Origin of the sequence: Roseovarius bejariae, assembly GCF_009669325.1 — a bacterium.
Classification (GTDB): Bacteria; Pseudomonadota; Alphaproteobacteria; order Rhodobacterales; family Rhodobacteraceae; genus Roseovarius; species Roseovarius bejariae.
Genome location: NZ_SZWE01000001.1, coordinates 1,353,320 through 1,466,302 on the forward strand (window position 1 = coordinate 1,353,320; position 112,983 = coordinate 1,466,302).

Annotated in this window: 109 protein-coding genes, 1 tRNA gene and 1 other RNA gene (2 of these 111 only partly in view); 48 read left to right on the plus strand and 63 right to left on the minus strand. The window is 61.6% G+C overall.

Annotated features, from left to right (window positions below; all coding sequences use genetic code 11):
• The 3 genes from gndA to FDP25_RS06495 all read right to left on the minus strand — a co-directional run.
• Nucleotides 1-1,203, minus strand: partial view of an NADP-dependent phosphogluconate dehydrogenase gene (gndA, locus tag FDP25_RS06485; protein WP_154150046.1) — the 5' portion only. Its footprint begins 198 nt before the window's first position; 1,203 of the gene's 1,401 nt are visible here — the first part of the coding sequence; the start codon lies at nucleotides 1,201-1,203; its stop codon lies off the left edge, out of view.
• Between the two features lie 75 nt (nucleotides 1,204-1,278).
• Entirely contained in the window at nucleotides 1,279-2,205 is a 927-nt protein-coding gene (argF, locus tag FDP25_RS06490) for an ornithine carbamoyltransferase (RefSeq protein ID WP_154150048.1), read from the minus strand.
• 33 nt (nucleotides 2,206-2,238) lie between these two features.
• Entirely contained in the window at nucleotides 2,239-3,426 is a 1,188-nt protein-coding gene (locus tag FDP25_RS06495; RefSeq protein ID WP_154150050.1) for an aspartate aminotransferase family protein, read from the minus strand.
• 262 nt (nucleotides 3,427-3,688) lie between these two features.
• Here FDP25_RS06495 and FDP25_RS06500 point away from each other — a divergent pair, with 262 nt between their 5' ends.
• From FDP25_RS06500 to FDP25_RS06510, 3 genes are all read left to right on the plus strand, one after another.
• A complete protein-coding gene (locus FDP25_RS06500) occupies nucleotides 3,689-4,591 on the plus strand; it encodes a DMT family transporter (RefSeq protein ID WP_154150052.1) in 903 nt (300 codons plus the stop codon).
• Between the two features lie 63 nt (nucleotides 4,592-4,654).
• Nucleotides 4,655-5,047 carry a hypothetical protein gene (locus FDP25_RS06505; RefSeq protein ID WP_154150054.1) on the plus strand — a complete coding sequence of 131 codons (393 nt, stop codon included), beginning with the start codon at nucleotides 4,655-4,657 and terminating at the stop codon, nucleotides 5,045-5,047.
• On the plus strand, nucleotides 5,044-5,970 hold the full coding sequence (locus FDP25_RS06510) for a sterol desaturase family protein (protein ID WP_154150056.1): 927 nt from the start codon (nucleotides 5,044-5,046) through the stop codon (nucleotides 5,968-5,970). The genes FDP25_RS06505 and FDP25_RS06510 overlap by 4 nt, the downstream gene beginning before the upstream one ends.
• A 182-nt stretch (nucleotides 5,971-6,152) precedes the next feature.
• Here the strand turns inward: FDP25_RS06510 and FDP25_RS06515 are convergent, their stop codons facing one another.
• Nucleotides 6,153-8,093 carry a tetratricopeptide repeat protein gene (locus FDP25_RS06515; RefSeq protein WP_154150058.1) on the minus strand — a complete coding sequence of 647 codons (1,941 nt, stop codon included), beginning with the start codon at nucleotides 8,091-8,093 and terminating at the stop codon, nucleotides 6,153-6,155.
• Nucleotides 8,094-8,398: 305 nt separating this feature from the next.
• On the opposite strand from FDP25_RS06515, the gene FDP25_RS06520 reads away from it, so the two are divergent.
• On the plus strand, nucleotides 8,399-9,829 hold the full coding sequence (locus FDP25_RS06520; RefSeq protein ID WP_154150060.1) for a D-alanyl-D-alanine carboxypeptidase family protein: 1,431 nt from the start codon (nucleotides 8,399-8,401) through the stop codon (nucleotides 9,827-9,829).
• 272 nt (nucleotides 9,830-10,101) lie between these two features.
• On the opposite strand, the gene ccoS is transcribed toward FDP25_RS06520, so the two are convergent.
• The 5 genes from ccoS to FDP25_RS06545 all read right to left on the minus strand — a co-directional run bounded on the left by ccoS (nucleotide 10,102) and on the right by FDP25_RS06545 (nucleotide 15,349).
• On the minus strand, nucleotides 10,102-10,260 hold the full coding sequence (gene ccoS / locus FDP25_RS06525; protein WP_154150062.1) for a cbb3-type cytochrome oxidase assembly protein CcoS: 159 nt from the start codon (nucleotides 10,258-10,260) through the stop codon (nucleotides 10,102-10,104).
• Nucleotides 10,261-10,264: 4 nt separating this feature from the next.
• Nucleotides 10,265-12,451: a heavy metal translocating P-type ATPase gene (locus FDP25_RS06530; RefSeq protein WP_154150064.1), complete on the minus strand. Its 2,187-nt coding sequence runs from the start codon at nucleotides 12,449-12,451 to the stop codon at nucleotides 10,265-10,267.
• A gap of 5 nt (nucleotides 12,452-12,456) precedes the next feature.
• Nucleotides 12,457-12,912, minus strand: a complete 456-nt coding sequence (locus tag FDP25_RS06535) for a FixH family protein (RefSeq protein ID WP_172982763.1) — start codon at nucleotides 12,910-12,912, stop codon at nucleotides 12,457-12,459.
• Nucleotides 12,912-14,351 carry a cytochrome c oxidase accessory protein CcoG gene (ccoG, locus tag FDP25_RS06540; RefSeq protein WP_343031975.1) on the minus strand — a complete coding sequence of 480 codons (1,440 nt, stop codon included), beginning with the start codon at nucleotides 14,349-14,351 and terminating at the stop codon, nucleotides 12,912-12,914. The genes FDP25_RS06535 and ccoG overlap by 1 nt, the downstream gene beginning before the upstream one ends.
• 98 nt (nucleotides 14,352-14,449) lie before the next feature.
• Nucleotides 14,450-15,349 (minus strand): LysR family transcriptional regulator, encoded by a 900-nt coding sequence (locus tag FDP25_RS06545; RefSeq protein ID WP_154150068.1) that lies wholly within the window; start codon nucleotides 15,347-15,349, stop codon nucleotides 14,450-14,452.
• 101 nt (nucleotides 15,350-15,450) lie between these two features.
• On the opposite strand from FDP25_RS06545, the gene FDP25_RS06550 reads away from it, so the two are divergent.
• Nucleotides 15,451-15,606: a hypothetical protein gene (locus tag FDP25_RS06550; protein ID WP_154150070.1), complete on the plus strand. Its 156-nt coding sequence runs from the start codon at nucleotides 15,451-15,453 to the stop codon at nucleotides 15,604-15,606.
• 234 nt (nucleotides 15,607-15,840) lie between these two features.
• Here the strand turns inward: FDP25_RS06550 and ccoP are convergent, their stop codons facing one another.
• From ccoP to ccoN, 4 genes are read right to left on the minus strand one after another with little or no spacing between them, the layout of a single operon-like run.
• The gene (gene ccoP / locus FDP25_RS06555) at nucleotides 15,841-16,713 is read right to left on the minus strand and encodes a cytochrome-c oxidase, cbb3-type subunit III (RefSeq protein ID WP_154150072.1); all 873 of its coding nucleotides are present in this window, start codon (nucleotides 16,711-16,713) and stop codon (nucleotides 15,841-15,843) included.
• A 5-nt stretch (nucleotides 16,714-16,718) separates the two neighbouring features.
• Nucleotides 16,719-16,913 (minus strand): cbb3-type cytochrome c oxidase subunit 3, encoded by a 195-nt coding sequence (locus FDP25_RS06560; protein WP_154150074.1) that lies wholly within the window; start codon nucleotides 16,911-16,913, stop codon nucleotides 16,719-16,721.
• 17 nt (nucleotides 16,914-16,930) lie between these two features.
• Nucleotides 16,931-17,659, minus strand: a complete 729-nt coding sequence (ccoO, locus tag FDP25_RS06565; RefSeq protein WP_154150076.1) for a cytochrome-c oxidase, cbb3-type subunit II — start codon at nucleotides 17,657-17,659, stop codon at nucleotides 16,931-16,933.
• Nucleotides 17,660-17,674: 15 nt separating this feature from the next.
• On the minus strand, nucleotides 17,675-19,279 hold the full coding sequence (gene ccoN, locus FDP25_RS06570) for a cytochrome-c oxidase, cbb3-type subunit I (RefSeq protein ID WP_154150078.1): 1,605 nt from the start codon (nucleotides 19,277-19,279) through the stop codon (nucleotides 17,675-17,677).
• Between the two features lie 202 nt (nucleotides 19,280-19,481).
• Between ccoN and FDP25_RS06575 the strand changes: the two genes are divergently transcribed.
• From FDP25_RS06575 to FDP25_RS06585, 3 genes are all read left to right on the plus strand, one after another.
• Entirely contained in the window at nucleotides 19,482-20,321 is an 840-nt protein-coding gene (locus FDP25_RS06575; RefSeq protein ID WP_154150080.1) for a universal stress protein, read from the plus strand.
• Between the two features lie 231 nt (nucleotides 20,322-20,552).
• Nucleotides 20,553-21,674 carry an efflux RND transporter periplasmic adaptor subunit gene (locus FDP25_RS06580; protein ID WP_154150082.1) on the plus strand — a complete coding sequence of 374 codons (1,122 nt, stop codon included), beginning with the start codon at nucleotides 20,553-20,555 and terminating at the stop codon, nucleotides 21,672-21,674.
• 25 nt (nucleotides 21,675-21,699) lie between these two features.
• Nucleotides 21,700-24,807 carry an efflux RND transporter permease subunit gene (locus FDP25_RS06585; RefSeq protein WP_154150084.1) on the plus strand — a complete coding sequence of 1,036 codons (3,108 nt, stop codon included), beginning with the start codon at nucleotides 21,700-21,702 and terminating at the stop codon, nucleotides 24,805-24,807.
• Nucleotides 24,808-25,042: 235 nt separating this feature from the next.
• Here the strand turns inward: FDP25_RS06585 and fnrL are convergent, their stop codons facing one another.
• Nucleotides 25,043-25,789, minus strand: coding sequence for a transcriptional regulator FnrL (gene fnrL / locus FDP25_RS06590; RefSeq protein ID WP_154150086.1), 747 nt, complete (start codon nucleotides 25,787-25,789; stop codon nucleotides 25,043-25,045).
• 71 nt (nucleotides 25,790-25,860) lie between these two features.
• On the opposite strand from fnrL, the gene hemN reads away from it, so the two are divergent.
• Nucleotides 25,861-27,216 (plus strand): oxygen-independent coproporphyrinogen III oxidase, encoded by a 1,356-nt coding sequence (gene hemN / locus FDP25_RS06595; RefSeq protein WP_154150088.1) that lies wholly within the window; start codon nucleotides 25,861-25,863, stop codon nucleotides 27,214-27,216.
• Nucleotides 27,217-27,222: 6 nt separating this feature from the next.
• Here the strand turns inward: hemN and FDP25_RS06600 are convergent, their stop codons facing one another.
• The 5 genes from FDP25_RS06600 to FDP25_RS06620 form a co-directional block, all read right to left on the minus strand.
• Nucleotides 27,223-28,815, minus strand: coding sequence for an ABC transporter ATP-binding protein (locus tag FDP25_RS06600; RefSeq protein ID WP_154150091.1), 1,593 nt, complete (start codon nucleotides 28,813-28,815; stop codon nucleotides 27,223-27,225).
• A complete protein-coding gene (locus tag FDP25_RS06605) occupies nucleotides 28,812-29,918 on the minus strand; it encodes an ABC transporter permease (RefSeq protein WP_154150093.1) in 1,107 nt (368 codons plus the stop codon). Before FDP25_RS06605 ends, FDP25_RS06600 begins: the two co-directional genes overlap by 4 nt.
• A gap of 117 nt (nucleotides 29,919-30,035) precedes the next feature.
• A complete protein-coding gene (locus FDP25_RS06610; RefSeq protein ID WP_154150095.1) occupies nucleotides 30,036-31,127 on the minus strand; it encodes a microcin C ABC transporter permease YejB in 1,092 nt (363 codons plus the stop codon).
• Nucleotides 31,128-31,134: 7 nt separating this feature from the next.
• A complete protein-coding gene (locus FDP25_RS06615) occupies nucleotides 31,135-33,078 on the minus strand; it encodes an extracellular solute-binding protein (protein ID WP_154150096.1) in 1,944 nt (647 codons plus the stop codon).
• A 169-nt stretch (nucleotides 33,079-33,247) separates the two neighbouring features.
• Entirely contained in the window at nucleotides 33,248-34,273 is a 1,026-nt protein-coding gene (locus tag FDP25_RS06620) for a c-type cytochrome (RefSeq protein ID WP_246175784.1), read from the minus strand.
• Nucleotides 34,274-34,404: 131 nt separating this feature from the next.
• Here FDP25_RS06620 and FDP25_RS06625 point away from each other — a divergent pair, with 131 nt between their 5' ends.
• Nucleotides 34,405-35,238, plus strand: coding sequence for a prephenate dehydratase (locus FDP25_RS06625; protein WP_154150100.1), 834 nt, complete (start codon nucleotides 34,405-34,407; stop codon nucleotides 35,236-35,238).
• Nucleotides 35,239-35,581: 343 nt separating this feature from the next.
• A complete protein-coding gene (locus FDP25_RS06630) occupies nucleotides 35,582-35,887 on the plus strand; it encodes a hypothetical protein (protein ID WP_154150102.1) in 306 nt (101 codons plus the stop codon).
• A 51-nt stretch (nucleotides 35,888-35,938) separates the two neighbouring features.
• Here the strand turns inward: FDP25_RS06630 and FDP25_RS06635 are convergent, their stop codons facing one another.
• On the minus strand, nucleotides 35,939-36,406 hold the full coding sequence (locus FDP25_RS06635) for an SRPBCC family protein (RefSeq protein ID WP_154150104.1): 468 nt from the start codon (nucleotides 36,404-36,406) through the stop codon (nucleotides 35,939-35,941).
• A gap of 38 nt (nucleotides 36,407-36,444) precedes the next feature.
• Nucleotides 36,445-37,416 carry an NAD(+) diphosphatase gene (gene nudC, locus FDP25_RS06640; RefSeq protein WP_154150106.1) on the minus strand — a complete coding sequence of 324 codons (972 nt, stop codon included), beginning with the start codon at nucleotides 37,414-37,416 and terminating at the stop codon, nucleotides 36,445-36,447.
• Between the two features lie 176 nt (nucleotides 37,417-37,592).
• On the opposite strand from nudC, the gene FDP25_RS06645 reads away from it, so the two are divergent.
• Together FDP25_RS06645 and ffs are read left to right on the plus strand one after the other, a co-directional pair.
• Nucleotides 37,593-39,497, plus strand: coding sequence for a bifunctional 2',3'-cyclic-nucleotide 2'-phosphodiesterase/3'-nucleotidase (locus FDP25_RS06645; protein WP_172982764.1), 1,905 nt, complete (start codon nucleotides 37,593-37,595; stop codon nucleotides 39,495-39,497).
• Nucleotides 39,498-39,539: 42 nt separating this feature from the next.
• Nucleotides 39,540-39,638: signal recognition particle sRNA small type (gene ffs / locus FDP25_RS06650), an RNA gene on the plus strand.
• Between the two features lie 34 nt (nucleotides 39,639-39,672).
• Here the strand turns inward: ffs and FDP25_RS06655 are convergent.
• Complete coding sequence (locus FDP25_RS06655; RefSeq protein ID WP_154150110.1) at nucleotides 39,673-40,671, minus strand: type I glyceraldehyde-3-phosphate dehydrogenase; 999 nt, start codon at nucleotides 40,669-40,671, stop codon at nucleotides 39,673-39,675.
• 213 nt (nucleotides 40,672-40,884) lie between these two features.
• The gene (locus FDP25_RS06660) at nucleotides 40,885-41,547 is read right to left on the minus strand and encodes an SOS response-associated peptidase (RefSeq protein WP_154150111.1); all 663 of its coding nucleotides are present in this window, start codon (nucleotides 41,545-41,547) and stop codon (nucleotides 40,885-40,887) included.
• Nucleotides 41,548-41,651: 104 nt separating this feature from the next.
• Between FDP25_RS06660 and FDP25_RS06665 the strand changes: the two genes are divergently transcribed.
• The 4 genes from FDP25_RS06665 (at nucleotide 41,652) to FDP25_RS06680 (ending at nucleotide 45,087) form a co-directional block, all read left to right on the plus strand.
• Nucleotides 41,652-41,990, plus strand: coding sequence for a DUF952 domain-containing protein (locus FDP25_RS06665; RefSeq protein ID WP_154150113.1), 339 nt, complete (start codon nucleotides 41,652-41,654; stop codon nucleotides 41,988-41,990).
• Nucleotides 41,987-43,045, plus strand: coding sequence for a quinone-dependent dihydroorotate dehydrogenase (locus FDP25_RS06670; protein WP_154150115.1), 1,059 nt, complete (start codon nucleotides 41,987-41,989; stop codon nucleotides 43,043-43,045). The genes FDP25_RS06665 and FDP25_RS06670 overlap by 4 nt, the downstream gene beginning before the upstream one ends.
• The gene (arsC, locus tag FDP25_RS06675) at nucleotides 43,042-43,383 is read left to right on the plus strand and encodes an arsenate reductase (glutaredoxin) (RefSeq protein ID WP_154150117.1); all 342 of its coding nucleotides are present in this window, start codon (nucleotides 43,042-43,044) and stop codon (nucleotides 43,381-43,383) included. Before FDP25_RS06670 ends, arsC begins: the two co-directional genes overlap by 4 nt.
• A 90-nt stretch (nucleotides 43,384-43,473) precedes the next feature.
• Nucleotides 43,474-45,087 carry an MFS transporter gene (locus FDP25_RS06680; RefSeq protein ID WP_246175785.1) on the plus strand — a complete coding sequence of 538 codons (1,614 nt, stop codon included), beginning with the start codon at nucleotides 43,474-43,476 and terminating at the stop codon, nucleotides 45,085-45,087.
• 106 nt (nucleotides 45,088-45,193) lie between these two features.
• Here FDP25_RS06680 and ileS read toward each other — a convergent pair whose 3' ends face one another.
• Both ileS and FDP25_RS06690 read right to left on the minus strand, forming a co-directional pair.
• On the minus strand, nucleotides 45,194-48,100 hold the full coding sequence (gene ileS / locus FDP25_RS06685; protein WP_154150121.1) for an isoleucine--tRNA ligase: 2,907 nt from the start codon (nucleotides 48,098-48,100) through the stop codon (nucleotides 45,194-45,196).
• 203 nt (nucleotides 48,101-48,303) lie between these two features.
• Complete coding sequence (locus FDP25_RS06690) at nucleotides 48,304-49,524, minus strand: MFS transporter (RefSeq protein WP_154150123.1); 1,221 nt, start codon at nucleotides 49,522-49,524, stop codon at nucleotides 48,304-48,306.
• A 116-nt stretch (nucleotides 49,525-49,640) separates the two neighbouring features.
• Between FDP25_RS06690 and FDP25_RS06695 the strand changes: the two genes are divergently transcribed.
• Complete coding sequence (locus FDP25_RS06695) at nucleotides 49,641-50,600, plus strand: KpsF/GutQ family sugar-phosphate isomerase (RefSeq protein ID WP_154150125.1); 960 nt, start codon at nucleotides 49,641-49,643, stop codon at nucleotides 50,598-50,600.
• A gap of 81 nt (nucleotides 50,601-50,681) precedes the next feature.
• Here the strand turns inward: FDP25_RS06695 and FDP25_RS06700 are convergent, their stop codons facing one another.
• The 10 genes from FDP25_RS06700 to ectA form a co-directional block, all read right to left on the minus strand.
• Nucleotides 50,682-51,422 carry an SDR family oxidoreductase gene (locus tag FDP25_RS06700; RefSeq protein WP_154150128.1) on the minus strand — a complete coding sequence of 247 codons (741 nt, stop codon included), beginning with the start codon at nucleotides 51,420-51,422 and terminating at the stop codon, nucleotides 50,682-50,684.
• 47 nt (nucleotides 51,423-51,469) lie between these two features.
• The gene (locus tag FDP25_RS06705) at nucleotides 51,470-52,645 is read right to left on the minus strand and encodes a winged helix-turn-helix domain-containing protein (protein ID WP_154150130.1); all 1,176 of its coding nucleotides are present in this window, start codon (nucleotides 52,643-52,645) and stop codon (nucleotides 51,470-51,472) included.
• Nucleotides 52,645-53,430 carry a hypothetical protein gene (locus tag FDP25_RS06710; RefSeq protein ID WP_154150132.1) on the minus strand — a complete coding sequence of 262 codons (786 nt, stop codon included), beginning with the start codon at nucleotides 53,428-53,430 and terminating at the stop codon, nucleotides 52,645-52,647. Before FDP25_RS06710 ends, FDP25_RS06705 begins: the two co-directional genes overlap by 1 nt.
• Before the next feature lie 79 nt (nucleotides 53,431-53,509).
• Entirely contained in the window at nucleotides 53,510-55,084 is a 1,575-nt protein-coding gene (locus tag FDP25_RS06715) for an ABC transporter ATP-binding protein (RefSeq protein ID WP_154150134.1), read from the minus strand.
• Entirely contained in the window at nucleotides 55,081-55,896 is an 816-nt protein-coding gene (locus tag FDP25_RS06720) for an ABC transporter permease (protein WP_154150136.1), read from the minus strand. The genes FDP25_RS06715 and FDP25_RS06720 overlap by 4 nt, the downstream gene beginning before the upstream one ends.
• Nucleotides 55,893-56,840: an ABC transporter permease gene (locus FDP25_RS06725; protein ID WP_154150137.1), complete on the minus strand. Its 948-nt coding sequence runs from the start codon at nucleotides 56,838-56,840 to the stop codon at nucleotides 55,893-55,895. Before FDP25_RS06725 ends, FDP25_RS06720 begins: the two co-directional genes overlap by 4 nt.
• Nucleotides 56,841-56,993: 153 nt before the next feature.
• Nucleotides 56,994-58,436 carry an aspartate kinase gene (locus FDP25_RS06730; RefSeq protein WP_154150138.1) on the minus strand — a complete coding sequence of 481 codons (1,443 nt, stop codon included), beginning with the start codon at nucleotides 58,434-58,436 and terminating at the stop codon, nucleotides 56,994-56,996.
• Nucleotides 58,437-58,480: 44 nt separating this feature from the next.
• Nucleotides 58,481-58,873, minus strand: a complete 393-nt coding sequence (locus FDP25_RS06735) for an ectoine synthase (protein WP_154150140.1) — start codon at nucleotides 58,871-58,873, stop codon at nucleotides 58,481-58,483.
• A 4-nt stretch (nucleotides 58,874-58,877) separates the two neighbouring features.
• Complete coding sequence (gene ectB / locus FDP25_RS06740) at nucleotides 58,878-60,170, minus strand: diaminobutyrate--2-oxoglutarate transaminase (RefSeq protein ID WP_154150142.1); 1,293 nt, start codon at nucleotides 60,168-60,170, stop codon at nucleotides 58,878-58,880.
• 45 nt (nucleotides 60,171-60,215) lie between these two features.
• Nucleotides 60,216-60,746: a diaminobutyrate acetyltransferase gene (ectA, locus tag FDP25_RS06745; protein WP_343031977.1), complete on the minus strand. Its 531-nt coding sequence runs from the start codon at nucleotides 60,744-60,746 to the stop codon at nucleotides 60,216-60,218.
• 235 nt (nucleotides 60,747-60,981) lie between these two features.
• Between ectA and FDP25_RS06750 the strand changes: the two genes are divergently transcribed.
• From FDP25_RS06750 to yihA, 9 genes are all read left to right on the plus strand, one after another.
• Nucleotides 60,982-61,458 (plus strand): MarR family winged helix-turn-helix transcriptional regulator, encoded by a 477-nt coding sequence (locus tag FDP25_RS06750; RefSeq protein WP_343031978.1) that lies wholly within the window; start codon nucleotides 60,982-60,984, stop codon nucleotides 61,456-61,458.
• A 162-nt stretch (nucleotides 61,459-61,620) separates the two neighbouring features.
• Nucleotides 61,621-62,280, plus strand: a complete 660-nt coding sequence (locus FDP25_RS06755) for an ABC transporter ATP-binding protein (RefSeq protein WP_154150146.1) — start codon at nucleotides 61,621-61,623, stop codon at nucleotides 62,278-62,280.
• The gene (locus FDP25_RS06760; RefSeq protein WP_154150148.1) at nucleotides 62,258-63,925 is read left to right on the plus strand and encodes a KpsE/RkpR family capsule polysaccharide export protein; all 1,668 of its coding nucleotides are present in this window, start codon (nucleotides 62,258-62,260) and stop codon (nucleotides 63,923-63,925) included. The genes FDP25_RS06755 and FDP25_RS06760 overlap by 23 nt, the downstream gene beginning before the upstream one ends.
• Nucleotides 63,926-64,113: 188 nt before the next feature.
• Nucleotides 64,114-65,553, plus strand: a complete 1,440-nt coding sequence (locus FDP25_RS06765; RefSeq protein WP_172982814.1) for a phosphomannomutase/phosphoglucomutase — start codon at nucleotides 64,114-64,116, stop codon at nucleotides 65,551-65,553.
• A 47-nt stretch (nucleotides 65,554-65,600) separates the two neighbouring features.
• Entirely contained in the window at nucleotides 65,601-66,470 is an 870-nt protein-coding gene (gene ttcA, locus FDP25_RS06770) for a tRNA 2-thiocytidine(32) synthetase TtcA (RefSeq protein WP_154150152.1), read from the plus strand.
• A gap of 56 nt (nucleotides 66,471-66,526) precedes the next feature.
• Nucleotides 66,527-68,041 (plus strand): GGDEF domain-containing phosphodiesterase, encoded by a 1,515-nt coding sequence (locus FDP25_RS06775; protein ID WP_154150154.1) that lies wholly within the window; start codon nucleotides 66,527-66,529, stop codon nucleotides 68,039-68,041.
• Nucleotides 68,042-68,151: 110 nt separating this feature from the next.
• Nucleotides 68,152-69,990 (plus strand): membrane protein insertase YidC, encoded by a 1,839-nt coding sequence (gene yidC / locus FDP25_RS06780; protein WP_154150156.1) that lies wholly within the window; start codon nucleotides 68,152-68,154, stop codon nucleotides 69,988-69,990.
• Complete coding sequence (locus tag FDP25_RS06785; protein ID WP_154150158.1) at nucleotides 69,987-70,736, plus strand: MOSC domain-containing protein; 750 nt, start codon at nucleotides 69,987-69,989, stop codon at nucleotides 70,734-70,736. Before yidC ends, FDP25_RS06785 begins: the two co-directional genes overlap by 4 nt.
• Nucleotides 70,733-71,383, plus strand: coding sequence for a ribosome biogenesis GTP-binding protein YihA/YsxC (gene yihA, locus FDP25_RS06790; protein WP_154150160.1), 651 nt, complete (start codon nucleotides 70,733-70,735; stop codon nucleotides 71,381-71,383). Before FDP25_RS06785 ends, yihA begins: the two co-directional genes overlap by 4 nt.
• Nucleotides 71,384-71,516: 133 nt before the next feature.
• On the opposite strand, the gene FDP25_RS06795 is transcribed toward yihA, so the two are convergent.
• The 8 genes from FDP25_RS06795 to crcB form a co-directional block, all read right to left on the minus strand.
• The gene (locus FDP25_RS06795) at nucleotides 71,517-72,284 is read right to left on the minus strand and encodes an amino acid ABC transporter ATP-binding protein (RefSeq protein WP_154150162.1); all 768 of its coding nucleotides are present in this window, start codon (nucleotides 72,282-72,284) and stop codon (nucleotides 71,517-71,519) included.
• 15 nt (nucleotides 72,285-72,299) lie between these two features.
• Entirely contained in the window at nucleotides 72,300-73,601 is a 1,302-nt protein-coding gene (locus tag FDP25_RS06800; protein WP_154150164.1) for an amino acid ABC transporter permease, read from the minus strand.
• A 1-nt stretch (nucleotide 73,602) separates the two neighbouring features.
• Nucleotides 73,603-74,817, minus strand: a complete 1,215-nt coding sequence (locus FDP25_RS06805; RefSeq protein WP_154150166.1) for an amino acid ABC transporter permease — start codon at nucleotides 74,815-74,817, stop codon at nucleotides 73,603-73,605.
• A gap of 132 nt (nucleotides 74,818-74,949) precedes the next feature.
• Nucleotides 74,950-75,969 carry an amino acid ABC transporter substrate-binding protein gene (locus FDP25_RS06810; RefSeq protein ID WP_154150168.1) on the minus strand — a complete coding sequence of 340 codons (1,020 nt, stop codon included), beginning with the start codon at nucleotides 75,967-75,969 and terminating at the stop codon, nucleotides 74,950-74,952.
• A 207-nt stretch (nucleotides 75,970-76,176) separates the two neighbouring features.
• On the minus strand, nucleotides 76,177-76,884 hold the full coding sequence (locus FDP25_RS06815) for an ATP12 family chaperone protein (RefSeq protein WP_154150170.1): 708 nt from the start codon (nucleotides 76,882-76,884) through the stop codon (nucleotides 76,177-76,179).
• Nucleotides 76,881-77,564 carry an HAD-IA family hydrolase gene (locus tag FDP25_RS06820; RefSeq protein WP_154150172.1) on the minus strand — a complete coding sequence of 228 codons (684 nt, stop codon included), beginning with the start codon at nucleotides 77,562-77,564 and terminating at the stop codon, nucleotides 76,881-76,883. Before FDP25_RS06820 ends, FDP25_RS06815 begins: the two co-directional genes overlap by 4 nt.
• Entirely contained in the window at nucleotides 77,561-78,604 is a 1,044-nt protein-coding gene (locus tag FDP25_RS06825) for an RluA family pseudouridine synthase (protein ID WP_154150174.1), read from the minus strand. The genes FDP25_RS06820 and FDP25_RS06825 overlap by 4 nt, the downstream gene beginning before the upstream one ends.
• Entirely contained in the window at nucleotides 78,601-78,978 is a 378-nt protein-coding gene (gene crcB / locus FDP25_RS06830) for a fluoride efflux transporter CrcB (RefSeq protein WP_154150176.1), read from the minus strand. The genes FDP25_RS06825 and crcB overlap by 4 nt, the downstream gene beginning before the upstream one ends.
• 110 nt (nucleotides 78,979-79,088) lie before the next feature.
• Here crcB and FDP25_RS06835 point away from each other — a divergent pair, with 110 nt between their 5' ends.
• Entirely contained in the window at nucleotides 79,089-80,348 is a 1,260-nt protein-coding gene (locus tag FDP25_RS06835; RefSeq protein ID WP_154150178.1) for a glycerate kinase type-2 family protein, read from the plus strand.
• Here FDP25_RS06835 and FDP25_RS06840 read toward each other — a convergent pair.
• Nucleotides 80,335-80,766 (minus strand): NUDIX domain-containing protein, encoded by a 432-nt coding sequence (locus FDP25_RS06840; RefSeq protein ID WP_425500503.1) that lies wholly within the window; start codon nucleotides 80,764-80,766, stop codon nucleotides 80,335-80,337. The two genes, FDP25_RS06835 and FDP25_RS06840, sit on opposite strands and share 14 nt — an antisense overlap.
• A gap of 104 nt (nucleotides 80,767-80,870) precedes the next feature.
• On the opposite strand from FDP25_RS06840, the gene FDP25_RS06845 reads away from it, so the two are divergent.
• Complete coding sequence (locus tag FDP25_RS06845; RefSeq protein WP_154150180.1) at nucleotides 80,871-82,124, plus strand: DNA polymerase IV; 1,254 nt, start codon at nucleotides 80,871-80,873, stop codon at nucleotides 82,122-82,124.
• 2 nt (nucleotides 82,125-82,126) lie between these two features.
• On the opposite strand, the gene FDP25_RS06850 is transcribed toward FDP25_RS06845, so the two are convergent.
• Nucleotides 82,127-82,720 carry an NAD(P)H-dependent oxidoreductase gene (locus FDP25_RS06850; protein WP_154150182.1) on the minus strand — a complete coding sequence of 198 codons (594 nt, stop codon included), beginning with the start codon at nucleotides 82,718-82,720 and terminating at the stop codon, nucleotides 82,127-82,129.
• Between the two features lie 103 nt (nucleotides 82,721-82,823).
• Between FDP25_RS06850 and FDP25_RS06855 the strand changes: the two genes are divergently transcribed.
• Nucleotides 82,824-83,399: a TetR/AcrR family transcriptional regulator gene (locus FDP25_RS06855; protein ID WP_154150184.1), complete on the plus strand. Its 576-nt coding sequence runs from the start codon at nucleotides 82,824-82,826 to the stop codon at nucleotides 83,397-83,399.
• Nucleotides 83,400-83,404: 5 nt separating this feature from the next.
• Here the strand turns inward: FDP25_RS06855 and FDP25_RS06860 are convergent, their stop codons facing one another.
• Nucleotides 83,405-84,268 (minus strand): N-formylglutamate amidohydrolase, encoded by an 864-nt coding sequence (locus FDP25_RS06860; protein WP_154150186.1) that lies wholly within the window; start codon nucleotides 84,266-84,268, stop codon nucleotides 83,405-83,407.
• Between the two features lie 146 nt (nucleotides 84,269-84,414).
• On the opposite strand from FDP25_RS06860, the gene FDP25_RS06865 reads away from it, so the two are divergent.
• Both FDP25_RS06865 and ykgO read left to right on the plus strand, forming a co-directional pair.
• Nucleotides 84,415-84,489: transfer RNA gene (locus tag FDP25_RS06865), tRNA-Val, on the plus strand.
• A gap of 80 nt (nucleotides 84,490-84,569) precedes the next feature.
• A complete protein-coding gene (gene ykgO / locus FDP25_RS06870) occupies nucleotides 84,570-84,695 on the plus strand; it encodes a type B 50S ribosomal protein L36 (protein ID WP_008562923.1) in 126 nt (41 codons plus the stop codon).
• Nucleotides 84,696-85,126: 431 nt separating this feature from the next.
• Here ykgO and galE read toward each other — a convergent pair whose 3' ends face one another.
• Nucleotides 85,127-86,107: a UDP-glucose 4-epimerase GalE gene (galE, locus tag FDP25_RS06875; protein ID WP_343031979.1), complete on the minus strand. Its 981-nt coding sequence runs from the start codon at nucleotides 86,105-86,107 to the stop codon at nucleotides 85,127-85,129.
• Nucleotides 86,108-86,421: 314 nt separating this feature from the next.
• Here galE and FDP25_RS06880 point away from each other — a divergent pair, with 314 nt between their 5' ends.
• The 8 genes from FDP25_RS06880 (at nucleotide 86,422) to FDP25_RS06915 (ending at nucleotide 92,592) form a co-directional block, all read left to right on the plus strand.
• Entirely contained in the window at nucleotides 86,422-87,348 is a 927-nt protein-coding gene (locus FDP25_RS06880) for a branched-chain amino acid ABC transporter permease (RefSeq protein ID WP_154150190.1), read from the plus strand.
• A complete protein-coding gene (locus FDP25_RS06885; RefSeq protein ID WP_154150192.1) occupies nucleotides 87,345-88,289 on the plus strand; it encodes a branched-chain amino acid ABC transporter permease in 945 nt (314 codons plus the stop codon). Before FDP25_RS06880 ends, FDP25_RS06885 begins: the two co-directional genes overlap by 4 nt.
• Nucleotides 88,286-88,993, plus strand: a complete 708-nt coding sequence (locus FDP25_RS06890; RefSeq protein WP_154150194.1) for an ABC transporter ATP-binding protein — start codon at nucleotides 88,286-88,288, stop codon at nucleotides 88,991-88,993. Before FDP25_RS06885 ends, FDP25_RS06890 begins: the two co-directional genes overlap by 4 nt.
• Nucleotides 88,993-89,688, plus strand: a complete 696-nt coding sequence (locus tag FDP25_RS06895) for an ABC transporter ATP-binding protein (protein WP_154150196.1) — start codon at nucleotides 88,993-88,995, stop codon at nucleotides 89,686-89,688. The genes FDP25_RS06890 and FDP25_RS06895 overlap by 1 nt, the downstream gene beginning before the upstream one ends.
• A 54-nt stretch (nucleotides 89,689-89,742) precedes the next feature.
• Entirely contained in the window at nucleotides 89,743-90,606 is an 864-nt protein-coding gene (gene argB / locus FDP25_RS06900) for an acetylglutamate kinase (RefSeq protein ID WP_154150198.1), read from the plus strand.
• A 71-nt stretch (nucleotides 90,607-90,677) separates the two neighbouring features.
• On the plus strand, nucleotides 90,678-91,472 hold the full coding sequence (locus FDP25_RS06905; RefSeq protein WP_154150200.1) for a sterol desaturase family protein: 795 nt from the start codon (nucleotides 90,678-90,680) through the stop codon (nucleotides 91,470-91,472).
• Nucleotides 91,469-92,101: a ferredoxin gene (locus tag FDP25_RS06910; protein ID WP_154150202.1), complete on the plus strand. Its 633-nt coding sequence runs from the start codon at nucleotides 91,469-91,471 to the stop codon at nucleotides 92,099-92,101. The genes FDP25_RS06905 and FDP25_RS06910 overlap by 4 nt, the downstream gene beginning before the upstream one ends.
• Complete coding sequence (locus FDP25_RS06915) at nucleotides 92,098-92,592, plus strand: SixA phosphatase family protein (RefSeq protein ID WP_154150204.1); 495 nt, start codon at nucleotides 92,098-92,100, stop codon at nucleotides 92,590-92,592. The genes FDP25_RS06910 and FDP25_RS06915 overlap by 4 nt, the downstream gene beginning before the upstream one ends.
• A 7-nt stretch (nucleotides 92,593-92,599) precedes the next feature.
• On the opposite strand, the gene FDP25_RS06920 is transcribed toward FDP25_RS06915, so the two are convergent.
• On the minus strand, nucleotides 92,600-94,072 hold the full coding sequence (locus tag FDP25_RS06920; protein WP_154150206.1) for an ABC transporter substrate-binding protein: 1,473 nt from the start codon (nucleotides 94,070-94,072) through the stop codon (nucleotides 92,600-92,602).
• A gap of 157 nt (nucleotides 94,073-94,229) precedes the next feature.
• Between FDP25_RS06920 and panB the strand changes: the two genes are divergently transcribed.
• The gene (gene panB, locus FDP25_RS06925; protein ID WP_154150208.1) at nucleotides 94,230-95,057 is read left to right on the plus strand and encodes a 3-methyl-2-oxobutanoate hydroxymethyltransferase; all 828 of its coding nucleotides are present in this window, start codon (nucleotides 94,230-94,232) and stop codon (nucleotides 95,055-95,057) included.
• Entirely contained in the window at nucleotides 95,054-95,902 is an 849-nt protein-coding gene (gene panC, locus FDP25_RS06930) for a pantoate--beta-alanine ligase (RefSeq protein ID WP_154150210.1), read from the plus strand. Before panB ends, panC begins: the two co-directional genes overlap by 4 nt.
• Nucleotides 95,903-95,905: 3 nt before the next feature.
• Here the strand turns inward: panC and FDP25_RS06935 are convergent, their stop codons facing one another.
• A complete protein-coding gene (locus FDP25_RS06935; RefSeq protein ID WP_154150212.1) occupies nucleotides 95,906-96,748 on the minus strand; it encodes an urea carboxylase-associated family protein in 843 nt (280 codons plus the stop codon).
• Between the two features lie 8 nt (nucleotides 96,749-96,756).
• Nucleotides 96,757-96,966 (minus strand): hypothetical protein, encoded by a 210-nt coding sequence (locus FDP25_RS06940; protein WP_154150214.1) that lies wholly within the window; start codon nucleotides 96,964-96,966, stop codon nucleotides 96,757-96,759.
• A gap of 112 nt (nucleotides 96,967-97,078) precedes the next feature.
• Between FDP25_RS06940 and FDP25_RS06945 the strand changes: the two genes are divergently transcribed.
• The gene (locus FDP25_RS06945; protein ID WP_154150215.1) at nucleotides 97,079-97,990 is read left to right on the plus strand and encodes a DMT family transporter; all 912 of its coding nucleotides are present in this window, start codon (nucleotides 97,079-97,081) and stop codon (nucleotides 97,988-97,990) included.
• Here FDP25_RS06945 and FDP25_RS06950 read toward each other — a convergent pair.
• The 12 genes from FDP25_RS06950 to FDP25_RS07000 all read right to left on the minus strand — a co-directional run bounded on the left by FDP25_RS06950 (nucleotide 97,978) and on the right by FDP25_RS07000 (nucleotide 105,907).
• Nucleotides 97,978-98,133 (minus strand): hypothetical protein, encoded by a 156-nt coding sequence (locus tag FDP25_RS06950; protein WP_154150217.1) that lies wholly within the window; start codon nucleotides 98,131-98,133, stop codon nucleotides 97,978-97,980. The two genes, FDP25_RS06945 and FDP25_RS06950, sit on opposite strands and share 13 nt — an antisense overlap.
• A gap of 166 nt (nucleotides 98,134-98,299) precedes the next feature.
• Nucleotides 98,300-99,079 (minus strand): succinate dehydrogenase iron-sulfur subunit, encoded by a 780-nt coding sequence (locus tag FDP25_RS06955; protein WP_154150220.1) that lies wholly within the window; start codon nucleotides 99,077-99,079, stop codon nucleotides 98,300-98,302.
• 13 nt (nucleotides 99,080-99,092) lie between these two features.
• A complete protein-coding gene (locus FDP25_RS06960; protein WP_154150222.1) occupies nucleotides 99,093-99,425 on the minus strand; it encodes a succinate dehydrogenase in 333 nt (110 codons plus the stop codon).
• Between the two features lie 6 nt (nucleotides 99,426-99,431).
• Nucleotides 99,432-100,310, minus strand: coding sequence for a hypothetical protein (locus FDP25_RS06965; protein WP_154150224.1), 879 nt, complete (start codon nucleotides 100,308-100,310; stop codon nucleotides 99,432-99,434).
• 55 nt (nucleotides 100,311-100,365) lie between these two features.
• Complete coding sequence (sdhA, locus tag FDP25_RS06970; protein ID WP_154150226.1) at nucleotides 100,366-102,171, minus strand: succinate dehydrogenase flavoprotein subunit; 1,806 nt, start codon at nucleotides 102,169-102,171, stop codon at nucleotides 100,366-100,368.
• A gap of 19 nt (nucleotides 102,172-102,190) precedes the next feature.
• Entirely contained in the window at nucleotides 102,191-102,562 is a 372-nt protein-coding gene (sdhD, locus tag FDP25_RS06975; protein ID WP_154150228.1) for a succinate dehydrogenase, hydrophobic membrane anchor protein, read from the minus strand.
• A 13-nt stretch (nucleotides 102,563-102,575) separates the two neighbouring features.
• Nucleotides 102,576-102,959 (minus strand): succinate dehydrogenase, cytochrome b556 subunit, encoded by a 384-nt coding sequence (sdhC, locus tag FDP25_RS06980; protein WP_154150230.1) that lies wholly within the window; start codon nucleotides 102,957-102,959, stop codon nucleotides 102,576-102,578.
• Nucleotides 102,947-103,081: a hypothetical protein gene (locus FDP25_RS17310; protein WP_281350457.1), complete on the minus strand. Its 135-nt coding sequence runs from the start codon at nucleotides 103,079-103,081 to the stop codon at nucleotides 102,947-102,949. Before FDP25_RS17310 ends, sdhC begins: the two co-directional genes overlap by 13 nt.
• Nucleotides 103,082-103,249: 168 nt before the next feature.
• Nucleotides 103,250-104,281 (minus strand): MaoC family dehydratase, encoded by a 1,032-nt coding sequence (locus FDP25_RS06985; protein WP_154150232.1) that lies wholly within the window; start codon nucleotides 104,279-104,281, stop codon nucleotides 103,250-103,252.
• 2 nt (nucleotides 104,282-104,283) lie between these two features.
• Nucleotides 104,284-104,487, minus strand: coding sequence for a DUF1737 domain-containing protein (locus tag FDP25_RS06990; RefSeq protein WP_154150233.1), 204 nt, complete (start codon nucleotides 104,485-104,487; stop codon nucleotides 104,284-104,286).
• Between the two features lie 4 nt (nucleotides 104,488-104,491).
• A complete protein-coding gene (locus FDP25_RS06995) occupies nucleotides 104,492-105,037 on the minus strand; it encodes an NnrU family protein (protein WP_154150235.1) in 546 nt (181 codons plus the stop codon).
• A gap of 6 nt (nucleotides 105,038-105,043) precedes the next feature.
• Nucleotides 105,044-105,907 carry an HpcH/HpaI aldolase/citrate lyase family protein gene (locus FDP25_RS07000; RefSeq protein ID WP_154150237.1) on the minus strand — a complete coding sequence of 288 codons (864 nt, stop codon included), beginning with the start codon at nucleotides 105,905-105,907 and terminating at the stop codon, nucleotides 105,044-105,046.
• Between the two features lie 231 nt (nucleotides 105,908-106,138).
• Here FDP25_RS07000 and FDP25_RS07005 point away from each other — a divergent pair, with 231 nt between their 5' ends.
• Nucleotides 106,139-106,411 (plus strand): hypothetical protein, encoded by a 273-nt coding sequence (locus FDP25_RS07005; RefSeq protein WP_246175786.1) that lies wholly within the window; start codon nucleotides 106,139-106,141, stop codon nucleotides 106,409-106,411.
• A gap of 1 nt (nucleotide 106,412) precedes the next feature.
• On the opposite strand, the gene FDP25_RS07010 is transcribed toward FDP25_RS07005, so the two are convergent.
• The gene (locus FDP25_RS07010; protein ID WP_425500504.1) at nucleotides 106,413-107,177 is read right to left on the minus strand and encodes a sulfite exporter TauE/SafE family protein; all 765 of its coding nucleotides are present in this window, start codon (nucleotides 107,175-107,177) and stop codon (nucleotides 106,413-106,415) included.
• Between the two features lie 153 nt (nucleotides 107,178-107,330).
• Between FDP25_RS07010 and mdh the strand changes: the two genes are divergently transcribed.
• The 4 genes from mdh to FDP25_RS07030 all read left to right on the plus strand — a co-directional run.
• Entirely contained in the window at nucleotides 107,331-108,293 is a 963-nt protein-coding gene (mdh, locus tag FDP25_RS07015; RefSeq protein WP_154150241.1) for a malate dehydrogenase, read from the plus strand.
• Nucleotides 108,294-108,519: 226 nt separating this feature from the next.
• A complete protein-coding gene (sucC, locus tag FDP25_RS07020) occupies nucleotides 108,520-109,713 on the plus strand; it encodes an ADP-forming succinate--CoA ligase subunit beta (protein ID WP_154150243.1) in 1,194 nt (397 codons plus the stop codon).
• A gap of 57 nt (nucleotides 109,714-109,770) precedes the next feature.
• Entirely contained in the window at nucleotides 109,771-110,658 is an 888-nt protein-coding gene (sucD, locus tag FDP25_RS07025; protein ID WP_154150245.1) for a succinate--CoA ligase subunit alpha, read from the plus strand.
• 126 nt (nucleotides 110,659-110,784) lie between these two features.
• Nucleotides 110,785-112,983, plus strand: partial view of a 2-oxoglutarate dehydrogenase E1 component gene (locus tag FDP25_RS07030; RefSeq protein WP_154150247.1) — the 5' portion only. The gene runs 762 nt beyond the window's last position; only the first 2,199 of its 2,961 coding nucleotides appear in the window; its start codon is at nucleotides 110,785-110,787; its stop codon lies beyond the right edge, outside the window.

Here is a 112,983-nt window from a genome sequence, read left to right on the forward strand (position 1 = left end):
CGCGGGGATACTACTTGCAAGCAACTGGGCAAAACGCGGTGCAAGGATCAACTGCCCGGCGGGCAGCTCTCCCTGAAACGCTTCGGATATGTCATCAAGAAGCGCCGAGCGAATGATGCAGCCCGCGCGCCAAATCTCGGCGATCCGGGAGAAATCCAAGGGCCAGTCGTACTCCTGCGCCGCCGCATCCAGAATGCGAAACCCCTGCGCATAGGCAAGGATACGCGCCGCCAGAAAGGCATCGGCCAAGGTTTCCCGCGACAGGTCGAGCGCAAGACAGGTCCCGCCCAGAATTTCTTCGGCGGCTTGGCGGGTTGCCTTTTCCGATGACCAGCTTCGCGCACCGACGGCGGCCTCGATCGTGTTGGCCGCCTGCCCCATACGGACGGCCTCGACCACGGTCCAGCGTCCCGTGCCCTTCTGGCCGGCGGCGTCCTTGATCACGTCCACCATGGGGTGGCCTGTTTCCGGGTCGTCGTATTGCAGGGCCTTGCCCGTGATCTCCACAAGATAGGATCTGAGGGCGCCTTCGTTCCATTGCTCGAAAATCTTGCCAATCTCCGCAGGCGCAAGCGCCTTGCCATGGCGCATCAAGCCGTAAACCTCGGCGATCATCTGCATGTCGGCATATTCGATACCGTTATGCACTGTCTTGACGAAATGCCCGGCGCCATCCGGCCCAAGGTGATCGACACAGGGGTCACCCTCGAACCTAGCTGCGATCTCACGCAGGATCGGGCGCAATTGCTGCCAACTGTGCGCACTACCCCCGACCATCATCGAGGGGCCGAACCGTGCGCCTTTCTCACCGCCCGAGACCCCCATGCCGACGAAATGAATGTCGTGCTCGTTCAGAGTGGCGGCGCGGCGCCGGGTATCGTGGAAATTCGCGTTGCCGCCGTCGATGATCGTATCCCCCGGCGCCAACAAAGGCGTCACCGCCTCGATCATTGCATCCATTGGCGCGCCCGAGGGGATCATGAACAGGATGACTCGGGGCGTGACCAATCCTTGAACGAAATTTTCCAGCGTATCATGCGGATGGATCCGGGCACCAAGCACGCCCGCATCCTCGACAAAGGGGCCGATCCACTCGACCTCGCGGTTGGTCACCGCCACGTCAAACCCATGCTCGGCCATGTTCAACGCAAGCGCGCTGCCCATGGTGCCCAGCCCATAAACCCCGATTTGTGCGTTTGGCATATCCGTCCCTGTTAACGATCAGGGGTCCAGCCTACTGGAATGGCTTGCAGGTGCAAGCCATCCCATACCCATGGCTCAAACGCCCAAACACCACCGCATGATTGCCTTTTGCGCGTGCAGGCGGTTTTCGGCCTCGTCCCAGATCACCGAATGCTGACCATCCATCACGGCGCTTGTCGCCTCGTCTTCGCGATGCGCTGGCAGGCAGTGCATGAACAGGGCATCCGGTTTGGCTGCTGCCATCAGGTGCTCGTTTACCTGATAGGGGCGAAGCATGTTATGACGGCGCTCTTTGGTGGATTGGCTGTCATGCATACTGACCCAGGTATCGGTGACCACCAGATCGGCACCTTCGACGGCCTTCATCGGGTCGCGCTCAATCTGCACCGTGCTACCCTTGCTCCGCGCGAGACCGACGAATTCATCCTCGGGGTCAAGTTGCGCGGGGCCGGTGAAGGTCAGGTCGAACCCAAACTGCCCGGCGGCATGCAAGAACGAGGCGCAAACATTGTTTCCGTCCCCGGACCAGACCACCTTTTTCCCGGCAATCGGGCCGCGGTGCTCTTCGTAGGTCATGATGTCGGCCATGATCTGGCAGGGGTGCGTGCGGTCGGTCAGGCCGTTGATCACAGGCACATCGGCATATTCCGCCATTTCCAGAAGAACCGATTCATCAAAGGTTCGGATCATGATCAGGTCGACATACCGCGACAGGACCCGCGCGGTGTCGGCAATGGTCTCGCCATGGCCCAACTGCATATCCGCGCCGGATAAAACCATGGTCTGCCCGCCCATCTGCCGAACACCCACGTCAAAGGACACACGCGTCCGGGTCGAGGGCTTTTCGAAAATCAAAGCGACCATATGGCCATCCAGCGGCTTTTCGTCATCGAAGGTGCCGCGCGGACGGCCCTTGCGCGCATCCTTCATGGCGCGGGCATTGTCGATGATCTGCCGCAGATCGCTGGTTTCGGTCTTATGGATATCGAGGAAACTGGTCATCTGTTTGTCTTTCGGTTTCGGGCCCTGACAAGGTCAGGCCTTTTGCATCGCTTGTTCAACTTGGGTGGCCGCGGCGTCGAGTCGGCTCAGGGCCTCCTTGATGTCGTCGTCTGAGATATTGAGCGCGGGCAGGAGCCGCACCACATTATCCGCCGCAGGAACGGTGGTGACCTGCGCCTCATAGCCGGCGGCAACCACGTCGGTATTGGCGGCCTTGCATTTCAGGCCCAGCATCAGGCCCTGCCCCCGGACGGCTTCGAACACCTCCGGATGAGATGAAACAAGGCCCTCCAGCCCTTGGCGCAATTGCCCCGCCTTGCGGTTCACATCCTGAAGGAACGCCGGGTCGGCCACGATGTCCATCACCTTCGCACCCACGGCACAGGCAAGGGGATTGCCCCCGTAGGTGGAGCCATGGGTACCCGCCGTCATACCGCTTGCGGCCTCTTCACTGGCCAGAACCGCACCGAGGGGGAAGCCCCCGCCGATGCCCTTGGCAACCATCATGATGTCCGGCTCGATGCCGGCCCATTCATGTGCAAACAGCTTGCCCGTACGGCCCATGCCGCATTGCACCTCGTCAAGGATCAACAGGATGCCATGTTCGTCACACAGGTCGCGCAGGCCCTTGAGGCATTGATCGGGTAAAGGCCGGATGCCCCCCTCGCCCTGCACGGGCTCGATCAGGATGGCGGCCGTGGTCTCGTTGATCGCCGCATGCAGGCCATCGTGATCGCCCCATGCCACGTGTTTGAACCCCGGCAACAATGGGCCAAAGCCCTTGGTCATCTTCTCGGACCCGGCAGCGGCAATCGCCGCGTGGGAGCGGCCATGGAACGCCCCCTCGAAGGCAATGATGTCAATGCGCTCGGGCTGATCCTTCTCATAGAAATACTTGCGCGCCATCTTTACCGCCAACTCGCAGGACTCGGTCCCGGAGTTGGTGAAAAATACCGTATCGGCAAAGGTCGTATCGACCAGCTTATCGGCCAGGGCCTGTTGCTGCGGAATGTCATAGAGGTTCGAGGTATGCCACAGCTTGCCCGCCTGCTCGGTCAGCGCCTCCACAAGCGCGGGGTTCGCATGGCCAAGGGCATTCACCGCGATGCCGGCCCCGAGATCCAGAAATCGGCGCCCGTCGTCCTCGATCAGCCAGCTTCCCTCGCCTTTGACGAAGGTCAAAGGCGCACGGTTATAGGTCGGAAGGACAGACGGGATCATGGATGTATCCTTTATACAAGAAGCCCTGTGAGTGCCGCATGGCACAGGCTAAGTCAATCATTTGGGGGTTTGGCGGCGCGACACGCGCCATTGATCAAAGAGTGAGGGACGTCAGGCGCGGGTGCGTCGGCGTCGGGTCTCGCAATATGTCACACGTTTGATCATGGCGGCGGTGTAGCCGGTTCCTTGCCGCAAGGGAAGCCATTTTTGACGGGTGATTTTGCGCTTGCCGAAACAGGCCAAAGGGATCACTCCATAGGGCATGTTCACACCTCGCGCCCAGAACCCAGCCCTTGCCGCCAGCTTGACAGTCCTTGCCGCAGCCTTTGCCGCGGGCACGACCCTGTTGGCAAAGGCCCTTGGTACAGGCGTTCTTGGCCCCGAGATGCACGCGCTTCAAATCAGCTTTGGCCGCTTTCTTTTTGCTTTGATTACAATAAGTTGCGCGACCGCCGTATTGCACCCCAAGTTCACAAGGCCGCATCTGGGCCTGCACGCAGGGCGCTCGGCTCTTGGCTGGGGCGGAGTAACGCTGATGTTCGCTGCGGCAGCGTTCATTCCGCTGTCGGATGCCACCGCCATCAGCTTTCTGAACCCGGTCTTCGGTATGCTTTTGGCCATTCCGTTGCTGGGCGAAAAGGTGGGGCCGGTCCGATGGAGCGCGGCCTTGATCGCCCTTGCCGGGGCCGCCGTCTTGACCCGCCCCGGCGGTGAGGCGATTGAGCTTGGTGCGGTACTCGCGCTGTGTTCGGCCTTGTGCCTTGGGGCGGAGCTTATCTTGATCAAGCGCCTTTCCGGGCGGGAAGGACCGTTGCAAATCCTGTTCATAAACAATGCGATAGGCCTTCTTATTGCAGGGTTTGCCGCCAGCTTCGTCTGGCAGGCACCAACCCTTTCGCAATGGCTCGCGCTTGCCGGGATCGGCGTCCTCATGGCCGGGGCGCAGGCCTGTTTCGTCAATGCCATGGCACGCGCGGATGCAAGTTTCGTGGCCCCTTTTTTCTATGCCGCACTGGTCTTTGCCGCGATCTATGATGCGGCGGTGTTCCGGGTGGTGCCGGATGCGGTGTCGATCCTCGGGGCATGCATCATCCTGACGGGCGCGGGCCTTTTGGCATGGCGCGAAGGGCGTGTTCGCGCCCCTTTCCCTGCCCCGCGAAAGTGACGTAACGCCAGCTTTGACAAGCCCTTAGTGGATTTGGCTTAATCCCGTACAAAGGGAGGGGTCATGCCGCTTAGCATTCTGTTGCCAATGGTGATGTTCGGTATCGCGGGGATCGCGATACTGTTGCACCTATTGGGATGGTCGCGGCCCGCTATCTTGGCGGATGAGAAGGCGGCGGAAAATGCCTGGCTTGAGGAGTTCCCCGACGATCCGCCAAACCGAGTGGTGCTGAGCCATGACAAACATGCCGCGCTTGTGGAAACACCCAAAGGCCGGGGTATTGTCTGGCCGATGGGCGCGGACACCACGGCGCGCTACCTTGACGGCGCCAAAATATCTATCACTCCCAAAGGCTTAGCCATCACCCTTCCAGACTACACCGCACCGCGCATCCTCTTGACTCTAGATCGTGACGAGGCCGAGCAATGGCCACAGTTGATGGAGCGAACCGCATGACAGACCAGATCTGTTTTCCCGATGTCGTCAAATGGGCCGTGCCCTTTTTCATCGCGGCCATCCTGATCGAGGTGCTTTGGATCGCGCTCAAGGGCAAAGGTGGGCGGTACGAGACACGCGATGCGGTGACATCGCTGATCATGGGGGCGGGCAATGTGGCGTCGGGGGTCCTATTGGGCTTTATCGCCTACGGATTTTTCATGCTGTTATGGGCCCTTACACCGCTTGACCTTGGCACCTCGTGGTGGGTGATCGCGGTGTGTTTCGTGCTGGACGACCTGCGCTATTACTGGGTTCACCGCTTCGGGCATCGGATCAGGTGGGTCTGGGCCAGCCACGTGAACCACCATTCCAGCCAGCATTACAACCTGACAACCGCCCTCAGGCAGACCTGGACAGGCACATTCACCTTCATGATGGTGGTGCGTAGCCCCTTGATTTTGCTGGGGTTTCACCCGGCCATGGTGTTGTTCTGCGGCGGGTTGAACCTGATTTACCAGTTCTGGATTCACACCGAGGCCATCGGCAAGATGCCACGCTGGTTCGAGGCGGTGATGAACACCCCTTCGCACCACCGGGTGCACCATGGCCGCAATGCGCGGTACCTGGATGCAAACTATGCCGGGGTCTTTATCGTCTGGGACAAGATCTTCGGCACCTATGTTCCTGAATTGGAAGAGGAAAAGCCCGATTACGGGTTGGTACATAACCTTGGCACCTTCAACCCGATCCGGGTGGCCTTTCACGAATGGGTGGGGATTTTCAAGGATGCGACACAGCCGGGGTTAACATGGCGTGAACGGCTGAACTATTGCATCAAGCCCCCCGGTTGGAGCCACGACGGAAGCCGGGACACCAGCGAGGAGATCAAGCGCAAGTACCTGACGAGCCACCCCGACAAGCGCGGCACGCCCGGGTTCTGAAAAAACGTACGAGTCGTACGTTTTGTACGCGGGTTTCGTACGAAATTCGGCGCGGTCCGGGAGGCTGTCGTACGAGTCGTACGAAAAATCCGACCTGAGCCGCCCCGTCGGCCAGCGAAAGGAATTGTTAAACATTGCCTGTGCAGGGTGGCTGCATGACCCGACTCGCCCTTCGACCCCGCTCAGCGCTTGAGCATCTCGAAATGCTCTTTCGCCTCGTCCTTGCGACCTGCGGAATCCAGCATCTTTACCGTGGCCCGGCGCACACCATGCGACTCGGGCCGAATATCGAGCGCCTTGAGATAGGCGGCAACCGCGTCTTCCTGCGCCCCCATGGCCCGCTGAAGCCCGGCCAGAAGCGTCCAGGCCTGCCAATGGTTGGGGCGCAGCTCGACCACTTTCTTCACATGCTGCATGGCTTCGGGCACCTGCCCCGTCACCGCGAGGAAATTCCCAAGCTTCAAGCGCGGCTCAATATTCCCGGGTTGCGTTTTCACCAGCTCGCGCAGCATCGCAATGGCCTGTTGCTGATGCCCGGTGCGGAACCGCGTGATCGCGGCGGCGGTGATGACACCGGGATTTTCTGGGGCCCGTGACAGGGTGTGATCGGCAATACGGGCGGCGGCGGCGAAATTCTTTTGCGCCACGTAGGAATTGAGCAGGGTCAGCCATGGCTCGAAATGATCGACCTTGTCACTGTCGAGGATGCCATGGAGTTTCCGGCTCATGGCCGGGGTCTTGTAAGCGGTGTATTCCAGTACCGACATCAAGGTCAGCGCGCGGCGTTCGGCCTCGGGCACATCCTGATCGGGGTCGGCAGGGAAGATACGCTTGACCTGTACTTTCTCGCTTGGGATCGGGGCAAGGCGGTCGCCTTCGGGGGCGACGGTGCGGGTGATCTTGTGGTCGGTCATCCAGACCTCGACTACATCCTGCGTGCGGCGCTTGGGCATGTGGCAGGCGGTGCAATCGTCGCTTTGCGCGATTTGCGGGTGCCGGTCACCGGCCTCGGCCATGGCGGGCAGGCCCGCGTCGTCGGTTTCGTGGCAGCTCAGGCATGCGGCGCGGTAATGCGCGGCGCGGTCCTCGGGTTTGATTTTCACATGCGGGTCGTGGCAGGTCAGGCATCCCAATTCGCCCTGTGTCTGGGTAAAACAGGCGCTTTGCTCCATCCGGTAGGGGTGGTGGTTGATCTCGAAACGCTCGGGCGCGGGCACGGCGGGGTCTTCGATCTCCATTTTCATGAGGAAATCATGCACGTGTTGGCCGGGGCGAAAGGAAAACTCCCCCCGGCCAAGGCGCAATTGCCCGTTGATCGAGGCCGTGGGCTGCATGTGGCAGCCATAGCAGATGCTATAGAGCTTCTCGCGCGGCAGCTTTCCGGGGTTGGTGATGGCGGCCTGCAATTCCTCAAGGCTGTCAGCGCCGCCATAGGCCCGCTCCACATGGTCGGCACCGGGGCCGTGGCACCGCTGACAGTTGATCCCTTCGGGCATGTCTTGCGGGAACAGCTGTGGCTGGCCGGCAAAGCCCGCGTCCTCGGGATAGGCCGGGTAGGAATTGTGGCAGGTCATGCAGCGGTTGCTGATCGCCCGCAAAACCCCCTTGTGATCGGGAAACTCATATCCGGGGGCCATCGCCCAGACGCCGTCCTGAGTGTACCACGAGACCGGCAGCTGGAACATCGCGCCATCGGGTGTCTGGTAAAGATAGATGCGCGAATGGTTGCCCGATCCGAGTATCCAGTCGACCTTGGTCGAGAACACGTCGATCTTGTCACCGGCGGGGGTTTTGCCATAGCGGGTGAACCAATAATCCTCGCCGCGCAGGTCCATTTCGTAGTACCGCTGGCTGGGTTCGTGGAAAAAGGGAGTGGCCGAGAAATCCTCGATCGCGGTCTCGGGCCGGGGTTTGTAGAAGCTGCGCGCCATCCCCATGTCCGCGAAACTTTCGGCCTTGTCGACATGGCATTCGGCACAGACGGCATCAGGCACATATCCGCTGGCCGCGCCTGAGCTGACCTTGATGCCCATCTCGGCAAGGACGTCATGGGCTTCCCCGGTTTCGGTCGCCAGAAGGAGTGTCGGCCAAAAACCGAGCAAAAGTAGAAGCAGGTATTTCACGTCGGGCCCCGTTCGCGCGTTAGGGTTTCGTGTGGTCAATAAGCCTGTTTTTTGACGATCACGCAACAATGGCGCAGGGAAGGCGCCGTGCGGGGGGCAGCGCAGGCCACATTCCTGCCGCAATCGCCGGTATTGAGCAGCCACCCTTCCGACATACAAGATGTTGACACCGAGCCCCCCGCTACTTGGGAATTTCCAGTAAAATGAGTGCTTTAAACAAATTTGTGATTGTGCTACGCTAAGCGCAATAAACTAAAAGTCAGTCGGATAACCGGCGGCGAACGAGGCAGAAAAAGAGTAGTTCCATGAAGGCTCGGAGCAGTCAGCCGATCCGTTGGGGTTTGGTGGCCCTGGCGACGATCTGGATGTTGATCATCGTCCCATTGAGTGCAGCGGCGGCGCCCTATGCCGCCTTGGTGATGGATGCGAGAAGCGGCGAAGTGCTGCATTCGCGCAATGCCGATACACGATTGCACCCCGCCTCCCTGACCAAGATGATGACGCTTTATATCGCCTTCGAGGCGGTCGAAAACGGCGAGATCGGCCTTGATACGCGCGTGCGGATTTCCAAGCATGCCGCCAGCGAACCGCCCAGCAAACTGGGCCTGCGAGCGGGTCAGACCATTCGCTTTCGCTACCTGCTGCGCGCGGCGGCAGTGAAATCGGCCAATGACGCGGCCACGGCGATCGGCGAGGCGATCGAAGGGTCCGAGGCCAAGTTCGCCCGGCGCATGAACCGCACGGCCAAGGCCATCGGAATGACGCGCACAACCTTCAAGAACGCCCATGGACTGACCGAAAGTGGCCATTTGTCGACCGCACGGGACATGACCACCTTGGGGCGGCACCTGTTCTATGACTATCCGGAATATTACAACCTGTTTTCGCGGATCACGGCCAATGCCGGGGTCAAGAAGGTCTATCACACCAACCGCCGCCTGCTGCGGAACTATCGCGGGGCGGACGGGATCAAGACGGGCTATACCCGTGCCGCGGGGTTCAACCTGACCGCCAGCGCCGAACGTGGCGGCGAGCGGATCATCGCGACGGTCTTTGGCGGACGCTCGACCGCGACACGCAACGCCAAGGTGGCGGAACTGCTGGACCTCGGCTTTCGCCGGGCCCCAAGCCGCGTGGCCGTGCACAAGCCGCGCCGCCCTGCCTACATGGGCAAGGTCGGGGACGGCACCCCCGGGGGCTATGGCAAGCGCGTGCGCCTGGTGGCCGCGGCCGCCGTGAAGAAAAGCCTGCGGCCACAGGCCCGCCCCGTGGCCGAAACCGCGCCGGTGGCGCTGGCCGCGAAAGAGGACATCGAAGAGGCGATCAAGGCCGCGCAGGGCGTGGAGATCGCGCCCGACCGGGAAACGCAAACCGCTGCCCTACCCAAGGTCAACCCCGAGGCCCGCCCCAAGGACCTGGTGCTGGCCAGCGTGCAGGAGCCCGCCGCCGACCCGGTGCAAGAGGTCGTCACCCGAATCTCCACATCGGGCGGGCGGAACTGGGGCATCAACGTGGGCCGCTATCCCAGCCAGTACAAGGCGCGCAAGGTGCTGCTGAAAACCGCGCTGAACGAGATGAGCACACTGGATGGCTCCCTGCGCAAGGTCGTCAAACGGCGCAGTGGGTTTGATGCGAATTTCATGGGGTTGAGCCGGGAAACCGCCGACCTGGCCTGCCGCCGGTTGCAGGCCAAACAAGTCACCTGTTTCATGATCGAACCCGGCGGCGGAGCCTGAGGCAACCATCCCGCTTTTCTGGGGCTCTGCCCCGTCGCCCTTCGGGCGACTCCCCGGGATATTTTCAAAAAGAAGAAGGCACGGAGGTTTCATGCCCCCGCGCCCGACCGGCGAACCGGCTTTCTCCTTTTGCGGTCATCGGCGTCCCCGCCTGTACCGCTCATCCAGAGTGACACGGCCGGGTTAACAAAAGCTTATTCTTCTTTTTCCAAGTATCCTGGGGGTGAGGCCGCAGGCCGAGGGGGCAAAGCCCCCTTCCTCACCATCCACCCTTAGCTCTTGGGGTGGTCGTCGTATTCGTCGCTGAGGATTCGGCGGGCATCACCTTCGGGGTCATCGTATTGGTTGCTTTTCACCGTATAGACGAAAAACACGAGCCCCAGCCCGCCGAGAAACAGCGAAATCGGGATCAGGTAGGCGAGTATCGTCATGCAGTCACCTTAGCCGTAGGGCGTTGAGGGATACCGTAATGGAACTGGCCGACATGGCCAAGGCCGCGATGAGCGGCGTCGCGAGGCCCGCCACGGCCAGCGGCACGGCAATCACGTTGTAAACGGTTGCGATACGGAAGTTTTCGCGGATGCGGCGGGTGGCGGCGCGGGCGGTGTCGCAAGCGGCCGCGATAGGCGAAAGATCCCCGCCCAGCAGGACGATATCCGAAGCCACCCGCGCGGCATCGAGCGCCGTCGCGGGCGAGATCGAGACATGCGCGGCGGCCAGCGCCGCCGTGTCGTTGAGGCCATCGCCCACCATCAGCACCTTCTTGCCGTCGTCCCTCATGGCCTGAATGCGCCCGGCCTTGTCGGCGGGCAGGGCCTCGGCCATCCAATGGGTAATCCCGAGGCGGTTCGCCAAGGCCTCGACGGCGGGGGTGGTATCCCCCGACATCAGGTAAACCTCTTTGCCGCTGTCCAGCAGTTCGGTCACAGCCTCCTCGGCGCCGTCGCGCAGGCGGTCGGTAAAGGTAAAGGCAAGTGGCGCGGCCTGACCCCGTTTGAGGAAGGTAGCGGTTTCGGCGCGGCCCTCTGCCCCGGTCCAACTGGCCCGGCCAAGGCGGACTTCCTGCCCGTTCAGCAGGGCCTTGGTGCCGTAGCCCGGCACCTCGGTCACATCCGTCACCTGCGCCGGGGCAAAGCCCGCCTCGCGGGCGGCGCGGGTGATGGCCTGCGACAAGGGGTGGGATGACCCTTCGGCCAGCGCCAATGCCAGCTCTACGTCGTGGCGTGGCAGACCGGCCAGATTGGTCAGTTCCGGCGTGCCGGCGGTCAGCGTGCCGGTTTTATCGAAGACCACGGTATCGACCTGCGCCAACCGCTCCAGCGCGGTTTCGTGCTTGATCAGCATGCCGCGACGGAAGAGACGCCCCGAAGCGGCGGTTGTCACGGCGGGCACCGCGAGGCCCAGCGCACAGGGGCAGGTGATGATCAGCACGGCGGCGGCAATATTGAGCGCGGTGCGCATATCGAAGGTGTAGAGATACCAGCCCACGAAAGCCAAGGCCGAGAGGATATGCACGCCGGGGGCATAGAGTTTCGCGGCCTTGTCCGCCAGCGAGGTATAGCGCGAGCGGCCAGATTCCGCGATGGCCACCAGATCGGCCATCTGGTGCAGCGAGGTATCCTGCCCTACGGCACTGGCCCGGATGGTGAGCGGGCCGGTCAGGTTGACCTCCCCCGCCGAGACCCCCTGCCCCGCTTCCGCGAAAACCGGCAGGGTTTCACCCGTCAGCAGCGAGCGGTCGAGTTCCGAGGTCCCTTCGGTAATCTCGCCGTCCACGGGCATGCGCGCACCGGGGCGGACGCGGATCAGGTCGCCCACGGCCAATTCAGCCACGTTGACGACCTCTTCTGTCCCGTCCTCGGCCAGCCGCGTGGCGCGGGGCACTTCGAGTGCGGTCAGTTCTTCGGCCGCCGAGCGGGCGATGGCCCGTGTCCGATGATCGAGGTAGCGGCCCGCCAGAAGGAAGAAGGTCAGCGCGAGGGCCGCATCGAAATAGGCGTGTTCGCCCGAGAGCGAGGTTTCCCAGAGCGAGGTCACGATAGCCAGCAGGATGGCCAGCGTGATCGGCACATCCATGTTGAGTTGCCGATGCGACAGTGCGGCCCATGCATTGCGGAAAAACGGCTGCCCCGCGAAGGCGATGGTCGGCAGGGCAATGGCCGCCGAAATCCAGTGGAACAGGTCGCGCGTGGCATCCGCCGCGCCGGACCAGACCGAGATCGACAACAGCATCACGTTCATCGAGGCAAAGCCCGCCACGGCAAGCCGCATCAGAAGGTCACGCCCCGCCCGGTCGGTGGCGGTCGCGTTCAGGGTGCCTGCGTCCAGTTCATGCGCCTCATATCCCAGCCCCTCGACGAGGTGTTTCATCTCCTGCGCGGTCACGTCCGGCTCGGCTTCGATACTGGCGCGCTTGAGGGTCAGGTTCACGCGGGCGGATTTGACCGCCGGATGCGCGTTCAGCGCCTTTTCGATCTTGGTGATACAGGCCGAACAATGAATCCCCGGCAGCGACAGGGCGATCTGGGCCGGGGTGCGGTCCACCTCGGCCAGCGATTCCGCCGCCGGGGCGGCGGCGCAGGCCGGACAGGCCGAGTGGTTGGGGCGCATGGTGGCGGTCATTGGTCCTAGTCCTTGATCAGCACGACCCGTTGCCTGAATTCGGTTCCGTCGTCGGCCAGGGCGATCATGCGGATGTTCCAGTTGCCGTCGCCCAGTTCCACGGGGGCGACATAGGCCGACCCGTTGTACCGAAAGTTCGGCGTCACATCGTCTTTCACATGGGTGGCACGCCCCACGGTGGCCTTGAGGTCGGCCGCCTCGACAGGCTTGCCGTCCTGACCGATGATGGCCAGTGTCAGAAGTCCGTTGTGGTGATGGGCGCTGATCTCCCAGCCCAGGGATTCCTGTGCCGCCTTGCGGTCGTTGAAGGTCTGGCTGGCGATATAGCCGTTTTTCACCTCAAGCCCGGGGAAGGTCTTGATGGCCGAATAGGCCAGCACGAGGTTGACCCCGATGATCACCGCGAAGGCGGCGGCGAACCCGAGGAAAACGTGTTTACCGGTGAGCTTGCGCTCGGCCATCAATTGGACCTCCCGTTGAAGAACGTGTCTTCGTAGGCGCGTTCGCCGTTGGCGATGTCCTCGACCCAAAGGCGGACCTCGGTCCGTTCGTCCTGTGCGGCCTGCGCCGTGGGTGGCGCGATCAGGTAGACACGCTGAAGTTTGGTCGAGTCGGCGGGGACATTCACCGTCTCATAGGGCGTACCTTCGAGTTGCACGCGGATTGCAGGGTCTTCGCCCTTGACCGAGATGCGGAAGGGCCGGTCCTCGCCGTGTTTGTTGCGCAGGCGCACTTCATAAGCGTTGCGGATGGAGCCGTCCGCCATGGTGACGTAGGTGGGGTTGCGGACCGGGGCGACAGTCATGTCGATGTCGGGCCGGATGAAAAGTGCAAAGATCAACCCGAAGCCCACCAGCGACCACAGGGCGGTATACAGGATGGTCCGCGGCCGTAGGATATGCTTGATGATCGGCTTGGGCTCCCCGCCCTTGCGTTCATTCTCTTCGTCGGTCAGAGCCATGTAGTCGATCAGGCCACGCGGCTTGCCGATCTTGGCCATGATATCATCGCAGGCATCGATGCACAGCGCGCAGGTGATGCATTCAAGCTGTTGGCCCTCGCGAATGTCGATGCCCACGGGGCAGACATTGACGCAGGCCATGCAATCGATGCAATCGCCCTGTTCGGCACCGGCCTTGACCTCGGGGGAGTTCTTGCGCGGCTCACCGCGCCATTCCCGATAGCCGACCACCAGCGTATCTTCGTCCATCATGGCGGCCTGGATGCGCGGCCATGGGCAGGCGTAGATGCAAATCTGTTCACGGGCGAAGCCACCGAAGAAGAAGGTGGTGCCGGTCAGGACGGCGATGGTGGTATAGGCAATGGGATGCGCATTGAGCGTGAAGAGATCCACCAAGAGCGTCGGCGCATCGGTGAAATAGAACACCCAGGCCCCGCCCGTGGCTGCCGCGATCAAAAGCCAGCTGATCCATTTGGTCATGCGCAGGCGAATCTTGCGGGCATCGAGTTTCTTCTGACGGTGCAGGCGCAGGCGGGCGTTGCGGTCACCTTCGATCCAGCGTTCCACCAGAATGAACAAATCGGTCCAGACGGTTTGCGGGCAGGCATAGCCGCACCAGACCCGGCCAAGGGCCGAGGTGAACAGGAACAGGCCCAGCCCCGCCATCACCAAAAGCCCCGCGACGAAATAGAATTCGTGCGGCCAGATCTCGATCCAGAAGAAATAGAAGCGGCGGTTGGCAAGGTCGATCAGCACCGCCTGATCCGGCAGGCTTGGCCCCCGGTCCCAGCGAATCCAGGGCGTCAGGTAATAGATGCCCAGCGTGATCGCCATGATAACCCATTTGAGGTTACGGAACTTGCCATACACCTTCTTGGGAAAGACGGGCTCACGGGCGGCATAAAGGCTGGGAGGGCTGTCGGGTTGGGTATCGGCCACGGAATCACTCCGGAATTCGCGTTCTTGTTATAGGGTCTTGTTTCAGGCGTGGGGGATGCAAGCCTTGATTTGGGTCAAATTTTGACTCTGAAAGTGATCTATTCCTTTTCCGGCAAACAACGCGCGGCGTTACGCGCCTCGCGGCGGAGCCAATTGGCAAAGGCCTTGGCGCGGGGGCGCAAGGGCCCTTTGCGCGATACGATGTAGTACCCGGACGGGCCGTCGTCACGAAAAAGTTCCAGAAGGCGGCCCGCCGTGATGTCCTGATGCACCCATTCGTAAACCGTGACCGCCACGCCATAGCCATTGCGCAATCCGTCCAGCAACAGATTGCCCGGCACCTGCGTCAACCCGCCCTCGCGATCGGTGGTCACACCCCGCTGGCGCAACCAGTCGCTGGCCTCGGTGGTGCCGAATTCCTGCAGCCATGGCAGGCCGGTCAGGTCGGCGGGTTGGGTGACGGGGTTGTCCTTGACCAGATCGGGTGCGGCGACCGCGACAAGGGGCGATGTGAAAAGCAGATGCGCATCAAGGCCCGGCCAGTCGCCCGTGCCATAGCGGATGGCAATGTCGATCCCGCCGGGTTCGAGGTTGACCACCTGCGGCGTGGGCGAAAGCATCAGGTCGGCCTCGGGGTGGGCCTGCCGAAAGGCGGCAAGCCGCGGCATGAGCCAGTGCGCCGCGAAACTGGGCGTGGTCGAGATTTGCAGGGCGCGCCCCTCATCGGCGCCGGTCAGTGCATCAATGGTGCGGGCGATACCGCCAAAGCCCGCGGTCAGGGCCTCGGCCAATTGTCGGCCTTCGGGCGTAAGCGTCAGCTTGCGCCCCGAGCGATCCACGAGCGTCAGGCCCATATGCCCTTCCAGTGTCTTGATTTGCTGGCTGATCGCCGCGTGGCTGACGTTCAGCGCATCACCCGCAGCACTGGCCGAGCCGGTCTCGGACAGGGCGGCAAAGGCACGCAGGGCCGTGAGGGGCGGCAGGGAGAGCCAATTCATATGTAATCCACACTTACACGTCTAAATTTTTCCTGAGTCGCATCGTAAGCCCAAAAAGCCGATAACAAAAGGCAGGAAACGTGAACAGGAAAGGAAACGACATGCTTGGTGTTTTCGCAAAATCTTTCAATACCGCCACCCGGACAGATCGCCGCGTCTACTGGGGCACGCCGGCCTGCTGGACACGGGGCCCCGCCTTCGACACCCGCGAGTCGGCGGAACTTGTCGCCCATACGGAAGGCCGCCGCCGTGACTGATCGTTTCGATGATCCGGTCACGCGCCCGTCCCCGATGGCGGGGCACAGGCAACACTGGCCGTGGCTGAATGGACCCGAACAAAGGCAAAAACCGCCCAAGCGGCGTTGACAGGTGCCAATGATTTCGGGGAATAAAGTGGCACCGGCCTTCCAGGAAACGCGCGAACAGGACGGAAGGGCCGGTGCCGAACCCGCAGGCGCAGGGCGTCTGCGGGTATTCTTTTCAGGCGGGGCTTATTCGCCGCCGCCCAGTTGGTGAACATAGGTGGCGACGGCGCGAATCTCGGCTTCGCTCAACTCGGCGCCACCCATCGGGGGCATCACACCGAAACGCGAATTGACCACCGTTTGTTTCACCGTTTCGTAGTCCCCACCATAGAGCCAGATGGCGTCGGTCAGGTTGGGCGCACCCTGATAGATGTCCCCCGTGCCGTCGGCGCCGTGACAGGCCGAACAGTTGATATCGAACACCTCGGCCCCGGCCTCGACCAGCGAGGCGTCTTGCGGCGCGTTGACGTTCGGGGTGAGTGACATCACGAAGTTGACCACCTGTTCAACCTGCGCGTCATCCAGAATTTCGCCGAAGGCGGGCATCTGGGAATAGCGCGCATCGGGGTCATCTTCGTTCCGGATGCCGTGTGCCACGGTGTAATGGATGTCTTCCATCGTGCCGCCCCAAAGCCATGCGTCGTCTTGCAGGTTGGGATAGCCCTTGGCGCCTGCCGCGCCCGAGCCGTGACACTGCGCACACCATGTCATGAAGATCGATTCACCGGCCGACCGGGCATAGCCAGCAAGTTCCGGATCATCGCCGATCGCGTTCAACTCGACCGAAGCGAGCTTTGCGTTGATCTCGGCGTTGGCGGCCTCGGCATCGGCCAGTTCCTGCGCCACGTTGGCGCGGGTCGACCAGCCAAGGTAGCCCGAGGTGGCACTCTTGATGCCCGGCCACGCGGGATAGGCGATGGTGTACCAGATGCCCCAGACGATACAGGCGTAGAAAATCCACAGCCACCAGCGCGGCAAGGGGTTGTTATACTCCTGAATACCGTCCCATTCGTGGCCGGTCGTTTCGACCTCTTGTTTCTTTTGAGGTTGTTTTGCCATGTCGTTCACGCCTCCTTGGCGTCGGCTTCGCCGCGCTTGGCGGGTTTGTCTTCGTGCCGGAAGGGAATGCCCGAGGGATCTTCGTAGGTCTTGGTGGCTCCGGGCCGGAAGACCCAGATCACCACACCGATGAAGAACGCAAAGAGAAAGAGAAGCATCCAGCTGTCGGCGAATTCACGCAGAAGAGAATAGGTTTCCATAGGTCCTTTCCCTTTCCTTAGCGGCTTGCCACCGGGGTGAAGGTCGAGAAATCAACCAGCGTGCCCAGCATTTGCAGGTAAGCGATCAGCGCGTCGGCCTCGGAGATACCCGGCTGCCCGTCGAAGTTGCGCACGTTGACGTTTTCGCCATAGCGCTCGAACAGGCCGTCGGTGTCGCCGAAGGGGTCGGTTTGCACCGCGAAATCCGCCTTCGCGTTCTCGATGTGGGCCTCTTCATAAGGCACCCCAACCAAGGCATGCGTTGACAGAAGGTCCCCGATGTACTCGCCATCAATCAGGCGATCTTCGAGATAGCCATATTTGGGCATCACCGATTCCGGCACCACCGATTGCGGGTTGCGCAGGTGGTCGACGTGCCATTCGTCCGAGTAGCGGCCACCGACGCGGGCGAGGTCGGGCCCCGTCCGCTTGGAGCCCCACTGGAACGGATGGTCGTACTGCGATTCCGCCGCAAGGCTGTAGTGACCATAGCGTTCGACCTCGTCCCGCATGGGGCGGATCATCTGGCTGTGGCACACGTAGCAGCCTTCGCGGATGTAGATATCACGCCCGGTCAGCTCCAGCGGGGTGTAGGGGCGCATGCCCTCTACATCCTCGATGGTGTTCTCCAGCCAGAACAGGGGTGCGATCTGAACGATGCCGCCGATGGTGACAACAAGGAAGGCAAAGATCGAGAGAAGCGTGATGTTCTTCTCAAGGATTGCGTGTTTGTCGAGAATTGCCATTGATCGGTCCCTTTCTTATTCGGCCGGGACAACGGAGTTGGTGGCTTCGACAGCCGGGCTCCGTTTGACGGTCATGAACAGGTTGTAGCACATGATGATTGCGCCGGTGATATAGAGGACCCCGCCCAGACCACGCACGACGTACATGGGCAGCTTGGCATCCACGGTGTCCGCGAAGGAGTTCACGAGGAAGCCGTTGGCATCCACTTCGCGCCACATCAGGCCCTCCATGATGCCGGTCACCCACATGGAGGCGGCGTAGAGGATGATGCCGATGGTGGCGAGCCAGAAGTGCCAGCTGACCATGCTCAGGCTGTAGAGGCGTTCACGGTTCCACAGTTTGGGCACGAGGAAGTACAGAGCACCGAAGGTGATCATGCCGTTCCAGCCCAGCGCGCCCGAGTGCACGTGGCCGATGGTCCAGTCGGTATAGTGCGACAGCGAGTTCACCGCGCGGATCGACATCATCGGACCCTCGAAGGTGGACATGCCGTAGAAGCCGACCGAGATCACCATCATGCGGATGATCGGATCGGTGCGCAGCTTGTCCCATGCGCCAGAAAGCGTCATCAAGCCGTTGATCATGCCACCCCAAGACGGCATCCACAGCACGATCGAGAACACCATGCCCAGCGTCGAGGCCCAGTCGGGCAACGCGGTATAGTGCAGGTGGTGCGGACCGGCCCAGATATAGATGAAGATCAGCGCCCAGAAGTGGATGATCGACAGTTTATAGCTGAACACCGGGCGTTCGGCCTGTTTCGGCACGAAATAGTACATCATGCCGAGGAAACCGGCGGTCAGGAAGAAGCCCACGGCGTTGTGGCCGTACCACCACTGCGTCATGGCATCCTGCACGCCCGAGAAGACCTGCACCGATTTGGAGCCGAAGATCGACACCGGGATGCTGAGGTTGTTCACCACGTGCAACATGGCCACGGTGATGATGAAGGACAGGTAGAACCAGTTGGCCACGTAGATGTGGCGCTCTTTCCGTTTGACGATGGTGCCAAGGAACACGGCCAGGTAGGCCAGCCAGACGATGGTCAGCCACCAGTCGACGTACCATTCCGGCTCGGCGTATTCTTTCGACTGGGTCGCGCCCAGAAGATAGCCGGTGGCGGCAAGAACGATCACAAGCTGATACCCCCAGAAGACGAACCACGACAGGTTACCCCCCCAAAGACGGGCGGCCGAGGTGCGCTGCACCACGTAGAACGACGTCGCGATCAGGGCGTTGCCCCCGAATGCGAAAATCACCGCCGAGGTGTGCAGGGGCCGCAACCGACCGAAGTTCATATAGCCCTGCGCCCAATCGAAGTTGAGCTGAGGGAAGGCCAGCTGGAAGGCAATGAATGTCCCGGCGAGGAAACCGACAACGCCCCACAGGGCCGTTGCAATCACCCCGGCGCGAACGACGCCGTCCATATATTCTCCGGAAAGATCCACGTTTGGAACGGGTTCGTCAGTGTGGCGAAGCGTCCAGATGAAAAAGCCACCGGCCGCCAGCGCCACTGTCAGCGCGTTGACCAGATAGGCCAGATCGCGCGCGTAATTGGCCGCAATCAACGCGAAAAGCGTGATGAGGCCAAGCACGATCAGCTTGATGTAGTTCGTCATGTTGCGTCCCTTCGTCTTTTACCGCGCGATTCGAACTTGCCGCGCGGTCGCTTTTAGACTGTCGCACTAATGCTGCGCCCGCGTAAATGCCGCCTTGATCTGTATCAAAACAAGATCGCGCTTTTGTTGATGCGCATCAAAGCGCGGTCTGTGACAATGCGCATAGCGTGGAGCCCAGAGTTCAAGGAATGAGGACTGTCAAATGACGTATAATAGCCTGTTTTCCGTGGTTACCGATGAAGCCTTTGTCGACGACACCATGGCGCAGGCCATGGCCATGGCCTCGGCGCATGACGCGCATCTCGATGTGCTGTGTCTCGGGGTCGATCGCAGCCAGACGGGGTACTACTATGCCGGGGCAAGCGCGGTTGTCCTGCAAGAGACGATTACTCGGGCGCGAGAGGAATCAGAGGCGCTTGAGGCGAAGGTAAACAAGACCCTGGAAGGCTCGGGGATTCGCTGGTCCAGTGAAACCGGGGTTGCGCAACTGGCCGATCTGGGCCGCCATGTGGCAGCGCGGGCGCGATTTTCCGATCTGGTGATTCTGCCGCGGCCTTATGGCGACAACTGCGGGGCGGAACTTGAGCCGGTGACCGAATCGGCGCTGTTCGAAGGGCACACCCCTGCCCTGATCACCCCACCCAAGATCGCGCCGCAGGCCAACCCCAAGCGGGTCATGGTCGGATGGAACGAAAGCGGCGAGGCCCTCAGCGCGATCCGGGCCGCGATGCCGATGCTGACAGAGGCGGAGGCTGTGCATGTGGTGATCATCGACCCGCCGCAGCACGGGCCGAACCGGTCGGATCCCGGCGGGCTGATCTCGCAATACCTTGCGCGGCACGGTGCCAAGGTCGAGATCGATGTCTTGTCCAAGACCCTGCCGCGTGTGTCGGACGTCTTGTTGCGCCATGCCAGCGATATCGAGGCCGATATGCTTGTCATGGGGGCCTATGGTCATTCACGTTTTCGCGAGGCTGTGTTCGGCGGGGCCACGCGCGACATGCTGGAACAGGCCGACCTGCCGGTCTTCATGGCGCACTGATCGCGGCATCGCAGCATAAAAACAGGCGCGCCGGATATGCGCGCCTGTTTCATAAAGGCACCATGCATAACCTCCGCGGGCCTGACGTTACGGAAAACAGCAGTGTAATATTTAAGATTACCCTGCCACTCACCTTGTCTTTCAGGCCGCCTTTCTATCTTACTAGGGCCAATCCGGGATTCTGACGCACCGACCATTTTTCAGCGTCATACTTCGCGAGAAAGGCCACCCATGCTGTTCCCCCTCCGTACAACCGTCTTTGCCGCCCTCAGTGTGATCGGCGTTATGTCCCCGGCCCTTGCGCAACAAGGCGGGCAACCGGCCAGCGTGACGGTCATCGAGGCCACGCCGCAGGATGTCACCCTTACCTCGACCCTGCCGGGGCGCGTTGCCGCCTCGGCGCAGGCCGAGGTGCGCCCGCAGGTCAACGGGATCATCACCGAGCGGCTTTTCGAGGAGGGCGCGCAGGTCAGTGTGAACGACCCGCTCTACAAGATCGACGCCGCCAGTTACGAGGCCGCGGTCCAGCAGGCCCGCGCCAGCGTCGCGCAGGCCGAAGCACAGCTTCGCGCCGCCGAACGCGAGGCCAAGCGCTTGCAGGAGCTTCAGGCCCGCAACGTGGCCAGCGAACAGGCGCTGGATGAGGCCTCCGCCGCCCGCGACACGGCCACCGCCGCTGTCGAACTGGCCAAGGCACAGTTGAATTCGGCCGAGATCGAGCTGTCGCACACCACCATCCGGGCGCGCTTGTCCGGTCGGATCGGCCTGTCGCAAAGCAGCCAGGGCGAATTGGTCACCGCCAGTCAGGCCGCTCCGCTGGCCGTCATCCGCAAGATCGACCAGGTCTATGTCGATGTCACCCAATCCGCCGCCGACCTGCTGCGCTGGCGGCGCGGCGACACCGAAGAGGACCTGGCCGGGGCCGATGGCACGGTGCGCCTGACGCTGGCGGACGGGTCGGATTATGCCCACACCGGGCGCCTTCAGGCCGCCGAACCGCAGGTCGACCCGCAAACCGGGGTGGTCACCCTGCGGATGCAGTTCGACAACCCCGATCTGCTGTTGCTTCCGGGGATGTATGTGCAGGTCGAAATGCCGGTCGATGTGGCGACCGGTGTCTTTCTGGTCCCACAGCAAAGTGTTGTGCGCGACCGGCGGGGCCGCCCCACCGCATGGGTGGTGAACGGCGATGGCGTGGTCGAGGAGCGCGCCCTGTCGATCCTTCAGGACCGCGGCAGCGACTGGGTGGTGAACGACGGCCTTGCACCGGGCGACCGCCTGATCGTCGCAGGGTTCCAGAAAACCGCGCCGGGGGCCACGGTCAACGCCGAACCGCAAGCGCAACCAGAGTAACCGACCGGGACGGGAGCATCCTAAGATGGCACGTTTTTTCATCGACCGCCCGGTTTTTGCCTGGGTCATTTCCATCCTGATCATGGGCATCGGGGTGCTGGCAATCCGCATCCTGCCGATTGCCCAGTACCCACAGATCGCGCCGCCGTCGGTCACAATTTCGGCCACCTACCCCGGCGCCTCCGCCGAAACCGTGGCCAATACCGTGACGCAGGTCATCGAACAGCAGATGACCGGGCTGGACGGTCTGCGCTATTTCTCGTCACAGTCCACTTCCGCCGGGCGCACCGAGATCACCCTGACCTTCGAAACGGGCACCGACCCGGACATCGCGCAGGTGCAGGTGCAAAACAAGCTTAGCCGCGCGTCGCCGTTGCTGCCTGAAACCGTGCAGCGGCAGGGGATCACCGTCGAGAAATCCTCGGCTGGCTTCCTGCTGGTTGTCGGCCTCATCTCGACCGATGGCAGCCTCGAACAGGTGGACCTTGCCGATTACATGGAAACCAACCTCGTCGATGAGCTAAGCCGCATCGAAGGGGTCGGATCGGTCAATGTCTTCGGTGCGCAATACGCCATGCGCATCTGGCTGGACCCCGCCAAGCTGTCGGCGTTCGAATTGACGCCCTCGGACGTGGTGGCGGCCGTTTCGGCCCAGAATGCGCAAATCTCGGCAGGGGCCTTCGGGTCGCGCCCGACGGTCGAGGGCCAGCAACTCAACGCCACTATCGTCGCGCAATCGCTGCTGAGCACCCCCGAGGATTTCCGGCAGATCGTGCTGCGGGCCGAAACCGATGGCGGGCTTGTCCTGCTGGAGGATGTCGCCCGGATCGAGATCGGGGCCGAGAATTACGCGACCATCGCGCGCTTCAACAAGGATCCGGCCTCGGGCATGGCAATCAGCCTCGCCCCCGGTGCGAACGCCCTTGATACGGCGCGCGCCGTCAAGGACCGGATGGAGGAGTTTGCACAGTTCTTCCCCGAAGGCGTGGACTATGTGATTCCCTATGACACGACCCCCTTTATCGAGATTTCGATCGAGGAAGTGGTGAAAACCCTGTTCGAGGCCATCGGGCTGGTGTTCCTTGTCATGCTGCTGTTCCTGCAAAACCTGCGTGCCACGTTGATTCCGACGTTGGCGGTGCCGGTCGTGTTGCTGGGCACCTTCGGTGTGCTGGCTGTGGCGGGGTTCACCATCAACACCCTGACCATGCTGGCCATGGTGCTGGCCATCGGCCTGCTGGTGGATGACGCCATCGTCGTGGTCGAAAACGTCGAACGGATCATGGAGGAAGAGGGGCTTTCCCCACGCGAGGCCACCCATAAATCCATGGGGCAGATCACCGGCGCACTGATCGGCATCGCCATGGTGCTGTCGGCGGTTTTCGTACCGATGGCCTTTTTCCCCGGCTCGACCGGCGTGATCTACCAGCAGTTCGCGATCACCATCGTTTCGGCCATGGCGCTGTCGGTGGTGGTGGCACTGACCCTGACACCGGCGCTGTGTGCATCGTTGTTGAAACACGGCAAGGAACCGGCAAAGCGCGGCCCGGTCGCGTGGTTCAACAACGCCTTTCAGGGCCTGACCAATGGCTACACCGGCACCGTGCGCTGGTCGGTTCGCCGCCCCTTCCGTGTGGCGGTTCTTTATCTGGCCTTGGCCGGGGCCATGGTGTTCATGTTCGCGCGCACCCCTACCGGGTTCTTGCCCGAAGAGGATCAGGGCATTCTATTCACCCTGATCCAAACGCCCACGGGGGCGACGGCGGAACGCACCCTCGAAGTCGTCAAACAGGTCGAGGACTACTACCTTGAACAGGAAGGCGATGTGGTCGAATCCGCCTTCGGCGTCGTCGGCTTCAGTTTCGCGGGACAGGGCCAGAACATGGGGCTGGCCTTTGTGCAGCTCAAGGACTGGAAGGATCGCCCGGCCCCGCAACAAAGCGTGCAGGCGCTGGCCGGGCGGGCCTTTGGCGCCTTCAGCCAGATCAAGGATGCGATGGTCTTTCCGATCGTGCCGCCCTCGGTGATCGAACTGGGCAATGTTTCGGGCTTTGATTTCTACCTGCAAGCCCGCGAAGGCCAAAGCCACTCGGAACTGGTCGCGGCGCGCAATCAGCTTCTGGGCATGGCCGCGCAGAGCGACCAGATCACCTCGGTCCGGCCAAGCGGGTTGGAAGACGCGGCACAGTTCAACCTCAAGATCGACTGGCGCAAGGCCGGGGCAATGGGCCTGACGCCCACAGATGTCGGCCAGCTTTTGCAGGTGGCCTGGGCCGGGACATACGTTAACGACTTCATTGATCAGGGCCGTATCAAACGCGTCTATGTGCAGGGGGAACCCGGTGCCCGCGCGACCCCGTCGGACATCGACAAATGGCGCGTGCGCAATGCCAGTGGCGGGTTGGTGCCCTTTTCGAACTTTGCCGAGGGGCAATGGGATTATGGCGCACAGGGCCTGTATCGGTATAACGGCGTCCCCTCGATCCAGATTCAGGGTTCCCCGACCCCGGGCGTGACCACCGGCGAGGCCATGGCCGAGGTCGAACGCCTCGTTTCGCAACTGGGTGAGGGCTATAACGTGGCCTGGACCGGCCTGTCCCTGGAAGAGCGCCAATCCGGCAGTCAGGCACCGCTTCTCTATGCGCTGTCGCTTGCCGCTGTCTTCCTGTCTCTGGCCGCGCTTTACGAAAGCTGGAACATTCCCTTTGCGGTCATGCTGGCCATGCCGATTGGTGTTGTCGGCGCGCTAACCGGGGCTTGGCTGGGTGGATTCGAGAACGGCGTGTTCTTTCAGGTCGGCCTGCTGACCGTGATCGGCCTGACCGGCAAGAACGCCATCCTGATCGTCGAATTCGCCCGTGACAGGTATGAGGCCGGGGAACGTGTGATCGAGGCCGTCGCCACCGCCGCACAGCAAAGGTTCCGGCCCATCATCATGACCTCGATGGCCTTCTCCCTGGGGGTGCTGCCGCTGGTGCTGAGTTCCGGCGCGGGCTCTGGTGGGCGAAATGCCATCGGCTCGGGCGTGCTTGGTGGGACGATCTCGGCGACGGTGCTGGGCGTGGTCTTCGTGCCGCTGTTCTTCGTGATCGTCACGCGGCTTTTCCGCCGGGCATCCGGCGACACGCGCTAAGGCAACGGTGGCCCCATGGGGGCCACCTGTCAGCCGGGTTTCACCGCTTGGAACTGGGTGCGCAGGAGCGTACGAAACGCACGTACGTTTCGTACGTTTTACACCGCGCGCCCTGATAATTTCGGGGATGTCGGGGAAAAATACCGACGTCATACCGACGTATTACCGATGCGATGCAGATCGGGTTTCTTGTTATTAACCAATGGCTTATTGTCGATTCGCCCTGATCCGGGCCTCAGGCCAGCATCCCACCGTCGCTGTCATCGCCCGCCTCATCCAGAAGCCGTTCGAAATCCGGCACGGTGATGTGGCGCTTGCCCTCAAGATGGATCACCCCATCCTTCTTCAGCGCCGAAATCTGCCGGCTGACGGTTTCCAGCGTCAGACCAAGGTAATCGGCCATCGCTTCGCGGGTCAGCGGCAGGTCGAACACCATCGACCCCGTAGGCTTGCTCAGCTTGAGCGCCGCATCGCGCCGCGCGATGATCGACAAGAGCGAAGCGATCTTTTCACGGGCGGTCTTGCGGCCAAGGACCAGCATCCATTCGCGCGCGGCATCCAGCTCGTCCAGCGTCATTTCCAACAGGCGCTGCGCGATATGCGGTGTGCGGCTCATCAGCTCCTCGAAGGGTTTCTTGCGGAAGCAGCACATGACCATATCGCTAGTGGCAATCACGTCGTAGGCGGCTTCGTCCCGGCCCGGGCGGCCTACGAAGTCACTGGGCAACAACAGGCCCACCATTTGCGTGCGTCCATCTTCCATGGTCTGTGTCAGCGTGGCGATCCCCGACACGACCGAGCCCACGAAATCCATCTTGTCCCCGGCCCAGATCACCGTCTGACCGGCCTCGAAGCTGCGGTAATACTTGATGTGATCAAGCAATTCCAACTCATCCGCTTCGCAACGGGCACAGACGGCACGGTGCCGGATGGGGCAATCACCGCAATCGCGCGGGACGGCTTGGGTCTCTTCGTCGAGCATGGCGGATCACGATTCCATTGTTTTGATCTGCATCAAGGATGTCACTCGTCACGCCATATAACGGTACGCACATGATTACGAAAGCACAACTGGGCAAGTTGGGTCTCTTTGACGCAAAGGTTCCTAGATACACCAGCTACCCCACCGCCCCCCACTTCACCCGCGATATCGACGCGGGTGATTTCGTTAACTGGATCGAGGCGATCCCGGAAGGGGCGCGAGTCTCGCTCTATGTGCATGTGCCTTTCTGTCGGCGGCTCTGCTGGTTCTGTGCCTGCCGTACCCAAGGCACCAAGAGCGACAAACCCGTCGAAGCCTACCTGGAGACGCTGAAGACCGAACTTGGCATGTTGGGCCAACATCTGCCCAAAGGCGTGACCCTGTCGCGCCTGCATTGGGGCGGCGGAACGCCAACCCTGCTGCAACCGGGCATGATGGAAGAACTGGTTGGTGCCATAAAAGAAGCGGCCCCGTTTGATTCGGACACCGAGTTCTCGGTCGAGATCGACCCCAATGAGATCGATGGCGCACGCCTGGATGCCCTGGCCGCGGCGGGGATGAACCGCGCCTCGATCGGCGTGCAGGATTTCAACGAGGAAATTCAACAAAGTATCGGGCGTTTGCAGGGCTACGACATCACCCGTTGGGCCGCCGAAGAGATTCGCGCCCGGGGTGTGCACAGCCTGAATGCCGATATCCTTTACGGCCTGCCACATCAGACCAAGGCGCGCATTACCGAAAGCGTGCAGAAGCTTTTGTCGCTCAATCCCGACCGGGTGGCGCTCTATGGATATGCACATGTGCCGTGGATGGCCAAGCGGCAGCAATTGCTGCCTTCGGATGCACTCCCCACCCCCGAAGAGCGGCTGGACCTTTTCGAAACCGCCCGCAAACTGTTCCTCTGGGACAACTACGCTGAGATCGGGATCGACCACTTCGCCACACAAGACGACAGCCTGACCATCGCCCAGAAATCCGGCAAACTGCGCCGGAACTTCCAAGGCTACACCGATGACACCGCCGAGGCGCTGATTGGTGTCGGGGCTTCCTCAATCTCGCGGTTTCCACAGGGCTATGCCCAGAACGCCCCGGCCACGGGCGCTCATACAGCAGCGATTCGCGAGGGGCGGTTTTCAACCACCCGCGGGCACGTCTTCAGCGATGACGACCGGATGCGCAGCCGCATGATCGAACAATTGATGTGCGAATTCCGAATCGATTCCCGCGAGATCACCGAGACATTCGACATCACACCCACCGCCCTGCGCCAGATGCTGGATCGGGTCGCGTCAGAGTTTCCCGGTTTGTTGCAGGTCGATCAGACGGGGCTCTTCGTGCCGCCTGAGGCGCGCCCCCTGACCCGGATGATCGCCCGCAGCTTCGACGCCTATGAGCTCAGCAAGGCTGGCCACAGTTCGGCGATCTAAGGGCGTTCAGGCCGGTTTCAGGTCAAACGCGGCCTGAAGCAGGTTTCGCGCATATTCGGTCTGTGGTGTCTCGAACAGGGTTTCGGCATCGGCATATTCAACGATGTCGCCCTGTTTCATCACCACCACGCGATGGCTCATGGCACGGACCACGGCCAGATCGTGTGAGATGAACAGATAGGCCAGCCCGTATTTCACCTGTAACCGCCGCAGCAGATCGACGATCTGCACCTGCACGGTCATATCCAGGGCCGAGGTGGGCTCGTCCAGAACCACCATCTTGGGCCGCAGAATCATGGCGCGGGCGATGGCGATACGCTGTCGCTGCCCGCCGGAAAACTCATGCGGGTAGCGATCCATAGTAGCGGGATTGAGGTCGACCTCCTCCATGACCTCGGCCACCAGATCGCGTTCGGCCCGGCCACCGGGGTTGCCATGGACACCCAAGCCCTCGGCGATGATCTGTTCACAGGTCATCCGCGGGCTGAGGCTTCCGAACGGATCCTGAAAGACGATCTGCATCTGCGCACGACGGCGGCGGAGTTTCCGGGTAGACCACGCGTTCACGTCTTCGCCGTCAAAGGTGATGCCGCCCTCGGATTGGATCAGGCGCATGATGGCCAGTGCCAAAGTGGTCTTGCCCGAGCCGGATTCGCCCACGATACCAAGGGTTTCCCCTGCACGGACGCTAATCGTGGCCTCATTGACAGCCTTCACATGGCCCACGGTTTTCCGCATGAAGCCTTTCTGGATCGGGAACCAGACGCGCAACTTCTCGGTTTCGACAAGCGGCCGGGCATCGGCGGGCACGGGATCGGGCGCGCCGGATGGCAACGCGTTCAACAGTTTGCGGGTGTAGGCGTGTTGCGGGTTGGCGAAAATTTCCGCCGTTGGGCCGCTTTCCACGATCTCGCCATCCTTCATCACACAGACCTTATCGGCGATCCGCTGCACCACGTTGAGGTCATGGGTGATAAACAAAAGGCCCATCCCTTCCTCGCGCTTCAGTTCAGCCAGTAGATCAAGGATTTGCGCCTGAATGGTCACATCAAGCGCCGTGGTGGGTTCATCCGCGATCAGGATGTCGGGCTTGTTGGCCAGTGCCATGGCGATCATCACGCGTTGCCTCTGCCCGCCTGACAATTGGTGCGGATAGGCGCCGAGGCGGCTTTCGGGGTCATGGATACCGACACGGTCCAGCAATTCGATGATGCGTGTCCGGGCGGCCTCATCGATCAGGCCCTGGTGCAGGGCAAGGCTTTCGCCGACCTGCTTTTCGATCGTGTGCAGCGGGTTGAGCGATGTCATCGGCTCCTGGAAAATAAAGCTGATGTCGTTGCCGCGCACTTGCCGCAGACGCTTGCCCGGTGCGCCGATCATCTCCTGACCGTCGTAGGTGACGCTGCCCTCGACCTGCGCCGACGGCCCCAGAAGCGACACCGTGGATAGTGCCGTGACCGACTTCCCCGACCCGGATTCGCCCACCAAGGCCACGGTTTCGCCGCGGTCCACGGTAAAGGACACGCCATGCACCGCCGGGATGATTGCCCCGTCCTGCTTGAAGCTGACCTTCAGGTTTTCAACACACAACAGGCTCATTCAAAGGTCTTTCTGGGGTCAAAGGCATCGCGCACGCCCTCGAAGATGAAGACCAGCAGCGACAACATGATGGCGAAGGCGAAAAAGGCGGTGAAGGCCAGCCACGGGGCCTGAAGGTTCTGCTTGGCCTGAAGCGTCAATTCACCAAGCGACGGGGCTGAGGACGGCAGGCCGAAACCGAGGAAATCCAGCCCCGCCAGAAGCGAGATCGTGCCGGTGATGACGAAGGGCAGCATGGTCAGCGTGGCCACCATGGCATTCGGCAGCATGTGCCGGAACATGATGGTCAGGTTCGACACGCCAAGCGCCTTGGCCGCCCGGACATACTCTAGGTTACGCGCCCGCAGGAACTCGGCCCGCACAACGCCCACAAGCGCCATCCAGCCAAAGAGCACGGTAATCACCACCAAAAGCCAGAAACTCCGCGGCAGGATCGCGAAAAGGATGATGATCACGTAAATCTGTGGGGTCGAGGCCCAAATTTCGATGACCCTCTGGAAGATCAGGTCAAGCCACCCTCCGAAATAGCCCTGAATGGCCCCGGCAAAGATGCCGATGATCGAGGATAGCGCGGTAACGATCAGCGTGAACATCACCGACAGGCGGAAGCCATAGATCACCCGCGCCAGCACATCGCGCTTGGTGTCGTCCGTGCCCAGCCAGTTTTGCTCATTCGGCGGCAAGGGGGCTGCGCCCGGTCGGTCAACCGAGGTGTCATAGCTGTAGGGGATGGGCGGCCAGACCATCCAGCCCTTGGCAATTTCCTCCCCCTCGACCACGCCATCCTGCGCATCTTCGATCACCCCCTCGGGGTCGTCGAAACAGATGTCCAAGCCGCCCGATGTGATCAGGCATTGCACCTCGGGGTCGCGATAAATCGCCTCGGTCTCGAAATCGCCGCCGAACTGGGTTTCCGGGTAGAAATTGAAGATCGGCGTATAAAAATCCCCGCGATAGTTGACGAGGATCGGTTTGTCGTTCGCCACGAATTCGGCAAACAGCGTAATCACGAAGATCACCGAAAAGAGGATCAGGGACCAAAAGGCGCGCTTGTTGCGTTTGAAATTCCGCCAACGGCGTTGATTGAGGGGCGACAGGCTCATGATACGGCCCCCTGCCCTTCATCTTTCCCAAAATACTCCGGGGGAGTCCCGGATTTACTCCGGGACGGGGGCAGCGCCCCCTGCCTGAGTTTGCAATTCAGGGCCACATGCATCGCGTCAGCCCTCCCGCTTCTCGAAATCGATCCGCGGATCGACCAGCACATACATCAGGTCCGACAGGATATTGACCAGCAGGCCGATCAACCCAAACAGGAACAGCGTGCCGAACATCACCGGATAATCCCGCCCCACGGCAGCCTCGAAGCCAAGCCGCCCCAGACCATCAAGCGAAAAGATCGTCTCGATCAGGACCGACCCGCCGAAGAAGACGCCAATGAACACCGCTGGAAAGCCCGCGATCACGATCAGCATCGCGTTCCGGAAGATATGGCCATACAGCACGCGGCTTTCGCTCAGGCCCTTGGCGCGGGCCGTCATGACATAGTGTTTCTTGATCTCGTCGAGAAACGAGTTCTTGGTCAGCAGCGTCAGCGTTGCAAAGGCCGCGATGGTCGAGGCCAGCACCGGCAAAGCGATGTGCCAGAAGTAATCAAGCACCTTGCCCACAAGGCTGAGCTGCTCCCAGTTGTCCGAGGTCAGCCCCCTGAGCGGGAAGACCGAGAAATAGGTTCCCCCCGCAAACAGCACCAGAAGCATGATGGCGAACAGAAACGCGGGAATGGCGTAGGCCACGATGATGATCCCGCTGGTCCATGTATCGAAGGAACTGCCATCATAGACAGCCTTGCGAATGCCAAGCGGGATCGAGATGAGATAGGCAATCAGGGTAGACCAGAGACCCAGCGTGATACTGACCGGCATTTTCTCAAGCACGAGGTCCAACACGTCGATCTTGCGGAAATAACTCTCGCCGAAGTCGAACCGCATGTAGTTCCACATCATGTTGAAGAACCGTTCGAGCGGCGGTTTGTCGAGGCCGAATTGTTCCTCCAGTTCGGCGATCAATTCGGGCGGAAGGCCCCGGGCGCCGACGTATTGCTCGTTATCGCCGCCGCCCGTCATGTCCTGACCCGCGTCGTTGCCCGAGCCTGCGAAACCCTCGAACACATCGCCCTGGCCCTGCATGTTGGCGATCACCTGCTCCACCGGGCCGCCGGGCACGAATTGGACCAGAACGAAATTGATCACCATGATCCCCAGCAACGTGGGAATGATCAGCAGCAGCCTGCGCAGGATATAGGCGCCCATCGGCGGGTTACCTCAGCGCGCCGGAGGCTTTGAGCGCCTCGGCCTTGTCGGCATTGTACCACCAGAAATCCAGCACCCCCAAGGCATAGGGCGGCAGGGTTTCGGGGTGTTCGTACATATCCCAATAGGCCACCCAGTAGCTGTCGTTGTACCACACGGGCACCATGAAGCGTTCATGGCGCAGGGCGCGATCCAGGGCCATCAGGGCCACGTTCTCTTCTTCGCGGGTTTCGGCGTTGAGCGAGGCGTTGATGATGGCATCCACCATGGGGCTGGCCAGACCGGCGGGGTTAAACAGGCTGAAGGCCGCCTCGGAAGAGCCGTAACGTTGCAGCAGGCCGGTGCCGGTTCCGAGGAAGGCGACATAGTTGTCAAAGACAATGTCATAGTCGCGGTCGCGGCTGCGCAGGGTGTATTGCGACGGGTCCACCTTTTCATAGCGCGCGTCGATGCCCATGAGTTGCAGATTGCCAACGAAACTTTCGACCACCGCGCCCAGCGTCGCCGACCCCGACGAGGGGATCGGGAAATCGATACTCAGGACCTTGCCTTCGGCATTACGGCGAATGCCATCGTCCCCCACGGTCCAGCCCGCCTCGTCCAGCAATTTCATGGCGCGGCGCAGGTTGCGGCGGTCATTGAGGCGCGAGGCGCGGGATTCATGGGCGCGCACGGCGGGTTCGGTCAGCATCTCGGGCGGGATCACGTCGCCCAGCGATTTCAGGAACTCAAGCTCGGCCCCTTCCGGAGGGCCCATCGCCTCAAGCGGGGTATCCTGCACGAAGGAGTGGCGCTGCTTGAACAGCCCGTATTGCAGGGATTCGTTGGTCCATTCGAAGTTATAGGCCAATGCAACGGCCTCGCGCACTCGCTCATCCTTGAACTTGTCGCGTGCTAGGTTGAATACGAACCCGGTGGGCGTGGGCGGGGTGCCGTCGGGCAGTTCCTCGATTTTGACATCGCCCGCGTTTGCGGCCGGGAAGTCATATCCGGTGGCCCATTTCTTGGAATTACCTTCGGAGCGGAAGGTGTATTCACCGGCCTTGAAGGCCTCGAAGGCGGCGCTGTCGTCGGCGAAATATTCAACACGGATACGGTCAAAGTTATGGCGGCCCTGGTTGATCGGCAGATCCCAACCCCAGTAATCCGGGTTGCGCTTGTACGTGATCCGGCGGTTCACATCGACGCTTTCCACTTGGTAGGGGCCCGAGCCGGGCGCGGCCTCAAGTCGGGGCTCATCAAGGCGCGCGTCGTTGTCCTCGTACCATTTGCGCGGAAAGACCGGCGTGCCGCCCACCTGATCAATCAGTGACCGGCGCGAGATTCCTTCGGCGAAGGTGAACTTGACGGTGTGATCATCCAGGGCCTCGGCCCCTGTCACCCGACGGCTGACCGCTTGGGCATAAGACGGCAAGCCCTGCTCCAAAAAGAGGTTATGGGAAAAGACCACGTCATGCGCGGTAACGGGCGTGCCATCGGAAAAGCGCGCCTCGGGGCGCATGTGGAAGATCACCCATGTCTTGCCTTCGTCGTATTCAAGGCTTTCGGCCAGCAACCCATAGGATTCACCATAGGCGTCGGCAGGCGCAGGGCCACCACCCGCGGGCATTTCACCAAGCAGGCTTTCATAAACCATCCAAGAATACCGCCCGGCACGGCCCTTGCGCGAATAGGGATTCATCGAATCGAAGGTGCCCGGTGCGTAAAGCGAAATTTCACCACCCCTGGGGGCGTCAGGGTTCACGTAATTGAAATGCGCGTAGTCCGCTGGATAGCTCAGATCGCCGTAAAAGGAATACCCGTGAGAGCGGATGATACCGTCGTCGTCCTGCGCCAAGGCCGCATGCGCCAAGAGGGCGGCAATCATCAGACCAAGCAAAGCAAGGATTGCGACACGCGGGGCGGTGCGTTTCATCGCCCGGGCCTTGGCCCGGCGGCGCTCTGCGGTCATTGGGGTCTCCTTTTCCTGCCGATACCAGATGTGGCGCTTTTTCAATTACTGGCAAGCTAAAGGACGTGGGCCGATGTGTTCAAGCACCGAAAGAGGGCACAGCAACCTGCCGCGCAAAAAAACCGCCGCCCAAAAGGGCGGCGGCCTTGGAATTCAGATGTTCCCCGAATTATTCGGCGGCACTCTGCATATAGGCGATCACGGCGGCGCGGTCTTCTTCCTTGCGCAGGCCGCGGAAGCTCATTTTATTACCCGGCGCATACGCCTTGGGATCTTCCAGCCAAGCGTTCAGTTCATCCGCCGTCCAAGCACCGTCAAGGTCTTGCAGGGAGCTGGAATAGCGGAACCCATCAACGCTAGCGATGTCGCGGCCAACTACACCATTGAGGTGCGGGCCGACGCCGTTCTTGCCGTCTTCAAGCTTGTGACAGGCACGGCACTGACGCCAGACTTTCTCGCCATCGGCGGGGTCAGCGGCAGCCACCACATCAGCGAAACCACCCGCAGCTTCATCAGAAGCGGCATCTTCCATCGCAGCCTCTTCGGGTGCGGCTTCTTCGGCGGCGGGCTCCTCAGATGCAGCATCATCTGCGGCCTCTTCGGGTGCGGCCTGATCGATTTCCGCGGCGTCGGTTGCTTCCTCGGCCGGTGCTTCTTCAGCGGCGGGTACTTCGATCTCATAGGTGTCGCCATCGGTCTGATCGAGGAAGGCGATCAGGTTTGCACGATCCTCCATTTTCTTGACACCGGCAAAACCCATCGTCGTTCCGGGCGCATACCCTGCGGGGTTTTCGAGAAAGGCCTGAAGATTCTGCGGGGTCCAGACATCGGCAACCTTCTCAAGGCTGCCGGAATAGCTGTAGCCCTCGGCGGTATCGACGTCACGACCAACAACACCATAAAGATAGGGACCGGTCGCATTGGCGCCCTTTTCGAGATTGTGGCAGGCCTTGCATTTGTTGAAGATGCGTTCGCCCTTGCCAGCATCCGCAGCAACGAACAGCTCCTCAAAACTGGGGCCGGTATCTTCTTCAGCTTCGCCACCTTCGTCTTCGCCGGTGTCGATCACATACGCCTGTTCATGGCCGTCGCCGTGCCCACCACCCGTGTGATAGATCAGTTCGGCTGCCCAGCCGCCCAGCAGAAAGATCAGAAGGGCGCCACAAAAGGCACCAACGACCTTGGTAAGTGTCATCGTATCGAACATGAGCCCGCTTCCATTTGAATTCCGTCGCGGCGTATCTATCCGCTTCCCCTATGCGGGCGCAAGGTGTAGTTTCCGCGACCAAACGCCCGATCAAGGGCTTTCGACAGGAAAAATTCATAATGACCAAGCGCATTGCCTTTCAGGGGGAGCCTGGTGCCTATTCGCACCAAGCCTGCCGCGACACATACCCCGAGATGGAATCGATGCCCTGCCGGACCTTCGAGGATGCGATCGAAGCCGTGCGATCGGGGCAGGCTGAACTGGCCATGCTGCCGGTTGAAAACTCGACCTTCGGACGTGTTGCAGACATTCACCATCTGCTGCCCGAGTCCGGGCTATATATCATCGGCGAAGCCTTCGTTCGGGTGCATATCAATCTGTTGGCCCTGCCCGGTGTGACGCTGGACCAAGTTGATCGTGCGATGAGCCACACCATGCTTCTGGGCCAATGTCGCGAGTTTCTGGGCGCACACGGTATCCATCGCGTGACCGGCGCAGATACCGCAGGTTCGGCGCGGCATGTCGCCGAAGCCGGCGATCCATCCATGGCCGCATTGGCCAGTGAACTTGCGGGCGAGATTTACGGGCTGGATGTGCTGGCGCGGGAAATCGAAGATCAAGGCAACAACAGCACCCGATTTCTTGTCATGTCGCGCGAACCGGATTGGACGCGACGCGGCAACGACGGCATGATGACCAGCTTTGTTTTTCAGGTACGCAACATCCCCGCAGCGCTTTACAAGGCCATGGGCGGCTTTGCCACGAATGGCGTCAACATGACCAAACTGGAAAGCTACATGGTCGGCGGCTCATTCACCGCCACGCAGTTCTATGCCGACATCGAAGGCCACCCCGAGGACCCCGCAGTGAAACGCGCGCTGGACGAGTTGGATTACTTCACCTCGGAAATCACGATGCTGGGCGTTTACCCGGCCGATCCGCGCCGCCACTGAGGTGGGCGCGGCACACAGCCAGTCAAATGTTGCAAATTGCCCGGGATGAGCGATTATCCACCCCAAATGTGCAATCACGCACATCACACAGCAAACACATAAGTCATTGATATAAAGCTTTTTTAAAATCACACCCACACCTGAAATCGCCTATGCGTGAGGGTGTTCCCACGAATTTCTCACAGACCTGTGCGTTGACGTGACCACCTGTTCACATCGGTTTTGCAGGCGTTCCTCGATTGCCTCTTTTACCCCATCTTGAGTGTCAGACGAGCGGGACATCCCGCCGCCGCAAAACTCAACCGGTTCCCGAATGGACCATATGAAAATGGAGAACGTTAAAATGCGCACTATCAAAGTTATCACCCTGATCGCCGCAACCGCAATTCCCACCCTTGCCTCGGCGCAAACGGTTTCATCAGATGCGGCCGCACAAGCCGCGCAATTGAATTCAGCTACGACTTCGGTCACCGAGTTCGATCAATTCGCAGGGGGCGAAACCAACCCGGGTGATCGCACGGGCGTCATCTACAACGGCGAAACCAATCCCGGTGACCGCAAGGGCGTCATCTACAACGGCGAAACCATCCCCGGTGACCGCAAGGGTGTGATCTATAATCTCGATCATGTCGTGACAGGCATCGCCTAAGCGTCACTTTCAAAACTCTTCAACGCGGTGCCCTCGGGGTGCCGCGTTCGCTTATGCCAAACGTTTGTGGCGTTCTTCCAGTTCCTTGGCAAAATGCGCGACGCGAAACCGGAATTTCTTGTCCACGCTCGATCGGGCCAGCTTGATTGACTGCATAAGCAACCGTGCCGTCAGGTTACGCGGTGACAGCTCGGCAACAATGCTCAAACGTGTACGGTTGCGCGACAAGGCCACAAGGTCGACATCCAGTGTTCCTTGAAGCAACCCTGTCTCAAAAGTGCAGACCAGGGCATTGGGCCTGTCGTATTGCGTGATATCGATTCTGGCCTCTCGCTTGCGGCCGCGAAACTTGAACTGCGCCCTCCACGACATCCCCACTCCTGGCGCCTGCAGGCCATCCACACGCTGAATCTCGGCCCCGCGCCGAAGCGCCGCGCGTTCGAAGGCCTGAAAATCGGAAACTTCGTTGAAGACAAAGTCGATGGGCGCTTCAACATCTTCCTTGGTGCTGAACTTCATGGTCCGCCTCTGGTTTTCTGCTCGGGCCGAGTGTCGCCTCAATCCAGCGTATCCGCAAGCCAGTTGCGCAACAAAAATTGTGCGATCGCGCCCTTTCGCGCAGGCATAAGTATAGGATGCTGCCCCGCAAAGGCCGCAAGCATCTCATCACGTGTTACCCATAACGCATCTTCGATTTCGCCCGGATCGATTGTGATCTCTTGCGACAAGGCACGCCCCCGGCAGCCGAACATAAGTGACGAGGGGAAGGCCCAGGGCTGACTTGCCAGATAGCTTACCTCGCCCACGGCGATGCCTGCTTCCTCGAACACTTCGCGGCGCACAGCGGCCACGATGGTTTCCCCGGGTTCGACAAACCCCGCCAGCAAGGAATACATCCCCTCGGGCCAGCCCGGAGAGCGCCCCATGAGCACGCTGTTGCCATGGGTAATCAACATGATGACCACCGGATCGGTACGTGGGAAGTGTTGCCCGCCACAGGCGGGGCAGTTGCGTTGCCAGCCCGACATGACCGCTTGGCTTTCCGCACCGCAACGCGCACAAAACCGGTGGCTGCGATGCCAGCCAAGTATGGCGCGCGCCGTGGCGGCCAATTCGGCATCGCGTGCCTCAAGCCGGGTCATGATCCGGCGCAACTCCGCAAAAACGGCATGTCCCGGCAGCTCGGGATGCGTTTGCTCGGAGGCGTCAAGGAACCGGTCCAGTTCGGCGTCGTCGAGGTCGTCGGGCTGCCACGCAGAAAGGTCATGGGCGTGGATCAACTTCCCGCTTTCGTCACGTCCCAGCAGCACGCGCATACCATCATCTTCGGCCAGAACCGGATGATCCAACGGTAGCCGCAGCAGCCTATCAAGGCCGGGCCCTTCAACAAGGGGTTTGCCCCGCCAGAGGACAATCACCCCTGCCCCGTATTGCTTTTGTTGAAAGGCGATCGCCGCGTCATCCCCGCGCAGCATCGCTGCACGATCCAGGGACGACCCACCGAAAGTGACTGTTTCTGCGTGCTTCATAGGTACCTTCCCCAAAAGGTTTTACGATTTTCTTTATCTAGCCTATTGATTTATATATAATTTCAACCCTAGGATGTTCATGCCATGAAATTAAAACCTTTATGGCGATCAAAGCTTGTTCTGTTGTGTACTACACCCCCGTTTCATTGAAGCCCAATCAAGATTTTGAAGAATTCGTGAAACGCATCACTCCAAATACGACGACGGCACGCAAGGACACGCCAGCCATTGTTGAGCTACGCCTTCTGGAAACCACCGATATTCATGGGCATATCTTACCTTTCGATTACCTGACGCGCCAAGACGACATCAGCACAGGATTGGCGCGCACCGCCACCTTGATCCATGAGGCACGATCACAAGCGACGAACACCCTGCTGTTTGACACGGGCGATTTCCTTCAAGGCTCTGCCATGACGGACGTGACAGCACAGCCTGAAAGTGAATGGACAGGCCGGCATCCCTCGATCAGCGCCATGAACGAACTTGGCTATGATGCTGTCGGACTTGGCAATCATGAATTCAACTTCGGCATCGAGTGGTTGCTTCAAACCCTTGAACAAGCTCGCTTTCCGATCACTTGCGCCAATGCGGTCGTAAGCGCGGGATCGACACCGCAAAACGACAAGACACTCGTGCCGCACTACCTGCTGCTTGATCGTACGGTGGTCGATACCGACGGGCACCGGCATGAGATGCGTATCGGTGTGCTCGGCTTGCTACCGCCACAAATCACCAATTGGGACCACTTCCACCTTGAAGGACGGTTGACCACACGGGCGATCATGGAAACCGCCCAAGCGCTTGTTCCCAAGATCAAGGCAGAGGGGGCCGACATCGTCGTCGCCCTTGCTCATACCGGAATCGAAGATAGCACATCAGATGACAGGGCGGAAAACGCGGCACTTGATCTGGCCCGAGTTCCCGGACTTGATGCGATCCTCGCCGGTCACAGCCACCTTGTTTTCCCTTCGGCCGATCATGCAGGCATTGCTGGGGCCGATATCGACACGGGACACTTGCATGGGGTTCCCGCGGTGATGGCGGGGTCTCACGGGTCACACCTTGGCGTGTTGGACCTTACGTTACATTGGACGATCAAGGACGGCTGGATGGTGACAAGCAGCCGATCCGAGGCCCGGCCCGTCAATCCGAATCGTGGAAAGGCATTGGCCAGGGCCGACACTATGCTCTGCGATCTGCTTTCGAATGCACATCGGGCCACCATGGCCCTGATGGCCAAGCCAGTCGGATTCAGCGACACCCCCTTGCACAGTTACCTCTCCATGGTGCGCAGCGATCCCCTGGTTCACATGATCGCACAGGCACAACGGGAAGCGCTTCACCTTTTCGTCCCGAAACGCGACCTAGCCCGATGGCCGGTTCTGTCGGCGGCCTCGGCGTTTCGGACGGGTGGGCGCTCGGGGCCAGACCATTTCACCGATATCCCGCCCGGCCCCCTGACAACGCGGCATGCCTCGGACATTTATGCCTTTCCCAACACGCTTTGCGCGGTGATCCTGAACGGCGCAGAATTACGTGACTGGTTGGAGCGCGCGGCGGCCTATTTCAATCGGATCGTGCCGGGAGAGCCTGATCAATCGCTGATCAACCCTGCCTTTCCCGGGCATCATTTCGATGTCATTGACGGGCTAAGCTATGACATCGACCTTTCCGTGCCCAGCCGCTACGAGGCGGATGGCAGATGTTCCGGGAGTACCGAAAGGCGCATCACCAACCTGCGCCACGAAGGTCAACCCATTGATCTTGGTCAGGACTTCATCGTCGCCACCAATAATTTCCGCTTGTTCGGTGGCGCACCTTATGTCCAAAGCAACGCCACGCACACCGTATACCAAAGCCAACTTAGGGTCATAGACGCCGTTAAGCGCCACCTTCATGCCCTTCAGGGAACCCCCGATTTCTCACCGGCATGGACGTTCCGCCCCATGCCGGACACCAGCATTGTCTTCGACACCGGACCGGGCCTGCGACACTACCCCGACGACATAGCCGCGCACGGCTTGACCGATACAGGCGACACCGATGCGGGTTTTGCCCGTTTCCGCATGAACCTGTAAGGGCCCCTTGCGAATCCGCCTCATGGCGATTATCTGAAGCGTTGAGAGGTTGGCGCGGGCAAGCGCCTCGCCAACCCGGTCAGGTCCGGAAGGAAGCAGCCGTAACGAGCCCCGCTTGGGTCGTTGTCCAGCCTCTCACCTAGTTTCCCGAACGACGGAATAAACATGGATCGCGCTATCGGCGCGCAATCAGGCGCGCCATGTCGAGCATCCGGCAGGAAAAGCCCCATTCGTTATCATACCACCCAAAAACCCTTAGCAAACCTCCGGTGGACACCGAGGTTTCAGGACCACTCAGAATGATGGATTCGGGCCGACCGCGCAGGTCGGCACTAACCAAGGGTTTCGTGGTCCAGCCAAAGACAGGCGAGGCCTCGGATGCGGCCTTAAGCATTGAATTCACGACGTTTTCCGTCACCGCCTCATGGGTTTGCACCGTCAGGTCGATGCAGGACACACTGGCCGTCGGCACCCGGATGGCACGGGCTTCGATGCGGCCTTGCATATGCGGCAAGACAAGCCCCGTCTGATGTTGGGCCGAGGTGGTGGTGGGCACCATCGACAGGGCGGCGGCGCGGCTGCGTTCCGGGGCTTGGCGAGGTTTGTCCACGGTGGGTTGGCTGCCGGTGTAGCAATGCACCGTTGTCATCTGTCCGCTGATGACGCCAAAGGCATCATCAAGCAGGCGAACAAGCGGCGCAAGCGCATTGGTCGTGCAGGATGCGTTCGATATAATCCTTTGATCTGAAAGGTCTTTTTCATTCGCCCCAAGGACCAGTGTGACGTCTGCCTCGGCCGACGGCCCCGAAACAAGCACCGCCCCTGCCCCGGCCTCGATCCCGCGTTCGGCGATTGCGCGGGTTCCGCCCATGCCGGTGCATTCGAGAACGAGGTCGATTCCGGTCAGATCAAGGTCGCGCAGGTCGGGTTTGGAATGGAAGGGGATGCGGTGGCCATCGACGACAAGAGCCTTTTCCCCGGCCTGCACATCCCCCGGCCATGGGCCAAAAACACTATCGAATTCAAAGAGATAGGCGCATGTCGACAGCGGCTCGATCTCGTTGATGAGGACAAGTTCGATATCCGGGGCATCGCGTAAAAGGATGCGCAGGATGGTCCGACCGATGCGGCCAAAGCCGTTGAGGGCAACGCGAATGGGGCGGTCTGCGGACATGGCGGTAAAGCCCTTTGAAACAAGAGGTTAGTCACCGCCACACTTGCCGCAAACGCCGCGAATGACCACCCCCGAAATATAATTTGATCAAATTGCCGATTTTGCCGGAATTTTTGTACGACTCGTACGGTTTACCCCGCATTTTCGTACGAAAATACGCCACCGCCCGACATCAATCGTACGAGTCGTACGAAACAACCGGCAATGGGTGCCTCACTCTTCGATCGGCTCGATCAACTCTGGCCCCTCGGCACGGTTGGAATTGACCCGTGGATCGACCCGCCAGAACCGAAGCGCATCCTCTGGCGGGGCCTGCATCAGGGTCGCCGCACCATGCCCCGCCTCGCCCAGCCAGAGCGGCCAGTTGTCCGGTTCGACAATCACCGGGATGCGGTGATGGATTTTCGACATCGCCTGATTGGCATCGCAGGTGACAATCGCACAGGTCGACATCCGATCCTCGCCTTGCCCCCAGTCCTGCCAGATACCCGCAAAGGCCATGGGCGCGCCATCGGTGCGGGTGATGTACCACGGCAGGCGGTTGCCGCCCTCATCCTTGGTCCATTCGTAAAACCCGTTGGCCGGGATCAGGCAGCGGCGCTCGTGGCAGGCGGCGGCGAAGGCGGGTTTCCTGGCGATGCTTTCGGCGCGGGCGTTGATCAGCAACGGGCCGTCGGTGGGGGATTTGTACCAATGCGGGATGAATCCCCAGCGCATCGCGCCAAGGCGCCGCCCCGCGCCACTGGTGACCACATGCACCGGATTGGTGGGACAGACGTTGTAATCGGGCACCTTGGGCAGATCATTCGCGGGCGTGGCGGCAAAGAGCCGCGCCATGGCATCCGATGGGGTGGTAATGGCGAAACGTCCGCACATGGGGCACCTATGCGATTGCGGTTGCCAACAGAGTGACCGCTCCAGCGGCTGCGTCAAGGATCAAGGCGCTTGACCGTCGCGCAAGGGCGGGGCATGACCGGGGCATGCTGATTTACAAGATTTTCCGGGCTGACGAATGGCGCGCGCTGCGTGCCGAAAAGGTCAGCCAAGGTGCCCCGGTGGACCTTGCCGACGGCTATATCCATTTTTCGACCGCCGAACAGGCGCCGGAAACGGCGGCCAAGCATTTTGCCGGTCAGGATGACCTGATGCTGGTGGCCGTCGAGGTGGACCGTCTGGGCGATGCGTTGAAATGGGAGGTCTCGCGCGGTGGGGCCGAGTTTCCGCATCTATATCGTGAGTTGCGGCTTGAAGATGTGGCATGGGCGCAGCCCTTGCCGCTGTCGGCGGGCGCACATCAATTTCCGGCGGGGATGGAATGAGCCTGTTTGAGCAATGCGGCCTGCGCGTCCTGCGCGGCATGGACCCCGAGCGCGCCCATAACGCGGCGCTTCTGGGGCTGCGGGCGGGGTTGGTGCCGTTGCCCGGTTTGGTAACCTCGCCACGCCTGCGGTGCGAGGTGGCGGGCCTGCATCTGGCCAATCCAGTGGGTCTGGCGGCGGGGTTCGACAAGAACGCCATGGCGCTGTCGCCACTGTCGCGGGCGGGCTTCGGCTTTGTCGAGGTGGGCGCGGTGACGCCACGCGCGCAACCGGGCAACCCCAAGCCACGCTTGTTCCGCCTGACCGAGGACCGCGCGGTGATCAACCGTTTCGGCTTCAACAACGAGGGCATGGAGGCGGCGGCGGGCCGATTGGCGAACCGTCCGCGCAACATGGTTCTGGGCCTCAACCTTGGGGCCAACAAGGACAGCGCCGACCGCGCCGAGGATTTCGCGCGGGTGTTGTCGCATTGCGGGCGGTATCTTGATTTTGCCACGGTCAATGTTTCAAGCCCCAACACCGAGAAATTGCGCGATTTGCAGGGCGCCGAGGCGTTGCAGCAATTGCTGGCCGGGGTGATGGAGGCACGCGATTGGCTTGAAACGCCGATCCCGGTGTTCTTGAAGATTGCGCCAGATTTGAGCGACGGGGAATTGGCCGAAGTGGCGGGCGTGGCACAGGAGGCAGGCGTGGCCGCCATTATCGCCACCAACACCACGCTGGACCGCGAAGGCCTGCACGGGCCGCACAAGGCGGAGGCCGGGGGGCTATCGGGGGCGCCTTTGTTTGAAAAATCCACGCGGGTTCTGGCGAAGTTGTCCGAGTTAACGGGCGGTGACATGCCCCTGATCGGGGTGGGCGGTGTAGGATCGCCCGAGCAGGCCTATGAGAAAATCCGCGCCGGGGCGAGTGCGGTGCAGCTGTATTCGGCGCTGGTGTACGAGGGGCTGTCGCTGGTGCCACGCATCGCGCATGGGCTGGATGCGCTGCTAGAGCGGGATGGCTTTGCCAATGTGGCCGAGGCCGTGGGCACGGGACGGGGAGACTGGACATGATCACGATTTGGCACAACCCGCGATGCAGTAAATCACGGCAGGCCTTGGCCCTGCTGGAAGAACGTGGCGAAGATGTGCAGGTGCGCCGCTATCTGGAGGATGCGCCGAGTGTCGAGGAGTTACGCCTGACGCGGGATACGCTGGGCCTGCGGGCGGTCGAGATGATGCGCACCGGCGAGGCGGTGTTCAAGGACCTTGGCCTGAGCAAGACCGATGACGACGACACATTGATCGAGGCCATGGCCGCCAATCCCAAGCTGATCGAACGGCCCGTGGTATTCGCCCATGGGCGCGCACGGATCGGGCGACCGCCGGAAGCAGTGCTTGAGATTCTGTGATTTGGCGTTGAGGCCTTCCCCGCTTAGATTACCCGAAAACAAATCTGCATCGGGGAGCGGATGACAACGGACTCGCAACGCAAAGGGCCCATGGCATGGATTGACGCCGTGGTGTTCGATCTGGTCCGGCAAATGCGCTGGACCTTCCTGCCGCCCCTCATGGTCTATTTCGCTGCCGGGTTTTCCGGGCTGACGGGGATCGTGGGGACGTTTTTCGTCAAGGAATACCTTGATCTGTCGGCGGCCTTTCTGGCGGGGCTGGCGTTCTGGGCGGGGTTGCCTTGGGCGTTGAAAATGCCCTTGGGGCATCTGGTCGATATCATCTGGCGGTGGAAGTGGCTGTTGGTTTACCTCGGCGCGGGGCTGATCGGGCTGAGCGTGTTCATCATGTACCTGGTGCTGACGCAAACCGCGATGATGGAGGCGGTAATGCCGATCAGCGCGTGGTATATCACCAGCTTCCTGATGGCGCCCTGCGGCCTTGTCATTCAGGATGCGGTGGCCGATGCGATGTCGGTGGAGGCGGTGCCGCAGGTGGACAGCGAGGGACAGCCGATTCCCGAGGAGACCTCGCGCGCGCTACACACGACCATGCAGACGCTGGGCCGCTTTGCCCTGATCGGCGGGACGGTGGCGGTGGCCGTTTTGAACATCAACATGTTTTCCGGGATCGAGGATCTGGCCGCCGAGGCCAAGCGACAGGTCTATGCCAATATCTACCTTGCCGCCTTGGCGATCCCGCTGGTGTCGGTGTCGGGCGTGGTGCTGGCCGGGGTTCAGAAATGGCGGGCAAGGCACCACCTTCGCAAGAGTGGGGTATCGCCGGAGGAGGCCGACGCCCTGTTCGAGCGCCCGGACGAGGATACCACCCCCAACCCGTGGTACTTCATCGGCGGCGGGGCCTTCGTGGCGCTGACGCTGGCGGTGGGGCTGGGCGGTGTGCCCTATGGGCAGGAGATCATTTTTGTCGGCTCGATGGCGATTGTCCTGTTGCTGATGCGGCAGTTGATTGCCGCGCTGACCCCGGCGCAGGCGCGGACGTTGATTGGGACGGCGGTGATCATCTTCATGTTCCGCGCGGTGCCGCGACCGGGCGACGGGATCACATGGTTCAACATCGACGTTCTGGGGTTCGATCAGCAGTTCCTGTCGGTGCTGTCTCTGATTACCTCGGTGCTGACGCTGGTGGGGATGGTGGTGTTGCGGCCCTTGATGGCCTCGAAGCCCATCGTCTGGATCATCGTCATGCTGACGATTGCGGGGGGTGTCCTGACGCTGCCGAATATCGGGCTGTATTACGGGATACAGGATGTGACCGCGCCCTTGACGGGCGGCGTGGTGGATGCGCGGTTCATCGCGATTCTGGATACGGCGATTGAATCGCCGTTGGGTCAGGTGGCGATGATCCCGATGCTGGCGTGGATCGCGCGGAATGCGCCGTCGGATTTGAAGGCGACGTTTTTCGCGGTCATGGCCTCGTTCACCAATCTGGCGCTGTCGGCCAGCAGCCTGACCACCAAGTATTTGAACGAGGTCTTCATTGTCACCCGCGAGGTGACGGACCCTGAAACCGGGGCGGTGACGGTGCCGGCGGATTATTCGCAGCTTGGGGTGCTGTTGATCGTGGTGACCTTGATCACCGTGGGGGTGCCGCTGCTGGTGGTGTGGTTGGTGCAGAACTCGCCGTTGCGGACAACGGATTGATCGGGAATAGTAAGCCGCGCCCGACCCTCACACTGTAGGGTGCGCATTTACTGCGCACCGCCCCGAACGCGAAACGGCCCGGCCATGAAGGCCGGGCCGTTTCGTTTTATCCCAAAGCGTCGTTGCAGCGTTTGCAGGTGCCGGGGTGGGCGTGGCTTCCCACATCGGGCAGGATTTTCCAGCAGCGCTGGCATTTCTCGCCTGCCGCCCGTTCGAACACCACCGTCACGCCTTCCACTTCGGGCAGGCGGTAAGCCTCGTCGGGGCTGGGGTCACCCGTCAGGACGATGTCCGAGGTGATGCAGATATCCTCGAAGTTCACCGATTTCAGCGCGGCGAGCATTTCGCCATCGCGCACATGCACCACCGGCGCGGCCTCGAGCGAGGCACCGATGACCTTCTCGGTACGCTGCACCTCCAAGGCTGCGGTCACGGCGCGGCGGGCACGGCGCACCATGGCCCATTTCGCGGCCAGCGGCTCATCCAGCCAATCGGCGGGGGTTTCGGGAATATCGGTCAGGTGGACCGAGCTTTCCTCGCCCGGGAAGCGTTCCAGCCAGACCTCCTCCATCGTGAAGACCAGCACCGGCGCAAGCCATGTGGTCAGGCGGTGGAACAGGATATCCAGAACCGTGCGCGCGGCGCGGCGGCGGACGGTGTCGCCATCGCAATAAAGCGCATCCTTGCGGATGTCGAAATAGAAGGCCGACAGTTCCACCGTGGCGAAGTTGAAAAGCTGCTGGAACACGCCTTGGAAATCATAGGCGTCATAGCCTTTGCGCACCACGTGGTCCAACTCGGCCAGACGGTGCAGCACCCAGCGTTCCAGTTCCGGCATCTCCGCAGGATCGACCCGGTCGCTTTCTTCGAAATGCGCCAGTGCGCCCAACATGAACCGCATGGTGTTCCGCAAGCGGCGATAGCTGTCGGCGACCCCTTTGAGGATCTCCGGCCCGATGCGCAGGTCGGCGGTGTAATCGGCCTGTCCCACCCAGAGCCGCAGGATGTCGGCGCCGTATTGCTTGGTCACATCCTCGGGGGCGACGGTGTTGCCCAAGGATTTGGACATCTTGTTGCCCTTCTCATCGAGCGTGAAGCCATGGGTCAGGACCCCGCGATAGGGGGCGTGGCCAATGGTGCCACAGGCCTGCAACATCGAAGAATGGAACCACCCGCGGTGCTGGTCGGTGCCTTCGAGATAGAGATCGGCGATGCCATCGTCGCTGCCATCCTCGCGGTCGCGCAGAACGAAAGCATGGGTGGAGCCGGAATCGAACCAGACATCCAAGATGTCATCGACCTTTTCCCACTGATCCGGGTCATGGTCATTGCCCAAGAACCGCTCTTTCGCGCCGGGCTTGTACCATGCGTCGGCGCCTTCTTCCTCGAAGGCCGCCAAGATACGGGCATTCACCGCCTCGTCGCGCAGCAGGTAATCGGGGTCGGTGGGCATCGCGCCTTTCTTGACGAAGCAGGTCAGCGGCACGCCCCAAGCGCGTTGCCGCGACAGCACCCAGTCGGGCCGTGCCTCGATCATCGAATAGAGGCGATTGCGCCCGGTCTTGGGCGTCCATGTGACCAGTTGGTCGATCGAGGTCAGCGCGCGTTCGCGGATCGTCTTGCCGTATTGGTCCTGCCCATCGCCGACCTCGCGGTCGATGGCGGCGAACCATTGCGGGGTGTTGCGGTAGATGACCGGCGCTTTCGACCGCCAGCTATGCGGATAGCTGTGCTTGATCTTGCCGCGTGCCAGAAGGCCGCCCACCTCGACCAGCTTGTCGATGATCGCCTTGTTGGCGTTGCCCTCTTTCCCCTTGCGGTCAAGGATGTATTTGCCGCCAAAGAAGGGCAGATCGGCGCGGAAGCCGCCATCGTCCATCACGTTATAGGTGATGACCTGCTCGAGCATCCCCAGATCGCGGTAAAGCTCGAATTCCTCCATCCCGTGGGACGGGGCGCAGTGAACGAATCCGGTGCCTTCTTCGTCGGTGACGAAATCGGCGGCGCGGAAATCGCGGGGGTCGTCCCATTCGCCATTCGATCCTTCGGCCCCGGCGAGCGGGTGGGCGAGCGACAGGCCCGAAAGCTCCTCGGCGCTCACGTCACGGACACGTTTCCACATGCTGTCTTCCAAGCGCGCCTTGGCCATAACATCCCCGGCCAGCTTGTCGGCCAGCAGGAAGCGGTCACCGGGCTTGGCCCAGCATTCCTCGGGCGTGTCGGTGACTTCGTAAAGGCCATAGGCAAAGCTATCGCCGAACACGACCGCCTTGTTCGACGGGATGGTCCACGGCGTGGTGGTCCAGATCACCACGTTGGCGCCTTGCAGATCGCCCTCGGTGGTCACGGGGAACTTCACCCAGATGGTGAAGCTTTCCTTGTCGTGATACTCCACCTCGGCCTCGGCCAGGGCGGTTTTCTCGATGGGCGACCACATCACCGGCTTGGAGCCCTGGTAGAGCGTGCCGTTCATCAGGAATTTCTGGAACTCCTCCGCGATGATCCGCTCGGCGCGGAAATCCATCGTCAGGTAAGGCTTTTCCCATTTGCCGGTGATCCCGAGGCGCTTGAATTCGTCGCGCTGGATGTCGATCCAGCCATCGGCGAACTTGCGGCATTCCTGCCGGAAATCGACGATATCGACCTCGTCCTTGTTCTTGCCCTTCTTGCGGTATTGCTCTTCGATCTTCCATTCGATGGGCAACCCGTGACAATCCCAACCGGGAATATAGCGGGCATCGCGGCCCATCATCTGCTGGCTGCGCACCACCATGTCCTTGAGGATCTTGTTCAGCGCGTGACCGATATGCAGGTGGCCGTTGGCATAGGGCGGGCCATCATGCAGGGTGAAGGGTTTTCTACCCTCGGCCTTGTCGCGCAGGCGATCATAAATGCCGATCTTTTCCCAACGGGCCAGCCATTCAGGTTCGCGTTTGGGAAGGCCCGCGCGCATCGGAAAGGCGGTTTGCGGCAGGTTCAGGGTGTCTTTGTACTCGGGCGTGTCAGCGCACATCGGTGACGTCCTTTGTCACTTGAGTTTCGTCTTGGGGGGAAGGGCGGCGCGAAAGTCCATACGCCATTGTCCCGGCGGCTCGTATCACTCAGAGCGCCGGGCACATAATTCGAATGATGATGGCTTGGGCGTACATCATGGGGCGGGTTATACGCCCGGGAAAACGCCGCGTCCAGAGGGGGGAGCGCCGGGATTTCACCGGCTCAGGCCGGGAGGGTGGCCCCGCGTCGCGGGCGTGTGCGCATCAGGATCAGCACCATGATCCCGATGTTCAGGAAATTCCATACGATGCCATTGACGAAGGCCATCTGGTAGCTGCCGGTCACATCGAAGATATAGCCCGACAGCCATCCGCCCAGCGCCATGCCGCCGATCGTCGCCATCAGGACGAACCCGACGCGCCGGCCGGCCTCGGCGCTGGGCATGTATTCGCGGACCACCAGGGCATAAGAGGGCACGATCCCGCCCTGCGCGAGGCCGAAGACGAGGCTGACCATGTAAAGCGAGACCAACCCCCCGGCAGGCAGGTAGAGAAACAGCGCCAGACATTGCAGGACAGAACCGAGCAAAAGCGTCTTCACCCCGCCCAGTTTATCGGCCAGCAGCCCCGAGACCAGACGCGACCCGACCCCGCCCAGAAGCATGAGCGACAGCATCTGACCGCCCACCGCCGGGCCATAGCCCAGATCGACACAGAGGCTGACGATATGAACCTGCGGCATGGACATCGCCACGCAACAGCCCACCCCGGCCACCCCCAGAAGCAGCATCAGGGCACGCGGCGAGAACCCCGCCGCCTGCGCCCGCAGGTTCGACATCCCGTCGGCATGGGCGCGCGCGGCCAAGGGCACCCGCCGCCGCAGGACCAGCGCCAGAGGCACCATGACCGCCAGCGTCACCACCGCCAACACAAGGTAAACCGCGCGCCAGCCCTCCTCGGCCAGTATCCCGGCCAGAACCACGGGCCAGATCGCGCCGGACAGGTAATTGCCGCTGGCGGTGATCGCCACGGCGATCCCCCGCCGCTTCAAAAACCACAGCGATACATCGGCGATAAGTGGCCCGAAACTGGCCGCCGTGCCAAAGCCGATCACCACCTGCAACAGCGACACGATCACGACCGAGGGGCTGATCGCCGCAAGTGCCGTGGCCGCCGAGATCATCACCGCCGCCCCGATCAGGGCGGTGGTCACCCCGAAGCGGTCCACGATCCGCCCGATTCCGAAATTGCCCAGCGCAAAGCCCACCATGGTCATGGTATAGGGCAACGCGGCCGCGGCCCGGTCGACCCCGAACTCGGCCTGCATCGCGGGCATCACCACGATGATCGACCACATGCCGACATTGCCCACCGTTGCAATCAACAGGGACACGGCAAGGCGCAGCCACGCGTAACGGCTATCAAGGATCTCGGGGCCAGTCATGCGCGCGACGTTAGCCGCGCCTCCGCCCCGATACCAGAGCGATTTGCGGCAGGGCTTGGCGCGCCGTCCTGCACGGGGTATGCCTGCGGCAAGACCCAAACCAAAGGCCCTGCCCAATGCCCGACAAACCAAGCCCCAGCGCCATCGCCCGCGACGTCCTGCAAACCGAAGGCGCGGCCCTTCTGGGCCTGCGTGACGACCTGCCGCCCGCCTTCGATTCGGTCGTCAGCGACTTGCTCGGGGTGCCGGGCCGGGTGATCGTCTCGGGCATGGGTAAATCCGGCCACGTGGCCGCGAAAATCGCCGCCACCATGGCCAGCACCGGCACCCCGGCGCAATACGTCCACCCGGGCGAGGCAAGCCATGGTGACCTGGGCATGATCACCGGGCAGGATGCGGTGATCCTGATCTCCAACTCCGGCGAGACCCGCGAGTTGGCCGATATCATCGCCCATACCCGGCGATTCTCGATCCCGCTGATCGCCATCACCAAGAAAGCCGACAGCACGCTCGCCACACAGGCCGATCACCTGCTGCAACTGCCCAGCGCGCCCGAGGCCTGCGCCATCGGCATGGCACCCACCACCTCGACCACCTGCACCATGGCGCTGGGCGATGCGCTGGCCGTGGCGCTGATGCGGCTGCGTGGGTTCGAGCGCGAGAATTTCCTCGCCTTCCACCCCGGCGGCACCCTGGGTGCGCAACTGCTCAAGGTGTCCTCGGTCATGCACATCGGGGCCGAGCTGCCGGTCGTGTCCGAGGACACGCCAATGGGCGATACTCTGCTGGAGATGACGGCCAAGGGGTTTGGCGTCGCCGCGCTTGTCCGCGATGGCCGCCTGACCGGGATCATCACCGATGGCGATTTGCGCCGCAACCTCGATACCCTGATGTCACGCAATGCCGGGGAGGTCGCCACCCGCGACCCCCGCACCATCGCCCCCGAGGCGCTTCTCTCGGAAGCCTTGGGCGTGATGAACACCAATAAAATCAGCGCGCTTTTCGCGGTGGACGACGACGGCACCCTGCGTGGCCTCGTCCATATCCACGACGCCCTGCGCGCGGGCGTGGCCTAGAAGACACCCTCCCCTTTCATCTTTCCCAAAATACTCCCGCCGGAGGCATCCAACGGCGGCCAAAAGCACAGGTGCCCGGGGTCAAATGCACCGCCCGCCATCCACCTCCATGCAGACGCCCGTGATCATGCTGGCCTCATCGCTGCACAGGTAGGCGGCGGCATTGCCCATGTCCTCGGGGGTGGAAAAGCGCCCCATTGGGATGGTCGACAGGAACTTGGCGCGCATCTCGGGGGTATCCTCGCCCATGAAACTGGCCAGAAGCGGGGTCTCGCCCGCCACCGGGTTCAGCGCGTTCACCCGGATACCCTCGGGGGCCAGCTCCACTGCCATGGCCTTGGTCGCGGTGTTCATCCAGCCCTTGGAAGCGTTGTACCAATTCAGCTTGGGGCGCGGACTGACCCCGGCGGTCGAGGCCACGTTGAGGATCGCGCCGCTGCCGCGGGCCTTCATCCCCGGCACCAAGGCTCGCGCGACAAGGTAGACCGATTTGCAGTTCACCGCGAAGACCCGGTCGAAATCCTCTTCCGTCACATATTCCATCATCTGCGGAAGGTGCGTGACCCCCGCGTTGTTCACCACGATATCGGGCAGGCCGAAGGCGGCCTGTGCGGCCTCGGCCATGGCCTGTACGCTGGCCCCGTCCGAAACATCCACGGTGCAGGCCGTGGCGCCGAGGTCTTCGGCCAGCGTCTTGGCCGCCTTGCCGTTGATGTCGGCGATCATCACCTGCGCACCCTCCGTCAGGAACTTGCGCACGATCCCTTCGCCAAAGCCGCTGGCCCCGCCGGTCACGATGGCCGTTTTTCCCTCAAGTCGCATGATCGCCTCCTCTTTTGGTGTTGCGCATCCTATCGGGGCGCGTCCTGTCAAAGTGTTGCCCCCGTTTCGTGCAGGGCATGGGTTTGCACCTCCGTCACCCCGGCCAGCCGGGCAAAGCGGGTCAGCTCGTGCTGCAGCCTGTTGAGGCGCGCCGCACCCCATTTCACGCGGCGTTCCGGCCAGAAGCCGGTGACCTGCATCCGGCCCTTCCCGCGATCCGCCTTCAGCTCGACCCGCCCGACGAAACGATCGCCTTCCAGTAGCGGGTAGACGTAATAGCCCCAGCGGCGCTTGGCCTGCGGGACGAACATCTCGTTGCGGTAGTCGAACCCGAACAGGCGCTCCAGTCGCGTACGGTCCTGTATGGCGGGGTCGAATGGGTTCAGCAGCCTCAGGCGTTTCCCCGGCGGGGCGAGGCGCGCGAGGCGGTCCTCGATGTCCGGCGCGCCCCAGCTGTCGCGCCATGTGCCATCCGCCGCCTGCACGCGCAGGGGCACCAGTTCGGCCTGTGCGATCCAGTCGCGAACCTCTGCGGCCGAGGTCGCATCCCAGAACCTCTGCACCTCGCCCGGCGTGGCCATCGCCATCCGGTTCAGTGCGGAATGATGCAGTTTATCAATGGCTTGCGCGTCGTCCTCGGCATCACTGAACGTGGTGGGAAAGATCCGTTCGCCCAGATCGTAGAACTTGACGAAGTTCTGCCGGTGGCTGGTGGCCAGATCGCCCGCGTACCACATCTGATCAAGGGCCTTCTTGTGCGGGGGGCGGGCCCACATCTCCTTGCCGCGCGCACCGCTGTCGAAGGCGTGGGTGGACAGGGGGCCTTCGGCTTCAATACGCTTGCGTATGTTTTCGATCTCCGCGCGACCCAGACCCGATTGCAGCCACGCCCCCCGCGCGGCTTTTTCCCCGAGCCTCTGAAACTGTCGGCGCCAGAGCGGAAACACCTCCATCGGTAGAAGCGAGGCATCATGCGTGAAATGTTCGAAGAGGTTTCGTTGTTCCAGAAGGGGCCAGAGCATACCCTCGCGGTAGTTCTGGTTGCGCGACCACAGGATATGATGATGCGCACGGGTGACATTGCGCACGGTGTCGATCTGCACGAAACCGAGTGCATGGATCGTGCCCATCACGTCCACCGGCCCGGTTGGCGCCTGCGCAAGGCCATTGGCCTGCAACCACAGCCACCGCGCCTGCCGGTTCGGGATTTCAAGCGCCACCATCAAAGGGTTCCGAGGTACAGCAGCGCATCGCGAAGGTCCTGACCCTCCATGTCGAGGATCACATCGGCAAACAGCTTGCCCGCCGCGCAGGCCTCAACGGGTCGGGCGCGTTCCAGATTGTCGAAGGTCCGCGCCAGGGACTTTGCATTTTCCTCGGAGGCCACCCGTGCGCGCAGGGCTTGGGCAATCGTTTGTTCGATGCGGGCGCGGTCCAGTGGGCTCAATTGCTTGGGGGCACGGGTGACACCGAGCCGAACCGCCTTGCGCTGAATGCGGTAATAGGTGCGCAGGGTCTTGAGGGTGAAATGGGTTTCGGCACGGCCCAGGGTATCCTCCATGCGCTGCGGGCGCATCGTGCCCTTGACGATCAGGCCGCAATTGCGCGTACTCATCCCGTCCAGCAGCGCGCGCTGCATCTGGTGAAAGAACCGCATTTCCGGCAGGCTGAGGTGGGTGATGCCACTATCATACAAAGGTGCGATCAGGCCCTCGGTCGCCACCCCTGCCGACAGGTCGCCATCGTAAAGCGCGATCAGCCGGTCGGCGATATAGCCCGCGACCAGCCTATCGTTCATCATCAGGCGGGTGTGTTCCTCGGCGAGGGCCAGTTTTTCGCCGCGAAAGCCCTGGGCCACCAGTTGATCGCGCACCGGGGCGATTTCGGGCAGGCGCCCCAGAAGGTCAATGATCTGCTCGCGGCTGTCCCTGGCGGTCTGCGCCGCGCCCGGCCCGACCACGGCAGCGATCGCCAGGAAAACAAGGGTGATCAGGGGTTTCAAGGGCATATGGGCCGTCCTTCCGGTGCTTTGCAGGCTTGGGTTCAGCATCCCGCACCACCCGGTCCGGTGCAATACAAAGCTTATACTAGCTGGTTTTCGGCAGGCGTGGCACGGCCTCGATCAGTTGTTCGGTATAGGGGTGGTCCGGCCGGGTAAAAACCTCTTCGGTCGGGCCTTGCTCGACGATCCGGCCGGATTTCATCACAAGCACCCGGTCGGTCACGTTACGCACCACGCTGAGGTCGTGACTGATGAACAGGTAGGTCAGCGAAAGCCTTTTACTGAGGTCGGCCAGAAGGTCCAGCATCCGGGCACGCACCTGTACGTCCAGCGCGCTGACCGCCTCATCGAGGAGGATCAGATCGGGCCGGATGATCAGGGCACGGGCCAGCGCGATGCGCTGTCGTTGACCGCCGGAAAACTCGTGGATGTACTTGTGCCGGTCCTCCGGGCGCAGGCCGACGTTTTCAAGGGCGTCCACGACCGCCGCCTCACGCGCCGCACCCTTGGGCGGGTCATCCAGAAGGTGGAAGGGTTCGGACACCGAGCGGGCCACTGTCCAGCGGGGGTTGAAGCTTCCGTAGGGGTCCTGGAACACGACCTGCATCCGCCGCCGCACCGCGCGGTTGGCGCGGTGACCGTCGAAGACGGGGCTGCCATCGAGGGTGATGGTGCCGCCCTGCACCTCCTCCAGCCCCAGGATGGCGCGGGCGAGCGTGGATTTGCCACAGCCGGATTCCCCCACCAGCCCAAGGTTTTCGCCGCGTTGGATGTCAAAGCTGACCCCATCAACCGCGCGATGCCCCCCCGGCTTGCCAAACCACCCCTTGCGCGGTGTCGGATAGTCGCGCACCACGTCACGGACCGACACCAGCGGCGCGCGGCCGGTGGGGGCAATCCGGTCGGGCTTGTGATCCGAGGCTTCCATCAGGGCCAGCGAATAGGGCTCTTTCAGGCTGTCGAAGCGCCCGCGTTCCACCACGCGGCCCTCGCGCATGATCACGATCCGGTCGGCCATGCCCGCCACGACGCCAAGGTCGTGACTGATCAACATCAGGCCCATGTCGTCCTCGTCCACCAGTCGCTTGAGGAGTTTCAAAACCTCGGCCTGCGTGGTCACGTCAAGCGCCGTGGTGGGTTCATCTGCGATCAGCAGTTTGGGGCGCAGGGCGATGGCCATGGCGATGCCGACGCGCTGTCGCTGCCCGCCCGACAGTTCGTGCGGGTAGCGGGACAGCGGCACGCGTTCGGGCGGCAGATCGACCCGACGCAGGGCATCTTCGGCACGGGCCATGGCCTTGGCCCGCGTGGTGTTGTCATGAATGAGGACTGTCTCGGCCACCTGATCGCCGATGGTATGCAGGGGGTTGAGGGCGGTCATGGGTTCCTGAAACACCATGCCCACCTCTTGGCCGCGCAGGGCGCAAAGCGCCGATTCACCCATGGTCAGGATATCGTGGCCATTGAGCGAGATGCGCCCCGTACATGCCGCGCCACGCGGTAAAAGCTGCATGACCGAAAGGGCCGTCATCGACTTGCCGCTGCCCGACTCGCCAATCACGCCGAGGATTTCACCGGGGGCCACAGAAAGCGAGACATCGTGCAGCACCTGCACACGGCCAATGCCGAGACCAAGGTTTTCGATCCTGAGCAGGCTCATCGCGCGTCCCTCGCCAGTCGCGGGTCCAGCCAATCGCGCAGCCCGTCGCCCATCAGGTTCAGGCCCAGCACCGTCAGCAGGATCGCCAAACCCGGGAACAACGCCATATGCGGCGCGAAGGAAATCATCGTCTGGCTATCGGCCAGCATCCGGCCCCAACTGGGGATCGGGGGTTGCGCGCCAAGGCCGACATAACTCAGCCCCGCTTCGGCGAGGATTCCGAGGCTGAACTGGATGGTGCCCTGCACGATCAACAGGTTGGCGAGGTTGGGCAGGATGTGTTCGGCGCTGATGCGCAGGCGCCCCTTGCCCGCCACCCGCGCCGCCAGCACGTAATCCCGTGTCCAGAGAGACAGCGCCGCACCGCGCGTCAAGCGGGCGAAAACGGGAATGTTGAAGATGCCGATGGCGATGATGGCGTTCACCGCGCCGGGGCCGAAAACGGCGGTGATCATGATGGCGATCAGCAGGCTGGGAAACGCAAAGATCAGGTCGTTGCCCCGCATGATCACCTCGTCCATCCAGCCGCCCCGCCGCGCGGCGGCGGCCAGGCCCAACGGCACGCCAAGGCCCATGCCGATGACCACAGCGACGATGGCCACGGCGATCGAGGTCCGCGCGCCCACCATGAGCATCGACAGGATATCGCGCCCGAAATGGTCGGTTCCCAGAAGGTGCGCCCCCGATGGCGGTTTGATCTTGTTGGCGATGTCCAGCGCCGCGATGTCATACGGCACCCAGAGGAACGACAAAAGCGCCGCCCCGGTGAAGAGTGCCGTGATCCCGGCGCCGATCCAGAGGGTCGCCTTCATCTGCGCCCCCTCAGCCGGGGATCGACCCAGGCATAGGCCATGTCGACCGCGAAATTCACCATGATGACGGCAAAGACCAGTAGCATGACGACCGACTCGACCACGATCAGGTCGCGGGCGCTGATGGCCTGGAACACCAAGCGGCCTAGGCCGGGCAGGTAAAAGACGTTCTCGATGATGATCGCCCCTGCCAGCAGGAAGGAAAATTGCAGCCCGATGATCGTCAGCACCGGGATCAGCGCATTGCGTAGGGCATGGCGACGCAGGGCCTGACCGCGGCTCAGGCCCTTGGCGCGGGCGGTGCGGATGTAATCCTCGCCCAAGGTGTCCAGCAGGGCCGAGCGCATGACACGGGCCAGAATGCTGGCCTGTGGCAGGGCAAGGGCGATGGCCGGAAGGGTCAGGGCCTTGAGCGCCGGGCCGGCGCCTTCCTCCCAGCCCGGAAAGCCCCCGGCGCTGAACCAGCGCAGGTTGATGGCAAAGACCAGCACCATCAGCATGGCGAACCAGAAATTCGGGATCGCCACGCCCAGTTGCGTACCGCCCATGATGACCAGATCGACCGCCGAGCCACGTTTGCGCGCGGCCCAGATCCCTGCGGGAAAGGCAATGAGGGTGGACAGCGCCAGGGCATAGAGCGCCAGCGGCAGGCTGACCCAGAGCCGGTCGGCGATCATCCCGGCCACGGGAGTGCGGTAGGTGTAGGAGGTACCGAAATCCCCCCGGAGCATCCCGCCGATCCATGACAGGTAGCGCTCGTATACGCTGCCATTCAGGCCCAGTTCCTCGCGCAGGGCATTCAGCGTGTCCTGTTGCGCATTGAGGCCCAGCATGTAGGCCGCCGGATCGCCCGGCACGACCTCGAGCGCCAGAAAGATCACCACGCTGGCGACCCATAGCGACACCGCCAGCGAGAACAGCCGCCGCCCGGCATAGCGCAGCATCAGCTTTGGCCTTTCGTCATCGCGTCACCCGAGTGTCCCTTTGGCCTTTTATGGCGATCCGTGCGCAGGTTGTTAAGGGGAGACCCGGTAAAAGCACAAGGCCCTGCCATTTGCGGTGGCAGGGCCTTGATCATGCGGGGCAAGACGCGCCGGTCAAGCGGCCTTGCGTGCCTCGGGCAAGTCTTCGGGGTGGCTTTCACACTCGAAAAACGCACCGTGCAGGGCGCTGATCGCCTGCGAGAGGGTCTTGCGCGGCACGACGAACTGCACGTCAACCGCGCGGGTCGTCTGATGCGCCGAAATGACATCGACATCGGCCTGTGCAAGCGCCTTCAATCCACCTGCCAAGGCCTTGAGGCCCGACAGATCGCGCCCGATCACCGAGGCGATTGCCAGCGGTTGAATTGTCAGCTCCGCGCTTGGGTACACGGCGTTCAGGTCGCGCTCCACCTTGCGGATATCGCGCAGGGGCGCATCGACATAGTGCGTGATCGTATTTGCGTTCGAGGTCTTCGAAATAATCCGCAAGCCATGCCGCGTCAGCAGTTCGAGGATTTTGGCGTCATAGCCTTTGACGCCCACCATGTCCTGCTCAAAAAGTTCGAGCGCATGGACATCGAGGCCGGTCACGATTTCGGCCGCGGGGGTTTCTGCGGGTTGATCGTCGATCAGCGTGCCGGGGTCGTGCGGCTCGAACGCGTTGGTGACGCGCAGGGGTACGTCGGCCTGACGCAGGGTTTTGGCCGCTTTGGGGTGGATGGCCTCCATCCCCATGTTCGACAACTGGTCGGCCACGTCATAGTTGGTATGGCCCAGCTTGTGCACCTCGCCTTCGACAAGGTTGGGATCCGCCGAGGACAGGTGGAATTCCTTGTGAATGATCGCCTCGCGCGCACCGGTCAGGGCGGCGATGCGGCTGAAGGTCACCTCGGAATAGCCGCGGTCGAACTCGGCCATCAGCCCTTCCTTGCACTGGGCATAGCCGGTGACGATGGGCAGTTCCCTGGCCGCGTCCACATCGGCGAACCCGTCGCGGATACGTTCATCGAGGGTCATCTCGCGCTCGTCCCGCCAACCGCTGAGGTCGACGAAACGCGCGTCGATGCCTTCGCGGCGCAGGGCCAGCGTGGTGACATAGGCCGAATGCGCCTCGCCCAGCCCCGAGAGCAACTCGCGCATCAGCATCATGTGCTGGCTCAGGCGGAAATGGCCGTAGGAACACAGGCGTTGCAGGTCGATCAGGCAGTTGCGCGCGCCTTCTACGCGGTCGCGCACGAAATCATCCGCGTCGCTGATGTCGGCGGCATTCGACAGAACCGAGGCGTGCGCCTCGCGCATCCCGGTGGCCACCTTCGACAGCGCATCCAGCCAGCCGTGATCGTCCTCGTCATTGGCGAAACAGGCATAGACCCCGGCCTCGCCGGATTTCTTGTGTTCCAGAAGCAGGTTGGTGATGCCCCCGAAGGCCGAGACGACAAAGACACGGTTGTATATTTCTGCCGGGGTGTCGCGCTTGAACAGGCTATCGACCAGTTCATCAAGGCGCGACATGGATGTGCCACCGATCTTTTCGACGGTGTGATTTTCAAAAGTCATAAAAGCTCATTCCGGGGCTTGCGCCCCAGAATGCCTCTGTGTGTTCAGGAAACCTCTTCCGGGGCGGCGTAAGAGCCATCTTCGCGATGCACCTCGTTGCCGGTCACCGGCGGGTTGAAAACGCAGGCCATGACAAGCTCTTCTTCGGCCCGCAGGATGTGGCGGTCATGCTCGTTCAGGGCATACATGGTGCCGGGCTTGATCTGGTGGGTTTCCCCGGTGCCCAGATCGGTGATCGAACCTTTGCCCTGAATGCAGTAGACGCTTTCGAAGTGGTTCTTGTACTCGAACGTGTGTTCGCTGCCTTCGTGCAGGAAGGTGATGTGGAAGGAAAAGCCCATTCCGTCATCGGCAAGCAGCATTCGAACCGAAGTCCAATCTGCATCCGAGACCGATTTTCCGGCCTTCACCACGTCGTCGAAATCTCTGACAATCATTGCGTTACTCCGCTGCGATCTTCGTGTTCACGGTTGCGTCACGGACCGCATCCAGCAGGATGTTCAGGCCCTTGCGCAGGGTTTCTTCGGGGATGGTCAGCGGTGCCAGCACCTTGACCACCTCGTCATGCGCACCCGAGGTCTCGATGATCAGGCCGTTTTCGAAGGCGCGGGCACAGACATCCCCCGCCAGTTCACCCGAGCCGACATCGACCCCCTGCATCATGCCACGCCCCTTGAGTCGCGCATCGGGCAGGACATCGGCGATCGCCTGCAACCCGGCGGTCAGGATGGCCGACTTGTGCTGCACGTCCTTCTGGAAGCTGTCATCGCTCCAGAATTTCTCAAGCGCGACACGGCCCGTCACGAAGGCATGGGTATTGCCGCGGAAGGTGCCATTGTGTTCGGCGGGCTTCCAGATGTCGTGCTCGGGTTTGATCAGCAGCGCGGCGAAGGGCAGGCCGAAGCCAGACAGCGATTTCGCCTGCGTGATCATGTCCGGCTCGATCCCGGCCTCTTCGAAGGCGAAATAGGTGCCGGTCCGGCCACAGCCCGATTGAATATCGTCGACGATCAGCAGCGCGCCCAGCTTCTTGGCCAGACGGGCCACGCCCTGCATCCATTCGGTCGAGGCGGCGTTCAGCCCGCCCTCGCCCTGCACGGGCTCAAAGATGAAGGCGGCGGGGGCATCGACACCCGACGAGGGGTTGTCGAACATCCATTCGATTTGCGACAGCGTATCGACATCGTCGCCAAGTGCCCCGTCAAAGGGCAGGTGCGTAACATCGGCCAGCGAACCACCACCGGCCCCGGCGCGTTTGCCGGCGTTCCCGGTCAGTGACAGCGACCCCATGGTCATGCCGTGGAACCCGTTGGTGAAGGCCACGATATTGCGGCGGCCAGTGACCTTACGGGCCAGCTTCATCGCCGCCTCGACGGCGTTGGTGCCGGTCGGGCCGGTCATCATCACCTTGTAGTCCATGCCCCGCGGCTTGAGGATGTTTTCCTCGTACGCCTTCAGGAACCGGGCCTTCTCGGTGGTGTACATATCAAGGCCATGGGCGATGCCATCGTCCGCGATATGCTCGATCAGGGCCTCTTTCATGTCCGGGTCATTGTGCCCGTAGTTGAGCGAGGAACACCCGGCGAGAAAGTCGATATAGGTGCGGCCTTCGGCGTCGGTCATTTCCGCGCCCTTGGCCGTGGTGAACACCGTTTCGAAGCTGCGGCAATAGCTGCGCGCCTCGGATTCACGGCGATTAAAGATGGAAGTTTCGGCTGACGTGTCAGTCGACATGATAAATCCTTCGGTTGGGAGAGTTGAGGGCTGGCGCGCAGGGCTTCAGGCCGCGCGCTTCAGCTCCTCGGCGAATTCGATGGTGACCATGTGTTCCGTCGCGTGACGGCCGTCGAAATGGTCTTCACGGGTATAATGCGGCTCGCTGCGCAATTTGCCGTTCTGCGATTTCGAGAAGCGACCGAACAGCGCCCAGGAGGCATCGTTGTTGATGGTGATCGTCGTTTGAAGACGGTTCACCTCCTTGCATTCCTCGCGCTCGAAAAGCTCGGACAGCATACGTGTGCCAAGCCCTTTGCCGCGCGCCTTCGACGACACGGCCACTTGCCAGACGAACAGCGTCTCGGGGTCGCTGGGCATGATATAGGCCGAAATCCAGCCGACAGCCTCACCATCCATTTCGGCAAGGATACAGGTATCCCCGAAATGGTCACACTGGATGAGGTTGCAGTACATGGAATTCTCATCAAGCGGGTGGCAGGACGAAATCAAATCCCAGATCGCAGCACCGTCTTCACGCGACGGCTTGCGAAACGTCAGTTTGCTCTCGGTTTTCGATCCTTGAATGCTATGCACGACACTTGACCCCTTGTTGGTTAGATGAGCTAATAATATTCATTGGATAACATATTTCAAGTGACTAAGTAATTTTACGCATTATGCGCATAAAACCCCAATTATTGAATAAAAACACCTTTATAACTATATATACCCCATGAAGCATTTAGTTAGTAAAGCGAATACATCTACTTCGCGGATTGCGGAAAACCGGAAATCGGGTAAGTTTACAAGGCCTTACCTGGAGCTTGACGTGGACCGCACCGACATTAGCCTGATTGCCCTGCGGCGCATTTTACGCGCCACCGACATGTACGCGCGCGACCTTGCGCGCGAGGCGGGATTGACCGCCGTACAACTGCGCGTGCTGCAAATTGTCGCGGAAAAGGGGCGCGCAACCCCCACCGAACTGTCCAACCGCATGGGCGTGACCATGGCGACGGTCTCGTCGCTGATCAAAAAGCTTGAGGCCAAGGGCCTGTTGACGCGGCACCGCTCGACGACCGATCGTCGGCAAACGGACCTTGAGATCACCGCCACCGGCCTGACCAAGGTGCAGGCCGCGCCAGATGCCCTTCAGCAAAAATACGTCAAGCAATTCGAAGGTCTGGAGGAATGGGAGCAAGCGATGATCGTCGCCGTCCTCGAACGCGTGGCCAGTATGCTTGACGCCGAAGAAATCGACGCCTCCCCGGTGCTTGCCGTGGGCGACATTCACCACACCCACTAGGCCACGCCGACCGAAAAACCGTTTTTTCATGTCAGGGCATAAAATTGCCCAGATTCATTGGCATATTGCCTGCCAATCCTGCATAATATGTACAACAAGGCTAATCGCCCCTTAATAAAGCCTCGGTAAAGAGGTCAGGCAGAGCAGCATCGGAGCAATGGGATGCTCGAATTCGAGAACGTCAGCAAGTCCTTCTGGACGGGCACGCAGCGCAAGGTGATCCTTGACCGCGTGAGCTTTCGTGTCGAACTGGGCCGCTCGCTTGGCGTGCTGGCGCCCAACGGGACGGGCAAGACCACCTTGATCAACATGATGGCCGGTCTGGAAAAACCCGACGAAGGCGAAATTCGCCGCGGCTGCCGGATCAGCTTTCCACTGGGGTTCATGGGCGGTGTGATCTCGAAAATCTCGGCAATGGAAAACGCCCGCTACATCGCGCGGCTCTATGGCCTCGACCCTGATTATATCGAGGCATTCTGCCGCTGGATGTGCAACCTTGGGGAATATTTCGACCAGCCGCTTGGCACATATTCATCCGGGATGCGCGCGCGCTTCACCTTTTCGCTGATGCTGGCCCTTGATTTCGATATGTACCTGATCGACGAGGGGATGCCCAGTTCGACGGATGTGGAGTTCAACCGCAAGGCCGGGGAAATCCTGAAAGAGCGTTTGCGGACGACCACCGTGGTTATCGTGTCTCACCAACCAGCGACGCTCGAAAAATTTGCACGGTCCGCTGCCGTTCTCATGAATGGTCAGTTATACATGTTTGACACCTTGGAAGAGGCAAAGCAGCTTTATGACTACGAAACCCAAGGCTAGAAAGTTCCGCATTCGCCGCAATGCCCCGGCGGCCAACGACCCTTCGGCACAGCAGGCCAAACCCGCCGAACCGGCACAGCCACAGGCGCCGGAGGCGCAATCGGCATCGCATGTCCATACGGCGCAACCGCATGAGGGCGAAATCAGCTCGGCCCGCGAGATGGCATCGGCACAAAGCATCGACGAGATTCGCAAGGAGGGGCTGACAGGGCGGCAGTTGCGCATGGCGCGTCGGATGGCCCAGAAATACGGCCTTGCCCCGACATCCGATTTTGACGCGGTCCGGCTTTTGCGGGCCAAGGGCATAGACCCCTTCCAACGTGCGAACATCCTTGAATTGGTGGCCCCGGGCGGCGGCGGTTCCGGCGGGTCCGGTGACGGGACAAGCCAGCCCAACGCCATGCCCGAAGGAGGCGACCCGAAGGTTCAACTTCCGCAAACCGTCCCGGCGGGGCAACAAAACCTTCCGGCCACCGAACAGCTCAGCCCGGCGGATCGCCGCGCTTACGAAATCCAGGAAATCCAGCGCGATATTGCCAAGCGTCGACGCCGCAGGCTCTTGTTGCTGCTGACGCGCCTGTCGGCCTTCGTGTTCCTGCCCACGCTGATCGCCGGATATTATTTCTACGCGGTCGCGACCCCGATGTATTCGACGAAATCGGAGTTCCTGATCCTGACAGCCGACGGAAGCGGCGCATCCGGTGCCGCCTCCAGCCTGTTCAGCGGCACGACCTTCGCCACGGGGCAGGATTCGATTGCCACACAATCCTATCTTGGATCGAAAGATGCCATGCTGCGCCTCGATCAGGATGTCGGATTCCGCGAACATTTCAGCCAGGACTGGATCGACCCGCTGCAACGGCTTGATCCCGATGCCAGCAACGAAGCCGCCTACAAGCTTTACAAGAAATACGTCAAGCTGGGGTATGACCCGACCGAAGGCGTCATTCGGATGGAGCTTTCGACGGCAGACCCGGAAACCAGCGCGCGGTTCTCCGAGAAACTTCTGGACTACGCGGAAGAGCGGGTTGACCACCTGAGCCAGGAAAAACGCCAGGACGCCGTCAAGACCGCTGTCGCCTCCCTCGAAGATGCCAAGACCGAGCGCCGCGCCGCGCAGGAACGTCTTGTCAAATTGCAAGAAGGCACGATCCTCGACCCCGAAGGCGAGATTGCCTCGATCCGGTCGCTGATCAATTCCGTCGAGTTGCAATTGCAGGAAAAGCAACTGGCCCTGAATACACAGCTGAACAACCAAAGGCCCAACCGGGCCAAGGTCGCGGCACTGGAAAGCGAGATCGAGGTTCTCACGAATGAACTGAATCGGCAGGAAGCCCGATTGAACCAAGCCACCGAGGGCAGCGCCTCGTTGGCGGCCCAAGCGGCCGAGATCCAGATGGCGCAGGCCGATCTGGCGACGGCGGACATGGTCTTGCAATCGGCGCTGGAGTCGAAACGCCAGTCAGAGATCGAAGCCAACAAGCAGGTGCGCTACCTCACCGTCAGCGTGAAGCCCGTCGCCTCGCAGGATCCGTCCTATCCGCGGTCGTTTGAAAATACCTTATTGGCCTTCCTGATCTTCTCGGGCATTTACCTGATGATATCACTGACGGTTTCCATCCTTCGCGAACAGGTATCGTCATAAGCCATGAGACAATACGACAGGACCGGACTGCGCTTTTGGGCGCGTTCCGCTCCACAGTCTGACACCATTCGTTGCATTGGCACACGCCGATGCGACGCATCTGTAAATTTGAGAAACGAGTGACCGTGACAGTGAGAAAACCATCCCCCGACGTTATCCAGAACAGCTGGTCCTTCCTGCGTGATGCGATGATCACGCCCACGGGTTTTCGTGAATACGATGCCCGGTGGAAATACCCCGACGAGATCAACCTGCCCGGCATGACGGCGCTTGGTCTTGGGCTGGGCACGCAGATTCACCGGCGCGGGATCAAGCCGGAAATTGCCGTGGGGAACGACTACCGCGATTATTCGCTGGCCATCAAACAGGCCCTTATCCTCGGGCTGATGCAGGCGGGGATCAAGGTGAAGGACATCGGCCCGGCCCTCAGCCCAATGGCCTATTTTTCGCAGTTTCACCTTGATGTGCCTGCCGTGGCCATGGTCACGGCCAGCCACAACCCGAACGGCTGGACCGGCGTGAAGATGGGCTTTGACCGCCCGCTGACCCATGGCCCCGATGAAATGGCCGAACTGCGCGACATCGTCCTGAACGGCGAAGGCGAGGCACGCGACGGCGGCGGCTATGAATTCGTTGAGGGGGTGCGCGAGGCCTATCTCGACAATCTGGCCGGTGACTTCAAAATGTCGCGCAAACTGCGGGTGGTCTGCGCCACGGGCAATGGCACCGCCTCGGCCTTTGCGCCCGAGCTGTTTGAGCGCATCGGGGTGGAGGTTGTCCCTTCCCATAACGATCTGGATTACACCTTCCCCAACTACAACCCCAACCCCGAAGCCATGGAAATGCTGCATGACATGGCCCAAAGCGTCCGGGAGTCGGGCGCCGATTTCGCGCTTGGTTTCGACGGCGATGGCGACCGCTGTGGCGTGGTGGACGACGAGGGCGAGGAAATCTTTGCCGACAAGATGGGCGTCATCATGGCGCGGGACCTGTCCAAGCTCTACCCGAATGCGACCTTCGTGGCCGATGTGAAATCCACCGGCCTTTTCGCCTCGGACCCCGAGTTGCAGGCCAATGGCGTCACCGCCGACTACTGGAAAACCGGCCACAGCCACATGAAACGCCGGGTCAAGGAAATCGGCGCGCTGGCCGGGTTCGAAAAATCCGGTCACTACTTCCTCGCCGAACCTGTGGGCCGCGGGTATGACTGCGGCATGCGGGTGGCGGTGGAAATCTGCAAGCTGATGGATCGCAACCCCGATATGTCCATGTCCGACCTGCGCCGCGCCCTGCCGCAGACATGGTCGACACCGACGATGTCGCCCTATTGCGCCGATACCGAGAAATACGAGGTGCTTGAGCGGCTGGTGGCCAAACTGGTGGCCAAGCATGAGGCCGGGGAAGCCATCGCCGGGCGCCCCATCAAGGAGGTCGTCACCGTCAACGGCGCGCGGGTGATCCTTGATAACGGGTCATGGGGCCTTGTGCGGGCCTCCTCGAATACGCCCAACCTTGTGGTGGTCTGCGAAAGCAGCGACAGCGAGGCCGAGATGCGCGCCATTTTCGCAGACATCGACGCCGTCATTCGCACCGAACCTGCCGTGGGCGACTACGACCAGACGATCTGACCCTCTTGCGGCTTGTTCGAGGGCCGCAAAGCCACTATAGGCAGCCCATGCTGGACGAGGCCGACGATATCCACCCGCTGTTTTCCGGTGCGCCAGGCAGCACCGAATTCAAGAAGCTGCGCAAACGCATCGTACGGCAAACGCGCGAGGCGATCGAGCAATTCGGCATGGTCGAAAAGGGGGCCAAGTGGCTTGTTTGCCTGTCGGGCGGCAAGGATAGCTATACCCTGTTGGCCGTGCTGCACGAATTGAAATGGCGCGGCCTGCTGCCGGTCGAGATTCTGGCCTGCAACCTGGACCAGGGACAGCCCGGTTTCCCGGCCACCGTCCTGCCGGAGTTCCTTGAAAACATGGGCGTCCCGAACCGGATCGAATATCAGGACACCTATTCCGTCGTCATGGACAAGATCCCGCAGGGCCGCACTTTTTGCGCACTCTGCTCACGCCTGCGGCGCGGCCACCTGTACCGCATCGCCCGCGAAGAGGGATGCTCGGCCGTGGTGCTGGGCCATCACCGCGACGATATTCTCGAAACCTTTTTCATGAACCTGTTTCACGGCGGGCGGCTGGCCACGATGCCGCCGAAACTGGTCAACGAAGAGGGCGACCTTTTCGTCTATCGCCCCCTCGCCTTCGTGGCCGAAAGCGACTGCGAAAAATTCGCGCAAGCGATGCAATATCCCATTATTCCCTGCGATCTCTGCGGCTCGCAGGACGGGTTGCAGCGCCAACAGGTAAAGCAGATTCTCGACGGCTGGGAGAAGAACTCCCCCGGGCGCCGTCAGGTCATGTTCCGCGCCCTGATGAATGCACGGCCCTCGCACCTGCTTGACCCCAAGCTTTTCGATTTCGCAGGGCTGGAACGCGGATCACTAAAATTGGACGAAAATCCCGACGCGGTGCCGAAGCTGCGTTAAGCCGGTATTGAGACCCCGGGCGCTACCGTGATGCGGTAACACTCGGGGAGCGTTCCATGCTGCTATCGCTCAAGTCGACTTTGGGCAACCTGCTGAAATTTGTCGGGGTCTTCGGCCAACGGCCACAGGTTCTGGCGTTTCTTCCAGCGGCTGTTCTGGCCAGTTTCTGGCTCGGTGGTGAACTCCTGCTGCTGGCAACCGCGCTTGGTATCCCACTGTTACTGGCCTTCGCCGACCAGAAAGAGGCCAAAGGTTTCCGGCCCGGCAACAGAAGGCTGGAAGACGATCTCGAAACCACCCTGGCCATCGCGCGCCGAAAGGCCAAGAAAACAGCGTGTTTCATGATCGAAATCGACGATCACTCAAGCATTCTGGATCGCTTCGGCACGGCCGCCATGACCGAAATCATGAAGCAGACACAAGCCCGCATTCATCGCGTGGTCAGAACCCCGGATCGCGTTCTTGCGCTGGAGGGGTATCAACTGGCGGTGATCCTCGCCCCGACCCGGCACCTTGATCACGATACGGCCATGAAACTGGCCGCACGGCTACAAGCCTCTGTGGAAGACCCGCTGACGGTCGATTCCGTCAATGTTTATGTCTCGGCCTCGGTCGGCGCCTGCCTGGGTGATACGCTCCCTCATCCGACGGGTGAGGCATTGGCCGATGCAACCGCGCTGGCGTTGGCCGATGCGCGGCGGCATGCGCCATCCGGCCTGCGGGCCTTCACACCGAACCTGCCCACGATTCCCCCCTGCACCGAGACGCTTCGTGACGATATCGAAGCAGGGTTTGAAAACGGCCAATTCAAACCGTGGTTTCAACCCCAGATCTCGACCGAAACGGGCAGGGTCAGCGGGTTCGAGGCCCTCGCCCGCTGGGAGCATTCATCGAAGGGCATGATCCCGCCCGCCGAATTTCTGCCAGCCTTGGAGCGGACCGGAAATATCGAACGTCTCGGGCAGCAAATGCTCGACGCGGCATTGGCTGCTTTGAAGGCCTGGGACGAGGCCGGCCATGAGGTGCCCTCGGTCGGGGTGAATTTCGCATCCGACGAATTGCGCAACCCCAAACTCGTGGATCGTGTGGCCTGGACACTCGACCGTTTCGATCTGGCACCTGATCGCCTTTCTGTCGAGATTCTCGAAACGGTCGTCTCGACCTCCTCGGACGACACGATCTCAAGAAATATCCGCGGGCTGGCCGAGCTTGGCTGTCATATCGACCTCGATGATTTCGGCACGGGCCACGCCTCGATCTCCTCCATTCGCCGTTTCGGGGTGCAGCGCCTCAAGATCGATCGCTCTTTCGTCATGAAGGTCGATCGGGACACGGATCAAAAAGATATGATCGCCGCCATTCTTTTGATGGCAGACCGCCTTGGCCTCGATACCGTTGCCGAAGGGGTCGAAACGGCCGGGGAACACGCAATGCTGTCGCAATTGGGCTGCGGACATGTTCAGGGGTTTGGCATTGCCCGCCCCATGCCCTTTGATCGCACGATCGAATGGATGGTGTCACATTCCGCGAAACTGCAAGCGCCCCCCATTATCGGCAGAAAAACCGTTTGATTGGCCAGTTACCTGCAATCGGGCCCGCCCAATTCGGGGAATCCACTTGACCTTTGGTCCCGCACTCTGTTGAACGCCGGTGAACGTCAACAGACAGGTGGTCAGCGACGATGAACGATCAGAACAAGAACCTAATCCTGGCGACTGCGCTCAGCTTCATCGTCATTCTTGTGTGGTTTGTGGTGTTCCCGCCGCCTGAGCCGACGGATACCCCTGCCCCCGAAACCGTCACCGAGAGCACAGCCCCCGAGGCCGCCACGGCAAGTGCCCCCACCGCCGAGGCCGATCCGGAAGCCGCTGCACAGACCGGCGAGGTGACAACCCTGGCCCAAGACGCCCCGCGGCTTGCCATCGACACCCCGAGCGTCGAGGGCGCGATCTCGCTGCAAGGCGGGCGCATCGACCGGTTGTCGCTCAAGAACTACCGTGAAACGCTCGAACCGGGCTCGGACATTGTTCAGCTGCTCGAACCCGTGGGCGGCGCGGCCCCCTATTACGCGCTGTTCGGCTGGGCCCCGGGTGCGGGCCTGACTCATGATCAGGTTCCCAACGCCGATACCATCTGGTCGGCAGACGAAAGCAGCACCCTGACCCCGGACAGCCCCGTCACCCTGACATGGGACAACGGCGCGGGCCTGACCTTTGAGCGGGTCATCTCGGTGGATGAAGACTTCATGTTCACCGTCACCCAATCGGTCGAGAACACGGGCGCCTCTGCCCCCTCCCTTGCGCCCTACGGGATCCTTGCCCGCCATGGCAAACCCGCAGACATGAAAAACTTTTTCATCCTGCACGAGGGCCTGATCGCGATGTCCGACGGCGAGCTTGCCGAGGTCGATTACGACGATGTCGCCGAATACGAGTTCAACCCCCGCGAAGGCGCCCCCGCCGAGGTCACGCAGGTCGAGGAAAGCGGCTGGATCGGGTTTACCGACCACTACTGGATGACCACCCTCATCCCCAACTCGGGCACGCCGTTCAAATCCGTCAACAAGTACGACCCCAAGCGCGACATTTACCAGACCGAGGCGGTCCAACCGACCCTCACGGTCGAGCCCGGCGAAACGGTCTCGTCCGAGACCCGCCTTTTCGCGGGGGCCAAGGAATGGGCCACGATCCGCGCCTACCAGAACGAGGGCGGGGTTGACCGGTTCCTCGATTCCATCGACTGGGGCTGGTTCTTCTTCCTGACCAAGCCGATTTTCGCCGTTCTGCACTGGCTCAACCTGACGCTGGCGGGCATGGGCATCGCGGGCTCCATGGGCTGGGCGATCATCGGGCTGACCCTTCTGATCAAGGCGCTGCTTCTGCCGCTGGCCTTCAAATCCTACGTCTCGATGGCGAAGATGAAGGAACTGCAACCGCAGATGGAGCAGATCAAGGAAACCGCCGGCGACGACCGCCAGAAACTCCAGCAGGAGATGATGGCCCTCTACAAGAAGGAAAAGGTCAACCCGGCCTCGGGCTGCCTGCCGATCCTCCTGCAAATCCCGATCTTCTTCTCGCTCTACAAGGTGATCTTCGTCACGCTGGAGCTGCGCCACGCGCCCTGGATCGGCTGGATCAAGGACCTTTCGGCGCCCGACCCCTCGTCGCTTTATAACCTCTGGGGGATCTTCCCTTGGGACGCGCCGGAACCGGGATCGGCCCTTGCACTGGCCTTCATCGGCTTCCTGCCCCTGCTGTTGGGTATCTCGATGTGGCTGCAACAAAAGCTGAACCCGGCCCCCACGGACCCGACGCAACAGATGATCTTTGCCTGGATGCCCTGGGTCTTCATGTTCATGCTGGGCAGCTTTGCCAGCGGGCTGGTCATCTACTGGATCGCCAACAACACGATCACCTTCTCGCAGCAATACCTGATCATGCGCAGCCAAGGCTATAAGCCCGACGTTCTGGGCAACATCAAATCCAGCTTCAGGCGCAAGACGCAAACGGACGAGAAATGACCCCGCGTATCGCGGCCCTCTGGCGTCATCCCATCAAGGGGCATGGCCGGGAAGCCCTTGAAAAGGTCACCCTGACCAAGGGACAGACCATGCCATGGGATCGCCGCTGGGCCGTCGCGCATGAAATGGCACAGGCGAATGAGACCGCATGGTCGCCCTGTGCCAATTTCTCGCGCGGGGCCAAGGTGCCCGCGCTCATGGCGATCAACGCCCGCTGCGATGAAGCATCGGGCCGGGTCACCCTGACCCACCCCGACCGTCCCGACCTGACCTTCGACCCCGAGAATGAGGCCGACAGCTTCCTGACTTGGGTGCGCCCCTTGATGCCCGCCAACCGGGCACAATCCACGCGTATCGTGCGCGTCGAAGGGCGCGGCATGACCGACACCGATTACCCCTCGCTCAGCCTGCTGAACCTCGCCTCCAACGACGTCATGACCCAAACCATGCAACAGGAAATTTCCCCCCTGCGCTGGCGGGGCAACATCCACATGTCGGGACTTGAGCCTTGGGTCGAATTCGACTGGATCGACAAGACCGTCAGGCTGGGCGAGGCCGAACTCGCCATTCGCGAACCCATCGTCCGCTGCCTTGCCACCACGGCGAATCCCGATACAGGGGAGCGTGACTCAGATACGCTCGCTGCCCTCAAAACCCATTTCGGGCATCAGAACTTCGGCATCTATGCCGAGGTCACCCGCTCCGGAAAGATCGCCGTTGGTGACCCCATCGAGGTGCTGGAATGACCCTGCCTTTCCCCATCGCACCCGATCCGGATGAAATGATGGCCGAAAAGGGCCGCAAGCTGTTTGCCGGACCCATCGACTTTCTCAAGGGCGTGGTCGCCATGTCGGGCCTGCCCCCCGCCGACCGGCTGGAGGTGTGCTTTGCCGGGCGCTCGAACGTCGGGAAATCCAGCCTGATCAACGCGCTGACCGGGCGCAAGGCGCTGGCGCGGGCCTCCAACACCCCGGGCCGCACGCAGGAAATCAACTATTTCACGCTGGGCGAGGAACGCTACCTCGTGGACCTGCCCGGCTATGGCTATGCCAATGCGCCGCTGGCCAAGGTCGAGCAATGGCAACGCCTGCTCAAACAGTACCTTTCGGGCCGTCAGACCCTGCGCCGCGCCTTCGTGCTGATCGACGCCCGCCATGGCATCAAAGCCGTGGACGAAGAGATCATGAGCCTGCTGGACAGCGCCGCCGTGACCTTTCAATGCGTGCTGACCAAGACCGACAAGGTGAAGGCCAAGGATCGCGAGGCCGTGTTGAAACAGGTGCGCGGCAAACTGTCGTCACACCCCGCCGCCTTTCCCGAAATTCTGCTGACCTCGTCCGAGAAAGGCGATGGCATCGCCACGCTGCGCGCCATCATCGCGGGCTTGGACTAAACCCGCGGCCCGCCACCGAAATCTTGAAAAGATTTCGGTCCGATTTCTTTGCAAGAAATCGGCACCACAGACCGCACTCCACAAAAAAACGCGGCCCTCACAGGCCGCGCTTTCATCTGCTTTTCATCCGGGTTTAGTGGCCCAAAATCTGGCTCAGGAACAACTTGGTGCGCTCCGATTTCGGATTGTTGAAGAACTCTTCCGGCTCGTTCTGTTCGACGATCTGGCCTTGGTCCATGAAAATCACCCGGTTGGCCACCTGCCGCGCAAAGCCCATCTCGTGGGTCACACACAGCATGGTCATGCCTTCCTCGGCCAGCGACACCATGGTGTCGAGAACCTCCTTGATCATCTCGGGGTCGAGCGCCGAGGTGGGTTCGTCGAACAACATGATCCGCGGCTTCATGCAGAGTGACCGGGCAATCGCCACCCGCTGCTGCTGACCCCCCGAAAGCTGACCGGGGTATTTATCGGCCTGTTCGGGGATTTTCACCTTTTCAAGGAAATGCATGGCGATTTCCTCGGCCTCGCGCTTGGGCGTCTTGCGTACCCAGATCGGCGCGAGGGTGCAGTTTTCCAGAATGGTCAGATGCGGGAACAGGTTGAAGTGCTGGAACACCATCCCAACCTCCGACCGGATCTTGTCGATGTTCTTGAGGTCCGAGGACAACAGCGTGCCGTCCACGGTGATCTTGCCCTTCTGGTGCTCCTCCAGCGCGTTGATGCAGCGGATCAACGTGGATTTGCCCGAACCCGAGGGCCCTGCAATGACGATCCGTTCGCCGCGATTGACCGTCAGGTCGATGTCGCGCAGCACATGGAACGCCCCGTACCACTTGTTCATGTTTTCGATTGAGATCGCGACTTCGTCGCTGACTTGCATTTGAGCGGCTTCAGACATGGTGCCCTGCCCTCCTTATCGATGATCGGTTTGCAGCTGACGTTCCAGCCACTGCGAATATTGAGAAATGCCGTAGCACACGACGAAGAACAGAAGCGCGGCAAAGCCCAGAAGCTCCCAATACACGCCGTTCCACTCGGTCGAGGCAAGGATCGGTCCGCGGATCATGCCCACGAGGTCGAACATCGAAATGACCGACACCAGCGTGGTATCCTTGAACAGGCCCACGGCGACGTTCACGATGCCCGGGATCGAGATCTTGAGCGCCTGCGGCAGGATGATCAGGCGCATCGCCTGCGGATAATCCAGGCCAAGGCTGTCGGCGGCCTCGTACTGTCCCTTCGGCAGCGCGGCAAGGCCGCCCCGGATCACCTCGGCGATATAGGCCGAGGCGAACATCGTGATCATGATGATCACCCGCAGGATCAGGTCAAAGGTCGTGCCCGGCGGCAGGAAGTAAGCCAGAACCACGTTCGCCACGAACAGCAGCGTGATCAGGGGGACACCGCGAATGAACTCGATGAAGATCACGCAGATCCACTTGATGATCGGCATGTCCGATTGGCGTCCCAATGCCAAGGCGATCCCGAAGGGAATCGACAGCGACACACAGACCGTCCCGAGGATCATGTTGAGCATGAAGCCCCCCATGTCCCGGCTGGGCACGGCCGCCAAAAGCGTGTTCTCGGATGCCATGGCCTCGACGATCATGCCACCAAGCCACCATGTGATCATCGCGGCAATGATCGCGCCAAAGAACCCCGCCGCAAAGGACTGTGCCACAAGGCGGTTCCAGACGAGGTACCCCACGACAAAGCCCAACAGGCCAAAGATCGGCGACAGGATCGGCCCGCCCCAGATCAACCAATAGGCCAGGAAGGGATAAAGCCCGGTAAAGACCAGAAGAGCCTTCGGCACATGATTGGGGAACATCACCGGGGCCGCCGCCGCGAACAGCAGCACGAAGGCCAGTGTCGGGCGCCAGTATTCCTCGTCCGGGTATTTGAACCCGAACAAAAGCTGGTTCCAGCGTTCGGTCAGCACCGCGAAACAGCCCCCGACCTCTCCCTGAAGGACTTCACGGCAGGCGCGGATAGACGGCGCATCCCAAATCCCGTTCAGAAGCCAGGGCATGAAACCCGACAGCAGGTAATAGATCGCGGCCAAAGCGGCCAGCGTCAGAAGGCCGTTGGTGACGTTGGAGAACAGGTTCTCCCGCATCCATTTGACGATGCCGGTTTCCGCCGTGGGCGGCGGCGCCTCTGGCAGCATGGTGTCGCGGACAAAGGCAATGGATTGCTGATGAGTATCCGACATCTCAGCGCTCCTTCAACTTAACGGCGTTGTTGTAGACATTCATCAGCGCCGAAATGGCCAGGCTGATCGCCAGGTAGAACAGCATCAGCAACAGGACCGTTTCGATCGCGCGGCCCGTCTGGTTCAGCGTGATACCGCCCAGCGTGCCGGTGATGTCCATATAGCCCACGGCAATTGCCAGAGACGAGTTCTTGGTGATGTTCAGGTAGTTCGAAATCAATGGCGGAATGATCACCCGCAGGGCCTGCGGCAGGATCACAAGGTTCATGATCCGACGCGGCCGAAGGCCCAGCGACGCCGCCGCCTCGGTCTGCCCTTTCGAGACCGCCTGAATCCCCGCGCGCACGTTTTCCGCGATAAAGGCCCCGGTGTAGATCGCCAGCGCGAACCACAACGCGATCAGCGAGCCGCGAATCTGAATGCCACCCTGAAAGTTGAAGCCCTTCAGCGCCGGATAATCCAGTTCGATCGGACGCCCGAGGATGAAGAACATCAGGATGGTCGGAACGAATAGGATTGCCAGAGAGGGCCAGCCCATCGGCAACAGCTTCCCGGTCTCATAGAGCAGCTTGGTCGCATACCGGCGATAGGCGATCATCCCGATGATCGAAGCGATGAAAACCCCGACAACAATCCCCGAGCCCTCAAGCCAGACGGGTTTGGGGATATAGACGCCGCGGTTGGTAAAGGCGAAGGCATCCAGCAACATCGTCCGGTCGGGATCGGCGCCCCGAAACGCGCTCGGCGCGGGGAGAACCGCCGTCATCACCGTGAAGATGATGATGATCCAGATCAGGACCGGCACGTTGCGGAAGGCTTCGACATACCCCGCCATGAGTTTCCGCACCAGCCAGTTGTTCGACAAGCGCAAGACCCCGGCAACAACGCCAAGGATCGTCGCCGTGAGGCAGGCCAGAAAGGCCACGAGAAGCGTGTTCAGGATACCGGCAACCGATGCCCGCCAATGCGACGACTGGCTGTCGTATTCGATCAGCGTCTGGTTGATGTCATATCCCGACGGCTCACTCAGGAACCCATAGGATATGTTCAGCCCCGCTTCACGCAGGTTGTACATGAGGTTCGACCCGAGATAGGCGAACAATGCGATCACCGCCACAAGCGCGATGAACTGGAATGTGTAGGATCGATACCGCGTATCGTTAATCAGCATAGATAGCCGAAACGACTCGCGCGGTGGGTCGCTGAGTGTTGTCATGGATGACTTCCCTGATCGTCCCCGGGCTCCTATGCGGCGGGTTTGCCCTCGCTCGTCAGGCCCAGTTTGTTCATTGTCCTGAGTATTCAGGAAAAAAGGGGCGCGGTGTGTCCGCGCCCCTTGAAACGTCGATTAACGGAACGGCGGGCTGTAGAGCAGGCCACCATCGGTCCACTGCGCGTTCAGACCGCGCGACAGGCCAATGGGCGTGTTCTCACCGATGTTCTTTTCGAACAATTCGCCGTAGTTGCCGCCAACCGAAATCGCCTTCACGGCCCAATCGGCATCAAGGCCCAGCATCTCGCCAAGATTGCCCTCGGTGCCCAGCAGGCGGTTGACCTCGGGCTTGTCGCCGGGGGCCGATGCCATGTCGGCGATATTCGCGCTGGTCACGCCATATTCTTCGGCAGCGATCAGGGCGTTCAGCGTCCAGCGCACGACATCACCCCATTCGTTGTCGCCGTGGCGGACAAGCGGGCCAAGCGGCTCTTTCGAAATGGTTTCGGGCAGGATCACGTGATCGCCGGGGGTTTCAAAGGCGGCACGCGTCGCGGCCAGACCCGAGCGGTCGGTGGTGTAAACGTCGCAAGCACCGGCAAGGTACTGTTGCTGGCCTTCGGCGTTGGTTTCGATCGGAACCGGCTCATACTCCATGTTGTTCGCACGGAAGTAGTCTGCAAGGTTCAACTCGGTGGTGGTCCCGGTCTGGATACAGATCGTTGCACCGCTGAGTTCCTTGGCCGAGCTTACGCCCAGCGCCTTGGGAACGATGAAGCCCTGACCGTCATAATAGTTGATGCCGGTGAATTCGAACTTCAGGTCAACGTCGCGGCTGAAGGTCCAGGTGGTGTTCCGGGCCAGCATGTCGATCTCGCCGGAGGCCAGCGCGGTGAAACGTGTCTTGCCGGTGGTCGGCACGAACTCGACGGCGGAACCGTCACCCAGAACGGCAGCGGCAACAGCGCGGCAAACGCCGACGTCAAAGCCGTCCCATTCGCCATTGGCATCGGGTGCGGCGAAGCCAACCAGACCGGTGGTCACGCCACAGTTCAGTTTGCCACGCGCTTTCACGTCATCCAGCGTGCCCGCCGCAGCAGCACCAGCAGCAATGCCGGCGACAGTCAGCGCGCCAAGAAATACGGATTTTTTCATTTTTACCTCTTCCTGATTTTCCACTCTTTCCGAGCGGTTCTTACGGCCCAAGCGGACCGGAGCGAAACTGTATAAGGGGAAACTCCCCTTTCAGTGCCCGTAAGTGTGAGTGGATTCATTCGATAACGTCAAGCCCAAGATCACAAAAAGCGATGGTTCCCTATACGCATGACCAAGCGTAAAGCGTTTTGAATGGGCTGGGCGCACCTACTGCGCAAGATTCAGAAAGCGCTTGGCGTGTAAAAACTCACTTTCTTTTCTTGCGGCAACTGCGGTGGCCTCCTCATCGGGGCCCCAAAGCTCCTCCTGCCACTGCTCGTCCACACGCGAAAGCTGCCAAAGCGCTCTCGTTTCGCGCATATCGTGCATTGCGGCCAACCCGATCACGAACGACCCCGACAGTCCCACGAGATCGTGAAAGGCGGTCAGGGTGAAATTGTCCATCCCATGCGCCCGTTTTGCCATCACCTCCAGCGCTTTGGGCGATTGCGGCTGATGCATGACCCCCGAAACCGGGATCAGGCGCGCGCCGAACTCGCGGTCCGCCCAATCCAGAAGCGGGTCCCAGGCCTCGGCCTGCCGCGTGACGAGTTCGGCGGGGCTTTCCGCCCGATAGCACAGCAAATCCGAATCCGCGTAATCGGCCAGCATCCGGGCCACCTCGGCATGTTGCAATGCCACCTTGTCGATCGCCGCATTGGCCGATCGCGTGACGGGCATCTGCCCCGGGTCGATCTCGCCCTCCTGCGCATCCCATTCTTCGGCAATCGCCTGTGCCATGGCGCGGGTCGGAACAACCAGCTTGCGCTTGGCCGGGGTTTTCACGCCACGCCCGTCCAGTTCGACGGAATAGCCACCCTCGGCCTCGACGACGCGGGCCTCTTTCCAGAAACGCTTTGCTTTCCACTCGCTCATGCGGCTGTCTCCCACATCGTCTCAAGGATGGCTGGTAATTGGGTAAAACTGTCGATGACGTATCGTGCCTCCCCAAGCGCCTCGATGCCATGATAGCCCCAGCTGACGCCGACACCGGCCACGCCAGCGGCCTGCGCCATCTGCATATCAAACCCCGTATCGCCCACCATGACCGCATCCCGCGCCTCGACCCCCGTTTCCGACAGTGCCGTCAGGATCATCGAGGGATGCGGCTTCGACGGGTGATGGTCGCTCACTTGCTGGGTCACGAAGAACCGGCGCAGGTCATGGGCGTCAAGCAGCTTGTCCAGCCCACGCCGCGATTTGCCCGTCGCCACGCCCAGCAGGACATCGGGGATCGCGTTCAGGGTTTCCAACACCTCCCGCGCCCCGTCATACAAAGGCGAGGATTGCGCAGCCCCGCTCTTGCGGCGCAATTCGACATAGGCGTCCTTGTACCATCCGACCATGCGCAGGTGCTGATCCGGGGCCAGCTCCGGCGCCAGACGCGCCACCGCCACCTCCAGCGAAAGGCCGACGATGCCAAGCACGGTCTCACGCGCCGGAAGCGGATGCCCCGCCTGCTCGAAGGCAAAGCCCATCGCCGCCAGAATATCCGCCTGGCTGTCGACAAGCGTTCCATCCACGTCGAAAATCACCAACCGCAAGGGCGAGGTCATGACAGCTCCTCGAAGGGGTCGTCGGGGGCCTCGGAGGTCTGCCACTGGAACATGTCCCAAGTGCGCTGCATGTGATCCGGCATCGGGGCCGTCAGGTGCAGCGTCGCCTTGGTCACAGGATGCTCCAGCGTCAGCGACCGGGCATGCAGATGCAGTTTGCGGCTCAATTCCCCGCCCAGTTGCGCACCCCAGCCATCGCCAAGGTTTTCCTGCCCCGACCCGCCGTATTTGCCATCCCCCACGATGGGGTGCCCGATCTCGGCCATATGCGCCCGAAGCTGATGGGTCCGCCCCGTCACCGGCACCAGCGCCACCCAGGCACAGCGCCCGCCCGCGGCCTCGATCACCGCGTAATCGCTTGTCGCGTGCTTGGCGCCTTCCGTGGCCTCGACATCGCGGGGATGCAGGCACAGCATCTTTTCGCCTTCACCCTTTGATCCATGCCCCGGCGCCTTGACGAGACCGAACTTGATCGTCCCCATCCGGGGGCTCGGCACCCCGGCCACGGCGGCCCAGTAAATCTTGCGTGTATTGCGGTGACGGAACGAGGCGGTCAGCGCCTTGGCCACCGCCCGCGTCCGCGCCATGATCAAGACGCCCGAGGTATCCTTGTCCAGCCGATGCACCAGCCGCGGCTTTTCCTCGGCTCCGAACCGCAGCGCCTCGGCCAAGCCATCCACATGGCGGCTCTGCTTGCTGCCACCCTGCACCGGCAACCCCGGCGGCTTGTTCAGCGCGATAATGTGATCGTCGCGGTAGATGACGCAGCTTTGGATCATCTTCGCATCCGACGGACTGACGGCGGTGGCCTCTCGCGGCGCGGTCTCGCCCGGCTCGGGCAGCGGCGGAACGCGCACGCTCTGCCCGGCCTCCAGCCGCGTGTTGGCCTTCACCCGGCCACCATCCACGCGCAACTCCCCCTTGCGGCACATCTTTTCGATCCGCCCTTGGGGCACATGCGGAAACTGCCGCCGCAACCAGCGGTCCAGCCGCTGATCGGCATCCGCCTGCGCAACCGTGATGGTCTGTACCCGGCTCATGCCCATAGCCCCCTTGCGACCCAGACGCCCATGACCAAGGCCCCCAGCGACAGGACCACGGACAGGGCCACATAAAGCCCCGCCGCCATGACCTGCCCCCGCTCATACAGCGTGAAGGCCTCAAGCGAAAACGCCGAAAAGGTGGTGAACCCGCCCAGCAGCCCGGTCATCACGAAGGGGTTGAGGTGCTGCACCCCGCGATGGAAGGAATACATCGCAAACGCCCCCATCAGGAACGAGCCCAGCACATTCACCAAAAGCACCCCGACGGGAAACCCGGGCGCGGCAAACCGCAAGGCCCCAAGGCCCACGGCAAAGCGCAGCATCGCCCCGAGGGCCCCGCCCAGCGCCACTTGAAGAAAACTCATGATCATGGCCGCGTCATGTCACCCGCCACCGGCCCTTTGTCAAGCTGCGCGATTGCACAGCGGCCCCGGTTATGCACAAGCTGCCCAACGTTGGAACCAAGGCAAGGATACCCTCAATGACCGACCCCGCCATACTTCTGCGCGCCCTCTTCGACCGGGCGGTCGAGGTGGCCGACCCGATGCAAAGCCTTGCCCACCACCTGCCGCCACGCCCCAAGGGGCGGCTGGTGGTCATCGGTGCAGGCAAGGCCAGCGCCCGCATGGCCGAGGCGGTCGAGGCCCATTATGGCCCCTGCGAGGGGCTGGTCATCACCCGCTACGGATACGCCCGCCCCTGCCAAGGCATCGAGATCATCGAGGCCGCCCACCCAGTGCCAGACGACACCGGCCTGAAGGCCACGGCACGCATGCTCGACCTGCTCAACGGCCTCACCGAAAACGACACCGTGCTTGCCCTGATCTCCGGCGGCGCCTCGGCGCTGCTCGTGCAGCCCGCAGGAACCATCACGCTCTCCGAGAAACAGGGCATCAACACGGCGCTTCTCGCCTCGGGGGCCACCATCGGCCAGATGAACACCGTTCGTAAGCACCTCAGCCGTGTGAAGGGCGGGCAATTGGCCGCGGCCGCCTACCCCGCCCAGATGCTCTCGCTGATGATCTCGGATGTCCCCGGCGACGATCCGGCAATGATCGGCTCCGGCCCCACCGTGGGCGACGACAGCACACCGCAAGACGCCCGCGCCATTCTGGATCGCTTCGGCATCGCCCTGCCGGCCTCGGCGCAATCGGTGCTGGACGGCCCCACAGGTGTCGTGCTCCCCGGCGACGAACGCCTTTCGACCGTGCAAAACGTGATCTACGCCGCCCCCTCGCAATCCCTCGACGCCGCCGCCGACCTGGCCAAGGATCACGGCCTGAGGGTCACACTCCTCGGGGACGCGCTCGAAGGCGAGGCCCGCGAGATCGCCAAGGACCACGCGCAAACGGCCCGCGACCTGCAAAACAGGATGCAGCCGGGCGATACCCCCCACCTCATCCTCTCGGGGGGCGAACTGACGGTGACGCGCACAGGCGATGGCATCGGCGGGCCGAATGCCGAATACGCCCTCGCCCTTGCAATCGAATTGCAAGGCGCCCCGGGCATCCACGCCATCGCCTGCGATACCGATGGCGTCGACGGCGCCGCCGAGGTCGCGGGCGCCCTCATCGGGCCGGACACCCTGACCATGGCCGCCGCTCATGGGCAAGACGCTCAGGCGGCGCTTGCCAGGAACGACTCGCACGGCTTTTTTGAACGCTCCGGCGGGCAGGTCATCACCGGCCCGACCCTGACCAACGTCAACGACTTCCGCGCCATTCTGGTCATGCCCGCCTAGGCGGGCTTGGCCCCTCGTCCAAAACCGCGCGCACCCTGTCGGTAAAATGCGGGATCGCCTCGGCATGGTCGATATAGTCTTCCGGCGCCATCAGGCCCCAACCCAGCCCCTCGTTGCCAAAGATCACCCCGCGCGCCCGCTCGGGTGGCAACCATGCGGCAAAGAACCAGACTGGCCGCGGCGCGGTATAATATCGTCGCCATCGCAAATCCCCCGGCTCCAGAGAAAGCCCGACCTCCTCGCGCGTTTCACGCAGGGCACAGGCTTCGGCGCTTCCCGCCCCCTCGCGCCCGCCACCGGGCAGGTCCAGATACCCCTGCCACGGGATGCCCGGGGTATGATCGCGCCGCAGCACCAGCAAATCCCGACCCAGAAACAGGATCAGCTTGGCCCCCTCGAACATATCATCCTGTCGCACAGCCAACCCCGCTCAAACGTTTCCTATGGCTCCCTTATCATTTGGGATGTAGTTCGGGCGAATCCCGCGTACAATTCCGGTAACCCGCAGGATTGACATTTGCCATGCCCGCCCTCTGCCGCGACTGCCTTGAAACCTTTCCCTCCGGCACCCGCTGCCCGGCCTGTGGCAGCCCGCGCATCATCGCGCATGACGAACTCTTCGACCTTTCCATCGCCCACATGGATTGCGACGCCTTTTATGCCAGCGTCGAAAAACGCGACGATCCCAGCCTTGAAGGCAAGCCTGTGATCATCGGCGGCGGGCGGCGCGGCGTGGTCTCGACCGCCTGTTATATCGCAAGGATTCAGGGGGTCCGCTCGGCCATGCCGATGTTCAAGGCCCTCAAGCTGTGCCCCGAGGCCGTGGTGATCAAACCCCGGATGGAGGCATATTCGCAGGTCTCGCGCCAAATCCGCGCCCTGATGGAGGATTTGACCCCGGCGGTGGAACCCCTCTCGCTCGACGAGGCTTTTCTCGACCTCACAGGCACCGCCCGCCTACACGGCGCACCGCCTGCCGTGATGCTCGCCAAACTGGTCAAAACCATGCGCGAGGAACTGGGCCTGACCGGCTCTATCGGATTGAGCCATAACAAGTTCCTGGCGAAAATCGCCTCCGATCTGGATAAACCCCACGGGTTTTCCGTCATCGGCGCGGACGAAACCGCCGATTTTCTGCACAACAAGCCCGTCAGCCTGATCTGGGGCGTCGGCGCTGCCACACGAACCGCTCTCGACACCGCTGGTATTCGTACCATCTCGGACTTGCTCAGGTGGGAAAAAACCGACCTCATCGCACGCTTCGGGTCCATGGGCGACCGGCTCTGGCATCTCGCCCGCGGGCAGGATGCCCGCCGCGTCAGCCCGAATTCGCCGATGAAATCCATTTCGAACGAAACCACCTTTTCCGAGGATACCGCCGATCCCGACATCCTCGACGGGCACCTGTGGCGACTGTCCGAGAAAGTCGCCGACCGCGCCAAGGCCAAGGGCATCGCGGGCCGGGTCGTCACGCTCAAGCTCAAGCGCGCCAATCACGCGCTGCTCACCCGCCGCGTGGCCCTGCGCGATGCCACGCAACTGGCCGACACGCTCTATCGCACCGCCCGCGGGTTGATGGATCAGGTCGAAGGCAACGCCCCTTACCGCCTGATCGGCGTGGGGGTGTCCGATCTGGTTCCCCAGGACAGCGCCGATTTATCCGGCGACCTGCTCGACCCCGATGCAAAGGCGCGCGCCAGCGCCGAACGCGCCACCGATTCCATCCGGCAGAAATACGGCGCGGGCGCGATCCTCAAGGGCCGCGCCCTGCGGTGACCTCAGGCCGCCTTGGCCCCAAGCCCCGCGATTGTCTCAAGCCACCCCTGCACCTGTCCCGCCTTCGGATGGCTGGCCCCGGCAAAATACGACACTTTCGCCGGCTTGATCCCGACAAAGGCAAGGATTTGCCCGCGGATTTGCCGGATCATCGCGTTGCCATAGCGCAACCGCAGGAACCATCCCGGCGTGTCCGAGGTCACGATCACCCGTGCCGTCCGGCCTTGAAGCATCGGCGCGGGCATCCCGATCTTTGACAGGTTCCGCGTATCGAAGGCCCGCCCCGGCAGGAACGCCCGGTCGAACAAGCCCTTCAGCTTGGCAGGCAAACTGCCCCACCACATCGGCGCCACCATCACCAGATGCTGACACCATTCGATATCCGCCATGACCTGCTCAAGCCCTGGTTCCAAGGGCTTGGAATTCACATAACCCGCCTGCTCGTAATCCATGTCGAAGTCCAGGTCGCTCAGATGCGCCAGCCGCACCTCATGCCCTTTCGCCCTTGCCGCATCGGCATAAGCCTCCGCCAAGGATTGCGAAAGCGTGCCCTGCGCCGGGTGCCCATCAAGTATGAAAATCCGTTTACGTTCCATGAGTCGCTCCATTTATTGACCATGGTCACTTTCAGTACAGGCAAAACTGACCACGGTCAATTATAAATTTGACCCCGGTCAAAATATATGCGATTGCTACCCCATGACGAAAACACAATCCCGCACCCTGAAAACCCGCGCCCGCCTGATCGACGCCGCGCAAGAGATCATCGCCGAGGTCGGATACGAAGGGCTGCGCACGCAGGATGTCGCGGAGCGCGCGGGCGTGGCCAAGGGCACCTTCTTTGCCCATTTCCACGACAAGGACGCGCTGATGGAAATCCTGATCGCGGCCGAACTGAATGCACAGCTCGACAGGATCGAAACCACGCCCGCCCCGGACAGCATCGAAGCGCTGCTCGACATCCTGATGCCGATGCTCGAATTCATGCGCTGCGAACGCTACGTTTTCGACGTGATCCTGCGCCACTCGGGCGCTGCCGCACGCGATACCATCGGGCCCATCGCCCTCACCTTCGCCCGACAGGACGAGGTCTTCGCGCCGCTTCTGGCAAACGCCCCCTTCCGCAAGGACATCTCGCCGGGATTGATGGGCGAAGGCATACAGGCCTTCGTGTTTCAGGCCCTCGCCCTCGATTTTTGCGCCATCAACAATGAAATGCCCCTGCCCGACAGGTTATCGACCTATCTGCACGCCTGGCTTCTGCCCGAAGGCTGAAACCCTTATTCGGCGGCCAGCGACGCGGCCTTGGGGCGACCAACCTCGACCAGCTCCGCGATCACCCCCTCCAGCAACCGCTTGAACGCGCCGAAATTGCCATTCGGGCGGATCAACTGTTCGTTCATGTAAAGCGCGCGGTCGATCTCGATCTGCACGGCATGGCGATTGCGCGAGGGGCGGCCATAATGCTGCGCGATGAAAGCCCCGGCAAAGGGCGTGTTGCGCACCACGGTCAAACCCGCCGCCTGGAAGGCCGCCTCGATCCGGCTGACCACCTCGTCACTGGCCGACGCGCCGAACCTGTCACCCAGGACAACCTCGGGCCGCTTCGCCCCCATCCGCACGACCGACTCCATCGCCTCGTGCGGCATCGAATGACAATCCACCAGAATCGACTGCCCGAACATCAGGTGCGCCTGGTCCAACTGCCCGGCCAGCGCCTCGTGATAGGGGCGCCAATAGGTCTCGATACGCCGCTCCGCCTCGGCGCGCGGCAGCTTGCCACGGTAAATCGCCCGGCCATTGGCCACCACGCGGGGAATCACCCCCAACCCCGAGGCCACACGCGGATTGTGCCGCAGCTTGCCGACCCCTTCGATCAGAGCCGGGTCCAATTCATCGGCGCTGCGGTTCAGATCCACATAGGCGCGCGGCGCCCCGGCCTTCAGCAAAGGCGCCCCCAACCGCGGCGCCGCTTCGAAAAGCTGATCCACAAAGGCATCTTCCGACGACCGCACCTGATGCTGGTCGAGCGCCGTTTTGCGCAGGAAAGACCATGCATAATCCCGCCCGCTGTGGGGCGAGGCAAAGACCACGCTGGTGGTCCGCCGTTCGGGGTGCGTCAGATGAAATGCGGCCTTTGGCATCCGTCCCTCCTGTTGCACTTTATCATAGACTGAAATTGTGTTTCTAAAAGCCCTTGATCCCCCCGCCGACTCCTTTTATAGACCCGGCCTACTGGCGCGGAATTCCGCGCCCCTATTCGTTGGGGCGGTTTCGCAAAGGTATTCATGGGCGATTAGCTCAGTGGTAGAGCACTTCGTTGACATCGAAGGGGTCACTAGTTCGAACCTAGTATCGCCCACCATGAATTCACTGTTTCGCTTTCACGCGGAACGCCCGTAACCCCAGGCGCTGGCCCGCGCCGCGACAAAGTAGGAGAGGACCATGAAGGTCAAGAACTCGCTCCGCTCGCTGAAGAACCGGCACCGTGATTGCCGGGTCGTGCGCCGCAAAGGCCGCGTCTACGTCATCAACAAGACTCAGCGTCGGTTCAAAGCCCGTCAGGGCTGATCCGGACGGATCCGATTTTGAAGGCCTCGCCACCCGGCGGGGCCTTTTCCGTTTGGGCCGGCCTCCCGGCAGGCACGGCACCATGTCCGGCAGGAACGGTCAAGAATTCTTCAGGGGCCGCCTGCCCTAATGGTCGGCTTTGCGGGAGGTAGCGGAGATTGCAGTAGCCGCGCATCGGCGGGCCGCGGTGCGGCGATCCAACGATTGGTTTATGGCACTTTATCTCAGCCAAGTCCGAAAAACCTATGAGCGGAGTGCTTAGCTTTGCCAAATCGCCGTGCCGGGGGGCGGCGTCATGCCGGAGGCATGCTTTCAGCATGACGATGCGCGGCGGCCTTCGGCCTTGATTCCGCGCTGGACCTTCGCGATCGAATGCCCAACAAGGGCTCAAAGCCGCCATCGGCTCTGAAACATCACACGCGGCTCCGGCTCTAGGCATAGCCTCCTGTCTTGTGCCACCGCCATGCATCCTCAATCATCTGGCGCATGGTTGATCGCTTGGTTCGCCAGCCAAGCTCCGTCACCGCCTTTTCCGACCCCGAGACCAGCTTGGTGGCGTCCCCCTCGCGGCGCGGGCCCTCGTCGAACGGCACCTCCAGATTGGTCACGGCGCGGGCGGCGTCCATGACCTCGCGCACCGAAAACCCGTCCCCCGTGCCAAGGTTGTAAACCGCGCTTCCCTTGCCCGCTTCAAGCTGCTTGAGGCCAAGGATATGCGCATCCACCAGATCGCAGACATGCACGTAATCGCGCACACAGGTCCCGTCGGGCGTGTCGTAATCCGTGCCATAGATCGTCAGCTTGTCACGCTGCCCGTCGATTGCCTGCAAAACCACCGGGATCAGGTGGGTTTCGGGCTCATGCGCCTCGCCCACTTCGGCCTCGGGGTCCGCACCCGCCACGTTGAAATAGCGGAAGATCACGCTTTTCAGGTCATGCGCCGCCTCGACATCGCGCAGGATGTCTTCGATGGCCCGCTTTGACGCGCCATAAGCGTTCAAGGGCTCTTGCGGCGTGTCCTCGTCCAGAACCACGTTGTCATGCTCGCCATAGGTGGCGCAGGTCGATGAGAAAACGAAATTCCGGCATCCGGCCGCCACGCTGGCTTCGATCAGGGTCAGCGAGCCGCAGACATTGTTGCGCCAGTACAGCCCCGGCTTCTCCATGGCCTCCCCCACCAGGGACAGGGCCGCGAAATGCATCACCGCGACAGGCTGGTACTTGGCAAAGACCTCATCCAGCCGCGCGCGGTCTTCCAGTTCGCCCTGCTCGAAAGGGCCGAATTTCACCGCGTCGCGCCAGCCCGTCGACAGGTTGTCATAGGTGACCGGCTCATACCCTGCCTGTTTCAAGAACTTGCAGGCATGAGAGCCGATATACCCCGCCCCTCCTGTCACCAGAACTCGCTCCACGACACTCTCCCATGTTTTGGTTGCCCGAGCGGTAGCAATCCGGACCGATGTTAACAAGATACAACTTCACGCCCGCCAGGCCGCCACCCTGCCGCGCAATTCCTAACGTCACCTGACAGCACCGCGCGCCGCGCCGGGATGCCCCCGGACCGGCACCGATTTTCGTACGACTCGTACGGTCTTCGCCCGCCAGCCCCCGAATTTCGTACGAAACTCGCGTACGAAACGTACAACTTGTACGTTTTTCCGGGGGGTGGTCGTGGCAAAATTGGGGTTGCCCTTTCGCCGTGCTTGGGGTCAACCCTTTAAGCGTCATGGAACTCGGTCCTTATATCCTGCTCGCCACCCTCGAAGGCGCCGTCACCGCCGCCGTACTGGCCCTCACCGCCGTTGGCCTGTCCCTGGTCTTCGGCGTGATGCGCGTTGTAAACATAGCCCATGGCGAGTTTTTCATGCTCGGCGCGGTCATCGCATGGTTCACCGCCCAGGCCTTCGGCGGCCACCCCGCCATCGGTTTCGCCGCCGCACTGATCGTCGCGCCGCTGGCCGTCGGGGCCATCGCCGTTCTGGCGGACGTGACCATTTTGAAGCGGATCAACTACGATCCCGAGCGCACGATTGTCGCCACCATCGGTCTTTTGTATATAATTCAACAACTTACGCTTATGATATACGGCCCCGAGGCACGGCCCGTCGAGGCCCCCTTCAATCAGCGTATCGCCCTGCCATGGTTCGAATTCGGTGACTCTGGCCTCGACTTCTATTACCCTTGGGGCCTCTCCACCACCTCCTACAAGCTCGCCGTCATCGCCGCCGCCGTGGTTGTCCTCGTCGGGGTCTGGCTATTGATGACCCGCTCCCGCGCGGGGCTGCTCATGCGCGCCACGCAGGCCGACCGCGACATGGCGCTGGCCTTCGGGATTCCGGTGGAACGTGTCTATGCCCTTGTCTTCGGCTTCGGCGCGGCCCTCGCGGCCTTGGGCGCGGTCCTTGTCGTTCCGATCCAGCAGGCGCATTACCTTATGGGTGCCGATCCCTTGTTGCTGTCTTTCATCGTCGTCATCATCGGCGGCCTTGGGTCATTGCCCGGAACACTGGTGGCCGCCATTCTCATTGGTTTGTCCGACGGGATCATCTCGGTCTTCTTCTCGCCCACGCTCGCCAAGATCCTCGCCACCCTGCTTGTCGGCCTTGTCCTTGTTTTCCGGCCACATGGCCTGTTCGGGACACGCACCGTATGACGGACACCCGCCGCATCTTAGGCCTGCACCTTGGCCTGCTCGTCCTGCTTTTCGCCTTGCAGTTCGTGCTGCCCGCCTACCACCACGGCAACCTTGCGCGGATCATGGTGCTTGCGAGCTATGCCATTGGTTACAATGTTCTTTTTGGCTACACCGGGCTTCTGAGCCTCGGCCACGCCCTGTTCTTTGCCGCCGGGATGTACGGGCTGAGCCTGACCCTCCAGCATACCGGGTTTACAGCGGCCCCTGCCCTTATGGCCGGTCTGATCGCGGGCATCGCGGTCTCGGCAGGTTTGGCCGTCCTCGCCCTGCGCACGACGGGCGTGGCCTTCATGATCGTCACCCTGATGTTCGCACAGGCCGGATACCTGACCATCCTCTATTTCGCGGATTACACCCGCGGCGACGAGGGCTTTGTCATTCAGGCCGCCCAACGCATGCTTTGGGGCATCGACCTCAGCGACCCCACGAACCGCTATTTCGCGGCGTTTGTCCTGTTCGCGATCTGCCTTCTGACCTCGCTGGCGCTCGTGCGCGCGCCTTTCGGGCGTACCCTTGTCGCCATCCGCGAAAACGAGGACCGGGTAACGATGCTGGGCTATAACACCTTCGCCCACAAACTGGGCGCGATGGTGATCTCGGGCACCATATCCGCCGCGGCCGGGGCAACCTATGGCCTGCTGTTCGGCTATGCCGGGGCCAGTTTCGCCAGCGTGCAGTATTCGATATTCCCGCTGCTCTGGGTGCTTCTGGGCGGGGCCGGCACGGTCCTTGGGCCCTTCATCGGCACGCTCTTCATGTTCTACCTGATCGACCTGAGTTCGGGCATCACCACGGCCTACATGCTGATTGCAGGTGTCACGCTTGTCTTGCTGACGGTCTTTGCCCCCCAGGGCCTGATCGGGGAGTTGCGCCACCGGGTCTGGAGGTGGCTGCCATGATCCTTCTGTCGACCCGTGGTCTCTCAAAACACTTCGATGGCCTACAGGCCGTGACCGACGTCGATTTCGACCTGCCCGAAGGCGAGGTGCGCGCCCTGATCGGGCCCAACGGTGCGGGCAAGACCACCTTGGTCAGCATGATCTGCGGGCGTCTGGCGCCGTCCTCGGGCAGCGTGCACTTCGAAGGCCAGGACATCACCCGCCTTCCCGCGCATAAGCGTGTTTGCCTCGGCATCGCCTATACCTTCCAGATCACCTCGGTCTTCCCACGGCTGACAGCGCGCGAGAACGTGGCCCTTGCCGCCCGCCGCCATCTTCCGAAAGCCGAGGTTACCGATGCCGTCGAAAACGCCCTTGATCGTGTCGGCCTGCAAGACCGCATCGACGAAGACGCCGGGAACCTGAGCTATGGACATCAACGGTTACTGGAAACCGCCATGGGCTTTGTCCAGAAGCCACGCCTTCTGATCCTCGATGAGCCCACCCAAGGCCTTGCCGACAGCGAGATCGAGCGGTTCAAATCCCTGATCAACGAGCTGCGCCAAACAACGACCATCCTTTTGATCGAACACAACATGAGCGTCGTGATGGAACTGGCCGACCGCGTTACCGTGCTGAATTTCGGGGAATGTCTTGCCGAGGGTACACCACAGGAGATTCACGAAAACCCCAAGGTCCAGGCGGCCTACCTGGGAACCGGATGATGCTTGAGCTGGATCGCATAAACGCGGGCTACGGTCAGGCACAGGTGTTGCGGGACTTCTCGCTAAGTGTCGCGCCGGGGGAGATCCTGTGCCTTCTGGGGCGCAACGGCGCGGGCAAAACCACCACCATGCAGGCCATCATGGGCCTGTTGCCGCTGATGTCGGGCGCGGTGCGGCTGGACGGTGAAGAGATCAGCCGCCTGCCTGCGCATAAGGTGCCCCAAGCCGGGATCGCCTATATCCCGCAAGGCCGCCGCCTGTTCACCGGGCTGACCGTGGCCCAGAACCTTGAAATCGGGCTACGCACCCGAGGACACGGCAAAGAAACCTTGGAAGAGGTACTGGACCTTTTTCCGCGCCTGCGCGAACGCATGACCCAACGGGCCGAAACCCTTTCGGGTGGCGAACAACAGATGCTTGCCACCGCCCGCGCGCTTTGCCTGAAACCCAAGGCGCTTTTGCTGGATGAGCCGACCGAGGGTCTGCAACCTTCGATGATCGAGGCCATCCGACAGGTCGTGACCAAGATGCGCAGCGCCGGGGTTGCGATCCTTCTGGTCGAACAACGGGTCGATGCGGTGCTTGAAGTGGCCGACCGCGTGGCCTTTATCGAAAACGGTCGTAACGGCACCACCATGGATGCCGAAGACCTGCGGGCCGATCATTCCATCGTCGATCGATACATCGGCGTCTGACCCCTTGCGAATGCGCCTCCATCCGGGGATAACACCGCAAGCGAGGGACAACCGATGAAGAAAAGAGACATGAACCGCGATTGGATCGCCACAGCCCGCACCCTGTCCGAAGCCTTGCCTTACCTGCAACGCTATGACGGGGCTATCGTCGTTATCAAGCTGGGCGGTCACGCCATGGGCAGCGACGAGGCCATGGAAAGCTTCGCGCGCGATGTCGTGTTGATGCGGCAAGTGGGCGTGAACCCGGTGATCGTCCACGGTGGCGGCCCGATGATCAACCAGATGCTCGACAAACTCGACATCCAGTCGGATTTCGTAGGCGGAAAACGCGTCACCGACGAGGCCACGATGGAAGTGGTGGAAATGGTCCTGTCCGGTCGGGTCAACAAGCGCATCGTGCAGGCCATCAACGGCCAGGGCGGCAAGGCGGTGGGCCTGTCGGGCAAAGATGCCAACCTGATGACATGCGATGCCGCCGATCCCGCGCTTGGCCTTGTCGGCACGCCCTCCGAGATGGACCCCAGCCTGCTTCATACCCTCTTCCGCGATGATACGATCCCGGTGATCGCGCCCTTGGGCGCGGGCCGCAACGGGGAAACCTTCAACGTCAACGGCGACACCGCCGCCGGGGCCATCGCCGCGGCCCTCAAGGCGGATCGCCTTTTACTGTTGACGGACATCGACGGGGTGCGAGATGCCAGCGGCGAGGTTGTGACCGAACTCACCGCTGACCAAATCCGCGAGATGACCACCCAAGGTATCATCGCGGGCGGGATGATCCCGAAAACCGAAACCTGCCTTGCGGCGATTGACGGGGGCGTTCGCGCCGCCGTTATCCTCGATGGGCGCGCGCCCAATGCCTGCCTGCTGGAGCTGTTCACAGATCACGGCGCGGGATCGATCATTCGCGACGGTTAACCCCTGTCACAGTCGCGTCAGAGGGAGTGATCCGGCTTGCGCGTCTTGGTGTTTGGCATAAATCTACTCTCATGGAAAACGAAGCCATCATTCGCCTGGGCGTGTTCCTCGGCCTCTTTGCGATCTTTGCCCTGATCGAATCCCTTGTGCCGCGACGCCCCCGCAGCCAACCGCGCAGCCGCCGCTGGATCACCAACTGGGGTATCGTGATTCTCGACACGCTCACCTTGCGCGTGCTGGCGCTTGCCTTGCCGTTGCTGGCCGTTGGCGCGGCCATCGACGCGCAGGTCAATGGCTGGGGCGTGATGCAGGCTGTCGCGGCTCCGCTTTGGATCAAGGTCACGGCGACCGTGCTGATCTTCGATTTCGCGATCTGGGCGCAGCACCTGATCACCCACAAGGTGCCCCTCCTCTGGCGCATTCACCGTGTCCACCATGCGGATCGTGACATGGACGTGACCACGGCCATTCGCTTCCACCCGGTCGAAATCGCGCTGTCCATGCTGCTCAAGATCGGGCTGGTCTACCTTATCGGGCCGCCTGCCATCGGGATCGTCCTGTTCGAGGTCATCCTCAATGGCACCGCCATGTTCAACCACGCCAATATCCGCCTGCCGCTGTGGCTGGATGCCATTGTCCGGCAGGTGCTTGTCACCCCCGATATGCACCGGGTCCACCACTCGATCCACCGGCATGAACACGACAGCAACTATGGGTTTTCCCTGTCGATCTGGGACCGTATGTTCGGCACCTATGTCCCGCAGCCCGAGGCGGGCCATGACGATATGACCGTGGGCCTTGAATGGCAGGATGACCGGCCTTCGAAACTGGGCTGGTCGCTTGGCCTGCCGTTTCGGCGCAAATGAATCTGGAGCAGATAGAAAAGGCCCTGGCGCCACACCATCTCACGGTATTCGGCGGGGTGGGTAAGGACCTGCCCGAAGGGATCGGCACCCTGGTCCTGCTCGGCCCGAGGCCCCCCGGGTTCTGGCCGCATTTCACGACCTCCGCGGAGTACACGGATGACCAGCCCGACCCGCTTGACCGCTGGTCGAAGCGGGTGATCACCAAACTGGCCCAAGACTTGGGCGCAGAGGCGTTCTTTCCCTTCGACGGCCCCCCATGGCAACCCTTCGTGCAATGGGCCATCGACAGCGGGCGCGCGCATGTCTCACCCGTGGGCCTGCTGATCCATGACGAGGCCGGGCTGATGATCTCCTATCGCGGCGCACTTGGATTTACGCAGAACATCGCGCTGCCCGAACCACCACCGTCCCCCTGCGATGCCTGCACTGACCGGCCCTGCCTGTCAGCCTGTCCCGTCGATGCCCTGACACCTCATGGCTATGATGTCGCCGCCTGCAAAACCGATCTCGACCGCGCGGGCAATGATTGTCTGGCGCGCGGATGCGCCGTGCGCCGCGCTTGCCCCGTCAGCCAATCCCATGGCAGAACCGAAGGGCAATCCGCCTTTCATATGAGGGCCTTCAAATGACCCGCCGCCTGATCCTGATGCGTCACGCGAAATCAAGCTGGGGCGATCCCATGCTGTCCGATCATGCACGCCCCCTGAACGGCCGTGGCCGCCGTTCGGCCACGGCCTTGGGTAATTGGTTGCGGCACGAAGGGTATCTGCCGGACGAGGTGTTGTGCTCTTCCTCGGTGCGCACACGCGAAACCCTGGACCGTTTGAACATCGACGCCCCGGCACAGTTCCTCGATAATCTCTATCACGCCAGCCCCCACAGCATGTTCAAGGCACTGACACAGGCCAAGGGGCAGAACGTTCTGATGTTGGGCCACAATCCCGGCATCGCGGGCTTTGCCGAAATCATCCTTGCACGACCACCCGACCACCCGCGCTTTCACGATTATCCGACCTGCGCGACCTTGGTGGCCGGGTTTGACATTGAAGACTGGTCCGACATGACAAAGGCCAGCGGAACACCACTGGCCTTTGTCATCCCACGGGAATTGACAGACTAGCGCCGGGTCACTCCCAATAGACTTTGGTCAAATCCGTCGCCTGTGTCGGCGCATCCTCCCATAGCCCATGCAGCCGCGCATTGGCCACGGTCGGCGTCGCGAGTTGGAACAGGTAACCGTTCACGTAATCCTCGGCGATCATGGTCTGCATCTGCTCCAACAGCTCCGAGCGTTCCTCGGGATCGGCCTCTGCCGCCAGCGTTTCATTCAATGTCTGAAACGCCGGACTGTCGTATTGGAAATAGTAATCGGGACGCGCATAGATGCCGATGTCGAACGGCTCGGTGTGGCTAACGATGGTCAGGCCGTAATCCTTGCCCTTGAACACCTGTTCCAACCACTGGGCCCATTCCAGATTGGTGATCTCGGTCTCGATGCCCACAGCACGCAACTGTGCCGCGATGATCTCACCGCCCCGCCGTGCATAGGACGGTGGCGGCAATTTCAGGGTTGTGGTGAATCCATCCTCGTAGCCCGCCTCGGTCAGCAATTGCCGCGACAGCTCTGGGTTGTAGTCCGACAGGTGAGTCAGGTCCACATAATCGGGATTGTGCGGTGCAAAATGCGTGCCGATCGGCGTACCAAGCCCGAACATCGCCCCGTCGATGATCGCCTTGCGATCAATCGCATGGGCAATCGCGCGGCGCACTTTCGGATTATCCAGCGGCGGCAGTTTATTGTTCGTGCTCAGAATCGTTTCCCCCTCGGTCGATCCGATGAGAACCTGAAACCTTGGATCGGCCTCGAACTGTGGCAGGTTTTCCGGGGCCGGGAATCCGGGAAAGGCATCCACATCCTCGGCCATGACCGAGGCGAACGCCGCCGTCGGATCACTGATGAACTTGAAGGTCGCCTGATCCAGCTTGGCCGCCTCACCCCAGTACCCGGGATTCTTCGTCAGGGTGATCCGATCCCCCTGCACCCAACTGTCAAAGGCGAAGGCCCCGGTGCCCACCGGCTTTTGCTTGATGCCTTCAACGCTTTCCGGCGCCACGATCACCGCATCGCCCCAGGCCATGTTGAACAGGAAATTCCCATCCGGCGCCTTGAGGGTCACGCGCACCGTCAGGTCATCCACGACCTCGACGTTTTCGATTCCCTCGAACAGGGCCTTCTGCGCGTTCTGGCTGTCTTCGGCGCGCGCGCGGTCGAGGCTGAACTTCACGTCGTCCGCCGTGAAATCCGTGCCATCGTGAAACGTCACATCCGGTTGCAGGTAGAAGGTGTATTGCAGCCCGTCTTCGGAAATCTCCCACCGTTCTGCAAGACCCGCCTTTACCGATCCATCGGATGCAAACCGTGTCAAACCCTCGAAGACATTGGCGTATAGCACCTGATCGATGGCTCCCGCCGCGGCACTTGTCGGGTCCAGATGCGGCGGCTCCAAATTCAGCCCGACAACAATATCGCTCTGGGCATAGGCGGATGCCGCCCCCAATGTCGCCGCACAGGTCAGTGCGGCCAAAGTCAAGCGTTTCATCCCTCGTCTCCTTCTTTGCACGCCGTTTAGGCGCTCTGCGAACAAGTCTCGGATGATTTCGCAGCGTAATCAAGTCACGCCGCGACAATAGAATTATGGCTTTCGCGCCCCGGACTTGATATTCAGCGCCGCAACGCAGCAACCCCCGGTGACCAAAATGAGTGCAACCGCCCGCAAAACCGCCCCCCTTCCCGATGACATCCGGGCGATGAAAGGGGGAACGCCCATCGTAAGCCTGACGGCCTATACCACCCCCATGGCCCGGATGATGGACGGGGTTTGCGACTTTGCCTTGGTCGGCGATTCCGTTGGTATGGTCCTGCATGGTATGCCTTCCACATTAGGCGTCACCATGGACATGATGGTCATGCACGGCCAAGCCGTGGCGCGTGGCCTGACCAAGACCATGCTGGTGATCGACATGCCCTTCGGCTCATACGAGGAAAGCCCCGAACAGGCCTTTCGCAATGCCGCCCGCCTGATGCGCGAAACCGGGGCCGCGGCCGTGAAACTGGAAGGCGGGATGCATATGGCCGAGACTATCGCCTTCCTCGTGGCGCGTGGTGTTCCCGTGATGGCCCATATCGGCCTGACGCCGCAATCCATCAACACGCTTGGCGGGTACAAGGTGCAGGGCCGCGATGATGAGGCGCAGGCCCTCAAGGCCGACGCCCGGGCCGTGGCCGAGGCCGGCGCCTTCAGCGTCGTGTTGGAAAAGGTACCCGCGAAACTGGCCGATGAGATCACAGCCGAAATCGCCATTCCCACCATCGGCATCGGCGCCTCCGCCGGATGCGACGGGCAAATCCTTGTGGTCGACGATATGCTGGGCCTCTTCACCGCCTTCAAACCCAAGTTCGTCAAACGCTACGGCACTCTGGGTGAAGATGGCGAGGCCGCGATCCGCGCCTATGCCGACGAGGTCCGCACCCGCAGCTTCCCGGCCCCCGAGCACACCTTCGCAGACAAGGCCCCCGGCAAATGACCCCGCCCATCATCCGCACACTGGCCGAGTTGCGCGCCGAAACCATCCAATGGTTGCGCGCAGGCGAAAAAATCGGTGTTGTTCCCACCATGGGCGCTTTGCACGATGGGCACCTCTCGTTGGTGCAGGCCGCCAAGGAGCGATGCGACCGGGTGATTGTCACGATCTTCGTGAACCCCAAGCAGTTCAACAACCCCGCCGACCTTGAAAACTACCCCCGCACCGAAAAGGACGACGCCCGAAAACTGGCGCGTTTCAACGTCGATGCGGTCTATGTTCCCGATGGCGATCAAATGTATCCCGAGCGCTTCGCCACGACGGTCTCGGTCGACGGGTTGACCGATGTGATGGAGGGCACCCACCGTCCCGGCCATTTCGATGGCGTGGCCACCGTGGTCAGCAAACTGTTCCTGCAAACCATGGCCAGCGACGCCTTCTTTGGCGAAAAGGATTTTCAGCAGCTTCTTGTCGTCCGCCGCATGGCCCGCGATCTGGACATCCCGATCACCGTGCACGGCTGCCCCACCATCCGCGAAATCGACGGTCTGGCGATGTCCTCGCGCAACCTGCTTCTGTCGGACCGCGCGCGCGTCACCGCCCCGCGCCTGTTCGAGGAAATGGAAGGTTTGGCCGAAGGTGTCGCCAAAGGTGAGGCGTTCGGCCCGCTTCAATCCGCCGCCATCAAACGCCTGGAAACCGCGGGCTTCACCAAGGTCGAATACCTTGAGATGCGCGCGCAGGATGATCTTTCATATCTTGAAAAACCAACCCGCCCGGCGCGCCTCTTTGCTGCCGCGCATCTGGCGGGCGTCCGCCTGATCGACAATATCGCCATCGGCGACTGACGCTTACCGCCCGTGACTGAGGTCATACCCATTCACGGGCGGGCTTTGCCAATCGCCAAGTGCACCCTCTTGTGGCGCGAACACCTCCACCAACAACGGATAACAAGCCGCCGTATCGCTGGAATGTTCCGCCGAACAATCCCCGCCCGGGCAGGCACTCAGCGCGCCCAAAACATTGACTTCGGCAAAGAATTCAAGGTAATCGCCGGGCCGCACGGGGCTGGCCTTCATGAAATACTGCCCCGTGTCGCGGGTAAATCCGGTGCACATGAAAACGTTGAGCACATCATGCACATGCGGCTCGGCCTCTTGCAGGCTCACCCCCAGTTCATCCGCCAAGGCCCGCGTCAGGTTGGAATGACAACAATGATGATACTGCGACCCTGACAATAGGTTGCCGGTATAAGGGTCGCACCGCGTGCCGATCACGTCATGCACCGACCCGCCATATTGATCCATCCCGTACCAGCCCAGAGTATCCTCGGTGATCGTGGCCATGGGGCGCAAATACGGGAAAGAGGACCACATCCGCTCCCCTGTCGTCAGGTGCGTACCATGCAAGGCCCGCGACTTGCCGGAATAGAACCGCTCGTTGAGGTCATTGGCATTCCACAGGTTCAAATCCCCCACCTGCGGACCATCGACGCTGGAAATTCGGAAGAACTGCCCTGTCTTGGCGTGGAAACAGGCCGCATCGCGCGGCGGCACCAGAACCTCGCTCACCTTCTCGGCCCCTGCGCGCGCTTGCGCATAAAGCGCCAGGTTCGGCACCGGAAGCGTTTCATTGGGGTAACAGATCACCGGCTTGATCGCGCGGCGCGCGTCGGCATCCTTGGGCTGGGACATGGATCACCTCATTGGCGGGGGCGTTGATGTGCCAGACAATCCAAAGGCGGTTTTCCGTTGGATGTAAAGGCCTCGGCCCCACAGGCCATACAGCGATACTTGCGCTGCCCGTCGCGATCCCCACGCCGGTCCTCGCGCCAGCGACAGGCCCGCGTGCGCCGGTTGGAGAAAATCAGGATCAGGATGAAAGCCAGAATCAGGCCGGCGACAACAATCAAATTCTGCCTCCCTAAATGATCCCTGCCTAGCACAGCATCCGCGCAATGCCACCTACACCCGATGTCGCGAACAGAACAGAATGTTACAAAGCCTCCATGCTTGTGTCATTGCATGACAATCGTACCACCCCTTCACCGCCCCACGCTCGGCCCCATCGACATCGTCATGGGCCTTTCCGTCGCCTTGCTATGGGGAATGGGGCTGGTCTTTGCCAAGGCGGCCATCGCGCATTTCCCGCCGATCCTTCTGATGGCGCTGCGTTTTACCGTCACCGCCATGGCGCTCGTGTGGTTCGTCAAGCCGCCCTTGGCCCACCTGCGCAGTCTATTCCTGATTGCGTTTATTTCGGCAGCACTACAATACAGCCTGACCTATACCGGCCTGAAAGGCCTCGATGCCGGCGTCGCCGCGCTGATAGTCCAACTCGAAGTCCCCTTTCTCACCCTTCTGGGGGCCCTCGCCCTCAAGGAAAGCCCGTGCTGGCGCAAGTGGGCGGGCATCGCACTGGCCTTCTTCGGCGTCTACCAGATTTCCGGCGAGCCCAGCATCGCGGCGGCCTCAACCTCTGTCCTGCTTGTCATCGCGGGCGCGGCCACTTGGGCCGTGGGTCAGGCGATGATCCGCAATCTCAATGATATCGACGGTCTCACCGTCACCGCATGGGTCGCCATCATGGCCGCGCCGCAACTTTTCGTCATGTCCGCACTCGTGGAAACCGATCACATTGCCGCCATCCAAAGCGCCGATTGGATCGTTTGGGGCGCCGTCTTGTACCTTGGACTGGTGATGACGGCCCTTGGCTATGGCCTCTGGTATACGCTCGTCCGGCGCAACCCGGTCAGCCAAGTTGCCCCATTCCTGTTGCTCCTGCCGGTCTTCACCGTGATCGGCGGCGCGATTTTCCTTGGCGAAAGCCTCAGTGTTCAGGTCATGATCGGCGGGGTCATCGTTTTGGCCGGTGTGGGCCTGATCCTGTTCGAACGCAGGGAAAAGACCCACACGGAAATAGATCAGGCGTCGTAATAGGCGAACATCTGATCCAGAACGCTCAATTCCGGCGCGGTCGGCACATTTGCGGGCTCAGGCGTGTAATACACTTCGTACCAATCTGCCACTTGGGCGGCAGGTTGGGCTTGGGGTTGCGGCTTTTCTGCGGGAAGGGCCATCAGCGTGCTCCATCGTTACTGTGCTCCTACACCTAATATGCCGCAGCGCAGCGTAGAACAGACAGTTCTGCAGAATCGGTATGCGTGACGCGCAAGTTCCCTTAGGTAAAGAAAAAAGCCCCGGCTCCATGACCGAGGCTTTCAAAAATGGCAGTCTCAAAACCGATCAGACAGCGCGATCCAGCATCATCTTCTTGATTTCGGCAATCGCCTTCGCGGGGTTCAATCCCTTTGGACAGGTCTTGGTGCAGTTCATGATCGTGTGACAGCGATAGAGCTTGAACGGATCTTCCAGATCATCCAAGCGCTCGCCCGTGGCCTCGTCCCGGCTATCGATGATCCAGCGATAGGCATGCAACAAGGCCGCCGGCCCAAGGTATTTGTCACCGTTCCACCAATAGCTGGGACAGGCGGTCGAGCAGCTGGCGCACATCACGCATTCATAAAGACCATCCAGTTTTTCACGGTCCTCGATGGATTGCTTCCATTCTTTCGCCGGGCGGTTCGTCTTGGTTTCCAGCCAAGGCATGATGCTGGCGTGTTGCGCGTAGAAATGCGTCAGGTCGGGGATCAGGTCTTTTACAACTGGCATATGCGGCAGCGGGTAAATCTTCACGTCGCCCTTGATCTCGTCCATGCCATAGATACAGGCCAGCGTGTTGATCCCGTCGATATTCATCGCACATGACCCACAGATACCCTCACGACACGAGCGCCGGAACGTCAGCGTCGGGTCGATCTTGTTCTTTATGTAAATCAGCGCATCTAGAACCATCGGCCCGCAATCGTCCATATCGACGAAATAGGTGTCGACGCTGGGGTTCTTCCCGTCATCGGGCGTCCAGCGGTAAATCTGGAACTTCCGCACGTTGGTCGCGCCCTCGGGCTTGGGCCATGTCTTGCCCGACGTCATGCGCGAGTTCTTGGGGAGTGTGAGTTGAACCATCTTTCTACTCCTTTCAGCCGCCCAATAGGGTCAGGCTATTGTCGGCTATACAGTTCACGGCCTCGGGGCGGGCGGCAATCTCCACCACCTGCTCAACCGTGGATTGGGTCACGCCGGTCACGCTGGCACCAGCAATCTCGATAATTTCTCCGGCCGAGGCCGCATCGATGATGCAGTCGGTCACAGGGCGGGCATCCACCCCGGGAAAACGCTCTTCGACCACGCCATTGACCACCGTCTTGGCCCGGTCGCGCGCCACGGCATCGGCAACACCATTGGCCGTTGCACAGCCGCTCAGGATCGCGGCGGCACAGATCAGGCTGGCTATTTTGATCGTTACGGTCATGTCTTTTTACCCTTCGCTCACACTCGCTACCAAATCACCCTGGATCAGGCGTGCGGCATCCTCTGGGAAATGCGCCTCAACCTGCGCCATCAAATCCATCTCACGCGCGGCAATACTCAGGAAGGCGCGGAAATCAGCGTCCTGCGCCATCTGCCGCCAGCGTTCGCTGGTTTGCAACTCCTCAGGCGCGGCGGCATCTTTCTGAAAAGACGACCCGCCGCCATAACTTTGCACTTCGCCGACCGCGTTGTCGCGCACTGGCAAACCAAGCTGCCCAAGCACACCCTCACGATAGGCACCATCCACAAACCACCGATCATAACAAATCGGCACCATGCCGTTATTCGGCGCAGTCCCCACAAGCTCCAGCATCCGGGCATAACGATCCGCCGTGTTCAGCATGATCGCCACCCGCCGCATCGGGCCATAACCCGGATTGCTTTGCAGCTTCTTGATCAGAGACGCCGACCAGTTCAGGAAACTGCGGTAAATCAGGATGTCAAAGTCAAACAGGTCCGCGTTGAAAGCACCGGACACCTGCCGCTTCTTTCCGAAATCCGCGGGCGACAGATCCTCATAAGACACCAGCAAAAGCGCCCCATCGCCAATGCGCGTGGTCTCGCCGGGCAGGTTGCCCCGCGCGCGGCGCACGGCCTGCTTTTCGCCATCCACTTCGATCGAGGCGAAACTGTCCAAGGGCGAGGCCCCCGGCTTGCAATTGTTCAGGAACACCGCGTGATCGCCGGGTGCATTGCGCATGATCCAGTCGGCAATCGCATGATTGCCCGACCGGCGCATCCCGAAGGCCCTGAGCGCCACCCCCGGCACGATGCCAAGTTGCGCCCATTCGGGCGCATCCTGCATATCGTGCAACGGGGCTGTCATCTCTGGCCCCGCGCCGGTTGCGTCACGCTCAATGCCCACATGCTCCAACACCTGATCAGAACGTCCGTTCCTTGGGCGCGATCGTCTTGAGGCTGATGCCGCCCTCTTTCTCGTTGGTCAGCGGGTCCTCGATGATCGGGCGATAGCTGAGGTTGGTCTTATTCCCTTCAACCCGCGCAATCGTATGCACGCGCCAGTTTTCGTCGTCCCGCTTGCTGAAGTCCTCATGCGCATGCGCCCCACGCGATTCCTTACGCGCCTCGGCCCCGGTGATCGTGGCCAGTGCGTTCGGCATCAGGTTGGTCAGCTCCAGTGTTTCCATCAGGTCGCTGTTCCACACAAGGCTGCGGTCAGTGACCTTGAGGTCATCCAGCTTGGCCGCGATCTTGCCCATCTTCTCAACGCCCTCGGCAAGGGTTTTCGAGGTCCGGAACACCGCCGCGTCCTCTTGCATGGTCCGCTGCATCTCGTCGCGCAACTCGGCGGTGGCAACCGCGCCATCCGCATTGCGCAACCCGTCGAAACGATCCAAGGCCTTGTCCACCTGACCCGTGTTCGTCGCAGGCACAGCACTATCGCGATCCACGACCTTGCCCGCACGAATTGCAGCGGCACGGCCAAAGACCACAAGGTCAATAAGCGAGTTCGAGCCAAGGCGGTTCGCCCCATGCACGCTGGCACAACCCGCCTCGCCTACGGCCATCAGGCCCGGTACGACAGCGGTCGGATCGTCCTTGGTGGGGTTCAACACCTCGCCCCAGTAGTTCGTCGGAATACCACCCATGTTGTAATGCACGGTCGGCAGAACCGGGATCGGCTCTTTCGTCACGTCCACCCCGGCGAAAATCTTGGCCGACTCGGAAATACCCGGCAGCCGCAGGTTCAGTGCCTCGGGCGGAAGGTGCGACAGGTTCAGGTGGATATGGTCGCCATTGGCGCCCACGCCGCGGCCCTCGCGGATTTCCATGGTCATCGACCGGCTGACATAGTCGCGCGGCGCAAGGTCTTTATAGTTGGGCGCATAGCGCTCCATGAACCGTTCACCTTCACTGTTGGTCAGGTAACCACCTTCCCCGCGCGCGCCCTCGGTGATGAGGCAGCCGGAGCCATAGATGCCGGTCGGGTGGAACTGCACGAACTCCATATCCTGAAGCGGCAGGCCCGCACGGGCCACCATCCCGCCGCCGTCGCCGGTGCAGGTATGCGCCGAGGTGGCGCTGAAATAGGCCCGGCCATAACCGCCGGTCGCCAGAACAACCATCTTGGCGTTGAACACATGGATCGTGCCATCGTCCAGCTTCCAGCAGACAACGCCGGTACAGGCGCCATCGTCGCTCATGATCAGATCGATGGCGAAATATTCGATGTAGAATTCGGCCTTCTGCTTCAGGCTCTGACCATAGAGCGTGTGCAAAATCGCGTGGCCGGTCCGGTCGGCGGCGGCACAGGTCCGCTGCACGGGCGGGCCTTCGCCGAACTCCGTGGTGTGACCACCGAAGGGCCGCTGGTAAATCTTGCCTTCCTCGGTCCGGCTGAACGGCACGCCATAGTGCTCCAGCTCGTAAACCGCCTTGGGCGCTTCGCGGGCCAGATACTCCATCGCATCCGTATCACCCAGCCAGTCAGACCCCTTCACCGTGTCATACATATGCCACTGCCAGCTATCGGGCCCCATGTTGCCAAGGCTGGCCGCGATGCCGCCTTGTGCTGCCACGGTGTGGCTTCGTGTCGGGAAAACCTTGGTCACACAGGCGGTGCGCAGGCCTTGCTCGGCCATGCCCAATGTCGCCCGCAGGCCCGCGCCACCGGCGCCGACCACAACCACGTCGTATTCATGTGTCTCGTATTCGTAAGCAGCCATTGCTTGAAAACTCCGCGTCTTAAAGGGCGATCTTGGCGATTGCGAACAGGCCCGTGGCCATCGCGCCATAGCTCAGGCAGGTCATCAGGATGATCCAGATTTTCTGCGCCGCACCGTGAACATAGTCCTCGATCAGAACCTGAACACCGTCGTTGAAATGCTTGAAGCCCACGACGATGGTCAGCGCTGCGACAATCGCCGGGAAGGGCCGCGCGTAATAGGCCATGACCTCTTCATAGGACGACCCCAGCACACAGCCGAAGGTGAACACGAAAAGCGGGATCAGGATCAGCAGGGCAACCGAAGACACTTTCATCGCCCAGAAATGATGCACACCGGATTTGGCAGACCCAAGGCCAACTGCGCGCTTTCGATCAGTCAGATAACGCATGTCCCGGCCCTCCTTATACGACCAACGCGGTGATGATGGTCAGGACAACTGACCCGATGATCACGCCCCAGCCAAGTTTCTCGGCGGTCTCGATCTCAAGCATCTTGGCGTTGTCCCAGATCAGGTGCCTCACACCGGCCAGCGTGTGATACCAAAGCCCCCAAAGCGACAGGAACATGATCAGATCGCCAAACCAGCTTGTGATGAAGCCATCCGCGATTGCGAAATATTCCGCGCTTGTGGCAGCCGCCAGAAACCACCAGACAATGAGCAGCGCCGCGACCAGCAAGGCGTTGCCTGTGATCCGCGTCAGGATCGAGGTGATCGAGGTCAGTTGTGGGCGGTAAACTTGAAGATGTGGCGATAGCGGCCTGTCGCCGCGATTCACGTCAGCCATGGATCGGTCCCTTCGTTCTGTGCGCGGGGCAGAACGTCCCGCACCGGGTCTATCCCGTGTTTGGCCTTTTTTAGCGCGCCTGTCACGTCTGCACAGCCCAAAATCCCGCTGAATGCGACCATTTCGCATGAAATTGGCGTTTTCGTGATCACAAAAATAATGGCGTGATCACAAAGAATTTCCCACAGAATCAGTCAGCCATTCCACTACAGAAACATTCGAGAGCTTTGATATGAAACAGGCCCGCGCTTGCGCCGGGCCTGTGATCACAATTCGCAATGGAACGCGGGTCACATCGGCATCAAGGCCCAGTAATCCAGATCAAGCATCACATGCGGCAGGTATTTGCCATCTTCCCCCTTGAGGGTGAACGGCTCCCCGCCTTTGGTCGCCACGAGGCGCAAGCGCAGCGCGCCAACTCCGGGCGCGCCTGTTTCGGCCTTGTCCAAAACCTCGGTCCAGGCCCTGATCGTATCGCCACTGTAGCAGGGGTTCGCATGTGCCCCGCCATTCAGGCCCACGATCATCTGCGCATTGGCCAGGCCATTGAACGACAGCGCCCGCGCCATGGAAATCACGTGCCCGCCATAGATCAATCGGTTGCCATCCTCGCGCAGCGTGGCGTCGAAATGCACCTTGGCGGTGTTCTGCCACAGGCGCGTGGCCATCATGTGTTCGGCCTCTTCCACGGTCACGCCATCCACGTGGTCGATGGTCTCACCCACCTCGTAATCGCCCCAGCGATGCGGCTCCCCTGCCAGCGTGAAGTCGTAGCCGGTGAAATCCAGACCCTCGGGCACCACCAGATCGCTCACATCCAGCACGGGCTTCAAATCGGGAATGATCGCCTCGGGTGCCGCGCTTCCGGCCTCCCGCTTGCGCACCATGACCCAGCGGACGTAATCCATCACGGTCTCACCGCGCTGGTTTTCGCCCTTCGTGCGCACCCAGACGACACCGGATTTGCCGTTGGAATTCTGCTTGAGGCCAATCACCTCCGACGAGGACCGCAGAGTATCGCCCGGATAGACCGGCCTTAGCCACCGGCCCTCGGCATAGCCCAAATTCGCCAAAGCGTTGAGCGAAATATCAGGCACCGTCTTGCCAAAGACCACGTGAAAGGCCGCCAAATCGTCGAGCGGGCTGGCGGGCAAGCCACAGGACTGTGCGAAAGCATCCGAGGAATACAGCGCATGCCGCGCCGGATACAGCGCATGATAAAGCGCCCGCTCACCCCCCGAAACGGTGCGCGGCACCGCGTGGTCGATGGTTTCGCCAACGGTGTAATCTTCGAAAAACCGGCCCGGGTTTGTCTTGGCCATGGTCACTGTTCTCCAAGTTTCATGTCGGGGGAATAGGTGCCCTCCACCTCTTTCACCACCGCCTGCCCACAGCGCATGACGCCATTGGCATGATCATAGGCATAGGTCGGATCGCCATGCAGCGCCCACCCCTTGTTCAGGGCCTCGGTCACCTTGTGACAAAAGCCCGACGTGTCGTCAGCGCTCAGAAAACGATAAAGTTTCATCACATCACCCGAAAACCGGATAGCCCAGCGCATAGTGGATGCCGGAAATCACCCCGAACACCACAAGCGAGGCGACAATCGCGATCACTTCCTTGCGCTTCGGCGCAGGCGCGGGCGGCGTCCACTCCGGCTCGGCGCTGTTGATCAGCTTCACCTCGACCAGCGACCAGATCAGCAAGCCACCGAACAATACGAATGACGGCACATCGCCGTTCACCAGCAGGTGCGCCACGGCCCATGCCCGCACACCGCCAAGCATCGGGTGGCGCATCTTGCGGGCCAATGCGGTTTTCATGCCCGACGCGGCAAACATATAGACCGATACCAGCATCAGCAGATTGTTGATCCCCACCGTGGCCGGGTGGCGGCCCCAGAAAAACGCACCGTCCGCCGCACGATAGCCCACCACCATCAGCACGACACCGGCCAGGATGACCAAGGCGGCCACCCCCTTACCCGCGTTGCCCATGCCTGCGCGCATGCCCGGTGCAACGCGTTTGAAAATGTGGCCTGCCGTCCAAAGGACCAGACCGAGAATCAGATATGTCATGCCGTGTTACTCCGCTGCCAGTTCCTGAATTGCGGCCGCCTTGGCCAGCGTCCGCTGCGCGGCGACAACATGCAGGTTTTCCACGATCTGTCCATCGACAACGGCCACCCCCTGCCCCGAAGCATGACATTCCTCGAAGGCCGCGATCTGGCGCTCGGCCAAGTCAATCTCGGATTGCGTCGGTGCAAAGGCGGTGTTGGTCACGTCGATCTGCGCCGGGTGGATCAGGGTCTTGCCGTCAAAGCCAAGGTCACGGCCCTGCTCACACTCGGCCTTCAACCCTTCACCATCGCGGAATCGGTTATACACCCCGTCAATCGCCACAACGCCCCGCGCCGCCCGCGCCGCCATGACGATCATCTGAAGCGAGGTCATCAGCGGCAGGCGATCCGCACGCGTGCGGCAGCCAAGATCCTTGGTCAGGTCGTTGGTCCCGGCGACAAGCCCAGTCACCTGCGCATGGGCGGCGATCTCGCGCGCGTTGAACACGCTCACCGGCGTTTCCATCATCACCCAGATCGGCATCTGCGGCCCCAGCAAGTCGGCCAGGGCATCCACATCCGTCGGCGTGTTTACCTTGGGCAGCAGGAAAACATCGGCGCCTGCGTCCTTCAAAACGCGCACATCCTCGTTGCCCCATTCGGTGGTCAGGGCATTGATCCGCACGACCTTGGCCCGCTTGCCGAACCCGCCAGCCTTCAGTGCCTTGGCCAATGTCTCACGCGCCTCGGCCTTGGCGTCGGGGGCCACCGCATCCTCCAGGTCAAAGATGATCGCGTCGGTCGAAAGGGTCTGCGCCTTCTCCAAAGCGCGCTCTTTCGAGCCGGGAATGTAAAGGACCGAACGATAGGGATGCGTGGTCAAATCCATGGGTGAACTCCTCGCCTGCGGCTTTGTCGGCAATAATCTTGCGCAGGAATGGCATTTTTCAACGGATTAATTCAAGCACTTTCTCGCCGCAGCGCAGCAACCGCATGACTACAGGCCCCGCGAACGCTCCGTTAACCATAACGAAGTAACCTGCTCACAGGCTCTTTGGCACCTGCAACCAGAAAGGGTCAAACGATGAAAGTCGCTATTTATACTGCATTCGCTGTGTTGATGAGCGTCCCTACCATGTCCGCCACGGCACAACCCCGCAACTGCGGCCCGCGCGATGTGGTCGTCGAACGTCTTGCTGAACGTTTCGGCGAAACCCGGCAATCCATGGGGCTTGGCGCCGATAACGCAATGGTGGAAGTCTTTGCATCGCCAACCTCAGGCACATGGACGATCACCGTCACCTCCGCCCATGGCATCACCTGCCTTGTCGCCAGCGGCCACGCCTACGAGGCTCTGGCCGAAGCCCTGCCCGCCACCGGCCGTGATGCCTGACCTAGCTCAGCCCGTCCCAGATCAATTTCGCGCCTGTCACCGTCAAGAGCACATAGGTAATCGCGAAAAACAGCGCCTCGGGCACAACGCGATGCGCCTTAACGCCCAACCACGCGCCCAATAGCGCAAAGGGTGCCAACAACACATCCATCACCACGGTTTGCATCGTGAAGATTCCTAGGAAGGCATAAGGAATGAACTTCACCACGTTTACCAACCAGAACAACAAGACCGTGGTCGCCTGAAAGGCCGTTTTGTCCAACCGTCGCGACAACAGGTAAACCGCCGCCGGTGGCCCGCCTGCATGGCTGACGAAACTGGTAAACCCGGCCACCAGCCCGGCAAGGCCGCCACCCCAGACCGGCATCGCGCGCTCCCTCGCCCGGATCATTCCGGCCCGGCTCAGGGCCTGCCACCCGACGAAACCCAATGAAATCGCCCCAATCAACAGCCGGAAAACATCCGGCTCCGCGGCCCGGTACAATAACGCCCCCAGCACCACGCCCGGCACCGCACCCATCAGCAACAACCGCGCATCGGGCCAGCTCCAGCGTTTCCAATAGGGTCTGAGCGTCGCCACGTCGATCAGCATCAACAGCGGCAGCATCAGGCCAAGCGCCACCCCCGGCTCCATGACAAGCGCAAGAATCGACGCGCCGGCAAAGGCCGCGCCCGAGCCGAAACCGCCCTTCGATACCCCGGCAAAAACCACCGCGGGCACCGCCACGGCATAGAGCGTCCAATCAATCGCGCCGGCCCCGATCACTGCCTAACCCCCTGTTTCCACGTCACGTTAGCGCGCAAACCAGCCTCACAACAGCCCCCTGTGAAGGCCATGCCGCGGCGCGGCACCCTTGCACGCGCCGCCATTCGGGGATACCCAAGCGCGAAATCTATCAACGGACCGGAGACAGATCCAATGGCCAGACCCAAGATTGCCCTTATCGGTGCAGGACAAATCGGTGGCACCCTTGCCCACCTCGCAGCGATCAAGGAACTGGGCGACGTCGTCCTTTTCGACATCGCCGAAGGCACCCCCGAAGGCAAAGCGCTCGACATCGCTGAATCCGGCCCCTCCGAAGGGTTCGACGCCAACCTCAAAGGCACTCAGGATTACGCCGACATTGCTGGCGCCGACGTCTGCATCGTCACCGCCGGTGTCCCACGCAAACCGGGCATGAGCCGCGATGACCTGCTGGGCATCAACCTCAAGGTCATGAAATCCGTGGGTGAAGGCATCCGCGACAACGCGCCGAACGCCTTTGTCATCTGCATCACCAACCCGCTCGATGCGATGGTCTGGGCGCTGCAAAAATTCTCGGGCCTGCCCGCCAACAAGGTCTGCGGCATGGCCGGTGTTCTGGACAGCGCCCGCTTCCGCCACTTCCTTGCCGATGAATTCAACGTGTCGATGAAAGATGTCTCCGCCTTCGTTCTGGGCGGCCACGGCGACACCATGGTCCCCTCCGTGCGGTATTCCACCGTTGCCGGTATCCCCCTCCCCGACCTGATCGAGATGGGCTGGACCACGCAGGAAAAACTCGACGCCATCGTGCAACGCACCCGCGACGGCGGCGCCGAAATCGTCGGCCTGCTGAAAACCGGCTCGGCCTTCTACGCGCCTGCCACCAGCGCCATCGAAATGGCCGAAGCCTACCTCAAGGACCAAAAGCGCGTCCTGCCCTGCGCCGCTTACTGTGACGGTGACCTCGGCGTGAAAGGCATGTACGTCGGTGTGCCCACCGTGATCGGTGCAGGCGGGATCGAGCGGATCGTCAACATCAAGCTCAACAAGGAAGAGCAAGAGATGTTCGACACTTCGGTGAATGCCGTGAAGGGCCTCGTGGACGCTTGCAAAGGCATCGACAGCTCGCTGGCCTGATATTCGCCACCGTGAAAAACACGCGGGGCCGGGGGAATTCCCGGCCCCGATTCTTTTTAAATATGCAATTTTCGTGATTTTTTGCATTTGTGATCACAGCATTTAATCGTGTGATCACAAACAGGGGAAATTCGCCCCGAATCCCCGATTTCCACAAAAAACGCTTTAAGCACGCGTCAATCCTGTGGGTATAACTGTTCCGAATGTAGCAAAACGGGACAGTTTCATGAACATCCATGAGTATCAGGCGAAGTCGCTTCTTCGCTCCTACGGTGCCCCGGTGTCGGACGGCCGCGTCGTCCTGCGCGCCGAAGAGGCCAAGACAGCCGCAGGTGAACTCGACGGCCCCCTTTGGGTGGTCAAGGCGCAAATCCACGCCGGTGGACGCGGCAAGGGCACCTTCAAGGAACCCGGCGCCGGTGAAGCAGGCGGCGTTCGCCTTGCCAAATCGGTCGAAGAAGCCGCCGACGAGGCCAAGCGTATGCTGGGCCGCACATTGGTGACCAAGCAAACCGGCCCCGCCGGCAAGCAGGTCAACCGGATCTACATCGAAGACGGCTCCGGCATCGAAACCGAGATGTACCTCGCCCTGCTGGTCGATCGTCAAACCAGCCGCGTGTCCTTCGTCTGCTCGACCGAAGGCGGCATGGACATCGAAGAAGTCGCCGAAAAGACCCCCGAGAAAATCCTCAGCTTCTCGGTCGATCCGGCCACCGGCTACCAGCCCTTCCACGGGCGCCGCATCGCCTTCATGCTGGGCCTCGAAGGGCCGCAGGTGAAACAATGCGTCAAGCTGATGGGCACGCTCTACAAGATGTTCCTCGAAAAGGACATGGAGATGCTTGAGATCAACCCCCTGATCATCACCGACAAGGGCGATCTCAAATGCCTCGACGCCAAGATGGGCTTCGATTCCAACGCGGTCTACCGCCACGCTGACATCGCCGAGTTGCGCGACACCACCGAAGAAGACCCCAAAGAGCTTGAGGCCTCGAAATACGACCTCAACTATATCGCTCTGGACGGTGAAATCGGCTGCATGGTGAACGGCGCGGGCCTTGCCATGGCTACCATGGACATCATCAAGCTTTACGGCGCCGAGCCCGCCAACTTCCTCGACGTGGGCGGCGGGGCCACCAAGGAAAAAGTCACCGAAGCTTTCAAGATCATCACCTCCGATGAGAACGTCAAAGGCATCCTGGTCAACATCTTCGGCGGCATTATGCGCTGCGATGTGATCGCCGAAGGCGTGGTCGCCGCGGTCAAAGAGGTCGGCCTCAAGGTTCCGCTGGTTGTCCGCCTCGAAGGCACCAACGTCGAACAGGGCAAGGAGATCATCAACACCTCCGGCCTCGACGTGATCGCCGCCGACGACCTCAAGGATGGCGCCCAGAAAATCGTGAAAGCGGTCAAGGGCTGATTATCAGGTGCGCAGACCCTGCGCACCTTCCCGGAATTTCCAAAGGAGAACGCCAAGATGGCAGTCCTCATCGACGAAAACACCAAAGTGATCTGTCAGGGCCTCACCGGCTCGCAGGGCACATTCCACACCGAACAGGCCATCGCCTATGGCACCAAGATGGTCGGCGGGGTCACCCCCGGCAAAGGCGGTCAGACGCACCTTGACCTGCCCGTGTTCAACTCGGTCCACGAAGCCAAGCACGAGACCGAGGCCAACGCCTCGGTGATCTACGTGCCGCCGCCCTTCGCCGCCGATTCGATCCTCGAGGCGATCGACGCCGAAATGGAAGTGATCGTCTGCATCACCGAGGGTATCCCGGTGCTCGACATGATGCGCGTGCAGCGCGCGCTCGAAGGCTCCAAATCCACGCTCATTGGCCCGAACTGCCCCGGTGTCATCACCCCCGACGCCTGCAAGATCGGCATCATGCCCGGCCACATCCACAAGCGCGGCTCCTGCGGGGTGGTCTCGCGCTCGGGCACGCTCACCTACGAGGCGGTCAAGCAGACCACCGACGTCGGCCTTGGCCAATCCACCTGCGTCGGCATCGGCGGCGACCCCATCAAAGGCACCGAACATATCGACGTGCTGGAATGGTTCCTTGCCGATGACGAAACCGAGTCGATCATCATGATCGGTGAAATCGGTGGGTCGGCGGAAGAAGAAGCCGCCCAATTCCTCGCAGATGAGCGCAGACGCGGCCGCTGGAAGCCCACCGCAGGCTTCATCGCGGGCCGCACCGCCCCTCCGGGCCGCCGCATGGGCCACGCCGGTGCCATCGTAGCCGGTGGCAAGGGCGGCGCCGAGGACAAGATCGAAGCGATGAAAGCCGCGGGCATCGTCGTCGCCGACAGCCCCGCCACCCTGGGCGAGGCCGTGCTGGAAGCCATCGACAAGGGCTAAATCCTATCGCGGGGCGCAGCCATCACAGGCCGTGCCCCGCCTTTCTCCTGCCAAAGCCTCACGACAGGCGCCCGCCCATGGGCCTCTCTCCTGAAGCTTTCAACGATCGGTCTGAAAGGACGCGCCATGACGGATCAATCCCCAAACGACGTTTTCCATGCCTCTTCCTTCATGCAGGGGCATAACGCGGAATACCTCGAACAACTCTACGCCCGCTACGCCAACGACCCCAATGCAGTTGATGAAGCATGGCAAAGCTTCTTTTCCCAACTGGGCGACGGCGAGGTTGACGTCAAGAAAGAGGCCGCAGGCCCCTCATGGGCGCGACCCGATTGGCCCCCCATGCCCGAGGACGACCTGACCGGCGCGCTGACCGGCGAATATCCTGCCGCGGCCGAGGCCAAGGAAGCCGGCAAGAAAATCAAGGACAAGGCCGCCGAGAAAGGCGTCGAGGTCTCCGACGACGCCATCAAGCGCGCCGTGCTCGATTCCGTCCGCGCCCTGATGCTGATCCGCGCCTACCGTATCCGCGGCCACCTCGAAGCCGAGCTTGACCCGCTGGGCCTGCGCAACCATGGCTACCGCCCCGAGCTTGATCCGAAATCCTACGGCTTCACCGACGCCGATCTCGATCGCCCGATCTTCATCGACAACGTGCTGGGCCTGCAAATCGCCTCGATCCGCGAGATTCTGGCCATCGTGCGCCGCACCTATTGCGGCACCTTCGCGCTGCAATACATGCACATCTCCAACCCCGAAGAGGCCGGCTGGCTCAAGGAGCGCATCGAAGGGTTCGACAAGGAAATCAAGTTCACCCGCGAAGGCCGCAAGGCCATCCTGAACAAGCTGGTCGAGGCCGAGGGTTTCGAGAAATACCTGCACGTCAAGTACATGGGCACCAAGCGGTTCGGCCTTGATGGCGGCGAAAGCCTGATCCCCGCGATGGAGCAGATCATCAAGCGCGGCGGCAACCTCGGCGTCAAGGAAATCGTCATCGGCATGCCCCACCGGGGCCGCCTGTCGGTGCTGGCCAACGTGATGGGCAAACCCTACCGCGCCATCTTCAACGAATTCCAGGGCGGCAGCTTCAAACCCGAGGACGTGGACGGTTCGGGTGACGTGAAATACCACCTCGGCGCCAGCCACGACCGCGAATTCGACGGCAACAACGTCCACCTCAGCCTCACGGCGAACCCCTCGCACCTCGAAGCGGTAAACCCGGTGGTTCTGGGCAAGGTCCGCGCCAAGCAGGACCAGTTGAACGACGAAGACCGGATCAAGGTCCTGCCCATCCTGCTGCACGGCGACGCGGCATTTGCGGGTCAGGGCGTCGTGGCCGAATGTTTCGGCCTGTCTGGCCTCAAAGGCCACAAGACCGGCGGCACCATGCATATCGTGGTCAACAACCAGATCGGCTTTACCACCGCGCCGCACTTCTCGCGCTCCTCGCCCTATCCCACCGACATCGCCCTGATGGTCGAGGCCCCGATTTTCCACGTCAACGGCGACGACCCCGAGGCCGTGGTCCACGCCGCCAAGGTCGCCACCGAGTTCCGCCAGAAATTCCACAAGGACGTGGTGATCGACATCTTCTGCTACCGCCGGTTTGGCCATAACGAGGGCGACGAGCCCATGTTCACCAACCCGCTGATGTACAAGAAGATCAAGCAGCACAAGACGACGCTCTCGCTCTATACCGAACGGCTGGTCAAGGATGGCCTGATCCCCGAAGGCGAGATCGAGGACATGAAAGCCGCCTTCCAGTCCCACCTCGCCGACGAATTCGAGGCCGGGAAGGAATACCGCCCCAACAAGGCCGACTGGCTGGATGGCAAGTGGTCCCACCTCGACAGCAAGGACGAGGATTACCAGCGCGGCGAAACCGCCATCAAACCCGAAACCTTCGAGGAAATCGGCAAATCGCTGTCCTCGGCCCCCGAGGGCTTCCCGCTGCACCGCACCGTGGGCCGGGTGCTCGAGGCCCGCGGCAAAATGTTCGAGACCGGCGAAGGCTTCGACTGGGCCACTGGCGAGGCGCTGGCCTTCGGCTCGCTCCTGACCGAAGGCTACCCCGTGCGCCTTGCAGGGCAAGACAGCACCCGCGGCACCTTCAGCCAACGCCACTCGGGCCTGATCAACCAGGAAACCGAGGAGCGGTACTTCCCGCTCAACAACATCCGCAAGGGTCAGGCCCAATACGAAGTCATCGACTCGATGCTCAGCGAATACGCCGTTCTCGGGTTCGAATACGGCTTCTCGCTGGCCGAACCCAACGCCCTGACCCTGTGGGAGGCGCAGTTCGGCGATTTCGCCAACGGCGCCCAG

Bases quoted from the DNA above. Each gene is read 5' to 3' on its own strand.
- argF (WP_154150048.1), bottom strand. From the start codon at position 2,205: ATGACCAGTTTCCTCGATATCCATAAGACCGAAACCAGCGATCTGCGG.
- FDP25_RS06920 (WP_154150206.1), bottom strand. From the start codon at position 94,072: ATGAAACGCTTGACTTTGGCCGCACTGACCTGTGCGGCGACATTGGGG.
- panC (WP_154150210.1), top strand. From the start codon at position 95,054: ATGACCCCGCCCATCATCCGCACACTGGCCGAGTTGCGCGCCGAAACC.
- panB (WP_154150208.1), top strand. From the start codon at position 94,230: ATGAGTGCAACCGCCCGCAAAACCGCCCCCCTTCCCGATGACATCCGG.
- FDP25_RS06860 (WP_154150186.1), bottom strand. From the start codon at position 84,268: ATGCCAAAGGCCGCATTTCATCTGACGCACCCCGAACGGCGGACCACC.
- FDP25_RS06530 (WP_154150064.1), bottom strand. From the start codon at position 12,451: ATGACCGCCACCATGCGCCCCAACCACTCGGCCTGTCCGGCCTGCGCC.
- ccoS (WP_154150062.1), bottom strand. From the start codon at position 10,260: ATGACGATACTCGCCTACCTGATCCCGATTTCGCTGTTTCTCGGCGGG.
- FDP25_RS06905 (WP_154150200.1), top strand. From the start codon at position 90,678: ATGGAAAACGAAGCCATCATTCGCCTGGGCGTGTTCCTCGGCCTCTTT.
- FDP25_RS06605 (WP_154150093.1), bottom strand. From the start codon at position 29,918: ATGAGCCTGTCGCCCCTCAATCAACGCCGTTGGCGGAATTTCAAACGC.
- sucC (WP_154150243.1), top strand. From the start codon at position 108,520: ATGAACATCCATGAGTATCAGGCGAAGTCGCTTCTTCGCTCCTACGGT.
- FDP25_RS07000 (WP_154150237.1), bottom strand. From the start codon at position 105,907: ATGGATTTGACCACGCATCCCTATCGTTCGGTCCTTTACATTCCCGGC.
- FDP25_RS06695 (WP_154150125.1), top strand. From the start codon at position 49,641: ATGCCCGACAAACCAAGCCCCAGCGCCATCGCCCGCGACGTCCTGCAA.
- FDP25_RS06495 (WP_154150050.1), bottom strand. From the start codon at position 3,426: ATGATCCCGTCTGTCCTTCCGACCTATAACCGTGCGCCTTTGACCTTC.
- arsC (WP_154150117.1), top strand. From the start codon at position 43,042: ATGATCACGATTTGGCACAACCCGCGATGCAGTAAATCACGGCAGGCC.
- FDP25_RS06575 (WP_154150080.1), top strand. From the start codon at position 19,482: ATGACGTATAATAGCCTGTTTTCCGTGGTTACCGATGAAGCCTTTGTC.
- FDP25_RS06580 (WP_154150082.1), top strand. From the start codon at position 20,553: ATGCTGTTCCCCCTCCGTACAACCGTCTTTGCCGCCCTCAGTGTGATC.
- FDP25_RS06705 (WP_154150130.1), bottom strand. From the start codon at position 52,645: ATGGTGGCGCTTGAAATCCCGAACCGGCAGGCGCGGTGGCTGTGGTTG.
- FDP25_RS06655 (WP_154150110.1), bottom strand. From the start codon at position 40,671: ATGTCCGCAGACCGCCCCATTCGCGTTGCCCTCAACGGCTTTGGCCGC.
- FDP25_RS06585 (WP_154150084.1), top strand. From the start codon at position 21,700: ATGGCACGTTTTTTCATCGACCGCCCGGTTTTTGCCTGGGTCATTTCC.
- FDP25_RS06935 (WP_154150212.1), bottom strand. From the start codon at position 96,748: ATGTCCCAGCCCAAGGATGCCGACGCGCGCCGCGCGATCAAGCCGGTG.
- FDP25_RS06535 (WP_172982763.1), bottom strand. From the start codon at position 12,912: ATGGCCGAGCGCAAGCTCACCGGTAAACACGTTTTCCTCGGGTTCGCC.
- FDP25_RS06785 (WP_154150158.1), top strand. From the start codon at position 69,987: ATGACCCCGCGTATCGCGGCCCTCTGGCGTCATCCCATCAAGGGGCAT.
- FDP25_RS06620 (WP_246175784.1), bottom strand. From the start codon at position 34,273: ATGACACTTACCAAGGTCGTTGGTGCCTTTTGTGGCGCCCTTCTGATC.
- FDP25_RS06995 (WP_154150235.1), bottom strand. From the start codon at position 105,037: ATGACATATCTGATTCTCGGTCTGGTCCTTTGGACGGCAGGCCACATT.
- FDP25_RS06600 (WP_154150091.1), bottom strand. From the start codon at position 28,815: ATGAGCCTGTTGTGTGTTGAAAACCTGAAGGTCAGCTTCAAGCAGGAC.
- hemN (WP_154150088.1), top strand. From the start codon at position 25,861: ATGATTACGAAAGCACAACTGGGCAAGTTGGGTCTCTTTGACGCAAAG.
- FDP25_RS06635 (WP_154150104.1), bottom strand. From the start codon at position 36,406: ATGAAGTTCAGCACCAAGGAAGATGTTGAAGCGCCCATCGACTTTGTC.
- FDP25_RS06835 (WP_154150178.1), top strand. From the start codon at position 79,089: ATGACCGACCCCGCCATACTTCTGCGCGCCCTCTTCGACCGGGCGGTC.
- FDP25_RS06845 (WP_154150180.1), top strand. From the start codon at position 80,871: ATGCCCGCCCTCTGCCGCGACTGCCTTGAAACCTTTCCCTCCGGCACC.
- nudC (WP_154150106.1), bottom strand. From the start codon at position 37,416: ATGAAGCACGCAGAAACAGTCACTTTCGGTGGGTCGTCCCTGGATCGT.
- FDP25_RS06725 (WP_154150137.1), bottom strand. From the start codon at position 56,840: ATGCTGCGCTATGCCGGGCGGCGGCTGTTCTCGCTGGCGGTGTCGCTA.
- sucD (WP_154150245.1), top strand. From the start codon at position 109,771: ATGGCAGTCCTCATCGACGAAAACACCAAAGTGATCTGTCAGGGCCTC.
- mdh (WP_154150241.1), top strand. From the start codon at position 107,331: ATGGCCAGACCCAAGATTGCCCTTATCGGTGCAGGACAAATCGGTGGC.
- FDP25_RS06735 (WP_154150140.1), bottom strand. From the start codon at position 58,873: ATGATTGTCAGAGATTTCGACGACGTGGTGAAGGCCGGAAAATCGGTC.
- FDP25_RS06545 (WP_154150068.1), bottom strand. From the start codon at position 15,349: ATGAATTGGCTCTCCCTGCCGCCCCTCACGGCCCTGCGTGCCTTTGCC.
- ectB (WP_154150142.1), bottom strand. From the start codon at position 60,170: ATGTCGACTGACACGTCAGCCGAAACTTCCATCTTTAATCGCCGTGAA.
- FDP25_RS06520 (WP_154150060.1), top strand. From the start codon at position 8,399: ATGAAGGCTCGGAGCAGTCAGCCGATCCGTTGGGGTTTGGTGGCCCTG.
- FDP25_RS06610 (WP_154150095.1), bottom strand. From the start codon at position 31,127: ATGGGCGCCTATATCCTGCGCAGGCTGCTGCTGATCATTCCCACGTTG.
- FDP25_RS06965 (WP_154150224.1), bottom strand. From the start codon at position 100,310: ATGACAGCCCCGTTGCACGATATGCAGGATGCGCCCGAATGGGCGCAA.
- FDP25_RS06760 (WP_154150148.1), top strand. From the start codon at position 62,258: ATGACTACGAAACCCAAGGCTAGAAAGTTCCGCATTCGCCGCAATGCC.
- FDP25_RS06660 (WP_154150111.1), bottom strand. From the start codon at position 41,547: ATGTGCGGACGTTTCGCCATTACCACCCCATCGGATGCCATGGCGCGG.
- sdhD (WP_154150228.1), bottom strand. From the start codon at position 102,562: ATGCGTTATCTGACTGATCGAAAGCGCGCAGTTGGCCTTGGGTCTGCC.
- FDP25_RS06630 (WP_154150102.1), top strand. From the start codon at position 35,582: ATGCGCACTATCAAAGTTATCACCCTGATCGCCGCAACCGCAATTCCC.
- FDP25_RS06815 (WP_154150170.1), bottom strand. From the start codon at position 76,884: ATGAGCGAGTGGAAAGCAAAGCGTTTCTGGAAAGAGGCCCGCGTCGTC.
- FDP25_RS06825 (WP_154150174.1), bottom strand. From the start codon at position 78,604: ATGAGCCGGGTACAGACCATCACGGTTGCGCAGGCGGATGCCGATCAG.
- ykgO (WP_008562923.1), top strand. From the start codon at position 84,570: ATGAAGGTCAAGAACTCGCTCCGCTCGCTGAAGAACCGGCACCGTGAT.
- FDP25_RS06880 (WP_154150190.1), top strand. From the start codon at position 86,422: ATGGAACTCGGTCCTTATATCCTGCTCGCCACCCTCGAAGGCGCCGTC.
- FDP25_RS06715 (WP_154150134.1), bottom strand. From the start codon at position 55,084: ATGAGCCTGCTCAGGATCGAAAACCTTGGTCTCGGCATTGGCCGTGTG.
- FDP25_RS06795 (WP_154150162.1), bottom strand. From the start codon at position 72,284: ATGTCTGAAGCCGCTCAAATGCAAGTCAGCGACGAAGTCGCGATCTCA.
- FDP25_RS06690 (WP_154150123.1), bottom strand. From the start codon at position 49,524: ATGACTGGCCCCGAGATCCTTGATAGCCGTTACGCGTGGCTGCGCCTT.
- FDP25_RS06810 (WP_154150168.1), bottom strand. From the start codon at position 75,969: ATGAAAAAATCCGTATTTCTTGGCGCGCTGACTGTCGCCGGCATTGCT.
- FDP25_RS06730 (WP_154150138.1), bottom strand. From the start codon at position 58,436: ATGACTTTTGAAAATCACACCGTCGAAAAGATCGGTGGCACATCCATG.
- FDP25_RS06990 (WP_154150233.1), bottom strand. From the start codon at position 104,487: ATGAAACTTTATCGTTTTCTGAGCGCTGACGACACGTCGGGCTTTTGT.
- yihA (WP_154150160.1), top strand. From the start codon at position 70,733: ATGACCCTGCCTTTCCCCATCGCACCCGATCCGGATGAAATGATGGCC.
- ccoN (WP_154150078.1), bottom strand. From the start codon at position 19,279: ATGACGAACTACATCAAGCTGATCGTGCTTGGCCTCATCACGCTTTTC.
- sdhC (WP_154150230.1), bottom strand. From the start codon at position 102,959: ATGGCTGACGTGAATCGCGGCGACAGGCCGCTATCGCCACATCTTCAA.
- FDP25_RS06500 (WP_154150052.1), top strand. From the start codon at position 3,689: ATGTTCACACCTCGCGCCCAGAACCCAGCCCTTGCCGCCAGCTTGACA.
- ttcA (WP_154150152.1), top strand. From the start codon at position 65,601: ATGCTGGACGAGGCCGACGATATCCACCCGCTGTTTTCCGGTGCGCCA.
- FDP25_RS06665 (WP_154150113.1), top strand. From the start codon at position 41,652: ATGCTGATTTACAAGATTTTCCGGGCTGACGAATGGCGCGCGCTGCGT.
- ileS (WP_154150121.1), bottom strand. From the start codon at position 48,100: ATGTGCGCTGACACGCCCGAGTACAAAGACACCCTGAACCTGCCGCAA.
- FDP25_RS06850 (WP_154150182.1), bottom strand. From the start codon at position 82,720: ATGGAACGTAAACGGATTTTCATACTTGATGGGCACCCGGCGCAGGGC.
- FDP25_RS06895 (WP_154150196.1), top strand. From the start codon at position 88,993: ATGCTTGAGCTGGATCGCATAAACGCGGGCTACGGTCAGGCACAGGTG.
- FDP25_RS06945 (WP_154150215.1), top strand. From the start codon at position 97,079: ATGACAATCGTACCACCCCTTCACCGCCCCACGCTCGGCCCCATCGAC.
- FDP25_RS06960 (WP_154150222.1), bottom strand. From the start codon at position 99,425: ATGACCGTAACGATCAAAATAGCCAGCCTGATCTGTGCCGCCGCGATC.
- FDP25_RS06720 (WP_154150136.1), bottom strand. From the start codon at position 55,896: ATGAAGGCGACCCTCTGGATCGGCGCCGGGATCACGGCACTCTTCACC.
- FDP25_RS06625 (WP_154150100.1), top strand. From the start codon at position 34,405: ATGACCAAGCGCATTGCCTTTCAGGGGGAGCCTGGTGCCTATTCGCAC.
- ccoP (WP_154150072.1), bottom strand. From the start codon at position 16,713: ATGGCAAAACAACCTCAAAAGAAACAAGAGGTCGAAACGACCGGCCAC.
- FDP25_RS06985 (WP_154150232.1), bottom strand. From the start codon at position 104,281: ATGGCCAAGACAAACCCGGGCCGGTTTTTCGAAGATTACACCGTTGGC.
- FDP25_RS06700 (WP_154150128.1), bottom strand. From the start codon at position 51,422: ATGCGACTTGAGGGAAAAACGGCCATCGTGACCGGCGGGGCCAGCGGC.
- FDP25_RS06955 (WP_154150220.1), bottom strand. From the start codon at position 99,079: ATGGTTCAACTCACACTCCCCAAGAACTCGCGCATGACGTCGGGCAAG.
- FDP25_RS06950 (WP_154150217.1), bottom strand. From the start codon at position 98,133: ATGGCCCTTCCCGCAGAAAAGCCGCAACCCCAAGCCCAACCTGCCGCC.
- FDP25_RS17310 (WP_281350457.1), bottom strand. From the start codon at position 103,081: ATGGTCGCATTCAGCGGGATTTTGGGCTGTGCAGACGTGACAGGCGCG.
- FDP25_RS06800 (WP_154150164.1), bottom strand. From the start codon at position 73,601: ATGTCGGATACTCATCAGCAATCCATTGCCTTTGTCCGCGACACCATG.
- FDP25_RS07005 (WP_246175786.1), top strand. From the start codon at position 106,139: ATGAGCGTCCCTACCATGTCCGCCACGGCACAACCCCGCAACTGCGGC.
- FDP25_RS06615 (WP_154150096.1), bottom strand. From the start codon at position 33,078: ATGACCGCAGAGCGCCGCCGGGCCAAGGCCCGGGCGATGAAACGCACC.
- yidC (WP_154150156.1), top strand. From the start codon at position 68,152: ATGAACGATCAGAACAAGAACCTAATCCTGGCGACTGCGCTCAGCTTC.
- FDP25_RS06820 (WP_154150172.1), bottom strand. From the start codon at position 77,564: ATGACCTCGCCCTTGCGGTTGGTGATTTTCGACGTGGATGGAACGCTT.
- FDP25_RS06910 (WP_154150202.1), top strand. From the start codon at position 91,469: ATGAATCTGGAGCAGATAGAAAAGGCCCTGGCGCCACACCATCTCACG.
- FDP25_RS06775 (WP_154150154.1), top strand. From the start codon at position 66,527: ATGCTGCTATCGCTCAAGTCGACTTTGGGCAACCTGCTGAAATTTGTC.
- FDP25_RS06680 (WP_246175785.1), top strand. From the start codon at position 43,474: ATGGCATGGATTGACGCCGTGGTGTTCGATCTGGTCCGGCAAATGCGC.
- FDP25_RS06710 (WP_154150132.1), bottom strand. From the start codon at position 53,430: ATGCCCTTGAAACCCCTGATCACCCTTGTTTTCCTGGCGATCGCTGCC.
- sdhA (WP_154150226.1), bottom strand. From the start codon at position 102,171: ATGGCTGCTTACGAATACGAGACACATGAATACGACGTGGTTGTGGTC.
- FDP25_RS06885 (WP_154150192.1), top strand. From the start codon at position 87,345: ATGACGGACACCCGCCGCATCTTAGGCCTGCACCTTGGCCTGCTCGTC.
- FDP25_RS06755 (WP_154150146.1), top strand. From the start codon at position 61,621: ATGCTCGAATTCGAGAACGTCAGCAAGTCCTTCTGGACGGGCACGCAG.
- FDP25_RS06505 (WP_154150054.1), top strand. From the start codon at position 4,655: ATGCCGCTTAGCATTCTGTTGCCAATGGTGATGTTCGGTATCGCGGGG.
- FDP25_RS06670 (WP_154150115.1), top strand. From the start codon at position 41,987: ATGAGCCTGTTTGAGCAATGCGGCCTGCGCGTCCTGCGCGGCATGGAC.
- FDP25_RS06890 (WP_154150194.1), top strand. From the start codon at position 88,286: ATGATCCTTCTGTCGACCCGTGGTCTCTCAAAACACTTCGATGGCCTA.
- ccoO (WP_154150076.1), bottom strand. From the start codon at position 17,659: ATGGCAATTCTCGACAAACACGCAATCCTTGAGAAGAACATCACGCTT.
- FDP25_RS06765 (WP_172982814.1), top strand. From the start codon at position 64,114: ATGATCACGCCCACGGGTTTTCGTGAATACGATGCCCGGTGGAAATAC.
- FDP25_RS06915 (WP_154150204.1), top strand. From the start codon at position 92,098: ATGACCCGCCGCCTGATCCTGATGCGTCACGCGAAATCAAGCTGGGGC.
- FDP25_RS06805 (WP_154150166.1), bottom strand. From the start codon at position 74,817: ATGACAACACTCAGCGACCCACCGCGCGAGTCGTTTCGGCTATCTATG.
- FDP25_RS06510 (WP_154150056.1), top strand. From the start codon at position 5,044: ATGACAGACCAGATCTGTTTTCCCGATGTCGTCAAATGGGCCGTGCCC.
- FDP25_RS06855 (WP_154150184.1), top strand. From the start codon at position 82,824: ATGACGAAAACACAATCCCGCACCCTGAAAACCCGCGCCCGCCTGATC.
- argB (WP_154150198.1), top strand. From the start codon at position 89,743: ATGAAGAAAAGAGACATGAACCGCGATTGGATCGCCACAGCCCGCACC.
- FDP25_RS06560 (WP_154150074.1), bottom strand. From the start codon at position 16,913: ATGGAAACCTATTCTCTTCTGCGTGAATTCGCCGACAGCTGGATGCTT.
- crcB (WP_154150176.1), bottom strand. From the start codon at position 78,978: ATGATCATGAGTTTTCTTCAAGTGGCGCTGGGCGGGGCCCTCGGGGCG.
- fnrL (WP_154150086.1), bottom strand. From the start codon at position 25,789: ATGCTCGACGAAGAGACCCAAGCCGTCCCGCGCGATTGCGGTGATTGC.
- FDP25_RS06550 (WP_154150070.1), top strand. From the start codon at position 15,451: ATGCTTGGTGTTTTCGCAAAATCTTTCAATACCGCCACCCGGACAGAT.